General features: G+C 64.4%; 107 protein-coding genes and 1 pseudogene (2 of these 108 only partly in view). 48 read left to right on the forward strand and 60 right to left on the reverse strand.

What is annotated here, in order from left to right; all coding sequences use genetic code 11:
• Both HAP40_RS33615 and HAP40_RS33620 read right to left on the reverse strand, forming a co-directional pair.
• Positions 1 to 241 carry the 5' portion of a hypothetical protein gene (locus HAP40_RS33615; RefSeq protein ID WP_166813186.1) on the reverse strand. The gene continues 8 nt to the left of window position 1, outside the view, so 241 of the gene's 249 nt are visible here — the first part of the coding sequence; it begins with the start codon at positions 239 to 241; its stop codon lies beyond the left edge, outside the window.
• A gap of 11 nt (positions 242 to 252) precedes the next feature.
• Positions 253 to 513: a DUF7662 domain-containing protein gene (locus HAP40_RS33620; RefSeq protein ID WP_166813184.1), complete on the reverse strand. Its 261-nt coding sequence runs from the start codon at positions 511 to 513 to the stop codon at positions 253 to 255.
• Between the two features lie 142 nt (positions 514 to 655).
• Here HAP40_RS33620 and HAP40_RS33625 point away from each other — a divergent pair, with 142 nt between their 5' ends.
• Positions 656 to 2,152 carry a sensor domain-containing diguanylate cyclase gene (locus tag HAP40_RS33625; RefSeq protein ID WP_166813182.1) on the forward strand — a complete coding sequence of 499 codons (1,497 nt, stop codon included), beginning with the start codon at positions 656 to 658 and terminating at the stop codon, positions 2,150 to 2,152.
• A gap of 54 nt (positions 2,153 to 2,206) precedes the next feature.
• Here HAP40_RS33625 and HAP40_RS33630 read toward each other — a convergent pair whose 3' ends face one another.
• Positions 2,207 to 3,082 carry a UTP--glucose-1-phosphate uridylyltransferase gene (locus tag HAP40_RS33630; protein ID WP_166813180.1) on the reverse strand — a complete coding sequence of 292 codons (876 nt, stop codon included), beginning with the start codon at positions 3,080 to 3,082 and terminating at the stop codon, positions 2,207 to 2,209.
• A gap of 201 nt (positions 3,083 to 3,283) precedes the next feature.
• On the opposite strand from HAP40_RS33630, the gene HAP40_RS33635 reads away from it, so the two are divergent.
• The gene (locus HAP40_RS33635) at positions 3,284 to 4,672 is read left to right on the forward strand and encodes a lytic murein transglycosylase (RefSeq protein WP_208024857.1); all 1,389 of its coding nucleotides are present in this window, start codon (positions 3,284 to 3,286) and stop codon (positions 4,670 to 4,672) included.
• 170 nt (positions 4,673 to 4,842) lie between these two features.
• Complete coding sequence (locus tag HAP40_RS33640; protein WP_166813178.1) at positions 4,843 to 6,552, forward strand: SGNH family hydrolase; 1,710 nt, start codon at positions 4,843 to 4,845, stop codon at positions 6,550 to 6,552.
• A gap of 171 nt (positions 6,553 to 6,723) precedes the next feature.
• On the opposite strand, the gene HAP40_RS33645 is transcribed toward HAP40_RS33640, so the two are convergent.
• Together HAP40_RS33645 and HAP40_RS33650 are read right to left on the reverse strand one after the other, a co-directional pair.
• Entirely contained in the window at positions 6,724 to 7,098 is a 375-nt protein-coding gene (locus HAP40_RS33645; protein ID WP_166813176.1) for a CsbD family protein, read from the reverse strand.
• Between the two features lie 141 nt (positions 7,099 to 7,239).
• A complete protein-coding gene (locus tag HAP40_RS33650) occupies positions 7,240 to 7,977 on the reverse strand; it encodes an SDR family NAD(P)-dependent oxidoreductase (RefSeq protein ID WP_166813174.1) in 738 nt (245 codons plus the stop codon).
• A gap of 96 nt (positions 7,978 to 8,073) precedes the next feature.
• Between HAP40_RS33650 and HAP40_RS33655 the strand changes: the two genes are divergently transcribed.
• Together HAP40_RS33655 and HAP40_RS33660 are read left to right on the forward strand one after the other, a co-directional pair.
• A complete protein-coding gene (locus tag HAP40_RS33655; RefSeq protein WP_166813172.1) occupies positions 8,074 to 8,853 on the forward strand; it encodes an SDR family NAD(P)-dependent oxidoreductase in 780 nt (259 codons plus the stop codon).
• Between the two features lie 96 nt (positions 8,854 to 8,949).
• Positions 8,950 to 9,837 carry a TauD/TfdA dioxygenase family protein gene (locus HAP40_RS33660; protein WP_166813170.1) on the forward strand — a complete coding sequence of 296 codons (888 nt, stop codon included), beginning with the start codon at positions 8,950 to 8,952 and terminating at the stop codon, positions 9,835 to 9,837.
• A gap of 238 nt (positions 9,838 to 10,075) precedes the next feature.
• Here HAP40_RS33660 and HAP40_RS33665 read toward each other — a convergent pair whose 3' ends face one another.
• Positions 10,076 to 10,720 (reverse strand): YqgE/AlgH family protein, encoded by a 645-nt coding sequence (locus HAP40_RS33665; RefSeq protein ID WP_166813168.1) that lies wholly within the window; start codon positions 10,718 to 10,720, stop codon positions 10,076 to 10,078.
• 140 nt (positions 10,721 to 10,860) lie between these two features.
• Between HAP40_RS33665 and HAP40_RS33670 the strand changes: the two genes are divergently transcribed.
• From HAP40_RS33670 to HAP40_RS33680, 3 genes are all read left to right on the forward strand, one after another.
• Complete coding sequence (locus tag HAP40_RS33670) at positions 10,861 to 11,700, forward strand: protein-disulfide reductase DsbD domain-containing protein (protein WP_166813166.1); 840 nt, start codon at positions 10,861 to 10,863, stop codon at positions 11,698 to 11,700.
• A gap of 206 nt (positions 11,701 to 11,906) precedes the next feature.
• Positions 11,907 to 13,274 (forward strand): flippase, encoded by a 1,368-nt coding sequence (locus tag HAP40_RS33675; RefSeq protein ID WP_166819241.1) that lies wholly within the window; start codon positions 11,907 to 11,909, stop codon positions 13,272 to 13,274.
• Positions 13,275 to 13,460: 186 nt separating this feature from the next.
• Positions 13,461 to 14,285 (forward strand): sulfite exporter TauE/SafE family protein, encoded by an 825-nt coding sequence (locus tag HAP40_RS33680; RefSeq protein WP_166813164.1) that lies wholly within the window; start codon positions 13,461 to 13,463, stop codon positions 14,283 to 14,285.
• A 169-nt stretch (positions 14,286 to 14,454) separates the two neighbouring features.
• On the opposite strand, the gene HAP40_RS33685 is transcribed toward HAP40_RS33680, so the two are convergent.
• The 12 genes from HAP40_RS33685 to cysG all read right to left on the reverse strand — a co-directional run bounded on the left by HAP40_RS33685 (position 14,455) and on the right by cysG (position 25,743).
• On the reverse strand, positions 14,455 to 15,243 hold the full coding sequence (locus HAP40_RS33685) for a 3-hydroxybutyrate dehydrogenase (protein WP_166813162.1): 789 nt from the start codon (positions 15,241 to 15,243) through the stop codon (positions 14,455 to 14,457).
• A gap of 1 nt (position 15,244) precedes the next feature.
• Positions 15,245 to 16,420, reverse strand: coding sequence for a DUF3734 domain-containing protein (locus HAP40_RS33690; protein ID WP_166813160.1), 1,176 nt, complete (start codon positions 16,418 to 16,420; stop codon positions 15,245 to 15,247).
• Positions 16,421 to 16,498: 78 nt separating this feature from the next.
• Entirely contained in the window at positions 16,499 to 16,999 is a 501-nt protein-coding gene (locus HAP40_RS33695) for a CAP domain-containing protein (RefSeq protein WP_166813158.1), read from the reverse strand.
• A gap of 169 nt (positions 17,000 to 17,168) precedes the next feature.
• Positions 17,169 to 18,203 (reverse strand): sulfate/molybdate ABC transporter ATP-binding protein, encoded by a 1,035-nt coding sequence (locus tag HAP40_RS33700; protein WP_166813156.1) that lies wholly within the window; start codon positions 18,201 to 18,203, stop codon positions 17,169 to 17,171.
• Positions 18,193 to 19,104, reverse strand: a complete 912-nt coding sequence (cysW, locus tag HAP40_RS33705) for a sulfate ABC transporter permease subunit CysW (RefSeq protein ID WP_166813154.1) — start codon at positions 19,102 to 19,104, stop codon at positions 18,193 to 18,195. The genes HAP40_RS33700 and cysW overlap by 11 nt, the downstream gene beginning before the upstream one ends.
• 10 nt (positions 19,105 to 19,114) lie before the next feature.
• Complete coding sequence (gene cysT, locus HAP40_RS33710; RefSeq protein WP_246556750.1) at positions 19,115 to 19,900, reverse strand: sulfate ABC transporter permease subunit CysT; 786 nt, start codon at positions 19,898 to 19,900, stop codon at positions 19,115 to 19,117.
• 87 nt (positions 19,901 to 19,987) lie between these two features.
• Positions 19,988 to 20,989 carry a sulfate ABC transporter substrate-binding protein gene (locus HAP40_RS33715; protein ID WP_208024856.1) on the reverse strand — a complete coding sequence of 334 codons (1,002 nt, stop codon included), beginning with the start codon at positions 20,987 to 20,989 and terminating at the stop codon, positions 19,988 to 19,990.
• Positions 20,990 to 21,101: 112 nt separating this feature from the next.
• Positions 21,102 to 21,827 (reverse strand): phosphoadenylyl-sulfate reductase, encoded by a 726-nt coding sequence (locus HAP40_RS33720; protein ID WP_166813148.1) that lies wholly within the window; start codon positions 21,825 to 21,827, stop codon positions 21,102 to 21,104.
• A complete protein-coding gene (locus tag HAP40_RS33725; RefSeq protein WP_166813146.1) occupies positions 21,824 to 22,339 on the reverse strand; it encodes a DUF934 domain-containing protein in 516 nt (171 codons plus the stop codon). The genes HAP40_RS33720 and HAP40_RS33725 overlap by 4 nt, the downstream gene beginning before the upstream one ends.
• The gene (locus tag HAP40_RS33730; protein WP_166813144.1) at positions 22,326 to 23,981 is read right to left on the reverse strand and encodes a nitrite/sulfite reductase; all 1,656 of its coding nucleotides are present in this window, start codon (positions 23,979 to 23,981) and stop codon (positions 22,326 to 22,328) included. Before HAP40_RS33730 ends, HAP40_RS33725 begins: the two co-directional genes overlap by 14 nt.
• An 11-nt stretch (positions 23,982 to 23,992) precedes the next feature.
• Positions 23,993 to 24,310, reverse strand: coding sequence for a DUF2849 domain-containing protein (locus tag HAP40_RS33735; RefSeq protein ID WP_166813142.1), 318 nt, complete (start codon positions 24,308 to 24,310; stop codon positions 23,993 to 23,995).
• Entirely contained in the window at positions 24,307 to 25,743 is a 1,437-nt protein-coding gene (gene cysG, locus HAP40_RS33740; RefSeq protein ID WP_166813140.1) for a siroheme synthase CysG, read from the reverse strand. The genes HAP40_RS33735 and cysG overlap by 4 nt, the downstream gene beginning before the upstream one ends.
• Positions 25,744 to 25,978: 235 nt before the next feature.
• Here cysG and cysD point away from each other — a divergent pair, with 235 nt between their 5' ends.
• The 4 genes from cysD to HAP40_RS33760 all read left to right on the forward strand — a co-directional run bounded on the left by cysD (position 25,979) and on the right by HAP40_RS33760 (position 31,587).
• Complete coding sequence (gene cysD, locus HAP40_RS33745) at positions 25,979 to 26,773, forward strand: sulfate adenylyltransferase subunit CysD (RefSeq protein ID WP_166819240.1); 795 nt, start codon at positions 25,979 to 25,981, stop codon at positions 26,771 to 26,773.
• A gap of 16 nt (positions 26,774 to 26,789) precedes the next feature.
• A complete protein-coding gene (cysC, locus tag HAP40_RS33750) occupies positions 26,790 to 28,706 on the forward strand; it encodes an adenylyl-sulfate kinase (RefSeq protein WP_166813138.1) in 1,917 nt (638 codons plus the stop codon).
• Between the two features lie 384 nt (positions 28,707 to 29,090).
• Entirely contained in the window at positions 29,091 to 31,256 is a 2,166-nt protein-coding gene (locus HAP40_RS33755) for a malate synthase G (RefSeq protein ID WP_166813136.1), read from the forward strand.
• 130 nt (positions 31,257 to 31,386) lie between these two features.
• Positions 31,387 to 31,587: a CsbD family protein gene (locus HAP40_RS33760; RefSeq protein WP_061880957.1), complete on the forward strand. Its 201-nt coding sequence runs from the start codon at positions 31,387 to 31,389 to the stop codon at positions 31,585 to 31,587.
• Positions 31,588 to 31,725: 138 nt separating this feature from the next.
• On the opposite strand, the gene HAP40_RS33765 is transcribed toward HAP40_RS33760, so the two are convergent.
• Positions 31,726 to 31,881, reverse strand: coding sequence for a Thivi_2564 family membrane protein (locus tag HAP40_RS33765; RefSeq protein ID WP_008546817.1), 156 nt, complete (start codon positions 31,879 to 31,881; stop codon positions 31,726 to 31,728).
• A 270-nt stretch (positions 31,882 to 32,151) separates the two neighbouring features.
• On the opposite strand from HAP40_RS33765, the gene HAP40_RS33770 reads away from it, so the two are divergent.
• On the forward strand, positions 32,152 to 34,245 hold the full coding sequence (locus tag HAP40_RS33770) for a methyl-accepting chemotaxis protein (RefSeq protein ID WP_166813134.1): 2,094 nt from the start codon (positions 32,152 to 32,154) through the stop codon (positions 34,243 to 34,245).
• A 12-nt stretch (positions 34,246 to 34,257) separates the two neighbouring features.
• Here the strand turns inward: HAP40_RS33770 and HAP40_RS33775 are convergent, their stop codons facing one another.
• Both HAP40_RS33775 and HAP40_RS33780 read right to left on the reverse strand, forming a co-directional pair.
• Positions 34,258 to 34,911: a DUF2865 domain-containing protein gene (locus HAP40_RS33775; protein WP_166813132.1), complete on the reverse strand. Its 654-nt coding sequence runs from the start codon at positions 34,909 to 34,911 to the stop codon at positions 34,258 to 34,260.
• A gap of 73 nt (positions 34,912 to 34,984) precedes the next feature.
• Positions 34,985 to 35,767 carry a L,D-transpeptidase gene (locus HAP40_RS33780; RefSeq protein ID WP_166813130.1) on the reverse strand — a complete coding sequence of 261 codons (783 nt, stop codon included), beginning with the start codon at positions 35,765 to 35,767 and terminating at the stop codon, positions 34,985 to 34,987.
• Positions 35,768 to 35,974: 207 nt separating this feature from the next.
• Between HAP40_RS33780 and HAP40_RS33785 the strand changes: the two genes are divergently transcribed.
• The 5 genes from HAP40_RS33785 to HAP40_RS33805 all read left to right on the forward strand — a co-directional run bounded on the left by HAP40_RS33785 (position 35,975) and on the right by HAP40_RS33805 (position 40,110).
• Complete coding sequence (locus HAP40_RS33785) at positions 35,975 to 37,087, forward strand: AI-2E family transporter (RefSeq protein ID WP_166813128.1); 1,113 nt, start codon at positions 35,975 to 35,977, stop codon at positions 37,085 to 37,087.
• A gap of 77 nt (positions 37,088 to 37,164) precedes the next feature.
• The gene (locus HAP40_RS33790; protein ID WP_166813126.1) at positions 37,165 to 37,536 is read left to right on the forward strand and encodes a DUF883 family protein; all 372 of its coding nucleotides are present in this window, start codon (positions 37,165 to 37,167) and stop codon (positions 37,534 to 37,536) included.
• Between the two features lie 93 nt (positions 37,537 to 37,629).
• Positions 37,630 to 38,085: a hypothetical protein gene (locus HAP40_RS33795; protein WP_166813124.1), complete on the forward strand. Its 456-nt coding sequence runs from the start codon at positions 37,630 to 37,632 to the stop codon at positions 38,083 to 38,085.
• 177 nt (positions 38,086 to 38,262) lie between these two features.
• Entirely contained in the window at positions 38,263 to 39,405 is a 1,143-nt protein-coding gene (locus HAP40_RS33800) for an OpgC domain-containing protein (protein ID WP_166813122.1), read from the forward strand.
• Positions 39,406 to 39,498: 93 nt separating this feature from the next.
• Positions 39,499 to 40,110 (forward strand): TetR/AcrR family transcriptional regulator, encoded by a 612-nt coding sequence (locus HAP40_RS33805; RefSeq protein WP_166813120.1) that lies wholly within the window; start codon positions 39,499 to 39,501, stop codon positions 40,108 to 40,110.
• 9 nt (positions 40,111 to 40,119) lie between these two features.
• Here the strand turns inward: HAP40_RS33805 and HAP40_RS33810 are convergent, their stop codons facing one another.
• The 16 genes from HAP40_RS33810 to urtA form a co-directional block, all read right to left on the reverse strand.
• Positions 40,120 to 41,778 (reverse strand): CHASE domain-containing protein, encoded by a 1,659-nt coding sequence (locus HAP40_RS33810; RefSeq protein WP_166813118.1) that lies wholly within the window; start codon positions 41,776 to 41,778, stop codon positions 40,120 to 40,122.
• Positions 41,779 to 42,080: 302 nt separating this feature from the next.
• Positions 42,081 to 42,704 (reverse strand): urease accessory protein UreG, encoded by a 624-nt coding sequence (ureG, locus tag HAP40_RS33815; protein WP_166813116.1) that lies wholly within the window; start codon positions 42,702 to 42,704, stop codon positions 42,081 to 42,083.
• Positions 42,705 to 42,863: 159 nt separating this feature from the next.
• Positions 42,864 to 43,592 (reverse strand): urease accessory protein UreF, encoded by a 729-nt coding sequence (locus HAP40_RS33820; protein WP_166819239.1) that lies wholly within the window; start codon positions 43,590 to 43,592, stop codon positions 42,864 to 42,866.
• Positions 43,573 to 44,202, reverse strand: a complete 630-nt coding sequence (ureE, locus tag HAP40_RS33825; protein ID WP_166813115.1) for an urease accessory protein UreE — start codon at positions 44,200 to 44,202, stop codon at positions 43,573 to 43,575. The genes HAP40_RS33820 and ureE overlap by 20 nt, the downstream gene beginning before the upstream one ends.
• 12 nt (positions 44,203 to 44,214) lie before the next feature.
• Complete coding sequence (locus tag HAP40_RS33830; RefSeq protein WP_166813113.1) at positions 44,215 to 44,514, reverse strand: putative quinol monooxygenase; 300 nt, start codon at positions 44,512 to 44,514, stop codon at positions 44,215 to 44,217.
• 23 nt (positions 44,515 to 44,537) lie between these two features.
• Positions 44,538 to 44,837, reverse strand: coding sequence for a putative quinol monooxygenase (locus HAP40_RS33835; RefSeq protein WP_106948037.1), 300 nt, complete (start codon positions 44,835 to 44,837; stop codon positions 44,538 to 44,540).
• Between the two features lie 128 nt (positions 44,838 to 44,965).
• Entirely contained in the window at positions 44,966 to 46,681 is a 1,716-nt protein-coding gene (gene ureC, locus HAP40_RS33840; RefSeq protein ID WP_166813112.1) for an urease subunit alpha, read from the reverse strand.
• 39 nt (positions 46,682 to 46,720) lie between these two features.
• A complete protein-coding gene (locus HAP40_RS33845) occupies positions 46,721 to 47,257 on the reverse strand; it encodes an HD domain-containing protein (protein ID WP_166813111.1) in 537 nt (178 codons plus the stop codon).
• A 3-nt stretch (positions 47,258 to 47,260) separates the two neighbouring features.
• Positions 47,261 to 47,566, reverse strand: coding sequence for an urease subunit beta (locus HAP40_RS33850; RefSeq protein WP_166813109.1), 306 nt, complete (start codon positions 47,564 to 47,566; stop codon positions 47,261 to 47,263).
• 111 nt (positions 47,567 to 47,677) lie between these two features.
• Positions 47,678 to 47,980, reverse strand: a complete 303-nt coding sequence (locus tag HAP40_RS33855) for an urease subunit gamma (protein ID WP_007605424.1) — start codon at positions 47,978 to 47,980, stop codon at positions 47,678 to 47,680.
• 37 nt (positions 47,981 to 48,017) lie between these two features.
• A complete protein-coding gene (locus HAP40_RS33860; protein WP_166813108.1) occupies positions 48,018 to 48,848 on the reverse strand; it encodes an urease accessory protein UreD in 831 nt (276 codons plus the stop codon).
• Between the two features lie 30 nt (positions 48,849 to 48,878).
• Entirely contained in the window at positions 48,879 to 49,574 is a 696-nt protein-coding gene (gene urtE, locus HAP40_RS33865) for an urea ABC transporter ATP-binding subunit UrtE (RefSeq protein ID WP_166813106.1), read from the reverse strand.
• 3 nt (positions 49,575 to 49,577) lie between these two features.
• Positions 49,578 to 50,339 (reverse strand): urea ABC transporter ATP-binding protein UrtD, encoded by a 762-nt coding sequence (gene urtD, locus HAP40_RS33870; protein ID WP_080134998.1) that lies wholly within the window; start codon positions 50,337 to 50,339, stop codon positions 49,578 to 49,580.
• 6 nt (positions 50,340 to 50,345) lie between these two features.
• On the reverse strand, positions 50,346 to 51,512 hold the full coding sequence (gene urtC / locus HAP40_RS33875) for an urea ABC transporter permease subunit UrtC (protein ID WP_166813105.1): 1,167 nt from the start codon (positions 51,510 to 51,512) through the stop codon (positions 50,346 to 50,348).
• Entirely contained in the window at positions 51,509 to 53,116 is a 1,608-nt protein-coding gene (gene urtB / locus HAP40_RS33880; protein WP_166813104.1) for an urea ABC transporter permease subunit UrtB, read from the reverse strand. The genes urtC and urtB overlap by 4 nt, the downstream gene beginning before the upstream one ends.
• A gap of 83 nt (positions 53,117 to 53,199) precedes the next feature.
• Positions 53,200 to 54,522 carry an urea ABC transporter substrate-binding protein gene (urtA, locus tag HAP40_RS33885; protein ID WP_166813102.1) on the reverse strand — a complete coding sequence of 441 codons (1,323 nt, stop codon included), beginning with the start codon at positions 54,520 to 54,522 and terminating at the stop codon, positions 53,200 to 53,202.
• Between the two features lie 482 nt (positions 54,523 to 55,004).
• On the opposite strand from urtA, the gene HAP40_RS33890 reads away from it, so the two are divergent.
• The 3 genes from HAP40_RS33890 to HAP40_RS33900 all read left to right on the forward strand — a co-directional run bounded on the left by HAP40_RS33890 (position 55,005) and on the right by HAP40_RS33900 (position 57,408).
• Positions 55,005 to 56,606, forward strand: coding sequence for a DEAD/DEAH box helicase (locus HAP40_RS33890; protein ID WP_166813100.1), 1,602 nt, complete (start codon positions 55,005 to 55,007; stop codon positions 56,604 to 56,606).
• Positions 56,607 to 56,630: 24 nt separating this feature from the next.
• Positions 56,631 to 56,918 carry a translation initiation factor IF-1 gene (infA, locus tag HAP40_RS33895; protein WP_007599789.1) on the forward strand — a complete coding sequence of 96 codons (288 nt, stop codon included), beginning with the start codon at positions 56,631 to 56,633 and terminating at the stop codon, positions 56,916 to 56,918.
• Positions 56,919 to 57,195: 277 nt separating this feature from the next.
• Positions 57,196 to 57,408, forward strand: coding sequence for a cold-shock protein (locus tag HAP40_RS33900; protein WP_166813098.1), 213 nt, complete (start codon positions 57,196 to 57,198; stop codon positions 57,406 to 57,408).
• 167 nt (positions 57,409 to 57,575) lie between these two features.
• On the opposite strand, the gene HAP40_RS33905 is transcribed toward HAP40_RS33900, so the two are convergent.
• Together HAP40_RS33905 and HAP40_RS33910 are read right to left on the reverse strand one after the other, a co-directional pair.
• Entirely contained in the window at positions 57,576 to 58,073 is a 498-nt protein-coding gene (locus HAP40_RS33905; RefSeq protein ID WP_166813097.1) for a pilus assembly protein N-terminal domain-containing protein, read from the reverse strand.
• A 164-nt stretch (positions 58,074 to 58,237) separates the two neighbouring features.
• Complete coding sequence (locus tag HAP40_RS33910; protein ID WP_166813095.1) at positions 58,238 to 59,065, reverse strand: sterol desaturase family protein; 828 nt, start codon at positions 59,063 to 59,065, stop codon at positions 58,238 to 58,240.
• Between the two features lie 262 nt (positions 59,066 to 59,327).
• On the opposite strand from HAP40_RS33910, the gene HAP40_RS33915 reads away from it, so the two are divergent.
• From HAP40_RS33915 to HAP40_RS33960, 10 genes are all read left to right on the forward strand, one after another.
• Positions 59,328 to 59,492 carry a Flp family type IVb pilin gene (locus HAP40_RS33915; RefSeq protein WP_166813093.1) on the forward strand — a complete coding sequence of 55 codons (165 nt, stop codon included), beginning with the start codon at positions 59,328 to 59,330 and terminating at the stop codon, positions 59,490 to 59,492.
• 70 nt (positions 59,493 to 59,562) lie between these two features.
• On the forward strand, positions 59,563 to 59,709 hold the full coding sequence (locus tag HAP40_RS33920) for a hypothetical protein (protein ID WP_166813091.1): 147 nt from the start codon (positions 59,563 to 59,565) through the stop codon (positions 59,707 to 59,709).
• Positions 59,710 to 59,829: 120 nt separating this feature from the next.
• A complete protein-coding gene (locus tag HAP40_RS33925) occupies positions 59,830 to 60,354 on the forward strand; it encodes an A24 family peptidase (RefSeq protein WP_166813089.1) in 525 nt (174 codons plus the stop codon).
• A gap of 127 nt (positions 60,355 to 60,481) precedes the next feature.
• Entirely contained in the window at positions 60,482 to 61,279 is a 798-nt protein-coding gene (gene cpaB / locus HAP40_RS33930; RefSeq protein ID WP_166813087.1) for a Flp pilus assembly protein CpaB, read from the forward strand.
• An 11-nt stretch (positions 61,280 to 61,290) separates the two neighbouring features.
• Entirely contained in the window at positions 61,291 to 62,766 is a 1,476-nt protein-coding gene (locus tag HAP40_RS33935; protein ID WP_166819238.1) for a type II and III secretion system protein family protein, read from the forward strand.
• Positions 62,767 to 62,785: 19 nt separating this feature from the next.
• The gene (locus HAP40_RS33940) at positions 62,786 to 63,520 is read left to right on the forward strand and encodes a CpaD family pilus assembly protein (protein WP_166813085.1); all 735 of its coding nucleotides are present in this window, start codon (positions 62,786 to 62,788) and stop codon (positions 63,518 to 63,520) included.
• Positions 63,517 to 64,785 (forward strand): AAA family ATPase, encoded by a 1,269-nt coding sequence (locus HAP40_RS33945; RefSeq protein WP_166813083.1) that lies wholly within the window; start codon positions 63,517 to 63,519, stop codon positions 64,783 to 64,785. Before HAP40_RS33940 ends, HAP40_RS33945 begins: the two co-directional genes overlap by 4 nt.
• 21 nt (positions 64,786 to 64,806) lie before the next feature.
• Entirely contained in the window at positions 64,807 to 66,276 is a 1,470-nt protein-coding gene (locus HAP40_RS33950) for a CpaF family protein (protein ID WP_166813081.1), read from the forward strand.
• A 10-nt stretch (positions 66,277 to 66,286) separates the two neighbouring features.
• The gene (locus HAP40_RS33955) at positions 66,287 to 67,264 is read left to right on the forward strand and encodes a type II secretion system F family protein (RefSeq protein ID WP_166813079.1); all 978 of its coding nucleotides are present in this window, start codon (positions 66,287 to 66,289) and stop codon (positions 67,262 to 67,264) included.
• Between the two features lie 9 nt (positions 67,265 to 67,273).
• On the forward strand, positions 67,274 to 68,248 hold the full coding sequence (locus HAP40_RS33960; RefSeq protein WP_166813077.1) for a type II secretion system F family protein: 975 nt from the start codon (positions 67,274 to 67,276) through the stop codon (positions 68,246 to 68,248).
• Between the two features lie 58 nt (positions 68,249 to 68,306).
• Here HAP40_RS33960 and HAP40_RS33965 read toward each other — a convergent pair whose 3' ends face one another.
• The 3 genes from HAP40_RS33965 to HAP40_RS33975 all read right to left on the reverse strand — a co-directional run bounded on the left by HAP40_RS33965 (position 68,307) and on the right by HAP40_RS33975 (position 71,188).
• Positions 68,307 to 69,119 carry a tetratricopeptide repeat protein gene (locus HAP40_RS33965; RefSeq protein ID WP_166813075.1) on the reverse strand — a complete coding sequence of 271 codons (813 nt, stop codon included), beginning with the start codon at positions 69,117 to 69,119 and terminating at the stop codon, positions 68,307 to 68,309.
• Between the two features lie 93 nt (positions 69,120 to 69,212).
• Positions 69,213 to 70,727 carry a metallophosphoesterase family protein gene (locus tag HAP40_RS33970; protein ID WP_166813073.1) on the reverse strand — a complete coding sequence of 505 codons (1,515 nt, stop codon included), beginning with the start codon at positions 70,725 to 70,727 and terminating at the stop codon, positions 69,213 to 69,215.
• A gap of 257 nt (positions 70,728 to 70,984) precedes the next feature.
• On the reverse strand, positions 70,985 to 71,188 hold the full coding sequence (locus HAP40_RS33975) for a hypothetical protein (protein ID WP_166813071.1): 204 nt from the start codon (positions 71,186 to 71,188) through the stop codon (positions 70,985 to 70,987).
• A 202-nt stretch (positions 71,189 to 71,390) separates the two neighbouring features.
• On the opposite strand from HAP40_RS33975, the gene HAP40_RS33980 reads away from it, so the two are divergent.
• The 4 genes from HAP40_RS33980 (at position 71,391) to HAP40_RS33995 (ending at position 74,381) form a co-directional block, all read left to right on the forward strand.
• Positions 71,391 to 72,764 (forward strand): leucyl aminopeptidase family protein, encoded by a 1,374-nt coding sequence (locus tag HAP40_RS33980; protein WP_166813069.1) that lies wholly within the window; start codon positions 71,391 to 71,393, stop codon positions 72,762 to 72,764.
• A complete protein-coding gene (locus HAP40_RS33985; RefSeq protein ID WP_166813067.1) occupies positions 72,757 to 73,611 on the forward strand; it encodes a C40 family peptidase in 855 nt (284 codons plus the stop codon). Before HAP40_RS33980 ends, HAP40_RS33985 begins: the two co-directional genes overlap by 8 nt.
• Positions 73,612 to 73,834: 223 nt before the next feature.
• Positions 73,835 to 74,116, forward strand: coding sequence for a hypothetical protein (locus tag HAP40_RS33990; RefSeq protein ID WP_166813066.1), 282 nt, complete (start codon positions 73,835 to 73,837; stop codon positions 74,114 to 74,116).
• A 37-nt stretch (positions 74,117 to 74,153) separates the two neighbouring features.
• Positions 74,154 to 74,381: a hypothetical protein gene (locus tag HAP40_RS33995; protein ID WP_166813064.1), complete on the forward strand. Its 228-nt coding sequence runs from the start codon at positions 74,154 to 74,156 to the stop codon at positions 74,379 to 74,381.
• A gap of 9 nt (positions 74,382 to 74,390) precedes the next feature.
• Here HAP40_RS33995 and HAP40_RS34000 read toward each other — a convergent pair whose 3' ends face one another.
• Positions 74,391 to 75,665 (reverse strand): OpgC domain-containing protein, encoded by a 1,275-nt coding sequence (locus HAP40_RS34000; RefSeq protein WP_166813062.1) that lies wholly within the window; start codon positions 75,663 to 75,665, stop codon positions 74,391 to 74,393.
• Positions 75,666 to 76,516: 851 nt separating this feature from the next.
• On the opposite strand from HAP40_RS34000, the gene HAP40_RS34005 reads away from it, so the two are divergent.
• The 5 genes and pseudogenes from HAP40_RS34005 (at position 76,517) to HAP40_RS34025 (ending at position 80,132) form a co-directional block, all read left to right on the forward strand.
• Complete coding sequence (locus HAP40_RS34005; protein ID WP_166813060.1) at positions 76,517 to 77,545, forward strand: AraC family transcriptional regulator; 1,029 nt, start codon at positions 76,517 to 76,519, stop codon at positions 77,543 to 77,545.
• Between the two features lie 47 nt (positions 77,546 to 77,592).
• Positions 77,593 to 77,954: pseudogene (locus HAP40_RS34010) on the forward strand (C40 family peptidase); the annotation flags it as partial.
• 132 nt (positions 77,955 to 78,086) lie between these two features.
• Positions 78,087 to 78,470 carry a universal stress protein gene (locus HAP40_RS34015; RefSeq protein WP_166813058.1) on the forward strand — a complete coding sequence of 128 codons (384 nt, stop codon included), beginning with the start codon at positions 78,087 to 78,089 and terminating at the stop codon, positions 78,468 to 78,470.
• 34 nt (positions 78,471 to 78,504) lie between these two features.
• Entirely contained in the window at positions 78,505 to 79,185 is a 681-nt protein-coding gene (locus HAP40_RS34020; protein WP_166813056.1) for a VIT1/CCC1 transporter family protein, read from the forward strand.
• A gap of 5 nt (positions 79,186 to 79,190) precedes the next feature.
• Positions 79,191 to 80,132, forward strand: coding sequence for a TorF family putative porin (locus HAP40_RS34025; RefSeq protein ID WP_166813054.1), 942 nt, complete (start codon positions 79,191 to 79,193; stop codon positions 80,130 to 80,132).
• 36 nt (positions 80,133 to 80,168) lie between these two features.
• Here HAP40_RS34025 and HAP40_RS34030 read toward each other — a convergent pair whose 3' ends face one another.
• The 6 genes from HAP40_RS34030 to HAP40_RS34055 all read right to left on the reverse strand — a co-directional run bounded on the left by HAP40_RS34030 (position 80,169) and on the right by HAP40_RS34055 (position 88,660).
• Positions 80,169 to 81,806, reverse strand: coding sequence for an ABC transporter ATP-binding protein (locus HAP40_RS34030; RefSeq protein ID WP_166813052.1), 1,638 nt, complete (start codon positions 81,804 to 81,806; stop codon positions 80,169 to 80,171).
• Between the two features lie 7 nt (positions 81,807 to 81,813).
• Positions 81,814 to 82,992, reverse strand: a complete 1,179-nt coding sequence (locus HAP40_RS34035) for an ABC transporter permease (RefSeq protein WP_166813050.1) — start codon at positions 82,990 to 82,992, stop codon at positions 81,814 to 81,816.
• Complete coding sequence (locus HAP40_RS34040) at positions 82,992 to 84,101, reverse strand: microcin C ABC transporter permease YejB (RefSeq protein ID WP_166813048.1); 1,110 nt, start codon at positions 84,099 to 84,101, stop codon at positions 82,992 to 82,994. Before HAP40_RS34040 ends, HAP40_RS34035 begins: the two co-directional genes overlap by 1 nt.
• Before the next feature lie 2 nt (positions 84,102 to 84,103).
• A complete protein-coding gene (locus tag HAP40_RS34045) occupies positions 84,104 to 85,990 on the reverse strand; it encodes an extracellular solute-binding protein (protein ID WP_166813046.1) in 1,887 nt (628 codons plus the stop codon).
• Positions 85,991 to 86,004: 14 nt separating this feature from the next.
• Positions 86,005 to 87,900 (reverse strand): extracellular solute-binding protein, encoded by a 1,896-nt coding sequence (locus tag HAP40_RS34050; RefSeq protein WP_166813044.1) that lies wholly within the window; start codon positions 87,898 to 87,900, stop codon positions 86,005 to 86,007.
• Positions 87,901 to 88,111: 211 nt separating this feature from the next.
• On the reverse strand, positions 88,112 to 88,660 hold the full coding sequence (locus HAP40_RS34055; RefSeq protein WP_166813042.1) for a c-type cytochrome: 549 nt from the start codon (positions 88,658 to 88,660) through the stop codon (positions 88,112 to 88,114).
• A gap of 219 nt (positions 88,661 to 88,879) precedes the next feature.
• Between HAP40_RS34055 and HAP40_RS34060 the strand changes: the two genes are divergently transcribed.
• Positions 88,880 to 89,620, forward strand: coding sequence for a 3-deoxy-manno-octulosonate cytidylyltransferase (locus tag HAP40_RS34060; RefSeq protein ID WP_166813040.1), 741 nt, complete (start codon positions 88,880 to 88,882; stop codon positions 89,618 to 89,620).
• A gap of 21 nt (positions 89,621 to 89,641) precedes the next feature.
• Positions 89,642 to 90,499: a prephenate dehydratase gene (locus tag HAP40_RS34065; RefSeq protein ID WP_166813038.1), complete on the forward strand. Its 858-nt coding sequence runs from the start codon at positions 89,642 to 89,644 to the stop codon at positions 90,497 to 90,499.
• A 51-nt stretch (positions 90,500 to 90,550) separates the two neighbouring features.
• On the opposite strand, the gene HAP40_RS34070 is transcribed toward HAP40_RS34065, so the two are convergent.
• Complete coding sequence (locus HAP40_RS34070) at positions 90,551 to 91,567, reverse strand: LLM class flavin-dependent oxidoreductase (RefSeq protein WP_166813036.1); 1,017 nt, start codon at positions 91,565 to 91,567, stop codon at positions 90,551 to 90,553.
• 375 nt (positions 91,568 to 91,942) lie between these two features.
• On the opposite strand from HAP40_RS34070, the gene metF reads away from it, so the two are divergent.
• Complete coding sequence (gene metF, locus HAP40_RS34075) at positions 91,943 to 92,863, forward strand: methylenetetrahydrofolate reductase [NAD(P)H] (protein WP_166813034.1); 921 nt, start codon at positions 91,943 to 91,945, stop codon at positions 92,861 to 92,863.
• Positions 92,864 to 92,869: 6 nt separating this feature from the next.
• Positions 92,870 to 96,721 (forward strand): methionine synthase, encoded by a 3,852-nt coding sequence (metH, locus tag HAP40_RS34080; RefSeq protein ID WP_166813032.1) that lies wholly within the window; start codon positions 92,870 to 92,872, stop codon positions 96,719 to 96,721.
• Between the two features lie 259 nt (positions 96,722 to 96,980).
• On the opposite strand, the gene HAP40_RS34085 is transcribed toward metH, so the two are convergent.
• The 4 genes from HAP40_RS34085 to HAP40_RS34100 form a co-directional block, all read right to left on the reverse strand.
• Positions 96,981 to 97,610, reverse strand: coding sequence for a glutathione S-transferase family protein (locus HAP40_RS34085; protein ID WP_166813030.1), 630 nt, complete (start codon positions 97,608 to 97,610; stop codon positions 96,981 to 96,983).
• 325 nt (positions 97,611 to 97,935) lie between these two features.
• Positions 97,936 to 98,529 (reverse strand): GNAT family N-acetyltransferase, encoded by a 594-nt coding sequence (locus HAP40_RS34090; RefSeq protein WP_166813028.1) that lies wholly within the window; start codon positions 98,527 to 98,529, stop codon positions 97,936 to 97,938.
• Between the two features lie 190 nt (positions 98,530 to 98,719).
• Positions 98,720 to 100,225, reverse strand: coding sequence for a glycerol kinase GlpK (gene glpK / locus HAP40_RS34095; RefSeq protein ID WP_166813026.1), 1,506 nt, complete (start codon positions 100,223 to 100,225; stop codon positions 98,720 to 98,722).
• Positions 100,226 to 100,530: 305 nt separating this feature from the next.
• Positions 100,531 to 100,851: an endonuclease domain-containing protein gene (locus HAP40_RS34100; protein ID WP_246741225.1), complete on the reverse strand. Its 321-nt coding sequence runs from the start codon at positions 100,849 to 100,851 to the stop codon at positions 100,531 to 100,533.
• A gap of 263 nt (positions 100,852 to 101,114) precedes the next feature.
• Here HAP40_RS34100 and HAP40_RS34105 point away from each other — a divergent pair, with 263 nt between their 5' ends.
• Both HAP40_RS34105 and HAP40_RS34110 read left to right on the forward strand, forming a co-directional pair.
• A complete protein-coding gene (locus HAP40_RS34105) occupies positions 101,115 to 102,473 on the forward strand; it encodes an MBOAT family O-acyltransferase (protein ID WP_166813024.1) in 1,359 nt (452 codons plus the stop codon).
• A complete protein-coding gene (locus tag HAP40_RS34110; RefSeq protein ID WP_166813022.1) occupies positions 102,403 to 103,371 on the forward strand; it encodes a hypothetical protein in 969 nt (322 codons plus the stop codon). Before HAP40_RS34105 ends, HAP40_RS34110 begins: the two co-directional genes overlap by 71 nt.
• On the opposite strand, the gene HAP40_RS34115 is transcribed toward HAP40_RS34110, so the two are convergent.
• The 6 genes from HAP40_RS34115 to HAP40_RS34140 form a co-directional block, all read right to left on the reverse strand.
• Entirely contained in the window at positions 103,355 to 104,128 is a 774-nt protein-coding gene (locus tag HAP40_RS34115) for an SDR family NAD(P)-dependent oxidoreductase (RefSeq protein ID WP_166813020.1), read from the reverse strand. The two genes, HAP40_RS34110 and HAP40_RS34115, sit on opposite strands and share 17 nt — an antisense overlap.
• Before the next feature lie 125 nt (positions 104,129 to 104,253).
• The gene (gene pimD / locus HAP40_RS34120) at positions 104,254 to 105,396 is read right to left on the reverse strand and encodes a pimeloyl-CoA dehydrogenase small subunit (protein ID WP_166813018.1); all 1,143 of its coding nucleotides are present in this window, start codon (positions 105,394 to 105,396) and stop codon (positions 104,254 to 104,256) included.
• 183 nt (positions 105,397 to 105,579) lie between these two features.
• Positions 105,580 to 106,770: a pimeloyl-CoA dehydrogenase large subunit gene (gene pimC / locus HAP40_RS34125; RefSeq protein ID WP_166813016.1), complete on the reverse strand. Its 1,191-nt coding sequence runs from the start codon at positions 106,768 to 106,770 to the stop codon at positions 105,580 to 105,582.
• Positions 106,771 to 106,907: 137 nt separating this feature from the next.
• The gene (locus HAP40_RS34130) at positions 106,908 to 108,095 is read right to left on the reverse strand and encodes an acetyl-CoA C-acyltransferase (RefSeq protein ID WP_166813014.1); all 1,188 of its coding nucleotides are present in this window, start codon (positions 108,093 to 108,095) and stop codon (positions 106,908 to 106,910) included.
• Positions 108,092 to 109,774, reverse strand: a complete 1,683-nt coding sequence (pimA, locus tag HAP40_RS34135) for a dicarboxylate--CoA ligase PimA (RefSeq protein ID WP_166813012.1) — start codon at positions 109,772 to 109,774, stop codon at positions 108,092 to 108,094. The genes HAP40_RS34130 and pimA overlap by 4 nt, the downstream gene beginning before the upstream one ends.
• A 121-nt stretch (positions 109,775 to 109,895) precedes the next feature.
• Positions 109,896 to 111,992, reverse strand: coding sequence for a 3-hydroxyacyl-CoA dehydrogenase NAD-binding domain-containing protein (locus tag HAP40_RS34140; RefSeq protein ID WP_166813010.1), 2,097 nt, complete (start codon positions 111,990 to 111,992; stop codon positions 109,896 to 109,898).
• A 131-nt stretch (positions 111,993 to 112,123) separates the two neighbouring features.
• Here HAP40_RS34140 and HAP40_RS34145 point away from each other — a divergent pair, with 131 nt between their 5' ends.
• Positions 112,124 to 112,990, forward strand: a complete 867-nt coding sequence (locus tag HAP40_RS34145) for an IclR family transcriptional regulator (protein WP_166813008.1) — start codon at positions 112,124 to 112,126, stop codon at positions 112,988 to 112,990.
• Positions 112,991 to 113,056: 66 nt separating this feature from the next.
• Positions 113,057 to 113,561: the 5' portion of an ABC transporter ATP-binding protein gene (locus HAP40_RS34150; protein ID WP_166813006.1), read on the forward strand. The gene runs 293 nt beyond the window's last position; only the first 505 of its 798 coding nucleotides appear in the window; it begins with the start codon at positions 113,057 to 113,059; its stop codon lies off the right edge, out of view.

The following is a 113,561-nucleotide window of genomic DNA, read 5'->3' on the forward strand; positions in this document are numbered from 1 at the left end:
GCTTCCGTCGCAGCCCCGCGACCAAACAAATTCCCCCCAGCAGCGAGATCGCGGCAAGGCCGCCCCACACCATTCCCGACTGTTCGAGATAGACGTCCTGCGCGACCGGATCGTAGCAGCGGCCGAGCTCGTTGAAGCAGTCGCGCCAGCGCCAGTAGCGGGCTTCGAAGGCGAGCGCGAACAGCACGCCTGATCCGATCAGGGCCACGCCCAAAATTGCCCTCAGCCAGCGCAGGATCATGCGGCGCGACCTCACCTGCGCTGGGATTTCTGCTTCCTGAACCTTACGCTCTGGCCGTCGGGCATCCGCGTCGCCACGAAGCCTGCGGCGAGGCAGGCTTCGCGTTGCGGCATCTGGATGTCGGGACTGCGCAGGCTGTCCCACCAGGAGGCGCGATTCGCCGCGCGCGGCAGGGCCGCGTCGATGATCTCCTCGATCTGCTCGAAGCTCAGCACGAACTCGTCCTGCTTCTGCCGCATCAGATAGTCGCGCAACGCGTGGTAGTCGTTCACAATCGTCCTCTCGTCCCGCTCACATGAGGCTGCCCAAAACCGTGTGGCGCATAAACCGTTTCTTAACTCATTGCGGCAGCGCCGTCCCGCCTTAAACACTACGCAAGCTTTCGGGCGCATCCAGTAGGATCGGGAGCGAGCAATGCTGTCTGGATGGCGCGAGGTCACGGCCCGTCGGCCGTGGCGGATTTCGGCGAAGCTGCTGATCATCTCGTCCGTGGTGACGATGATCGGCTTCTCCGCCATTTGCGTCAACGTCATGCTGGACATGCGTCGCGGCGAGGAGGCGCTCGCCCGCCAGACGCTGGAGAATCTGGCGACGACGATCGAGTCGGACGTCAGCCGCAACATCGAAATCTACGATCTGGCGCTCAAGGCGGTCGCCAGCAACATGCTGCTGCCCGAACTCGCGACGGTCACGACGCCGATCCGCCACCTGATCCTGTTCGACCATGCGACCACCGCCAGGCATTTCGGCGCCATTCAGGTGTTCGATGCCGAGGGCCGGCTGACCATCGACGCTTCCACGCTCGATCCCCTGCCGGAGGACCGCAGCGAGGAGGACTATTTCAGGATTCATCGCGACAATCCCGGGGCCGGGCTCTTCATCAGCCGTCCCATGCTGTTTCGCGGTGCCTACTCCATCGTGCTGAGCCGGCGCATCAGCGATGCCGACGGCGGCTTCATGGGCGTCGTCACCGGCTCGATCCGCTTCAGCTACTTCCATGAATTGTTCGATCGACTGAGCCTCGACCCCGACGACACCATCACCGTGCTGAAGCGCGACCGCACCATCATAATGCGGCGGCCGTTCGATCTCGACATCATCGGGACGAACCTGAACGACCATCGGAGCTGGAGGGCGGACAATCTGCCGGCCGGTGCCTCCTATTCGGGACAGGGCCCGGTCGATCCGACGCCGCGGCTCTATGCACGCAGCGGCGGCAGCGGCCCGCTGTTCGTGGTGGCGGGCAAGCCTCTGGCCGCCGTGTTCGAGCTCTGGCAGAGAGAAGCCTATCGCATCGGCGCCGTGGTGCTGGCGCTCACCCTGTTCATGCTGGCCTCGACGCTGGTGCTCGCGCGCGAGATCGGCCGGCGCGCCGAGGCCGAGCGCAAGCTCGAGGAGATGGCGACGACGGACGCTCTCACCGGCCTGAAGAACCGCCGCAAGTTCGATTCCGTCATCGACGTCGAATGGCGGCGCGCGATGCGCCAGAAGGCGCCGCTGGCGCTGCTGATGATCGATGCCGACCACTTCAAGGCCTACAACGACACGTTCGGCCATCAGGCCGGCGACCAGGTGCTGGTCGGCATCGCCATCTGCATTTCCGATTCGGTGCGCCGGCCCGGCGACTGCGCCGCCCGCTATGGCGGCGAGGAATTCGCGGTGCTGCTGCCGAACATTTCGGCCAGCGACGCCTTCAAGGTTGCCGAGACGATCCGCCTCAAGGTGCAGGGCTGGTCCGACGGCGAGACGATCTCGACGGTGTCCTGCGGCGTTGCCAGTCTCGTTCCCGTCGCCGGCATGGATTGGCCGGTCCTGGTCGCCGCCGCCGACAAGGCGCTCTATGCCGCCAAAGCCGGCGGCCGCAACCAGTCGATGGTCGCGAGCTTGTCGCAGCTGTCGCTGGCGGCGTGAGGCCCCCCGGTGTCGTCCCGGCGAACGCGGGGACGACAGCGGAATATGCGGCGCCTACTGCCCCAGATACTTCTTCATCTCCGCGATCAGCCCGTCGCGCAATTCCGGGCGCTTCAGGCCGTAGGCGATGTTGGCGCGGAGGAAGCCGGGCTTGGAGCCGCAATCGTGGCGTTCGCCTTCGAACTCGACGCCGTAGAATTTCTGCGACTTGGCGAGGCCGATCATGGCGTCGGTGAGCTGGATCTCGCCGCCGGCGCCGCGCTCCTGGGTTTCCAGGATCTTGAAGATCTCCGGCTGGAGGATGTAGCGGCCGGTGATCGAGAGGTTGGAGGGCGCGGTGCCCTTGGCCGGCTTCTCGACCATGCCGTCGACCTCGAACATCTTGCCGGTGCGTTTTCCGACGCCGCAGATGCCGTATTGATGGGTGAGATGGTCGGGCACCGCCTCGACCGCGACCAGATTGGATTTCTCGCCGAGCGAGGATGCCATCTCGATCATCTGCTTCAGGCAGCCGGGCGTGTTGAGCACGAGCTCGTCGGGCAGCACCACCGCGAAGGGCTCGTTGCCGACGATGTCGCGCGCGCACCAGACCGCATGACCGAGGCCGAGCGGCGCCTGCTGGCGGGTGAAGCTGACCGCACCGGCTTCCGGCTGGTTCTGCGCCAGGATTTCCTGCTCGGCCTTCTTGCCGCGCGCAGCCAGCGTCGCGTCGAGCTCGAACATCCGGTCGAAATGATCCTCGATGACGTTCTTGTTGCGGCCGGTGACGAAGACGAAGTGCTCGATGCCGGCCTCCCTCGCCTCGTCATAGACGTACTGGATCAGCGGCTTGTCGACGATGGTCAGCATTTCCTTCGGCATCGCCTTGGTGGCAGGCAGGACGCGGGTGCCGAGGCCGGCGACGGGGAATACGGCTTTGCGAATTTTCATGGGGGCGATCGAATACCTGAGGACGTGAACGGAGCAATGGTGACTTGCTAACCTGTTTGCAGCCGCCAACAAAGGCGGATGTGGGGCCCCGCCCCGACAGAGTTAAGAAAAAGGCCGTCACCAAAATTTCATCTTTGTTAAGCTATTGGCAACGCCTACCAGGCCTCCTGATGGCGGAATCTTCAGGCCGACGGATGGGACATGATGCAATCAGCGGCAAGACTGGCAAGACAGGCTGGGTCCATCACCGGTGCGGCCGTAATCGCGGCAGCTCTGCTGTTGCCGGCATGCGCGCACGCCCAGGCGCAGAACGGACTGTCCAACCTGTTCGGCGGCATCTTCTCCGGCCAGAGCCCTACGCCCGCGCAACCTGCGCCGGGCGCGCCAGGGGGAGCTCCCCCCTGGAGCGGCGAGGACGGGGCCTCCGGCCACCCGCTGATGACGGCCGCCGCGATCCGCGAGGCCGCGGGAAATTTCAACAATTGCGTCGCCGCGATGTGGCCCGATGCCGCACGGCGCAACATCACCCAGGAGAATTTCCAGCGCTTCACGGCCGGGCTCTCTCCCGATTTGCGCATCATGGATCTCATGGATTCGCAGCCGGAGTTCACCAAGTCGATCTGGGACTATCTCGACATCCTGGTGAACGATAACCGCCTCGCCAAGGGCCGCGAGATCCTCGCCAAATACAAGGCGCAGTTCGACGCCACCGAAAAGGCCACCGGCGTCGACCGTTACATCATCGCCTCGATCTGGGGCATCGAGTCCAACTACTCGACGCAGATGGGCGACCGCAACGTGCTGCAATCGACCGCGACGCTTGCCTGCGTCGGCCGCCGCCAGGCCTATTTCAAGGACGAATTCCTCTCCGCGCTGGAGATCCTCAACCGCGGCGATCTCAGGCCTGAGCAGCTGCGCGGCTCCTGGGCCGGCGCCTTCGGCCCGACCCAGTTCATGCCGACCGCGTTCAAGCGCTTTGCCGTCGACGGTGACGGCGACGGACGGCGCGACGTCGTCGACAATCCGACCGACCTGATCGCATCCACCGCCAACAATCTGAAGAAGGACGGCTGGCAGGCCGGCCAGACCTGGGGCTACGAGGTCACGGTGCCGCAAGGCTTCAACTACATGCTGGCCGACCGCGCCAAGGCGATGACGATCGGGCAATGGGAGAAGCTCGGGCTGAAGCGGGCGACGGGCCAGCCCTTCCCCCATCCGGCCGAGAAGGCCTATCTGCTGGCGCCAGCCGGCGCGCAGGGGCCCGGCTTCCTGATGCTGCAGAACTACCGCGTTATCATGAAATACAATCCGGCCGAGGCCTATGCGCTGGCGATCGGACACTTCGCCGACCGCCTGCGCGGCGGGCAGCCCTTTGTGCAGCCCTGGCCGCGGCAGGAGCGGGAGCTGTCGCGTGCCGAGCGGCTGGAGCTGCAGCAATTGCTGGCGCAGCGCGGCTACTACAAGGGCACCCCGGACGGCCAGTTCGGCGGCCAGACAAGGGAAGCCCTGCGCAGCTTCCAGGCCTCCATCGGGGTGCCCGCGGACGGCTTTGCCTCCTCCGACGCGCTGGACCAGCTGCGTAGGCGGTAAAATCGCGCCGAAAGTAACCCTGAACCGGGATTTTGCCGTGCAGCCTTGACGGCGGCGGCTGTTCCCCGGTGTATGGGACAAGAATCTGCAACGGAATTTGCCCGTTTGGCGCCTGATTCCGTTATTATATCGAGCTAGCTCCGAACCCCCTTGCGCGTGCCCGAGATCGCATGTCGAAGAAGTCCCTGTTCAAGGCGCTGACCGAGACCGGCCCGCTGATCGCGCTGGGGACGGCGCTTGCGATTTTGGTATCGGTGGCAGGCCCCGCCTCGGCGCAATTCTTCAACTTCCCCGGCTTCGGCGGCCCGCCGCAGCGCTCGGCCCCGCCGCCACAACGCGGCGGAGGTGGAGGCGGCGGCTGGTTCGGCGGCGACTTCTTCACCCCCTTCCAGCAGCAACAGCCGCAGGCGCCGCGTCAGGATTTCTCGCGCGCGCCGGCGCCGGCCAAACGCGACACCATCCCAGAGAAGAACGTGCTGGTGATCGGCGATGCCATGGCCGACTGGCTCGCCTATGGCCTCGAGGATGCCTACAACGAGCAGCCCGACATGGGCGTGATCCGCAAGCACAGGACGACATCCGGCCTGATCAAGTACCAGCCGAAGGGTGAGCCCTCGGATTGGGCGGCAGCGGCCAAGGGAATCCTCGAGACCGAGAAGCCTGACGTCATCGTCGTCATGCTCGGCCTCAACGACCGCGCCGCGATCCGCGAGCCTGTCGCGGACAAGGCCACGGATAAGGACAAGGACAAGAAGAACGACAAGGGCGCGCGCGCCAAACCACCGGCGAAGCCCGGCGAGACGAAACCCGGCAGCGACAGTGCCGCCAAGCCGGACGACAAGCCTGCCGACGCGGACCTGCCGCAGGATGACGCCGACAACGCCGACACCCCTGCGGCCGCGCCGGAAAGGACCGCGCGCAATCCGAACGGCCTCTACGAATTCCGCGACGAGCGCTGGGTCGAGCTCTACGGCAAGAAGATCGAGGAACTGGCCAACATCCTCAAGGCCAAGGGCGTGCCGGTGCTGTGGGTCGGCCTTCCCGCCATCCGCGGGCAGAAGGGCACGGCGGACATGCTGTTCCTGGATTCGCTCTATCGCGAAGGCGCGGCCAAGGCCGGCATCACCTATGTCGACGTCTGGGATGGTTTTGTCGACGAGGCCGGCCGCTTCCTTCAGAAGGGCCCGGACTTCGAAGGCCAGATCCGTCAGCTCCGCAGCTCTGACGGCGTCTTCTTCACAAAGCCCGGCGCACGCAAGCTCGCCCATTACGTCGAACGCGAGATCACGCGCCTGCTCGCGGGCCGCTCCGGCCCGATCGCGCTGCCGAGCGAGCCGGCGACGCCCGATACCAGTGCCGAGCCCGGCAAGCCCGCGCCGCGGCCGCTGGCCGGTCCGATCGTGCCGCTGGTTGCGGCCTCGATCTCGGCGGACCAATTGCTGGGCGGACCGGGCTCGCGTCCCGCCGCCGTCGATGCGCTCGCTGCGAAGACGATGGTGAAAGGCGAGCCGCTGACCGCCCCGGCCGGGCGTGCCGACGATTATGCCTGGCCGCGCCGCGAGGTCGGCCGCGAGCAGGCCAAGGGCGATACGCCTGTTGCGGCGACGACGCCTGACGGCAGCGCGGCGCCCGGCTCACCGTCACCGGGGCCAGCCGCCGCGATCGCGCCGCCGAGGCTCGCGCCAAAGAGGCCGCCGATGCCGCCGCAGCAGCCCGCCCAGGCACAGCCTTCGTTCCGTGATTTCTTTGGCTTCGGCTCGCCGCAGCCACCGCCGCCACGTCAACTTGCGCCGGCGCCAGGGCCGCGCAATCCAGCGCAGAACCCCGCGATCCCGCGTCCACCCGGCAATGTCGGACGATCGGCGGAAATGATCCGGTAATTTCCTAAGCTCACGTCTCGTGTCCCGGACGCGACGCAGCGCGAAGCGTTGCGACGCAGAGACGGGACCCAGTTTCTTGCAACACCCAAAAAGAATAGGCCCCGGCTCCGCGCAGCAGCGCTTTGGCGCTGCAGCGCGTCCGGGGCACGAGACATTCGTCGCTTGGGGAGCTCAGCGATAATAGCGCCAGCGCGACGGCGGACGGCGGGCGGGACGCGACATCAGAAGCGCGAGCGCAAACCCGATGCCGCCGGCGATCAGCAACGAGCCGAGCGGATTGTCCTGCACCTTTTTCGACAGCGCCTGTGTCCCATCGCGGAAAGTCTCGCCGCTATTCTCATAGGCGTCCTTGGCATAGCCCGCGGCGGTGTCCGTGGCATCGCGCACGGCATCCTTGGCCTGGCCGTAGAGATTCTGCACCGTGCCCGCGGCTTCCCGCGCCTTGCCCGACGCCTGCGTCTTCGCATCACCTGCCAGGTCTCCGATCGCGCCTTCCGCGCGTCCGGCGAATTCCTTGGCCGATCCAACAATCCGGTCCGTATCCATGATGATCCTCCTCGGTGGTCAGCCGAAGTAACCGATCAGGCGCGGCCCAGTTCCAAGTCTCTGCGAAAGTGAAGCCTCTCGCGAACCAGCAGCGCACCCGGGAACGGGCAAGCAAATCCCGGATGGCTTCGATCGTCCGGGCTACAAGATGAGGCCGCCATCGACGACCAGTGTCTGGCCGACGATGTAGGACGACAGCGGCGAAGCCAGGAACAGCGCCGCGCCCGCCATGTCGGCCGGCGTGCCCAATCGCCGCAGCGGGATGCGCGCAAGCGCGCCTTCGAGCCGCTTGGGATTGTCGGTCGTCACCTTCGTCATCTTGGTGTCGACGAGCCCCGGCGCGATGCCGTTGACGCGGACGCCGTCTTCGGCCCAGGCCTCGCCCAGCGTGCGCGTCAATCCGACCGCGCCGGTCTTCGAGGCGTTGTAGGCGGGATTGCCCATGGTGGAATGATAGGCGGCGGTCGAGGACACCATGATCAGCGAGCCCTTGGCATCCCGCAACATGGAATGAAACCGCGTCGCGCAAGCCATCAGGCTCATCAAATTGACCTCCACGACCTTGCGGAAACCAGCCATCTCGAATTCGCCGCGGCGGTAGATCACCGCGCCCTGCGCGAGCACCAGGATGTCGAGACGATCGAACGACGGCTTGAATGCCTCGATCGCACCGGGGTTGCTGACATCGAGCTGCGCATACGCAAGACCGGTGAGATCGGAGCCTTCGCCGGCTGAATATTCCGCTGCGTGAGCACGCGTGCCGCACACCGCGACATCCGCACCTCTGGCGCGAAAGGCCTGTGCGATGCCGTTGCCGATACCGCTGGAACCGCCGACCACCAGCACCTGCCTGCCTGAGAAATCGAGCTCGTTTGCCATCGCGGCCTCCCCTTCGTCTTGCTTGTTTGACCTGTCTGCGGATCGATGCCAGCCTTGTCAATCATAACAAGAACAAGCACGACGCGAGGAAACAGCATGTCCGAATCCAAGGAGCTGAGCCGGTCCGTGAAGGGCCTCACCGTTCTCGTCACCGGCGCGGCCAGCGGCATGGGACGCGCGACCGCGCGCGTGTTCGCGGCCGAAGGTGCAAATGTTGCCGTCACGGATTTCAACGAGCAAGGTGCCGAGACCGTTGCCAGACAGATCGCGGCGAGCGGCGGATCGGCGAAAGCCTGGAAGCTCGATGTCGCCGAGGCCGGCGAGATCAAGCGCGTGGTCGGCGATGTCGCTGCGCATTTCGGCGGGCTCGACATCGTCGTCAACAATGCCGGCATCTCCGTGCGTGTCGCGATCGACGATGAGGCCTATGAGGACGCATGGGCCAGGGGCCTCGCCGTGATGCTGACCGCGCATCCACGCATCATCCGCGCTGCGCTTCCTCACTTGCGCAAGTCGAAGAGCCCGCGCATCGTCAACATCGCCTCGACCGAGGCGCTCGGCGCCACCGCCTTGCACAGCCCCTATTCGGCGGCCAAGGGCGGCGTTGCGAGCCTCACCCGCTCGCTGGCGGTAGAGCTCGGCCGCGAGGGCATCACCGTCAACTGCATTTGCCCAGGGCCGATCCGCACGGCGATCACCGACCGCATTTCCGAGGAGCACAAGACCATCTACGCCAAGCGCCGCACGGCACTCGGCCGCTACGGCGAGCCCGAGGAGGTCGCGCATATGACGCTCAGCCTCTGCCTGCCGGCCGCCTCATTCCTGACCGGCGCCGTGATCCCGGTCGACGGCGGGCTGATGGCCCGGAACGCGTGAGAGCCATGCGCGCGGCGCGTTGACATCGCCGAACGCGGGAGGCATTTTTTCTGCAAACAGAGCGGAGAAACCGCTCGCACATGCGGGAGAAACGCCATGACGATCGCCATCCGGCAGCTTCAGAAGCATTTCGTCGGTGAGGTGTCCGGCCTCGATTTGCGCAAACCCCTCACGGCGGAAGAGGCACGCGAGGTCGAAGCCGCCATGGACAAATACGCGGTGCTGGTCTTCCACGACCAGGACATCACCGACGAGCAGCAGATGGCGTTCGCGCTGAATTTCGGCCAACGCGAGGAGGCGCGCGGCGGCAACATCACCAAGGCCGATGAATACCGCCTCACCTCGGGCCTGAACGACGTCTCAAACCTCGGCAAGGACGGCAAGCCGCTCGCCAGGGACAGCCGCGCCAATCTGTTCAACCTCGGCAATTGCCTGTGGCACTCCGACAGTTCGTTCCGCCCCATCCCGGCGAAATTCTCGCTGTTGTCCGCTCGCGTGGTCAATCCGAAGGGCGGCAACACCGAATTCGCCGACATGCGCGCCGGCTATGACGCGCTCGACGACGAAACCAAGGCGGAGATCGAGGATTCCGTCTGCGAGCACTCGCTGATGTATTCGCGCGGCTCGCTCGGCTTCACCGAATACACCGACGAGGAGAAGGGGATGTTCAAGCCGGTGCTGCAACGCCTGGTGCGCACCCATCCCGTCCATCGCCGCAAGTCGCTTTATCTCTCGTCGCATGCCGGCAAGATAGTCGGCATGAGTGTGCCGGAGGGCCGGCTGCTGCTGCGTGACCTCAACGAGCATGCGACGCAGCCCGAGTTCGTCTACGTTCACAAATGGAGGCTGCATGACCTCGTGATGTGGGACAACCGCCAGACCATGCACCGCGTCCGCCGCTACGACCAGTCCCAGCCCCGCGACATGCGCCGCGCGACGGTGGCGGGCACCGAGGCAACGGTGCAGCAGCAGGCGGCGGAGTAGGCGCTACTCAGCCGTCGTCCCGCCGGGTAAGGTGGACTCAATCCTCCACGTCGTCCTGGACAAGCGAGCAAAGCGAGCGCCGATCCAGGACCCATTACCACCGAGCGCAGTTTGACGAGGGTTTGTTGTTACCAGCCTGCCTCAAACCACTCCCTGGGGTAATGGGTCCTGGCTTTCGCCAGGACGACGGCCGAGGGCGGAACGACAGCGGGGAGTTTTGCGACAGCGGAGGATAAGGCTACGCGTGCCCGGCCTCGTTGGAGAGCATGCCGGGATCGATGCCGATCTTGTGCAGGGCGCGGTTGTACTTGTCGTCGACATCGTCGCCAAAGATCAGGTCAGCGTCCGCGTCGCAATGCAGCCAGCCATTGCCCTGAATCTCGGTCTCGAGCTGGCCCGGCGCCCAGCCGGCATAGCCGAGCGCGAGGATGGCGTGCTTGGGGCCGGAGCCGTTGGCGATGGCGCGCAGGATGTCGACGGTCGCGGTGAGGCAGACCCCGTCGTCGATCCGAAGCGTCGCGTTCTCGATGTAGAAGTCGCTGGAATGCAGCACGAAGCCGCGCCCGGTATCGACCGGACCGCCGCGCAGCACCTTCATGCTTTCGGCATTCTCCGGCAGCTTGATGTGCTCGCCCTTCTTGACGATGCCGAGCTGCATCAAGAGCTCGGGAAAGTCGATGGAGCCCGCCGGGTGATTGACGATGATGCCCATCGCGCCTTCGGCAGAATGGGCACAGAGATAGATTACCGAGCGCTCGAAACGGGGATCGCCCATCACGGGCATCGCAATCAGGAGCCGGCCGTCGAGGTAACCGGCCGAACTGGGCAGCACGGGGTTCGTGCTGCGGGTGCTATCGCCCGTCCTTTTGCCCGTAGGAGCCATGGTGCAGCACTCCGGTTTCAATTCCTATCCTGATGTCGGGCCCGGCCGGTGTCAAATCAAGGCTTGCCCAGACCTGATTCGTTGCATCCATCACAAGCAATTCAATGGTTTGCCCCGGGGCGACCCTGTAAAGACGTGCCATGTCCAGCATAGTTCCCCTGCATGCGGCGATTGGCGTCGCGACAACCTTGCTTGCGTCGTCGCTGGCAATCGCAGCCCGTGCCGACGACGCTTCGCCGTGGCAGCGCGACGGACATTCCGCGGTGCGGCTGGTGGCGGGGTCGCGCAGCGGCGCCGTCCTGCTCGGCGGTATCGCCTTCCAGCTCCAGCCGGGCTGGAAGACCTACTGGCGCTCGCCGGGCGATTCCGGCGTTCCGCCGCGGTTCGACTTCTCGAAGTCGGACAACGTCGAGGCGGTGACGATCATGTGGCCGGCGCCGCTCAAGTTCGACGACGGCGCGGGCGGGCACTCGATCGGTTATCGCGACCAGGTCGTGCTGCCCTTGCGCATCGTCGCGAAGGCGGCGGACAAGCCGGTGACCTTGCGCGCCGAGATCAACTACGCGGTCTGCGAAAAGCTCTGTGTTCCCGTCGAAGCCAGCGCCGAACTCGGTTTCAACAGCGTCGCCTCGACCGAGGACGCGAACTTGCGCGCAGCGCTCGACACCGTGCCCAAGCCCGCCAATATCGGTGATCCCAATCCCCTCACCATCCGCGACGTCAAGCGTGACGGGCCCAAGAACGTGGTGGTCGACGTGGTGACGCCGGACAGCCGCAACGTCAATCTGTTCGTGGAAGGGCCGACGCCCGATTGGGCGCTGCCGATTCCCGCCCCGATCCAGCACGGCCCGCCCGACGTAAAGCGGTTTTCCTTCGAGCTCGACGGATTGCCGCCGGGCGCCAAGGCCGATGGGGCGGCGCTGAAGTTCACGCTGGTCGGACCGGAGAAGTCGTACGAGTTTAATACGAATCTGGAGTGAGGACGAGACTCGTGGTTACCAGCGCGCGCTCCAACCTCTGCCAGGGGGTTGGGTTCCGGATCGGCGCGCGCTTGAGGCGGGCTTGTCCGGGACGACAGCGGGGATGGGGCGACACCGTACCCATGCAAACCCACCCAACCGAATCTTAACGAATGGTTGCTAATTCCCGGGCATGCCGCAGCATGCGGACGCCCGGGGATCTCGAATTGGCCGTGATGGATGCTCAACCCGCAACGACCGGACCGGCCGGGTTGGTCGAGCGGCTGCGCGGCCGATTGACCGGCGGCTCGAGCGAGGCGTCGCTGACGCGGCGGCTGGCCGGCACCATCTTCATCATCCGCGTCATCAGCGCAGGCCTTGCCTATGTCTCGCAGGTGCTACTGGCGCGCTGGATGGGCACGTCCGATTACGGCATCTACGTCTATGTCTGGACCTGGGTGCTGCTGCTCGGCAGCATGATGGATTTCGGCATCTCCGCTTCCGCGCAAAAGATCATTCCGGAGTATCGCGCCAGCGGCGCGCATGCGCTGCTGCGCGGCTTCCTTTCCGGCAGCCGCTGGCTGACCCTTGCCGCTTCCACGCTGGTGTCGCTCGGCCTCGCCGGCATCGTCAAGCTGCTGTCGCCCTGGATCGATCCGGCCGAGGCGCTGCCGCTCTATATCGGCTGCATGACGCTGCCGGCCTTCGTCGTCGCCAACACCCAGGATGGCATCGCGCGCTCGCACGACTGGATGCAGCTCGGCCTGATGCCGCAGTTCATCATCCGCCAGGCGCTGATCATCGGCATGACGGGCTCTGCGTTCCTGCTCGGCTACCATCTCGGCGCGGTCGCCGCGATGGTCGCGAGCGCCGGGGCGGTCTGGATCGCGATGACCGGGCAGATGGTGGTGCTGAACCGCAAGCTTGCCCACCACATCGAGCCTGGCCCCAAGGCCTATGACGTCGGCGGCTGGCTCGCCGTCTCGCTGCCGATCCTGCTGGTCGAGAGCTTCTACTTGCTGCTGTCCTACACCGACGTGCTGGTCCTGCAGCAATTTCGTCCCTCCGACGAGGTCGGCGTTTATTTCGCGGTGGTGAAGACATTGGCGCTGGTCTCCTTCATCCATTACGCGATGTCGGCGACCACAGCGCATCGCTTCGCCGAATACAACGCAAGCGGCGACAAGGCGCGGCTGTCGGCCTATGTGGCGCACGCCATCGGCTGGACGTTCTGGCCGTCGCTGGCAGCGACCGTCGTGCTGCTCGCGCTCGGCAAGCCGCTGCTCTGGCTGTTCGGGCCGCAATTCACCGTCGGCTACGACATCATGTTCGTCGCCGCGATCGGCCTCGTGGTGCGCTCTGCGATCGGCCCGGTCGAGCGGCTGCTCAACATGCTCGGCCAGCAGAAGCTTTGTGCGCTCGCTTATGCGCTGGCCTTCGTGATGAATCTCGTGCTCTGCATCGCGCTGGTCCCGCGCTACGGGGGACACGGCGCCGCCGCCGCGACCTCGATCTCCCTCACCTTCGAGACCGTGCTCCTGTTCTGGATCGTGCGGCAGCGCCTCGGCCTGCACGTGCTGGCGTTTGGAAGGTAGCCTGTGCTGCTGCCCCGCCTCGCGGGAAGAGTGGTTTCACAAGGCACCGGCGAACAGGGAGAAATGGCTGCGTATCTCCGGCCAGCAGCATGATTTTTCTTATTTGATCCAAGCGGTTGCATGGCGGAGAAAGTTGATTCTACGTCATATTGCCCCACCCGCGAGATCAACCTAAGCTTACCTTGAATGTTTGATCCACTCTACGTCGCTTCCGGATTCGGCGTCGGCCTGCTCGTCGGCATGACCGGTGTAGGCGGCGGCTCGTTGATGACGCCGCTCCTGATCCTGCTGTTCGGCGTTCATCCCTCCACGGCGGTCGGCACCGACCTGCTCTACGCCGCCGCCACCAAGACCGGCGGCAGCCTGGTGCACGGCTGGTCGCGCAGCGTGCACTGGCCGGCGGTGCTGCGGCTTGCCTGCGGCAGCATTCCTGCGAGCGCGGTGACGCTGCTGGTGCTGTGGAAGCTCGACCTCCGAAGCGATTCCGAGCGCAGCCTGGTCAATGTGGTGTTGTGCTTCGCGCTGATCCTGACCGCGACGTCGCTGATCTTCCGCAAGTCGATCATGGAGCGTTACCGCAAGCGCCTTGAGCAGGTCGACGCGCGCACCACCGCCGTTGCGACCGTGATCACCGGGATCGTGCTCGGCGTGCTGGTGTCGATTTCATCCGTCGGCGCCGGCGCGGTCGGCGTGACCGTGCTGCTCTTGCTCTATCCCCGCCTGCCCATGGCGACCATCGTCGGCTCCGACATCGCGCATGCCGTGCCGCTGACGCTGGTTGCCGGCATCGGACATTGGGCGCTCGGCGACGTCGATTGGGCGCTGATGGGCGTGCTGCTGTTGGGCTCGCTGCCCGGCATCATCGTCGGCAGCTTCAGCGCCACGCGCGTACCCGAGACGGTGCTGCGCCTGACGCTGGCCTGCGTGCTGTTCGTGGTCGCCGGCAAGATCATGTTTGCCGAGTTGCATTTGTCGTCCGCGTTCGTGACGGCGCTGGCCTGGGGCCATTGAGGACAGGCGGCGCCGCCTCGCCTCTCCCACCGCCATCGCGGGAATTCGTAGGGTAGGCAAAGCGGAGCGTGCCCACCACTCCTTCTCAAGCGTGGCAAAATTTCCCAACCACGGAGAAATGGTGGGCACGGCGCTGACGCGCCTTTGCCCACCCTACGGGATCGCGTGCTTACTCCGCCGTCCAGCCGCCGTCGATCGAGAGATTGGTGCCGGTGATCTGCGCGGCATCGTCGCTGCACAGAAACAGCGCGAGCGCTGCGACCTGCTCGGAAGTGACGAACTCCTTGGTCGGCTGCGCGTCGAGCAGCACGTCGTTGATGACCTGCTCGCGCGTCAGATTGCGCGCCTTCATGGTGTCGGGGATCTGCTTCTCGACCAGCGGCGTCCAGACGTAGCCGGGGCTGATGCAGTTGCAGGTGATCTTGTGGGTCGCGACTTCCAGCGCCACGGTCTTGGTCAGGCCGGCGATGCCGTGCTTGGCCGACACGTAAGCCGACTTGAAGGGTGAGGCGACGAGCGAGTGCGCCGAGGCGGTGTTGATGATGCGGCCCCAGCCCTTCTTCTTCATTCCGGGCACCGCGGCGCGGATGGCATGGAAGGCCGAGGACAGGTTGATCGCGATGATCTGGTCCCACTTCTCGAGCGGAAACTCTTCGATCGGCGAGACGAACTGGATGCCGGCATTGTTGACGAGGACGTCGACCGAACCGAACGTCTTCTCGCCGAGCGCGATCATCCCTGCGATCTCGGCAGGCTTGGTCATGTCGGCGGGCGAGTAGATCGCCTTGACCTTGAAGTCGGACTCGATCTTGGCGCGTTCCTTTTCGATGTCCTCGGGCGAGCCGAAGCCATTGATGACGACATTGGCGCCGGCGGCGGCGAAGGCACGTGCGTAAGCCAGCCCGATGCCGCTGGTCGACCCGGTCACGACTGCGTTCTTGCCTGACAGACTACCCATTTCATTCGCTCCTTTTTGCCGGGGGCGCGGTGACGTCCCCCGTGAGATCGTAGGCCACCATGGTCTCGCCGGATTGCGGCGTCTCGAGCCGGTCCTTGTGGCGCATCGACAGATGCACGTCGCGGACGCCGCCTTCCCAATGCTCGACCATGGCGACATGCGAGAAGTCGTAGTCCTTGGACGAAGATTCGTAGTTCTTGCTGCGATAGATCAGGTGAACCACCGTCACCGTGCTTTCGCGCGACGCCTTCGCGAGGAATTCGACGGAAGGATCATTCTTGAGATAATCCGGCAATTTGGAAATCAGATCGCGCACGGCACGGCGGGCGTTGTGAATCTGCTTGTTCTTGTCGGTGTTCATCCGCGTGCGGCTGGAATAGCGGATGTCCTTCTCGCGCTCGGCGGCTTCCAGCAGCGAAGTCGGCAGATCGCCGCGGGCGGAAAACAGGTCGACCTGGAAGATCAGCATGTCGCGCTCGAGCTCGGTATCGAGCACGTAATCAAGCGGCGTATTGGAGGCGATGCCGCCGTCCCAATAGTGCTCGCCGTCGATCACGACGGACGGAAAGCCCGGCGGCAAGGCGCCGGACGCCATGATGTGCTCGGGGCCGATGGTCTTGCCGAGCTTCTTGAACTCGTAATTGTCGAAATATTTGAAATTGCCCGAGGTGACGCCGACGGCGCCGATCGACAGACGCGTCTTCACATCGTTGATGCGGTCGAAATCGACCAGGCGCTCCAGCGTCTTCTTCAGGGGCGCGGTGTCGTAATAGCTTTCCGCCTCGGGATGGCCCGGTGGCCACAGCGGCGCCGGCGGAACGCGCGGGACGAAGAAACCGGGCACGCCGAAGGTCGCGATCAGCGCAGCGCTCGTCGAGTTGAACAGTTCGCGGCTGTGGTCGCTCTTGCCGATCGGCTTCCACGGCACCGGCGCCGACACCATCTCCCAGAATTCCTTGAGCCGCTCGACGCGGGTGCGGCCCTCATTGCCGGCGATGATGGCGGCGTTGATGGCGCCGATCGAGATGCCGGCGACCCATTCCGGCTCGAAGCCGTAGCCGCACAGCGCCTGGAAGGCGCCGGCCTGGTACGAGCCGAGCGCGCCACCGCCCTGGAGGACCAGGACACGTTGCGCATTCGCGGGGATGCTGGCGGAGGCCGGACGATGATCTGTCATGAGGGAACAATAGCAAAAGCCGATGCACCGTGGCGACCCTCCGCCGCGGCGTCAATGCATCCCGGGATCAAGTCTGGCTTATCGCTCCGTCGAGGCCAGGATCAAGGTCCAGAACACCTTGTATTTGGTGCCGGGAGCATAGCCCGCTGCGATGCCCAATTTTGTGACACCGTTCTTGAGCATGTTGGCGCGGTGGGGCGGCGAGTCGCGCCAGCCGGAAAACGCTTCCGCCAGCGTATGATAGCCGGCCGAGACATTCTCGACCGCCACCGTCGCGGGATAGCCTCCGGTGGCGAGACGCTTGGCGAGCGGCGCGCGGACGTCATGATCCATCTTGTTGGCGGCCGCCATGGCCTGGGACTGGGATTCGGCGAGCCGCATCAGGTCCGCATCGATCACGACGGTGCCGAGCCCGTTGTTCTGGCGGTATTGCGAGATCATCACGGCGGCCGCCTGCGCATCGAGCCTGGCGCCCGCCACCGCCATGTCGGTATACATGGACGGCTGCTGGACCGGCGCTTCGTTGCCGGCGCAGCCGGCCAGAAGCAAAGTGATGAGTATTGCGGCCGCAGCGCGCATGAATCGGTAGCCCCCAAATGACGGGCCGTTGTTGCATACCAACCGTGGCTGAAAGGTGAATTTTGAGGAAAATCTGATCGGTGTCATTCCGGGGTGCGCTGGGCGCCCACCCGGAATCCCGAGATTCCGGGTTCGATGCTTCGCATCGCCCCGGAATGACAGGGGGACCCTACCCCGCAAATATCCGGTAGCGGCGGGGTTCGAGCCCGACCGTGTCGCCGGCGCGCAGTTCCTTGTCGCGGGGGGCGTCGATCTCGATGGTCTCGCCGCCTGACAGCGCAACCTCGGCGCGCTGCACGGGGCCGAAATTGCGGACATGCTGAACCGCGCCCTCGAAGGCGCCGCTGCCGGGTGGGCCGACCAGCATGTCGTGCCGCCGCACGAACAGTTTCGACGCGCCGGGCGCAAGCCCCTCGGCGGCAAGCGGAAGCTGCCGGTCGCCGAGCCGGACCACGCCATCGGATATCTGAACCGGCAGCTCGATGGATTCGCCGATGAAGCCGTGGACGAAGGCGGTCGCCGGGCTTTCGTAGACGTCGTCGGGCGAGCCGATCTGCTCGATCCGGCCCTTGTCCATCACCACGACGCGGTTGGCGACTTCCAGCGCCTCCTCCTGGTCATGGGTGACGAAGATCGAGGTGACGTTGATCTCGTGATGCAGCGAGCGCAGCCACCTTCGCAGCTCCTTGCGCACCTTGGCATCGAGCGCGCCAAAGGGCTCGTCGAGCAAGAGGATGCGCGGCTCGATCGCGAGCGCACGGGCGAGCGCGATGCGCTGGCGCTGGCCGCCCGAGAGCTGGCTCGGATAACGGTCAGCGAGCCAGTCGAGCTGCACGAGATCGAGCAGCTCCTTGACCCGTGCACGGATGGTCGCTTCATCCTTGCGGATTGCGCGCGGCTGCACGCGCAGGCCGAAGGCGACATTCTCGAACACCGTCATGTGGCGGAACAGCGCGTAGTGCTGGAACACGAAGCCGACATGCCGTTCGCGCGCGCCCTGTGCCAGCGCGTCCTCGCCGTTGAAGGTGACCTCGCCGGAATCAGGCCAGTCGAGGCCGGCGATGATCCGCAGCAATGTGGTCTTGCCGGAGCCGGAGGGACCGAGCAGCGCCAGCAACTCGCCGTCGTTGACCTTGAGGTCGACGCCGTCGAGGGCTGCGAAGCTGCCGAATTTCTTGACGAGATTCTTGACTTCAATGGTCATTGACGTCTTGTCCTTCGTCGAGGTGACGTTCGAGAACGGTTTTTGCAATCAGCGTGATCAGCGCCAGCATCGCGAGCAGCGAGGCGATCGCGAAGGCGGCGACGAACTGGTACTCGTTGTAGAGAATCTCGACCAGCAGCGGCATGGTGTTGGTCTCGCCGCGGATATGGCCGGAGACGACGGAGACCGCGCCAAACTCGCCCATCGCGCGGGCGTTACAGAGCAGGACGCCGTAGAGCACGCCCCATTTGATATTGGGCAGCGTGACGCGGAAGAAGGTTTGCAGACCCGAGGCGCCGAGCGAGACCGCGGCCTCCTCCTCCTGGGTGCCCTGCTCCTGCATGAGGGGGATCAGCGCGCGCGCCACGAAGGGGAAGGTGACGAAGGTGGTGGCGAGCGCGATGCCGGGCACCGCGAACAGGATCTGGATGTCGTGGTCGCGCAGCCAGCTGCCGAAATAGCCCTGCGCGCCGAACAGCAGCACGAAAACGAGGCCCGAGATCACCGGCGAGACCGAGAACGGCAGGTCGATCAGCGTGATCAGGAAGGTCTTGCCCGGGAAATCGAATTTTGCAATCGCCCAGGCTGCAACGAGCCCGAACACGAGATTGAGACCGACCGAGATGGCGGCGACCAGCAGCGTCAGCTTGATCGCGGCCAGTGCCTCCGGCTCGGCGAGCGCGGCGAAATAGGCGAGGATCCCCTTCGAGAACGCCTGGGCGAACACCACCACCAGCGGCAGCACGACGAAGACCGTGAGGAACATCATCGCCAGCGCGATGATGGTGAGGCGCACCGCCCTCGGCTCGGTGCGAAGGTTGTCACGCGCCGCTTCCGCGTGCGCACGCGCCTTCGCGTCGGGCGAGGAGAGCGACATGGAGTCCGCGATCTGCATCGTCATGATCCGCCCCTCAACGCGCCGGAATCCGGCTCTGCGCCCAGCGCTGGAGCCGGTTGACGGCGAAGATGACGACGAAGGAGACGACGAGCATGACGACCGCGATGGCGGTCGCATCGGCGTAGCGGAATTCGGACAGGCGGATCACGATCAAGAGCGGCGCGATCTCGGAGACGTTGGGCAGATTGCCGGCGATGAAGATCACCGAGCCGTATTCGCCGACCGCGCGGGCGAAGGCGAGCGCGAGCCCTGTGAGCAGGGCCGGCGCCAGCGAAGGCAGGATCACGCGGGTGATGGTCTGCCAGCGGCTGGCGCCAAGGCTGCCCGCGGCCTCCTCGATCTCGGGATCGAGATCCTGGAGCACCGGCTGCACGGTGCGGACCACGAAGGGAATACCGATGAAAATCATGGCAACGAAGATGCCGACCGGCGTGAACGCGACCTTGATGCCGAGCTCGGCAAGCGGCGCGCCCAGCCAGCCCTTCTCGGCAAACAGCGCGGTCAGCGCTACACCGGCAACCGCCGTGGGCAGTGCGAAGGGCACGTCGACGATGGCATCGAAGATGCGACGGCCCGGGAAGCGGTAGCGCACCAGCGCCCAGACGATGATGCTGCCCATCACCAGATTGACGCAGGCCGCCGCGAAGGCGAGGCCGAAGGAGACCCGCAAGGCATTCAGGGTGCGGCGGCTGGAGAGGATGTTCCAGAACTGCTCGGGGCTGAGCTCGAACGATTTCAGGAACAGCCCGGCAAGCGGAATCAAGATGATGATGGAGAGCCAGGAAAGCGTCAGTCCCATCGTGAGACCGAAGCCCGGCAATGTCCGGCGTCGTGCTGCGAATGCGCTCACCAGGCCCCCTGCTAACGCCCCTCCGACAGCGCCCGATCAGTTCTTGTAGATCTGATCAAAGACGCCGCCGTCGGCGAAATGTTCCTTCTGCGCCTTGGTCCAGCCGCCGAAGACGTCGTCGATCGTGAACAGCTCGACCTTGGCGAAGGCATTCTCGTACTTTTTCGCAATTTCGGCGTCGCGAGGACGGTAGAAATTGCGCGCGGCGATCTCTTGAGCTTCCTTGGTATACCAGTACTGCAGGTAAGCGTCAGCCGCGTTCCGGGTGCCTTTCTTGTCGGCAACCTTGTCGACGATGGTGACCGGCGGCTCGGCAAGGATCGATTGCGGCGGTGCCACGATCTCGAACTTGTTCGCACCGAACTCCTTCAGCGCGAGGAACGCCTCGTTCTCCCAGGCGAGCAGCACGTCGCCGACGCCGCGCTCGACGAAGGTCACGGTGGCGCCCCGTGCGCCGGTATCGAGCACCGGCACCTGTTGGAAGAGCTTCCCGACGAACTCCTTGGCCTTGTCGGCCGAACCGTATTTCTTCTGCGCAAAGCCCCAGGCCGCCAGATAATTCCAGCGGGCGCCGCCCGAGGTCTTCGGGTTCGGCGTGATGATCGCGACACCCGGCTTGACCAGATCGTCCCAGTCCTTGATCCCCTTGGGATTGCCCTTGCGCACCAGGAAGACGATCGTCGACGTGTAGGGTGATGAATTCTGCGGCAGGCGCTTTTGCCAGTCGGTTGTGGTGAGGCCCTTGTTCGCGATCGCGTCGATGTCATAGGCGAGCGCCAGCGTCACCACGTCGGCCTGCAAGCCGTCGATCACCGCACGCGCCTGCGAACCGCTGCCGCCATGCGATTGCTTGATCTCGACGCTCTTGCCGGTCTCCTTCTGATAGGCGGTCGCGAATGCCTTGTTGAATTCGGCGTAGAGTTCACGCGTCGGATCGTACGACACATTCAATAGATTGATATCCGCGGCGAGAGCCGAGCTTGCCCAAAGAAGGGTTGCCGCGAGCGGGACGATACGGCGCATCATGTCCATCTCCATTCACCTCGACGACGTCGGCGTCGTCGATGGCACGCGGGCATAACTCGGGGCGAAACGCTCTTGAGTCAACGGAACCGGATTTTCTTGTTCGCAGCGTGGCAGCGTAAGCGTGCTACGAAATCTTCATCGTGTGAATGCCGCATTCTGTCTTGGCCCGACCCCGCCAGCGACCGGCGCGAGAATCTTCGTCCTCAATCGTTCGGCTCGTGCACGGCATACATCCAACCGACAGAAATCCTGACACAACCAGAGGGTGCCGCGGCAATTTGGCGCGCACGAAGATCGCTTCGATCTCCTCGCGCGAGACGTTGGCAAAGGGATTGAATTTCAACCGCGCACCGTCGTCCTCGACGACGGGGATGTCCGCGCGTGTGTTGCCTTGAAAACGCTTGCGGCCGTTGATCCAGGCCGAGAACGGCTTCAATGCGCGCGCCAGCGGTTCCACCTTGCGGATGCGGCAGCAGGCGTCGGGATCCGAGAACCAGAGGTCGCGGTCGGGATCTTCGCGCGACAACGTCTCTTCGGCGGGCTTGATCGACCGAACGTCCTTGAGACCGAGGGACGCGATCAGCGCGTCGCGATAGGCCAGCGTCTCCTCGAACAACCAGCCGGTGTCCAGAAAGATCACGGGGATCGCCGGATCGACCTCGGCCATGACCTTGAGCAGCGCGGCGGATTCCGTGCCGAAGGACGACACCAGCGCGAGCTTGTCGCGCCCGACCGTCTTCAGCGCCGCGGCGATGACCTCCGCAGGCGATGCATCGCGCAATCCGCGATCGAGCTCATCCGCCGGCGGCAGCGCAGACACGGACGAAACCTGAGCCGCGACCGCATTCACGTGCCGACCCCTTCGGAGTGGCGCAACTGCATGCGCCGGTGCAACGCCGTGATCCGGCCGTCACCGGTGGGCTGGTAGAACACCGAATAGCGCTTGGCGGTCTGCATGAAGGCTTCCGCATCCGCCTGCTTCTTGACCTCGAAGGCATCGAAGCCCGCGCGCAGCATGAACACGAACTGGTCGCGCAGCACCTGACCGGTGGCACGCAATTCGCCGCGGTAATTGTAGCGCTCGCGCAGCAGGCGGGCCTGGCTGTAGGCGCGGCCGTCGCGGAAGGTCGGAAACACCAGCGCGACCGTCGCGAGCTTGTCGAGATACGGCACCAGCTCGGCGATGTCGCGGTTGTTCGGCCAGATCACGCCGATCTTGCCGGCACGCTTGAGCAAGCCTTCCGCCTCGCCGAGGAAACGTTCGGCCGGCACCAGGATGTCGCCGCCCTCGGGCAGTGGCGTGTCGACGGCGAGCTTGAGGAAGCCGTCGTCGGCGATCTTTCCGCCGTTAACGAGTGGCATAGACGCGCTCCTTGAAGGGTTCGACGCCGAGACGCTTCACCGTATCCATGAACAGCTCCTCCGGCCGCTCGCGCAGCGCCAGATAGGCTTCCACGACGTCTTCGATGACATCGGCGACTTCGTCGAATTTGACGCCGGGTCCGATGAGGGTCCCGAGCGCGGCGTTCTCGTCGGCGCGACCGCCGATGGTGATCTGGTAGACCTCCTCGCCGTTCTTCTCGACGCCGAGAATACCGATATGGCCGACATGGTGATGGCCACAGGCATTGATGCAGCCCGAGATGTTGATGTGGAGACGGCCGATCAGATTGGCGAGCTCGTGATTGGCGAATCGCCGCGTCAACTCCTGCGCGATCGGAATCGAGCGAGCATTCGCCAGCGAGCAATAGTCGAGACCCGGGCAGGCGATGATGTCGGTGATCAGATTGACGTTGGGCGTTGCGAGCCCGAGCTTGTCGAGCGCCTTCCACAGCGCCGGCAGGTCGCGCTTGGCGACGTGGGGCAGCGCGAGGTTCTGCTCGTGGCCGACGCGGATCTCACCGAAGGAATATTTGTCGGCGAGATCGGCCAGCGCATCCATCTGCTCGGCCGTGGCATCGCCGGGAGGCGCGCCGATCGGCTTCAGGGAGATGGTAACGATGGAATAGCCTTGCACCTTGTGCGGAGCGACCGAATTCTTGCGCCACGCCTCGAAGTCCGGATCGGCCGCGGCCTGGCGCAGCTCGTCCGGCATGTGCGGCAGCTTCTCGTAGGCCGGATACGTGAAGCGCGAGCGGATGTCCTCGATCACCTCGTCATCGATCTGGAGCGAAGAGTTGCGGATGTGCTGCCACTCGTCCTCGACCTCGCGGGAGAATTTCTCGATGCCGAGCTCGTGCACCAGGATCTTGATACGTGCCTTGTAGATGTTGTCGCGCCGGCCGTACTGGTTGTAGACGCGCAGGATCGCCTCGATGTAGCTGAGGATATCGCGGCCATGCACGAAGTGCTTGATGGTCTTGGCGATGAACGGCGTGCGGCCGAGACCGCCGCCGACCAGCACCTCGAAGCCGGTCTCGCCCTTCTCGTTCTTGATCAGCCTCAAGCCGATGTCGTGGATCTTGATCGCGGCACGATCATGGTCCGATGCGGTGATCGCGATCTTGAACTTGCGCGGTAGGAACGAGAACTCGGGATGCAGCGTGGTGTGCTGGCGGATCAGCTCCGACCAGATGCGGGGATCCTCGATCTCGCCGGGCGCGACGCCGGCCCACTGGTCCGATGTGACGTTGCGCATGTTGTTGCCGGAGGTCTGCATCGCATGGATGCCGACTTCGGCAAGATCTGCCAGTGCATCCGGCAGCTCGGCGAGCTTGATCCAGTTGAACTGGATGTTCTGCCGCGTGGTGAAATGGCCGTAGCCGCGGTCGTATTTGCGCGCGACATGGGCGAGCGCCCGCAGCTGGTTCGTCGCCAGCGTGCCATAAGGAATCGCGACACGGAACATGTAGGCATGCAGTTGCAGGTAGACCCCGTTCTGCAGCCGCAGGATCTTGAACTCGTCCTCGGTGAGCTCGCCGGAGAGGCGGCGCTTCACCTGGTCGCGGAACTCCGAGACGCGCTCGTTGACGAGCGTGCGGTCGATTTCGTCGTAAGCATACATAAGAAAGCGCCTTAAACCTGGACCGGCTGTCCGATGGTGACGCCGGTGCGGCGGATCTGTTCGCGCAGATTGCCGGGAACGATCTTGCCGTCAGCGCCGATCTGCACAGGCGCGATATAGGGACCGATCGCGCCGACGTCATCGGCGACGGACTCCGCAAGCAACGCCTTGGCCTCGTCGGAGTTGCGCACGATCGCGGCTTCCGAGAGCTCCGCGGACCAGCCCTTGGCGGCGGTGCGGTAGACCACGATGCCGTCCCAGGTGCGGTTGGCGGTCACGACCGAGGGGCCGGCGATTTTGATCTTTTTCTGTTCAAGCGGGGAGGTCATTCGGCTGCATCCAGGAGGTCAGAGATGTTTTGAGCTGAGTTTTTCTTCGGAGTTTCGCGGCTAAGCGAGCCGGCATGCCGGACCACCTCGCCGATGATGAGGATGGCGGGACCGCCCTGGATCCGCCGTACCAGTTCGGGCAGATCGCGCAGGGTGCCGATCGCACCTTGCGCATCGGGACGCGTGACGCGGGCGAATACCCCGACCGGCGTCTCCGGCGAACGGCCGGCGGCAAACAGGCCGGCGCGGATGGCGGGCGCCGCGGTCATGCCCATGTAGACCACGACGGTCATCCTGGTGTCGGTCAGCGTCGACCAGTCCACGACTTCGGCATCGCGCGCCTTGTGCGCGGTCAGGAAGGTGATGCGGGTCGCTTCATGACGGTAGGTGAGCGGCACCTCGAAATCGGCGGCGCCGCCGAGGCCTGCAGTGATACCCGGAATGATCGAATAAGCGATGCCTGCCGCGCGCAGCGCTTCGACTTCCTCACCGCCACGGCCGAACACGAAGGGATCGCCGCCCTTCAGCCGCACCACGCGCTGGCCGGCCTGCGCGGCCTCGATCATGCGCTTGTTGATGGCATCCTGGCCGATGCCGGGCTTGCCGACACGACGGCCGACGGCAACGCGCGTGGTGTCGCGGCGGATTCGGTCGAGAATGTCCGGCGAGACCAACTCGTCATGGAAGACGATGTCGGCATCCTGAAGCGCACGCAGCGCCTTGATGGTGAGGAGATCGGGATCGCCTGGACCGGCGCCGACCAGCGCGACCGAGCCTTCCGGTTTGTCGGCCCGCGCGAACGCGGCGGGATCGGAAATTGCCTTGAGCGCAGCATCCGCATCGCTTTTGCGGCCGGCGAGCACGGACGCGCCGATCGGGCCGTCGATGACGCGCTCCCAGAAGCGGCGGCGCAGCGGAAACTCGGCAATACGCGCGTTGATGGATTTGCGGAAGCCGCCGATGAACTCGGCGAGCTCGCCGATGCGAGCCGGCAGCAGAGCCTCAATCTTCTCGCGCACGCGCCGCGCCACCACCGGCGAGGTGCCGCCGGTGCCGACTGCGACCACGACATCGCCGCGATCGACGATCGCCGGGAAGATGAAGCTGGAATGTTCGAGGTCGTCCATGACGTTGACGGGCAGGCCAAGCGCCTTGGCGCGGACCGACATCGCCACACCGGCATCGCCTGCGCCTGCGCAGACGACGGCGATGACGCCCGAGAGATCGGCAGTGAGCGGATCGCCGGAGACGATTTCGATTTGCGCCGCGTCTTCGGTGCCGAGCCCCAGGTCCTGGTCGCCGTCGATCGCATGCACGCGGATGCGCGCGCCGGCGGCCGCGAGCACGCGCAGCTTGGCGCGCAAAAGCTCGCCCGCACCGATGAGGACCACCGGACCGGCCTTGAGATCGAGAAACACCGGCAAGAACCGCATGCGATACTCGCTTCCCCACAATCGGGGTTGACTGGAATTATTTTCTATATATGTCTCGTTTCGAGCGCGCAAAGAGAAAATTTTTTCTTCTCTTTCGCACTGCAACTATAGAATTTTCGCCTCCAAACGCAAAGTGGCAGAGATGCATCTTCTCAAGACCGATTTTGTTGCAGATGGACGGGACTTCCGCGCTCCCGTCGCCGAGCAAATTCCAGTCGGGCTGACTGCCCCCAGCATGGATCATCTCGACCAGCTCGAGGCGCAGAGCATCTACATTTTTCGGGAGGCCTTTGCTCGGCTCAAGAAGATCGCCCTGTTGTGGTCGCTCGGCAAAGACTCCAACGTCATGATCTGGCTGGCGCGGAAAGCCTTCTTCGGCAAGATGCCGTTCCCCGCCCTTCATGTCGACACCGGCAAGAAGTTTCCGGAAATGTATCGCTTTCGCGATCATTACGGCAAAGAGTGGGATCTCGATCTGCGCGTCGAGCCCTGCCCGCCGATCGATGCCGTCGATCCAACGCTGCCGCCGGCCGCACGTTCCGCCGCGCGCAAGACCGAGGGCCTCAAGATGGCGCTCGCCAAATACGGCTTCGACGGCCTGATCGCCGGCATCCGCCGCGACGAGGAGGCGACGCGCGCCAAGGAACGCGTGTTCTCGCCACGCGGATTGGAGGGCAATTGGGACGTGCGCGACCAGCCGCCGGAGTTCTGGGATCATTTCAATGCGTCGCCGCCGCAAGGCGCGCATTTGCGCATCCATCCGATCCTGCATTGGACCGAGGCCGACATCTGGGCCTACACCAAGCGCGAGAACATCCCGATCATTCCGCTTTATCTCGCCAAGGACGGCAAGCGCTATCGTTCGCTGGGTGACCAGGACATCACCAATCCGGTCGCTTCGACCGCAACGAGCATCGACGAGATCCTGATCGAGCTCGAACAGACCAAGGTGCCGGAGCGGGCCGGGCGCGCGCTGGACCACGAGACCGAAGACGCTTTCGAGCGCCTGCGCGTCGCCGGCTATCTCTGAAGGACGCAACGCGGCCATGAACATGATCGTCACGCCAGCCTCGCCCGCCACCCCGAACGGCACCACGCGTCCCCAGGTGCGCATCGTCATCGTCGGCCATGTCGATCACGGCAAGTCGACGCTGGTCGGCCGCCTCCTGCACGAGACCGGCAGCCTGCCCGATGGCAAGCTGGAAATGCTGAAAGCCGTCAGCGCACGGCGCGGCATGCCGTTCGAATGGTCGTTCCTGCTCGATGCGCTCCAGACCGAGCGCGACCAGGGCATCACCATCGACACCACGCAGATCCGCTTCCGCACCAATTCGCGCGACATCGTGCTGATCGACGCGCCGGGCCATGCCGAGTTCCTGCGCAACATGATCACCGGTGCCTCGCAGGCCGACGGCGCCGTGCTGATCATCGACGCGCTCGAAGGCGTGCGCGACCAGACCAGGCGGCATGGCTATCTGCTGCATCTGCTCGGCGTGAAGCAGGTCGCTGTAGTCGTCAACAAGATGGACCGTGTCGATTTCGGCGCGGAGCGATTCAAGGCGATCAGCGACGAGATTTCGGCGCATCTGAGCGGCCTCGGCGTGACGCCGACCGCGGTGATCCCGATCTCCGCGCGTGACGGCGATGGCGTCGCCGCGCGCACCGACCACATCTCCTGGTACAAGGGGCCGACGGTGGTCGAGGCGCTGGACTTGCTGGAGCCCGCGCGGCCGCTGGAAGCGCTGGCGCTGCGGCTGCCGGTGCAGGCGATCTACAAATTCGACGACCGCCGCATCGTGGCGGGCCGCATCGAGTCCGGCAGCCTGATTGCCGGCGACGAGATCGTGATCATGCCGGCCGGCAAGATCGCCAAGATCAAGACGGTCGAAAGCTGGCCGATGACGCCGGTCGCAGGGCGGCAGGGCGCCGGCCGCTCGGTCGGCATTACCCTCGACCGCGAGCTCTTCATCGAGCGCGGCGACATCATCGCGCATGCAGGCAGTGCGCCGCGCGAAACGCGGCGGCTGCGTGCGCGCATCTTCTGGCTGCACGACAAGCCGCTCGCCAAGGGCGACCAGCTGCTGGTGCGCTGCGGGCCGAAGGAAAGCCGCGCCACCGTCGTTGCCATCGAGAAGGCGGTCGATCCCGGCGAATTGTCGAGCACCGAGAACAAGGCGATCGGCCGCAACCATGTCGGAGAGATCGACATTTCCCTGTCGAACCCGATTGCCGCCGATCCCTACACCGACAATCCGCGCACCGGCCGCCTCGTGATCGAGGTATCCGGACGCATCGCCGGCGGCGGCCTGGTACTGTCGGTCGATGCCGGACAACGCGCCGTGCCGGTCGACATCGTGCCGGTGGAATCGGCGCTGCGGCCCGACGAGCGCTCCGCGCGCTATCGCCACAACGGGGCCGTGGTTTGGTTCACCGGCCTGCCCGCCTCCGGCAAGTCGACGCTGGCGAAAGCACTGGAGCGGCGGCTGTTCAGCAATGGCGGCTCGCCCATCCTGCTCGACGGCGACACGCTGCGCGCCGGGCTCAACAGCGATCTCGGTTTCTCCGCCGCTGACCGCAGCGAGAACATCCGTCGTCTCGCCGAGGTCGCGACCCACCTCGCCCGCAACGGCCACATCGCCATCGTCGCTGCGGTCTCACCGGCCCGTGAGGATCGCGCCACCGCACGCCGCATCGCCGACACCGCGTTCCGCGAGATCCATGTCGCGACGCCGGCAGACGTGTGCGAGGAGCGCGATCCCAAGGGTCACTACAAGAAGGCGCGCGCCGGCACGCTTCAATCGTTCACCGGCATCGGCAACGACTACGAAAAGCCGCAGGCCGCAGAGCTGGTGATCGACACGTCGACGCGGACGGTCGCCGAAGCCGCCGACGAGATCGAGCAGATGCTGAAGACCACCGGCGTGCTGTTCGACGAACTCGTGGACCTCGCCGCGAATATTTGAGAGCGCGCCCACACTTGGGGGCACACCCCGCACCACATCAACGGTGTCGTCCTGGCGAAAGCCAGGACCCATACCGCGTGATTTATCCCTTGGGCTCAGTCGCAGTACCGGGCGACAAGCCGTCGCCGAACTTCTCCCTGGGGTAACGGGTCCTGGCTTTCGCCAGGACGACGTCGGGGAGGGGTCGAGCCCATAGCCTTCGCAGCGCACCTCCGCGCACCGCGTCCACACCTCTCCTTGACATTTTGACAACCCTCCGGGGGTCTTCTCACCGCCCCTTTTTTGGGGCTAATAGGCCTCCGAAAGTCGCCCCCCGGGGGCGCATTTTGCTGCTGTCGGGTCAAAAACAGCCGAAAACAGCCATTTCCAACAAGAAAGCCCATCATGAAACGCGTCGACGCCCACGGATTGAAGATCGCTCCCGTCCTGTTCGATTTCATCGCCAAGGAAGCGGCCCCGAAAACGGGGATCGCGCCGGATGCGTTCTGGGCCGGGCTTGCGGCCATCATCAAGGAGCTGGGGCCGAAGAACAGGTCGCTGCTGGCATTCCGCGACACGCTGCAGGCCAAGATCGACGATTGGCACCGTGCCAACAAGGGCAAGGCCTTCGACCTCAATGCCTATACCGCCTTCCTGAAGGAGATCGGCTATCTCGTTCCCGAGCCGGCGACGCAGAAGGTCGAGACCGCTGCTGTCGACGAGGAGATCGGCAAGATCTGCGGCCCGCAGCTGGTCGTGCCCCTCACCAACGCGCGTTACGCGTTGAACGCGGCGAATGCGCGCTGGGGTTCGCTCTATGACGCCTTCTACGGCACCGATGCGATCCCGCACGATCCGTCCGAAAGCGGCAAGGGCTACAACAAGGCGCGCGGCGACAAGGTGATCGCCAAGGCCAAGGCGTTCCTCGATGCCGCCGCGCCGCTCGCGACCGGCAGCCACACCGACGTCACTGCCTACAGCGTCGTCGCGGGCCAGCTCGCGGTGAAGCTCAAGAGCGGTAACGCCACTGCGCTGAAGAATGCCGCGCAGTTCGCCGGCTTCCAGGGAGATGCGGCCGCGCCGAGCGCGGTGCTGCTCGTCAACAACGGCCTGCATGTCGAGGTCAAGATCGACCGCAGCAGCGCGATCGGCAAGGACGATCCGGCCGGCGTCGCCGACATGATCATGGAGTCCGCGGTCTCGACCATCCTCGACATGGAGGACTCGGTCGCCGCCGTCGATGCCGAGGACAAGGTGCTGGTCTATCGCAACACGCTCGGCCTGATGAACGGCACGCTGTCGGCCGATTTCGAGAAAGGCGGCAAGACGCTGACGCGCTCGCTTAATGCCGACCGCAGCTACAAGACGCCCGACGGCAAGGGCGAGCTCAAGCTGCACGGCCGCAGCCTGCTCCTGATGCGCAATTGCGGTCACCACATGTTCACCGACGCCGTGCTGGACGAGAAGGGCGAGGAAATTCCGGAGGGCCTGCTGGATGCCGCCGTCTCGGGACTGCTCGCCATTCACGATCTCAAGGCCAACTCCAAGGTCAAGAACAGCCGCACGGGATCGGCCTATATCGTCAAGCCGAAGATGCACGGCCCGGACGAGGTGTCGCTGACCTGCGAGATTTTCGATCGCGTCGAGAAGATGCTGGGCCTGGCCGAGAACACGCTGAAGGTCGGCATCATGGACGAGGAACGGCGGACCACCGTCAACCTCAAGGCCTGCATCCAGCGCGCCTCCAAGCGCATCATGTTCATCAACACCGGCTTCCTCGACCGCACCGGCGACGAGATCCACACCTCGATGGAAGCGGGCCCGATGATCCGCAAGAACGAGATGAAAGCGCAGGCCTGGATCAAAGCCTATGAGGACTGGAACGTCGACATGGGCCTGATCGACGGCCTGCCCGGCCACGCCCAGATCGGCAAGGGCATGTGGGCCGCGCCCGACAAGATGGCGGACATGCTGGCGCAGAAGCTCGCCCATCCGCAGGCCGGCGCCACCACCGCCTGGGTGCCCTCCCCGACCGCCGCGACGCTGCACGCGCTGCATTACCATCAGGTCAACGTCGTCGCACGCCAGCAGGAGCTCACCAAGGGCGGCCCGCGCGCAAAGCTTTCGGACATCCTCACCATTCCGGTGTCGAAGTCGAACTGGGCGCCTGACGACGTCAAGCAGGAGATCGACAACAACTGCCAGGGCATCCTCGGCTATGTCGTGCGCTGGATCGACCAGGGCGTCGGCTGCTCCAAGGTGCCCGACATCCACGATGTCGGCCTGATGGAAGACCGCGCAACCTTGCGCATCTCCAGCCAGCATCTGGCCAACTGGCTGCATCAGGGCGTGATCACCGAGGCGCAGGTGATGGAATCGCTCAAGCGCATGGCCGTCGTCGTCGACAAGCAGAATGCCGGCGATCCCATCTACAAGCCGATGGCACCCGCCTTCGATGGCGTCGCCTTCAAGGCCGCCTGCGACCTCATCTTCAAGGGCCGCGAGCAGCCGAACGGTTACACCGAATACATCCTCACCGCGCGCCGCCGCGAGGCCAAGGCGGCGGGTTGAGCGAAGTCACAGGAATGTCAAAAGCCCCGGCCTGCGCCGGGGCTTTTTTGTTGGGCGAAACGTCGCGGCGTGCCGAGGAACGGCAGCTCACCGCTCGCGTTGTCGGGCCATCAACCAACGGGAGATGGTCATGGACTGGAATCGGATCGAAGGAAACTGGAAGCAGTTCAAGGGATCGGCCAAGGAGAAATGGGCCAAGCTCACCGACGATGACCTCCAATTGATCGAGGGTCGTCGCGAGCAGCTCGAGGGCCGGCTCCAGGAACGCTACGGCAAGGCCAAGGACCAGGTGCGACAGGACGTCGACGACTGGCTCAAGGGGCTGCACTGAGGCAGCAGCAAAAAGCCCCGGCTCAGGCCGGGGCTTTTTCGTATGGGAATCCGGAGCCCGGATGAGCGCAGCGATATCCGGGACCTTTGTTGCGGCATCCCGCATTTCGCTGCGCTCGTCCGGGCTACGATACCTTCGCTAGAACACCGCCAGATATTTCAACAGCGACACGATACCGATGATGATGACGATCACGCGCGCGATCTGCTTGGCGCGACCGTCCATCGGCAGCATGTTGATGAGATAAAGCACGAGAATGACGACGAGAAAGGTGACGAGTACGCCGACCAGCATCGTGAGGACCCCCCTTCAGGCAAATTGCCGACATCGTTCTAACGCTCACTTCGCTCATCGGTTCCACCCCGGCAACCCGTTGCAACTTCTAGTACTTCCGTAGTTCTACGATCGGCCTGGCTGCCTAAAACTTTACCCTTTTGATCTCAGATGCAGAAAACCGCGCGCCGTCGGCCGCAAAAGCCTGCGTTCGCCGGAGCCGCTACGCGCCCATTTGTCGATGTTGCCGGGCGCCATCGCGAACTTTGCAATGGGAATTGGGGGACTTCGATGCTGAATCGTATGACCGTATCCGCGCTGTTGAAGGCAGTGATCGCGATCACGTCGGTCTGCGTGGTGATCGCACTCTCGCTCACCGCCTACGAAACCTGGGATCGCCTGAAGACTGCGAGCCGGATCTCGCAGATCGCGGACGCCTCCGCCGACCTGTTCAAGGCGATGCACAATCTGCGCACCGACCGCTCCACCACCAACCGGCTGCTGAACGCGACCGAACCGATGGACGCCGAGATCGAGAAATATCTCCGTGGCTTGCGCGATACCGAGATGCCGGCAATGGCCCGCGCGCTCGAGCTGCTGCCGACGATCAGCTTCCCGCAATCGGGCACGCTGGTGCCGGAGCTTGCGCGGCTCTACAAATTGCTGAGCGAGCAGCAGAAACAGTTCTGGGAGGAGGTCACCAAGCCCAAGGACCAGCGCCGTGCCGGCCTGCCGAAGGAATACATGGAGACGACGCAGGGCCTGCTCGAAACGCTCGACAAGCTCTCGAACGTCCTGGCCGCCACCGTCAACCACCAGGACGCCGCGATCGACCAGCTGCTGTCGATCAAGCAAACCGCCTGGCTGCTCCGCAACACCGGCGGTGAGGCTTCTCTCGTGATCTCGACCGGACTTGCTGCCGGCAAGATCACGCCCGAGGCCCGCCAGTCCTATGTTCAGTATGTCGGCGGCGCCGCCGCGATGTGGAAGGCGCTCGAATTGTCGACCTCGGGCATGCAATTGCCGCCGGCGCTCGTCGCGGCCATGGCCACGGTCAAGACCGCCTATTTCGATCCGCAATATCTCGCGCTGCGCGACCGCCTCGCGGACACGCTGGTCAAGGGCGAAAAGGCCGAGATGACTGCCAATCAATGGAGCCCGCTCACGGTCGGCCGCCTCGCGGGCGCGGTCGCCGTGGCGGAAGCGGCGCTCGATGCCGCAAAAATCCATGCGCAGCAGCAGTACAGCTCCGCGCAGCGCGCGCTGATCCTGCAGCTCGCCCTCCTGGCGCTCGCAATCGGTCTCGCCGTCGGCGCCGTCATGCTGGTCAACCGCCGCGTCATCCATCCGCTCAACAACATCCGCGACGCGATGCTCAAGGTCGCCGGCGGTGACCTTGCCGTCGACAGCGGCTATCTCGACCGCCAGGACGAGATCGGTGCCCTCGCCGGCGCGCTGGAAACCTTCAAGCAGCAGGCCACCGAGAAGCTCAACATCGAGACGCAGGAGCGCGAACGCAATGTCGGCGCAGCCGCGCGCCAGCGTGCGGTCGAGTCCTATGTCGGCGAGTTCGAGGGAGCGGTGCGCAAGACGCTCGGCGAATTGAGCGAGGCTTCCGGGGAGATGCGCAAGACCTCCGGCGATCTGTCGGCGGTATCGCGCCAGACCAACGACCGCGTCGAGGTCGCCGGCAAGGCCTCCAACGACGCCTCCATGAGCGTCGACAGCGTGGCCGCCGCCGCCGAGGAGCTTTCTGCCTCGATCAACGACATCAGCCAGCAGGCCGCCCATGCCGCGGGCATCGCCAGCCGCGCCGTCAACCAGGCGCGGGAAACCGACGGCACCGTGCAGGGGCTGGCGCAATCCGCAGGCCGCATCGGCGAGGTCGTCGGCCTGATCAATACGATCGCGGCGCAGACCAATCTGCTCGCGCTCAACGCCACGATCGAGGCCGCGCGCGCCGGCGAGGCGGGCCGCGGGTTCGCCGTCGTGGCATCCGAGGTGAAGTCGCTGGCGAGCCAGACCGCGAAAGCGACCGAGGAAATCTCCGAGCAGATCGCCGACATCCAGAAGGTCGCGGGCGACGCCATAAACGCCATCCAGGCCATCGGCGGCATCATCGGCGAGGTCAACGAAGTCGCCACCGCGATCGCCGCCGCCGTCCAGGAGCAGGGCGCGGCGACCCAGGAGATCACCCGCAGCACGCAATACGCGGCGCAAGGCACCAAGAACGTCTCGGACAACATCACCGGCGTCAAGGCCGATGCCGACGCCGCGGCCGGTGCCGCGGAGAATGTCAGGCAGGCTTCCGAGACGCTCGAGACGCAAAGCCGCCAGCTCGGTCAGCAGGTCAGCGATTTCCTGGGCAAGATCCGCGCGGCGTAGGGCTCTGCGGCCCTACTCCTTCGCCACCACCGGCACCTGGCGGAATCTGGCGCGCACGGACTCCGGCAGTGGCGAGAAATTCATCGCGACGCCGCGGCGGTCGTTGGCGTTGCGCGTTGCGACCACCAGGCCGCCGGCACCGGCGACGATGTCGCCCTTGCGCAAGGTGGGATCGTCCTCGACCTTGACCGATGCGAGCCCGGCCGGATCCTTGCCGTTGCAGGTACATCCCGCGACGATCTCGTTGCGATAACGGAACGCATTCGGCAGGTCGGAATAGGATTTTCCGTTCGTTGTCGTGGCGTCGTCGATATTGCTGCCATAGACCAGCGAAGTTTCGGACGCGGGACAGAAGCTCTTGCAGGATTGCGCCTTGCTCTCGGCATCGTTTCCCTGCGCCGGGAAATAGCGGCCGTCGCACCCGCGTACACAATAGGCGTTGCCGCCGCCATAGGCCGCCCGCTGGCGCGGAACATCGTAGCGTGGCATGTCGTCGTTCGGGAACGGAGTCCGGATCTCCGGCGGCGGCCGCATCCGGAAGCCGCCGAACAAGGCCGAGAAGAAGTCCTGCGCATGCGCCGACGGCGTCAGCGCAAGGCCGACGGAGGTGACGGTGACGAAGGCTGCCGCAGCGCCAGCGAGCCTTCTGATCGAGCGTTTACTCATGTGACCCATTCACTCCAAAGGCGCGATGCATGATCGTGTCGGACAGAAGCTGCACGACTTTCCAGGTCACGCGCTAGTTCACCGACGACGCCGAGATGTTCAGCGCCTGCCGGCCCGAGGGCAGCGTCGTCACGGCCGGACGCTGGCGCACGGGGTCACCTCCCCTCGCCATCAACGGCGCGTTCTTCGGCAGCACCACGACCTTGGCGCCGACATTGACGCGGCCGAACAGGTCGATGACGTCCTCGTTGGTCATCCGGATGCAGCCGGACGAGACGAACTTGCCGATGGTGCTGGGATCGTTCGTGCCGTGGATGCGGTATTCGCTCGAGCCGAGATACATCGCGCGAGCCCCCAGCGGATTGCCGGGACCGCCGGCGACGAAGCGCGGCAAATAGGGCTGACGTGCGATCATCTGGGCCGGCGGATGCCAGTCCGGCCATTCCGCCTTGCGGCTGACGCTCTGCACACCCGACCAGGTGAATCCCTCGCGACCGACGCCGACGCCATACCGGATCGCGCGCCCCTGGCCGAGCACGTAATAGAGGTAGGTGTTGTTGGTATCGATGACGATGGTGCCGGCGGGCTCGCTCCTGTCGAAGCCGACGATCTGCTTGCGCAGCCGATCCGGCAGCTGGGCATCCTCGTCGGCGGCCCGCGGCGTCCCGTTCACGTCGCCTCGAGAGTAGCCTTGAGAATAGCCTTGGTCCTGCGGATAGGCCTGCGGCTGCATCGGCGCATAGCCGAACGTTTGCGCGCTCGCTTCGCCAAGGGGCAAAGCGAGCAATGCCGTCGCAAAGGCACAGGTGATGACGGCGCGCGGTGAGAAGCGGCGGACGCGAGAAGACCTTGTCATGTGCTGCCCCGTTGTGGTGCATCTGGGTGATGCTGCGTCATCCAAACGCGACGGGACCGACTCAGGTTCCATCCGCGCTTGCAGCAACCAAGTCACAGTCAAGCGAGCACATGTTCACGAAGCCGCGATGGAACCGCCGTTCCATTCGCCCGTTATGGAAGCGTCAATGGGCGCGCGGATGGATAGCTTCCGTGCGGGAGAGATATTGTGCGCGTCCTTCCCAGCGAACGTCTGATTCCCGGCAACAACGAAGGCGAACCGCTTCCCGACAGCCATAGCGAGCTGCCGCCGGTGATCCGCCGCACCGAGTTCGTGGCTTTCGCGCTCGCAGGCCTGCTGCTGATCGCGGTCGTCACCGTGCTCTATGTCGGAAAAGCGTTCTTCCTGCCGGTGGTGATGGCCTTCGTCACCGGCACCATGCTGTCGCCGGCGGCGAGCTTCCTCGAGCGGTGCAAGGTGCCGCGCGCGCTGGGCGCCGTGCTGATCGTGATGGCGGGGACAGCGGTGGTCGCCTTTGTCGTGGCGCTGATCGCCTCGCCCGCGATGGAATGGAGCACGCGCCTGCCGGAGCTTGGCGCGCAGTTGAAGGACAAGATGCACGTGTTCGACCGGCCGCTGGCGTTATGGCGCGAGCTGCAAACCATGATCGGCGGCTCGGAGGGGTTCCCCAGCATTCATATGCCGAAGGTCGAATGGGTGGCGCCGACGCTGGAATTTCTCTCGCCGACCTTTACCGAATTCCTGCTGTTCTTCGTCACCCTCATCCTCTTCATCGCAAGCTGGCGCGACCTGCGGCGGGCCATGATCATGACATTCAGCGCTCGGGACGCACGCCTGCGCACGCTGCGCATTCTCAACGAGATCGAGGTTCATCTCGGCAACTACCTCCTGACCGTCACCCTGATCAATGTCGGCGTCGGCGTCGGCACCGGTCTCATCTGCGCGCTCGCCGGCATGCCCAATCCGGCCGGGCTCGGCGCGCTGGCGGCAACGCTCAATTTCATCCCGATCATCGGACCGGTTGCGATGTTCGTGGTGCTGGTGGTGGTGGGACTGGTCGCGTTCCCGAGCATCGGCGGCGGCCTCGTGGCCGCGCTCGCTTTCGGCGGCCTCACCTTCCTGGAAGGACACTTCATCACGCCGACCATCATCGGTCGGCGGCTGGCGCTGAATGCACTTGCGGTCCTGCTGGCGCTGGCATTCTGGACCTGGATGTGGGGCCCGATGGGCGCGTTCCTGTCCTCGCCGCTGCTGATCGTCGCGCTGATCCTCAAGGAGCATCTGTTGCCGGCGGAAGCGCCGCATCTGCCGCAGGCGTGACGCGGTTTCCGAGAAGGGAACTTCCCCGACGACGAAACGTTCTCCGGCTATCTCAGCCCAACAGTTTGGAGCTCCCGATGTCCACGCCCAATGCCGAAGCCGGGATGAAAGACTGGACCGACAAGACCACCAGAGAACGCCTCGAGAAGGATGTAGCAGCCGTGAAAAGCGATATCGCCGCCCTCACCGACCAGATCACCGACGCGCTCAATACTTTCGCCAATTCCACCAGCAAGCAGGCTCGCCGCGGCTATCGCCAGGCGCGCGAGAACATGGACTCCACCATGGACGACATGTCCGAGCGCGGCAGCGCGATGATGGAAGCAGCGCAGGACGCCTATGGTTCGATCGAGGAGACCCTGGAAGATGCGATCACGCAACGCCCGCTCGCGACGGTCGGGCTGGCGCTTGGGATCGGCTTCCTGATCGGCGTCGCCTGGCGCCGATAGGCTTTCGGAACGGATGTTGAGGCGGCGGCACTGCCGTGCCGCCGATGCCGGCGCATGGTGGTTCGGCTTGTGGGGGATTTGAGGAGCAAGGCCATGTTTCAACGCATCATCGACGGGATCAGTGCATCCACCGGCACGACGGTGCGGCTGACCTCCCTGGCTGCCGGCGCGGCGTTCGCGCTCTTCATCACCACATGCTTCCTGTGCGCGGCCGCGTTCATTTCGGTCCTTGAAAAGTACGGTCCGGTGCAGGCCTGCCTGGCAGGTGCCGGCGTTTTCTTCTTGCTCACCGTGGCCGCGGCAGTGAGCTATTGGGCGTATAAGCGGCAATTGCGCAAGGCGGCCCACATCGCGGCCGAGCGCGCCGCGAAGTCGGCGGCTCAGAGCATGCTCGCAGATCCCATGCTGCTCGCCGCGGGACTCCAGATCGTCCGCGCCATCGGTATCAAGCGGTTGTTGCCGATTCTGGCGATCGGCGGCGTCGCGCTGGGGATCATGGCGAGCCGCGCGGGCGTAGCTGACGAGGCGTCGGCCGAGCCCGCTGAATGACGGTCCGAGCGGGTCAGAAAATTTCGTTGTAAGTCCTCTGCGCGCATCTATCGGAATTCGGCACAGGAGGCGCTGCGCATACCGCAGGGATGTCCCCTGCCATCACGGAAACGCTACTCGGATGGGCAGGCGGTTGCCGCTAAAAGCGTCGCCCCTGATTCCAAAAGTCATTCTGCGATGAAACCGTCCGTCAAGGCGAACCTCGCCGCATTTCAACCCGACGCCAGGCTGTATTTGACGCTAGGCATTGCCAACTGGTCGGTCTTCGTCGACCACATCCCGAACAACGTCGTCAACCTGCTCACGTTGCGAAACTTCGGCTTCAGCGGCGCTGCCGACCTGTTCGTGTTCGTGGTGGGGTATGGCGTCGCCATCATCCACGGCCGGATGGCGCTGGAACGCGGTTATGTCGTCGCCGCAACGCGCATCTTTCGGCGCGTCTGGCGGCTCTACGCCGCCTATGTCGTGCTGTTCGTGATCTACATCGACGCCATCGCCTATGTCGCCTCGCGATCGATGGCGCCAGAGATCATCCACGAATACAACATCTCGGGGATTCTCGAGCACCCGCTGCGCATCCTCGTCCGAGGTCTCGTGCTCCAGGAAGAGCCTTTGAACCTCGACCTCCTGCAACTGATGATCCCGCTGATGGCCTTCTTTCCGCTCGTGCTGTGGGGCCTGTTGCGGCGGCCGAACGTGACGCTCGCGGCATCGGTTGCGCTATATCTTGCCGCGCGCTGGTTCGACTGGAATTTTCGTGTCTATCCGGACCAGGAATGGACCTTGAATCCGCTGTGCTGGCAGATGCTGATGGTGCTGGGCGGCTGGTTCGCCGTGACAGGCGCCCCCGGCAAGGCGCTGCACGGCATGCCCTGGCTGCGGATCCTCGCAGGGACCTATCTCGTCTTTGCGATGGCCGTCACCTTGATGCGCCATTCGCCGGCGTTGTCCGCCTATCTGCCGGGCCTGCTCCTTGACGGCATCGCGCCGACCGACAAGGAAAACCTCGCGCCCTATCGCGTGCTCCACTTCCTTGCGCTGGCCTTTCTCGCGACCCATCTCATCCCGGCCGGTCATCCCGGCTTGCAATTGAAGCCGCTTCAGGCGGTCATCCGATGCGGCGAGGAATGGCTCGCCGTGTTCTGCGTCGGCGTTTTCCTGTCCTTTGCCGGTCATCTCATCCTGATCACTGGACCCAATCTGGTGGCGATGCAGATCGTGGTGAGCCTTGCCGGCTTCGCCGCGATGACCGTGGTCGCCTATTACATCGCCTGGTCGAAGTGGCAGGACCTGCCCACCACCTTGCGGCAGCAGGCCTAGCGGGAGGCGTCCCTTCCGATTCCCCTAGGTCCGCCGCCGCGGCTGCGCTATGCGAAGCGGGAGCGGGAACGCGCGAGGAGGCCGGGCCAGGTCATGGCGAAAATCGAGAGTGAAGGGGCCGGCAGTGCGCCGCCCCGGCGCGGCCGGCCGCGATCGATCGAGACCACCAACGCCATCCTCGAAAGCGCCTATGCGCTGATGGCTGCCACCGGCCTTTCCGCCACCACCATCGACGCGGTCGCGCGACACTCCGACGTCTCCAAGATGACGATCTACAAATGGTGGCCGTCGCGCGAGGCGCTTCTGATCGACGCCTTTCTCTACCATGCCGCGCAGATGCTGCCGCTGCCCCCGGCCGGCTCCGGTACACCCGCAGCGCGCGCACGCCGGCATGCCGCGGCCTATGCCGAGGCGCTGCAGGGCGAGTTCGGCAAGGTGCAGCTCGCGGTCATCTCGGAATGCATTTCCAAAACCGGCTCCGCCGAGCTGTTCTACGCCCGCTACCTGCAATTCCGCCGCGACGCGCTGGTGAAGATGATCGCCGCGGGCCAGAACGACGGCAGCATCCTCGCCGAGGGGCCGCCCGAGGATCTCTACGACGCGATCTACGGCGGCCTGTTCTACCGCTACGTCTTCGGCATCGCGCCGGTCACGCCGGCCTATGCGCGCAATCTGGTCGACCTGGTGTTGCGGCCGAAGGCTTAGCCGGCTCCTTCATCGCACGGGCCGCACCGGCGCCGAGATCTTGTCTGTGCGATCGCGCTCGGTCATGTCGACCACCGTCTCCATCGGGGCAGTCAGCTCGTAGACGTAGGAGGCGTCGGTGAAGTAGCGCTTGGCGGTGCCGCCGAGCGCCTCGGGCGCGACGCGGTCGAGCAGGATCAGGCCGAAATCGGAATCGGGACGGCGCGTCGCCTCGCTGGTGTTGAACTCCTCCCAGCGGAAATTGAAGATCTCGCCGGCGCCCTCGCCTGTCACGGTCCAGTTGGCGGTGATGTGCGGATGCTTGCCGACCAGCGACAGGCCCTCGTCGGAATGCGAGGCGAGCTCGAAGAACAGCAGCGACAAGCTCTGCGCCGCGCGCGCGCTGACGGCGATGTCGGGACCGGTGACCGCGATGCGATCGGCATGCGGAATGGCACGCGCCTCGAACAGGCCCTTCAGCTTGACCCCCTGCCACTGGCTCTCGCTGAGCAGCGAGACCACGTTGGACATGGCGTGGATGCGCCCGATCAGGAGTTCGCGTGCGACATCGATGTCCGAGCCGTGGCGCAGCGTTCGCGTCACGATCGACTGGATCACCGCCAGGATGTTCTTGACCCGGTGGTTGAGCTCGTCGATGACGGCGGTCAGCCGGCGCTCGAAGCCGATTCTCACCTGGATTTCCCGGCTGAGCCGCAGATTGTTGTAGGCGACATAGCCGAACAGGCCGCACACCATCGCGGTGATGGCGAAGCCGATCGCAGCGACGATGATGGCGGTCTGCTCGGCGCGACGCGCCGAATTGGTCTTCGCGTAATAGCTGAGCTGCCAATCACGGCCGCCGAAGCTCACCGTGCGCGTCGCCGACGGAGCCGGTCCGTCCGCGGCCGCGATGCGTGTGGAGACCACGCCCTGGTCGTTGGCAACGAGCTCGCCACCTTCCTTGCGCGGGTCCCTGAGTGCGACCGAGAACAACGACATGTCGTCATTGGTCAGCATCAGCGTGGCAAGCTCGTAGGAGAACGTGACGAACCCGGCCGGCTCCGTTGCCCCCTCGGGAATCACGGGCGCGGCCACGATGATGCCAATCGGCCCGTTACCCCGGAGCAGCGGAATGGGGTCTGAGGCAACCGACCGCTTCTCGACCCGGGCGCGCGTCAACATGGCGCCGCGAACCTGATCCTGATCGTAGCTGCGGCCGGGCAGCGCCCTGGTCTCGTTGCTGCGCGGCTCGAGATCCAACAGCACGTCGATCGGCTGGGTGACATCGGCCGGATTGATCGGCTTGTCGTCATATCCGCGGATCTGCGGATTCGGGAAGCCGGCGCCGGCAATGGCGGCCTGCGCCGCCGTGAGCTCGTCCGGCTTCAGCCGGGCGATCCACCCCGCCACCACGAAATCGGTCTTGAAGGCGTAGATGGCCGAGCGCAGCGGCTCCAGCATGTTGGGCTTGATCACGGATGGCGTGCGGAACAGGCCTGAGGCGACACGCGCGAGCAGTTCGCGCTCCGTAAGCCGATCCTGGACGAGGCTGGCGTGAACGTCGATCGCACGCGCGAGCGCGATCCGGTCCAGCGCCAGCTCCTGATCGTGGACACGATAGGCCGCAAGCCCCGAGAGCAAGGCTCCGAGCAGAGCGATGAAGCCGATGATGAAACCCAGCCGGACCACGCGACTACTCAGCCGAAAGCGGAAGGTCGGCAATTAACACGGAGCATATGAACGCCGCTCGAACGGCCATGTGCCGAAACAGGGTGCTTCCCAGTGGCGGAGATAATGGAGGAGGAGGCATCAGTACGCAACGTAAGTCGCCTGGAAAGCTTAATCCGGCCGGCCGATGGGTCCGGCCGGCATGGATTTGCCCCGGGCACCGGAGGTAGTTAATCGTCGTGTCCGAAATTTGTTCCGCAGGTCCAGCCCTGCCCCAAGTGTTAACGGCAAAAGCACCTGCGCTAAGTCGTCGCGTCCGACGGTCAGCCCGCCCGGGTCAGACCGCCCTTGGCCTCGATGAAGCCGACGATGCGGTCCAGCCCCAGGCTCTTCTTCAGGTTGGTCATGACGAAGGGTCGCTCGCCGCGCATGCGCCTGGCATCCGTCTCCATCTTCTCCAGGGAGGCCCCGACATGGGGAGCCAGGTCGATCTTGTTGATGACAAGAAGGTCTGACCGGGTGATGCCCGGGCCGCCCTTGGACGGGATCTTGTCGCCGGCGGCGACGTCGATCACATAGATGGTGAGGTCGGCCAGCTCCGGGGAAAAAGTGGCAGCCAGATTGTCGCCACCGGACTCGATCAGCACGAGATCGAGACCGGGAAATTTGGCGCGCATGTCGGCGACCGCGGCGAGGTTCATCGACGCATCCTCACGGATGGCGGTGTGCGGGCAGCCGCCGGTCTCGACGCCGGCGATGCGGTCCGGCGTCAGCGAGCCCGAGCGCACGAGGTATTCCGCATCCCATTTGGTGTAGATGTCGTTGGTGATCGCAGCGATGTCATAGCGTTCGCGCATGGTCTTGCAGAGCAGGTCCATCAGCGCGGTCTTGCCCGATCCGACCGGACCGCCGACACCGACACGCAAGGGACCGTGAGACGTAGCCATAACTTGTTTCCTATCGTCGTCCTGGCGGAAGCCAGGACCCATTGCCACCGAAGTTCGTTGTCGCGGAAAGCTGGGGCCAGAGCCGCGTATGACCACAGACAATTGTGGTTATGGGTCCGAGCTTTCGCCGGGACGACCGCTCAGTGTGGTGCCGCACGCTCACGACCGAAACAACCGCGTATACTGCGTCTCGTGCCGCAGGCTGGCGAGATCGGCGCGGAACGTGGCGCTGCCAAGATCGTCCAATGTTGCATTCAGCGCACGATTCGCGGTCGCGGCGACGGCGGCTTCCAGCTTCACCAGCACACGCTGGCTGTCGGTCTGGCCGAGCGGAACGAGACGGCTGGCCGCGGAAATCCAGTTCGAGACCAGCGCATGCAGGAACGCGTGCAGCGTCGGCGCCAGCGGCACGCCATGCATCGCGGCAACCACGCCGACCGCGACCGGATAGACCAGGGGCGCGCCGCATGCCGCAACCGTGGCGTCCAGCCCGCCGGCATCCCACGCGGCGCGGGCGATGTCGATGAAGGCGCGGCCCTGCGAGGTGGTTTCCAGCTGCCGTTCGCGCGACGGCACGAAGGCGGCCGCGAGCTCGGCAATCTCGCTCAAAGTGGCCGTCTCGTCCGCTTCAGCGGCGCGATAGGCGTGGACCAGAAACGTCGCATCGCAAAAGCCCGAACCGTCTCCGAGCATCGCGTCGAGCCAGTCGGCCAGCGTTGCGATATCGGTGATGTCGCCGGCCTCGACCGCCCATTCGATACCGCTGGAGTAGGAGAAACCGCCGACAGGGAATGCCGGCGACAACCAGGTCATCAACCGGTACAGCGCCGCCGCCTCGCGCTCGGCGAGGTCGCCGGCGCGGACCGGCTCATTTGTGGTCATGAGCATGCTTGTGGCCGTGGTGGTGGTCGGGGTGGTCGCAATGCTCGTCGTGATGATGGTGGTGATCGTGACCATGGTCATGCGCGGCATGGCCATGATGGTGGTGATCGTGGCCGTGATGATCATGGTGATCGTGATGGCCGTGATCATGATGCGCATGGTCGTCGTGTCCATGCGCGTGGCCGGCATCGGCATAGGCGCCGCCCTCGGGATCGAACGGCGCCTCGATCTCGATCACGCGCGCGCCGAGGCCCTTTACCATCGCCTCGATGACGTGGTCACGGCGGATGCGCAAGGCCTTGGCCATGATCTGCGTCGGCAGATGACGGTTGCCGAGGTGCCAGCCGACGCGAACGAGGTGGTGCGGATCGCGGCCGCGGATCTCCAGCAGCGGCTCCGGCGCCGCCACCACCTCGACCAGCCGGCCGTCCTCCAGCACCAGCGCATCGCCGCCGCGGAGCGCAACGGCATTCTCCAGGTCGAGCAGGAATTCGAGGCCGCGCGTCCCCGTCATGGCCATGCGGCGGCGGTGCCGATCGTCGAAATCGAGCACGACCGTATCCGCCGGCGCTTCCGTGAAGCGGTGCTGCCCCTTAACCTGCGTCGCCCGGATCATGCGCTTTTGTCCTCAGATCTTCTCGACCTTGCCGTCGCTGATGATCTCGATCACCGTCGGCGCCGTCTTCATTTGCGCGGAATATTCACGCCACACCTTCATGTGCGGCGCCTTGCCGTGGGCGTTGAGATCCTCGCGGGTCTCCCAGCGCTCGACCACCACGTACTGATCGGGATTGTTGACACTGACGTTACCGTCATAGGAGATGCAGCCCTTCTCCTTGAGCGTCTCGACGGTGCAGGTCTTGTGACCCCTAATGAAGTCGTCCTTGTTCTCGGGCTTCATGAGCGTGGTGGCGATGACATAGATCATGGGGTTCTTCCCTGTTGTTCTTGTTAGCGGACGTCGACCTTCTCGGGCGTGATCACCTCGATCTTCGGCGGCGCCGTGAAGCACTTCACCGCGACACGGCCGAACGTCTTCATGTGCTCCATGCCACGATGCGGCACCAGCGCCTCGGCGTTCTCCCACTGCTCGACGAACACCATCTTGGCGGGATCGGTGACGCTCTCGTGCATGTCATAGGCGATATTGCCGGGCTCCTTGCGCGTCTCCTTGATGCAGGCGGTGGCGGCTGCGATGAATTCGGCGCGCGTCTCGGGCTTGATGGTCAGGGTAGCAACGACGTAAATCACGAGAAATCCTCCCGGCTTTTCTTCTAGGGTTCAATACCGGGCGGGACATTAGACCAGCCCGGATCGAACGCAAAACCCGCAAAAAGCCATCCCGGACAAGCGCCGGGGACATGCGTTGAGGCGCTATTTCAGTACATGAAATATCGCTGCGCCATCGGCAGTACTTCGGCGGGGGCGCAGGTGAGCAGCTCGCCGTCGGCGCGCACCTCATAGGTCTCCGGATCGACCTCGATATTGGGCGTGGCGTCGTTGTGGATCATGCTCTTCTTCGAGATCTTGCTGCGGGTATTCTGGACCGCATAGAGCTTCTTCTCGATACCGAGCTTTCGCGCGAGACCGCCGGTGATCGCGGCCTTCGAGGTGAACACCACGGAGGATGCCGTACGCGCCTTGCCGAAGGCGCCGAACATCGGCTGGTAGTGCACCGGCTGCGGCGTCGGGATCGAGGCGTTGGGATCGCCCATGGGGGCGGCCACGATGGTGCCGCCCTTGACGATGCAGTCCGGCTTGACGCCGAAGAAGGCCGGCGACCACAGCACCAGGTCGGCGAGCTTGCCCTTCTCGACCGAGCCGATCAGCTTCGACACGCCGTGCGCGATCGCCGGGTTGATGGTGTATTTGGCGATATAGCGCTTGACGCGGAAATTGTCGTTGTCCTTGCCCTTGTCCTGCGGCAGCGCCCCGCGCTGCTTCTTCATCTTGTCGGCAGTCTGCCAGGTCCGGATGATGACCTCGCCGAGACGGCCCATGGCTTGCGAGTCCGAGGACATCATCGAGAGTGCGCCGAGATCGTGCAGGATGTCCTCGGCGGCGATCGTTTCCTTCCGGATGCGGCTCTCGGCGAACGCCAGATCTTCCGCGATCGAGGGATCGAGGTGGTGGCACACCATCAGCATGTCGAGATGCTCGTCGATGGTGTTGCGCGTGAACGGCCGCGTCGGGTTGGTCGAGGACGGCAGCACGTTCTTCAAGCCCGCGACCTTGATGATGTCAGGGGCGTGACCGCCGCCGGCACCCTCGGTGTGGAAGGCGTGGATGGTGCGGCCCTTGAACGCCTTGATCGTATCCTCGACGAAGCCGGATTCATTCAGCGTGTCGGAATGCAGCATGACCTGAATATCGTGGTCGTCAGCCACTGACAGGCAATTGTCGATCGCGGCCGGTGTCGTGCCCCAATCCTCGTGCAGCTTCAGCGCGCAGGCGCCGGCCTTGATCATCTCGACCAGCGCGGCCGGACGCGAGGCGTTGCCCTTGCCGGAGATGCCCAGATTGACCGGGAAGGCATCGAACGACTGGATCATCCGCCCCATGTGCCAGGGACCCGGCGTGCAGGTGGTGGCGAAGGTCCCGTGCGAGGGACCGGTGCCGCCGCCCAGCATCGAGGTGACGCCACTCATCAGCGCGTGCTCGATCTGCTGCGGGCAGATGAAATGGATGTGGCTGTCGAAGCCGCCGGCGGTGAGGATCTTGCCTTCGCCCGCAATCACGTCGGTGCCGGGGCCGATGATGATGGTGACGCCGGGCTGGATGTCGGGATTTCCGGCCTTGCCGATCGCGGAGATCATGCCGTCCTTGATGGCGACGTCGGCCTTCACGATGCCCCAGTGATCGACGATCAGCGCATTGGTGATGACGGTGTCGGCCGCGCCCTGCTTGTTGGTGACCTGCGACTGGCCCATGCCGTCGCGGATCACCTTGCCGCCGCCGAACTTCACCTCCTCGCCATAGGTGGTGAAATCCTTCTCGACCTCGACGATGAGGTCGGTGTCGGCCAGCCGCACCTTGTCGCCGGTGGTCGGGCCGAACATGGCGGCATAGACGGAACGCTTTATTTTGACGGACATCACAAGCCCCGTTTGCGTTTGATTACTTTGATGGTGTTCCTACGAAGCTCTCGCTCGTTTCACCACATCGTCGAATATTTCGTCGAGGTAGGCATTACCGCCGCGGCAGCCCGCGACGACCTGCACCGCCCAATCGGTGTACTCGGTCAGGTCGGCACGCTGCTCAGTGGTCGGGTTGGAACGAATACGAGCCCCGATATTGCTGATCTTGTCGGCAATTTTGATGAGCTTGGCATCAGCCGACTTCTTCGGCGCATCGACAATCTGTCGCCTCCGCCGCTCAGCCTTTGGCAAGCTCATATCATCTGTGCATTCGATGACGAGGGAAGCCACACGATCAGAGAATCTTGCTGAGAGCTCTTCGATAGTCGTCTCGGTGTCCTCGAGCGTATCGTGCAGCCAGCCGGCTGCAACGAGCTCGGCATCCGCACCGTTCGTTGCGACAGCAAGGAAGTTCGCGACTTCGGCAAGATGATTTGCGTAGGGCTCGTTGTCTCGCCCCTTACGCATCATACTCTTATGCCGGCGAGCGGCCACTTCGGCAGCTTCGGAAATGAACCGGACGGGCGGCCACATGCCTCACAGCTTCCCCATCACGTCGCCACGAAAACCGTAGATCGTCTTCTTGCCCGCCATGGCGACGAGCTGGACGTCGCGGGTCTGGCCGGGCTCGAAGCGGACGGCGGTGCCGGCGGCGATGTCGAGGCGCATCCCGCGGGATTTCTTACGGTCGAATTTCAGCGCCGGGTTGGTCTCGAAGAAATGGTAGTGCGAGCCGACCTGAATCGGGCGGTCGCCGGTGTTGGCCACCGTCAGCGTCACGGTCTTGCGACCGACGTTGAGCTCGATCTCGCCGTCCTGGATGAAGAGTTCGCCGGGGATCATTCTATCCTCCTCGTCATTCCGGGGCTTGCGCAGCGAGAGCCCGGAATCTCGAAATCAAAACCTCTGGATTCCGGGTTCGCCCCGCGGGCGCTCCGGAATGACGAATTCAAGCTACCTGATCGGCTCGTGCACGGTGACGAGCTTGGTGCCGTCCGGAAAGGTCGCCTCGACCTGGATGTCATGGATCATCTCGGGGATGCCCGGCATCACCTGGTCGCGGGTGAGGACCTGCGCGCCCGATTGCATCAGCTCGGCGACGGTGCGGCCGTCGCGTGCGCCTTCGAGGATGAAATCGGAGATGATCGCGATCGCCTCGGGATGGTTGAGCTTGACGCCGCGGTCCAGCCTGCGCCGCGCCACGATGGCCGCCATCGAGATCAGAAGCTTGTCCTTTTCGCGGGGAGACAGATTCATGCGACATCTCTTCCGTTCAACGCATCAATTCAACCGGTCAATTCAGCCAGAGCCGCGGCAGGGCCGCACCGGTGCGCGCCAGCACGGCCATCATGTCGGCCCGCAACCGCGCCGCATCTTGGGCACAGAACCGCGCCATTGCAAAGCCATTCCACGCGGATATCCCGACCTCGCCGCAGAAGGATTCCGACGCCTCGCGGATGCGCTCGACCAGCGCCTCATCGCCGGGCACGATCAGCGCGGTGCCGATCGCGGCGCCGCCCTTGGCGACGGCGGATCGCCCGAGTTTCGCGCCGATATTGCCGTCGAGCCTGACGGTCTCGGCGAACACCAGCCTGCCGCCGCGCGATAGCCGCCAGCGGTCGACGAACTCGCCGTGCTCCATCCGCTCACCCATGGCGGCGCGGCCGAACACGACGATCTCGCAAAGCAGGAGCGAGGCGTTTTCGTCGAGCGCGATGTCGAAACGGCGGTGAACCCGGGCACGATCGAACAGGATGGTCTCCTGAGGCAACCAGGCAAGATGCGCCTCCGCGTCGACCCTCAAGACAATGCCGAGCTGCGCCGCGGCCCCGGGCGCACGATAGACCTTTTCGGCGGCTGCGGTCGTCAGCGTCAGCCGGGAGCCCCGGCCTGCTGCAATATCGATATCAAAACGGTCCCCGCCGGCGACCCCGCCGGCCGTATTGACGAACACGCCGGACAGCCCTTCGCCCTCCGGCGAGGGGAAGCGCACGCGCAACGAGCCGGATTCATGCAAGACCCCGCGACGCGTGATGCCATCGCGTGCGTGCACGTCGAAGCGCACCGCGCCGCGAGCGCGGTTCGCCTCGAAAACCCCCGATGTGACTGAAACGTCGCTGCGCATCGCCTCCCCAGCCGATCGCGGCCGAATGGCCTAAAGCGCCATCTGGCGGCTGATTTCGCTCGCGTCGAGATTGGAGCGGTCGCAGGTGAACTTCACCGCGCCGCGATCCATCACTGCGAAACTGTCGCCGAGTTCGCAGGCAAAGTCGAGATATTGTTCGACCAGCACGATGGCGATGTTGCCGAGATTGCGCAGATAGGAAATGGCGCGGCCGATGTCCTTGATGATCGAGGGCTGGATGCCCTCTGTCGGCTCGTCGAGCAACAGCAGCTTCGGCCGCATCACCAGCGCGCGGCCGATCGCGAGCTGCTGCTGCTGGCCACCGGAGAGGTCGCCGCCGCGCCGGCCCAGCATCGATTGCAGCACCGGAAACAGCGAGAACACGTCGTCCGGAATGTGCTTGTCCTCGCGCTTGAGCGGACCGAATCCGGTCTTCAGGTTCTCCTCGACCGTCAGCAGCGGGAAGATCTCGCGGCCCTGCGGGACGAAGCCGATGCCCTTGCGCGCGCGCTCATAGGGCTTCAGACCGGTGATATCGCTGCCGTCGAGCACGATCGCGCCCGAGGAGATCGGATACTGGCCGACCATGGCGCGCAGCAGCGAGGTCTTGCCGACGCCGTTGCGGCCGAGCACGCAAGTGACCTTGCCCGGCTCGGCCGAGATCGAGACGCCGCGCAGTGCCTGCGCCGCGCCGTAGAACAGGTTGATGTCCTTGACCTCAAGCATCGCTCAGCGTCCCAGATACACTTCGATGACCCGCTCGTTGGACGAGACCTGGTCGATGGTTCCTTCCGCGAGCACCGTGCCTTCGTGCAGGCAGGTGACCTTGACGCCGAGCTCGCGGACGAAAGTCATGTCGTGCTCCACGACCATCACGGTGTGGGTCTTGTTGATCTCTTTCAGAAGCTCGGCGGTGAGATGCGTCTCGACGTCGGTCATGCCTGCGACGGGCTCGTCGACGAGGAGCAGCTTCGGGTCCTGCGCCAGCAGCATGCCGATCTCGAGCCACTGCTTCTGGCCGTGGCTGAGGCTGCCAGCAAGCCGGTTGCGAGCCTCGGTGAGGCGGATCGTCTCCAGCACCTTGTCGATGCGCTCGGACTCCGCCCTGCTGCCGCGCCAGAACAGCGTGCCCCGGACCGAGTGGTCGACGTTGAGCGCCAGCAGCAGATTGTCCTGCACGGTCTGGCTCTCGAACACGGTCGGCTTCTGGAATTTGCGACCGATGCCCAGTTCCGCGATTCGGGTCTCGTCCAGCCGCGTCAGATCGGTGACGCCGTCGAACAGCACGGTGCCCTCGTCCGGCTTGGTCTTGCCAGTGATGATGTCCATCATCGTGGTCTTCCCAGCGCCGTTCGGGCCGATGATGGCGCGCATCTCGCCGGGTTCGAGCGTCAGCGACAAATTGTTGATGGCGTGGAAGCCGTCGAACGAGACGTGCACGCCGTCGAGATAGAGCATTGCGGAAGTCGCGCGGGTGTCCATGACGTTCATGACCGCTTACTCCGCCATCTTCGGTTGGGTGACGCCGTCTTCGGCGGCGGCGCTCACTGAAGCCGCGGCGCGCTTCTCCCTCGAGGAGTCCCACCAGGCATTGAAGGTGCCGACGATACCCTTGGGCAGCAGCAGCGTCACCAGGATGAACAGCGCGCCCAGCATGAACAGCCAGTACGGCGCCAGCATCCCCGAGGTGAAGAACGTCTTCGCGTAGTTGACGACGACGGCGCCGAGCGCTGCACCCACCAGCGTGCCGCGGCCGCCGACCGCGACCCAGATCACCGCCTCGATCGAATTGCCCGGGGCGAACTCGGATGGATTGATGATGCCGACCTGCGGCACGTAGAGCGCGCCGGCAACGCCGGCCATGCAGGCCGAGACCGTGAACACGAACAGCTTGTAGGATTCGACGCGATAGCCGAGGAAGCGCGTCCGCGATTCCGCGTCGCGGACCGCGATCAACACCTTGCCGAGCTTGGAGGAGACGATGGCGCGGCAGATCAGGAAGCCCACGATCAGCGCCAGGCAACTCAGTGCAAACAGCGCGGCACGGGTCCCCTCCGCCTGCACGTTGAAGCCCAGAATGTCCTTGAAGTCGGTCAGACCGTTATTGCCGCCAAAGCCGAAATCGTTGCGGAAAAAGGCGAGCAGCAACGCATAGGTCATCGCCTGCGTGATGATCGACAGGTACACGCCGGTGACGCGGGAGCGGAAGGCGAGCCAGCCGAAGCAGAATGCGAGCAGACCCGGCACGACCAGCACCATCAGCGCGGCGAACCAGAACATGTCGAAGCCGTACCAGTACCAGGGCAGCTTCTGCCAGTTCAGGAACACCATGAAGTCCGGCAGGATCGGATTGCCGTAGACGCCGCGGGTGCCGATCTGCCGCATCAGATACATGCCCATGGCATAGCCGCCGAGCGCGAAGAAGGCGCCGTGGCCGAGCGAGAGGATGCCGCAATAGCCCCAGATCAGGTCGATCGAGAGCGCCAGGATGGCGTAGCAGACATATTTGCCCCAGAGCGCGACCAGATAGGTCGGCACCTGCAGGAACGAGCCCGCCGGCAGCAGCAGGTTGGAGAGCGGGATGAGGATGCCGCAGGCCGCGACGACGGCAAGGAAGATCGTCGCGCTGCGGTCCAGCGATCGCGTCAGCATGTGTGGGGTCATGCTTCCACCGCACGGCCCTTGAGCGCGAACAGGCCGCGCGGCCGCTTTTGAATGAACAGGATGATGAGAACCAGGATCGCGATCTTGCCGAGCACCGCGCCGGCGACCGGCTCCAGGAATTTGTTGGCGATGCCGAGCGTGAAGGCGCCGACCAGCGTGCCCCAGAGATTGCCGACCCCGCCGAACACCACGACCATGAAGCTGTCGATGATGTAGCTCTGACCGAGATTGGGGCTGACATTATCGATCTGGGACAGCGCCACTCCGGCGATGCCGGCGATGCCCGAGCCGAGCCCGAAGGTGAGCGCGTCGACGCGCGAGGTGGCAATGCCCATCGAGGCCGCCATGCGGCGGTTCTGCGTCACCGCGCGCATCTCGAGGCCCAGTGCGGTGTAGCGCAGCATCGCGAGCAGGATCGCGAACACCGCGAGGGTGAAGCAGAGGATCCAGAGCCGGTTATAGGTGATGGTGATCTGGCCGAGCTCGAAGGCGCCGCTCATCCAGGAGGGATTGCCGACCTCGCGATTGGTCGGACCGAACATCGTGCGCACCGCCTGCTGCAGCACCAGCGACAGGCCCCAGGTCGCCAGCAGCGTCTCCAGCGGACGGCCATAGAGGAAGCGGATGATGCTGCGCTCGATCAGGACGCCGATGGCGCCGGCGACGAGGAAGGCGAGCGGCACGGCGATCAGCAGCGAATAGTCGAACAGGCCGGGATAGCGGGTGCGGATCACCTCCTGCACGACGAAGGTGGTGTAGGCGCCGATCATCACCATCTCGCCATGGGCCATGTTGATGACGCCCATCACGCCAAAGGTAATGGCGAGCCCGATCGCCGCGAGCAGCAGCACCGAGCCGAGCGAGAGGCCGTACCAGGCATTCTGCACCGTGGACCAGACCGCGAGCGAAGACTGGATCGAGCCGATTGCGCTCGCGGCAGCCTTGGTCACCGAGGCCGGCTGGTCGCCCATGCCGGTGAGCAGCGCCAGCGTTTCCTGGTCGCCGCGCGCCTTGAGGGTGGCGACCGCCTCGAGTTTCTCGACCTCGGTGGCGTCCGACTTGTACAGCAGGATCGCCGCGCGGGCTTCGTCGAGCGCGGCCTTGACGGACTTGTTGGTTTCCTTGGCCAGCGCGGCATCGACGGCCTCAAGTGCCGTCTCCTCATGCGACTTGAAGACGGATTGGGCGGCCTGGAGGCGCGTTCCGACATCCGGCGACTGAAGCGTCAGGCTGCCGAGCGCGGCGTCCACGCTGCGGCGCAGGCGGTTGTTGAGACGCACCGCGCTCGCGCTGTCGGGAACGCTGGCGACGGGCTCGCCGGTTGCCGCATCGATCGACTTGCCGTCGGTACCGGTGATGTAGACCTTCTTGCTGTCCGGATCGGCCATGAGACGGCCGTCCTGGAGCGCGCTGATGATGGGAAATGCCAGCTTGTTGCCGCTGCCTGCGACGATGCCGATCGCCTCGTCGGTGTCGGAAAAATCGTCATTGGCGAATTTGGCGACCGCATCCTCGAACGGGCCGGCGAAGGCCGGCAGCGCGAACGCGATCAGGAACAACGAGAGGACAAGCGAACGGAGGCGGGCGGACAAATGGGCTGGCACTGTGATTGATCCCGGCAGAAATGAAGGAGAAGGCGGCGGGTTCGCCGCCTTCTCCGATCATGCAATGGAGCGTCAGATCGGGATCAGGAGCCCGAACCGAGGCACTTGTCGGTCTTGGTGTTGAAGTTGCCGCACTTCTTGCCGACCCAGTCGCCGATCAGGTCCTTGGAGCCGTCGAGCTCCTTCGACCAGGCGTCGCCCGCGACGAGGCCCGGGGTCTTCCAGACCACGTCGAACTGGCCGTTGCCCTTGATCTCGCCGATGAACACCGGCTTGGTGATGTGGTGGTTCGGCAGCATCTTCGACACGCCACCGGTCAGGTTCGGCGCCTCGATGCCGGGAAGTGCGTCGATCACCTTGTCCGGATCGGTCGACTTCACCTTCTCGACGGCCTTCACCCACATGTTGAAGCCGATCACATGCGCTTCCATTGGATCGTTGGTCACGCGCTTCGGGTTCTTGGTGTAGGCCTGCCAGTCCTTGATGAACTTCTCGTTCGCCGGGGTCTTGATCGACTCGAAGTAGTTCCAGGCGGCGAGATGGCCGACCAGCGGCTTGGTGTCGATGCCGGCGAGCTCTTCCTCACCCACCGAGAACGCGACCACCGGGATGTCCTTGGCCTTGATGCCCTGGTTGCCGAGCTCCTTGTAGAAGGGAACGTTGGCGTCGCCGTTGATGGTCGAGACCACCGCGGTCTTCTTGCCGGCCGAGCCGAACTTCTTGATGTCGGCCACGATCGTCTGCCAGTCGGAATGACCGAACGGCGTGTAGTTGATCATGATGTCTTCCTGGGCGACACCCTTGGACTTCAGATAGGCTTCCAGGATCTTGTTGGTGGTGCGCGGATAGACGTAGTCGGTGCCCGCGAGCACCCAGCGCTTCACCTTCTCCTCCTTCATCAGGTAGTCGACGGCGGGGATCGCCTGCTGGTTCGGCGCAGCACCCGTGTAGAACACGTTGCGCTCGCTCTCCTCGCCCTCGTACTGCACGGGGTAGAACAGGATGTTGTTCAGCTCCTTGAACACCGGGAGCACCGACTTGCGCGACACCGAGGTCCAGCAGCCGAACACGACCGAGACCTTGTCCTTGGTGATCAGCTCGCGCGCCTTCTCGGCGAACAGCGGCCAGTTCGAGGCGGGGTCGACGACGACGGCTTCGAGCTTCTTGCCGAGAACGCCGCCCTTCTTGTTCTGCTCGTCGATCAGGAAGAGGATGGTGTCCTTCAGCGTGGTTTCGCTGATGGCCATGGTGCCGGAAAGGGAGTGCAGCACGCCGACCTTGATGGTGTCGTCCGCGGCCTTCGCGCCAGTCAATGAGGCCAGACCGAGCATCAGTCCAGCGGTCGCGGCGAGCACGCCGCGGCGGCTAAATGACGCCGCTATATCGTGAGTGGATTTGCTAAGCATGAGTGTATCATCTCCCTGACGCAGACGTGGAAAAACGCTGCGAAACGGCCCCACGGCCGCCTGCGATTAACGGATTCGCAAGAACCGTGCCATGGACTGGGCACCCATCAAGCCATTGAATTCATTTCTAAAATAGCCGAAACGCCGAGTTTTGGCACCGCCAGACCGCCTAAACTGCAGGCAACGGCAATGTATGCGAAAGCGGCAGGCAGCCTATTTCGTTGGCAATTCTGCCCTTCTGGCTAAATTTCCGGCACAATAATTTCTGCACCGCAATCGTCGTTTGGGCCCCGCCCGCCTTGAAAGTGCCGCGGCAATGTTCCATATGAGCGCCTGAGACCTCTTGCGAATCAAGGGGTCGTAGCGAGCCGCGTGTTCTTAAGCCCCCAGCGGGCCTCTGGCTTGCCCCATATCTCCCAAGCCATCCGACACCCCAAACACGCAGGTGTCTTCTCGACACCCTTTTGCGCGCGCCGCGCCGAATGCGCCGGGCGCCCGCTTTTGACATGGAAAGAACCCCTCTTTTGACTTCGTTTCAGGATTTCGGCCTCGCCGAACCCATCGCACGCGCTCTCCGTGAAGAGAATTACGTCACCCCCACCCCGATCCAGGCCCAGACCGTCCCGCTGGCACTGACCGGCCGCGACGTGGTCGGCATCGCCCAGACCGGCACCGGCAAGACCGCGTCCTTTGCGCTGCCGATCCTGCATCGCCTGCTCGAGAACCGCATCAAGCCGCAGCCCAAGACCGCCCGCGTCCTGGTGCTGTCGCCCACCCGCGAGCTGTCGGGCCAGATTCTCGACAGCTTCAACGCCTATGGCCGCCACATCCGCCTGTCCTCGACACTCGCCATCGGCGGCGTGCCGATGGGCCGCCAGGTCCGCGCGCTCATGCAGGGCGTCGAGGTTCTGGTCGCGACCCCCGGCCGCCTGCTCGACCTCGTACAGAGCAACGGCTTGAGGCTTGGAAGCGTCGAGTTCCTCGTGCTCGACGAGGCCGACCGCATGCTCGACATGGGCTTCATCAACGACATCCGCAAAATCGTCGCCAAGCTGCCGATCAAGCGGCAGACGCTGTTCTTCTCGGCCACCATGCCGAAGGACATTGCCGAGCTCGCCGACGCCATGCTGCGCGACCCCGCCCGCGTTGCGGTGACCCCGGTCTCCTCGACCGCCGAACGGATCAACCAGCGCATCCTGCAGGTCGATTTCTCGGCCAAGCCCGCCTTCCTGACCAAGCTCCTGACGGACGAGCAGATCAACCGCGCGCTGGTCTTCACCCGGACCAAACACGGTGCCGACAAGGTGGTGAAGACGCTGGCCAAGGCGGGCATTGCCGCCAACGCCATTCACGGCAACAAATCGCAGAACCATCGCGAGCGCACGCTGGCCCAGTTCCGCTCGGGCGAGATCCGCACCCTGGTCGCCACCGACATCGCCGCCCGCGGCATCGATGTCGACGGCATCAGCCATGTCATCAATTTCGACCTGCCCAACGTGCCCGAGACCTATGTCCACCGCATCGGCCGCACCGCGCGCGCCGGCGCCGAGGGCACCGCGATCTCGCTGGTCGCAGGGGGCGAGGAGCTCAGCTATCTCCGCGACATCGAGCGGCTGATCAAGGTGGCGCTGCCACGCGAGGATCTCCGCACCGACGCCGGCCGCCGCGACGCAGGCCCTGCCCCGTCGCAGCAGCGACAGGGGCGGCCGGGCGGCCGCCCAGGCCAGCGTCCGCAGGGGGCACGGCACGGCGACGGACGGCGCACCGACGAAAGGCATGCCGACGGACGCCGCCACGGCGCCGGCAAGCAGGGCGACGGACGGCATGTCGACGCGAGGCATGGCGAAGGACGCCATGCCGAGGGCAGACCTGTTGATGGCAGGCCCAACGAAGGCCACAGGGCCTCGAAGGGGGCTCGCCGCCGCCACGGTTCCGGTGGTAAGGTGAATTCCTCACCAACCGAGCGGTCGGAACAGCGTCCCGCGCATAGCGCCGGCAAGCCTGATGGAATACAAGGCGTTGCCTTTTTGCGTCGCGAGAGTCGTCCCAACGGCCGACCGAACCGCAACCCTCATTCGCACTAGACGTCTACGACTGGAGACAACCACATGGCTAAGGAAGAGCTGATCCAGTTCGAAGGACTGGTCACCGAAATCCTCCCCGACGCCCGCTACCGCGTGCAGCTCGACGCCGGACACGAGATCGTTGCCTACACCGCCGGCAAGATGAAGAAGAACCGCATCAAGACGCTCGCGGGCGACCGCGTGACGGTGGAAATGTCGCCTTACGATCTCGAGAAGGGCCGGCTGATTTTCCGCCACAAGGACGAGCGTCCCAGCGGGATGGGCGGACCTCCGCGTCCCGGGCAACGCGGCGGGCAGTTCCGCCGCCGCTAGCGGCGCGCTCGTTCGCTTCTGGCGCGCAAAGCGGAAAGTCGAATTCCAACCTGTGTGTTGATCCGCCGTGGGCATCATGGCGGATCAAAAAATCGTGGGCCTCAGGATTGTTTCGAGACCCTAATTCCGATAAAATGAATTAATCGATTTTCGGCCGGACGACATTAGCATCCACCGGTACAGCCGGTTTAGACACGCTGACGACCCTCCAAAAATTCGATCTAACCTGCCCGCGCAAGCTGGCTTTTACATTGTGTATCTGAGAAGGGTCTACCCCGTGAGCATGGGAACCGTGAAGTGGTTTAACTCGACCAAGGGCTTCGGCTTCATCCAGCCCGACGATGGCGGCAAGGACGTGTTCGTTCACATCAGCGCGGTCGAGCGCGCGGGCCTCGGCTCGCTGCGTGAAGGCCAGAAGATCTCCTACGAGATCGTGGCCGACCGCCGTTCCGGCAAGTCGGCGGCGGACAACCTCCGCGCCGCGGATTGAGCCCGCCGGGCCCGTCGCCCGGATCGACTCGACGAGCCAGCAAACAAAAGGTCGTGCGCGACGCACGGCCTTTTTCATGTCCCAAGCAAGCGGCTGTGCTCAATAGGTCGTGCAGGCCGTAGCCGGGCTGTATTGGACGCAGGCCGCGGAGCAAATCCGCCCGGGCTTCAGTTGGTCTTGGCGCCCGCGCCGGCAGTGCCGCTGGCACTGTTGCTCAGCGAACCGGCCTGGCTCATCGTGTTGTTGAAGTAGGTGTCGCTGTCGCCGAGCGTCACGCGACGCTGGCAAACGGGCATGCAGCTGTAGGACTCGCGCTCGATCCCGCGATAGACGGTGACGAGCCGGTCGCTCGGGCCTTCGACCTGGATCTGGCGGTCGACCAGGATCTCGCCGCCCCGGTCAAGCGCGATGAAATTGGTGGCACCATAGCCCTTCCCGGTCACGACGATCATGCCGCCGGGCTGGAGCGTGACGTCAGCGATCAGGGGATTGCCGACCACGATGGTCGCAACCTTACCGGGGAGCCGGACCAGCTTGGCCTGGTCGACATTGACGGCAATGGTATCGGCGGTGGGCTCGGCAAGCCCGGCGCCGGACGATGCCAGCACCGTAGCCGCAGCCAGAAGGCAGACCCGCGCCTGACGGCGGAGCAACTCTTTACGCATACACTTACTCCCGGGACGTCTCAAACCGGCAGAAACGATCGAGTACAGCGGAGCCGGTGCCCGACCCGGCTAACCTGCCCTTAATTCGTGAACGTTCCGCAAACTCGCCGACTATTGTTTGAAGGGCCCCTCGCTTTGCGATCCTCGGAGACGTTGACACGGCCCTATTGGCGGAACGGAAAGGCGAGCTGGCCGCCGATTTCCTTCGGCATGGCCTCTTCGTCCTTGCCGTAATCCTGCGGCAGCCGGCCCTCCGGCATACGGAAGGTACCGAACAGCACGTCCCAGATCGGGAACGTCCCGGCAAAATTGGTGTCACCGCCCTCTTCCAGCGAGGTGTGGTGCCAGCGGTGGAACACCGGCGTCGCCAGCACGTATCTGAACGGTCCGAAGGTCCAGTTCAGATTGGCGTGCACGAAGGCCGAGTGGAAGGTGGTGAACGGCCCAACCCAGATCATGACGTTCGGGGAGATACCGGCCATCAGCAGCACGACGTCGACACTGATCGTCCCGAGCATGAGATTGACGGGATGGAAGCGCGCCGCGGAAATCCAGCCGATCTCCTCCGACGAATGATGAATCGCGTGGTACTTCCAGAACCCGCCGTCGTGGAAGAGCCGGTGCAGCCAGTACAGCATGAAATCGGACAGCACCAGAAACAGCACGGCCTGCGCCCAAAGCGGCAGCTGCGCCAGCGGGCCATGGCCGTTGTCGTAGAAGGCGATGAGCTCGTCGGCATCGTGGATGTTGAAGACGACGCCGGCGCCGACGATCAGCAGTCCGATCCGCATGGTGCGGGCAAATACGGGGACGAAGAACCAGTAGCAGATGTCGGTGAGGATCTCGCGCTTGCGCCACCACGGCGCGCCGGGATTGCAGGCCCAGAAATGCTCGAGCACGGTGAACACCGCCGCGAGCGCGAGGGTGACAGGCACCATCTTCTGGATGGTCTCCCCGAGCATCAGGGCGACTTGCATGGGCAGGCTCGACATCGTCGCCTCACTTCCGGACTGCTGGTCCCGCTAGGCCTACTCCGTGAAATTTAAGGGACGGTGAAGCCGGCGAGGCGCTGCATTCGGAACCAGACCGAATCTCAACTGCCGCCTTAAGGCGAAATTCACTCTGGCCAAAAGCATCGTGCAACGCGCGGCTTTGCGCGATCGAATTAACTCTACCGAAAGAGCTCGGCTCTCATGCTCGTCGCGTCAAAGACAGCGCCGAACGAGGCGATCCCAACCAGACGGAGTTTTGTTCATGAAGAATCTGATTGCGCGTTTCGCCAAGGATGAATCCGGCGCCACCGCCATCGAATACGGCCTGATCGCTGCCGGCATCGCGCTGGCCATCATCACCGTCGTCAACAATCTCGGCAGCTCGCTGAACACCAAGTTCGGCTCGATCAGCACGTCGCTGAAGTAAGCAGCCGACGAACGACCGCAAAAGCCCCGGACCTCCGGGGCCTTTGTTTTTCTGAAGACGGCGAGTTCCAGTGGCGTTGCGCGAGTACAGATCGAAAGCCGCGGTCGCGGCGAACGAGGCGGAGGCGGCACATGCCGGTTCGCCGGCCTATTGGGTCTGCGTTGCGCTGCTGCTTGCGACGGTCCTGCTCGCGTTGCGCATTGCCAGCCTCTGGTGAACGCGCTTTCGCCGGATCCGGCCTCGCGGCCCGGCCGCCGTTGTCGGTTTGTTTAGCACTGCCGGGCTAGCATCCGCGCCGCCAGCTTCCGCGACACAACCAGGCCTCAAGACGCAGCTCATGATCCTCGACCTTGCGCGCCTTATGCTCTTCCCGGCCCTCATGGCGTTCGCCGCTGCGAGCGATCTCTTCACGATGACGATCTCGAACCGCGTGTCGCTGGTCCTGGTCGCGGGCTTCTTCGCCCTCGCTCTCGCCGGTGGCATGGCACCTTACGAGATGCTGAGCCACGTCGGTGCCGGAGCGCTTCTCCTGGCCGCGGCCTTCGGCTGCTTCGCGATGGGCTGGGTCGGCGGCGGCGATGCCAAGGTCGCGGCCTCGGTCGCCCTCTGGTTCGGCTTTGCCCATCTGATGAACTTCCTGCTCTACGCTTCGCTGTTCGGCGGGGCGCTGACGCTGCTCCTGCTCCAGTTCCGGCAATGGCCGTTGCCCTACGGGCTGGCGGGCCAGGCCTGGCTCGCACGGCTGCACGCCAAGGAGAGCGGCATTCCCTACGGCATCGCGCTCGCACTGAGCGCGCTGATGGTCTACCCGGAGACCGAATGGGTGAAGGCGATCGACCTCGCCCACCTCGCACTGCGCTGAACGCACCGGGTAACCCGGCGTTAAGGCGATTTAGATACGCCTCATTAACCATGCTTTGACGAATAGCTGGTCAACTGCCGATTACGGCGGCGGCAGCGTCGCGGCGTTTTGTTGGAAAGTGAAGCGTATGAATAGGGCACGCATTGTCGTCCTGACGGTCGCCATCTGCGCCGGCGGCGTCGCCGCGTACCTGGCGAGCGGCTCGGACAATTCTGCGCCGCCGCCCGCTCCGGTCGCACAACTTCCAACCGTCGACGTCCTGGTGGCCAAGAACGACATCGGTCTCGGCCAGACCGTCAAGCCGGAAGACGTGCAATGGCAGACCTGGCCGGCCGCGACCGCCAGCGCCACCTTCATTCGCCGCAATGAGCGTCCCGAGGGAGTGACCCAGGTGACCGGCTCGATCGCGCGCGCTCCCTTCATCCAGGGCGAGCCGATCCGCGATCAGAAGCTGGTCAAGGCCGAGGGCTCCGGCTTCATGGCCGCCATCCTGCCGACCGGCATGCGGGCGATCTCGACCGAAATTTCGCCGGAGACCGGCGCGGGCGGCTTCATCCTGCCCAACGACCGCGTCGATGTGCTCCTCACGCGCCGCCTCAAGAATCCGGACCAGAGCAACGGCGCCCAGGACATCATCACGTCCGAGATCATCCTGGCCAACATCCGCGTCCTCGCCATCGACCAGGCGCCGAAGGAGAAGGACGGCCAGAACACGGTGGTCGGCAAGACCGTGACCCTGGAGCTCAATGCCGCGCAGACCCAGGCGCTTTCGTCGGCCCGCCAGGCCGGCACGCTGTCGCTGGCGCTGCGCAGCATAGCCGACGTCAAGATGAGCGAGATCACGCTCGACGAATCCGCGCAGAAGCGCGACGGCGTTTCGATCATTCGCTACGGCATTCCAAGTCAGACGGCGAAAGCACGATGAAGACAGTCGAGATGAAATACAGGTTGAACGCGGCGACGATACGAACCTCGATGGTCCGCGCCCTGTCATTTTCGGCCGCCCTCGCGCTGGCGCTCAATCCGGCGCTGACTCCCGCGATCGCTGCCGATTATCGTCCGATCGCACAGGTCGCCGCCGACGGCCAGATGAACGCGCGGTTCCTCTCGCTCGGCGTCGGCAAATCCATCGTGATCGACCTGCCGCGCGACATCAAGGACGTACTGGTCGCCGACCCCAAGATCGCCAATGCGGTGGTCCGCTCGGCGCAGCGCGCCTATATCATCGGCGCCACTGTCGGCCAGACCAACATCGTGTTCTTCGATTCTGCCGGCCAGCAGATCGCGGCCTATGACATCGCGGTCAAGCGCGACCTCAACGGCGTGCGGGCCGCGCTGAAGCAGATCCTGCCCAATTCCGACATCCAGATCGACGGTCTCGGCGACGGCATCGTCCTGTCCGGCACGGCCGCGAATCCGCTGGAAGCGCAGCAGGCCAACGATCTCGCCGCGCGGCTCGCCGGCGGCGCCGACAAGGTGGTGAACTCGATCGTGGTCCGCGGCCGCGACCAGGTCATGCTGAAGGTGACCGTCGCCGAAGTCCAGCGCAACATCGTCAAGCAGCTCGGCATCGACCTCACCGCGAACCTGAACTATGGCACCTCGGTGGTGAGCTTCACCAACTCCAACCCGTTCACGGCCCTTGGCCGCAATCTGGTGGACGGCAACAACCTGACCACGAAGTTCGGCGCAACGCCGTCCGTACAGGCCACTCTGCGGGCGATGGAGACCGCGGGCGTGATCCGGACGCTGGCCGAGCCGAACCTGACCGCGATCTCCGGCGAGTCCGCGACCTTCATCGCCGGCGGCGAATTCCCGGTGCCGGCAGGCTACGCGTGCGATCCCGTCACGCATGTCTGTACCACCCAGATCAGCTTCAAGAAATTCGGCATCTCGCTCAACTTCACGCCGGTGGTGCTGAGCGAAGGCAAGATCAGCCTGCGCGTGATGACGGAAGTCTCGGAGCTGTCGAACGAGAATTCGATCACGCTGTCCCAGGCCGTGAGCTCGACGTCGGTGAACTCGCTGACGGTGCCCTCGATCAGGACCCGCCGCGCCGAGACCTCGCTGGAAATTCCCTCGGGCGGCGCCATGGCGATGGCCGGCCTGATCCAGCAGCAGACCAAGCAGGCGGTCAGCGGGTTGCCGGGGCTGATGCAGCTTCCGATCCTCGGTACGCTGTTCCGCAGCCGCGACTTCGTCAACAATGCGACCGAACTGGTCGTGATCGTGACGCCCTATGTCGTTCGCGCGGTCGCGCAAAAGGATCTGTCGCGACCGGATGACGGCTTCGCCGCGCCTTCCGATCCGCAGGCCGAGCTGATCGGCAACATCAACCGCATCTACGGCGTGCCCGGCCGGACCGAACCGGCCCGGAACTACCGCGGCACCTACGGCTTCATCACCGACTGAGGCGGAACGGGGACCCACGATGATCACAAGACAACCCCAGCTTCGCAAATGCGCTATCCGCCTCGGTGGCGCGCTCGCCGGCATGGCGCTCGTCCTCGGCGGCTGCCAGCACGACCAGGAGGTCACCGCCTCCATTCCCGACGACTACAAGCAGCGCCACCCGATCGCGATCGAAGAGCAGAACCGCTCGATCGTCGTCTTCGTCGGCCACGCGCGCGGCGGCTTGACCGCCGCCCAGCGCGCCGACGTGATGGGCGTCGCCTCGGCCTGGCTGCGCGAAGGCACCGGCGCCATCCGCATCGACGCGCCAACCGGCACGCCGAACGCACGTCCGGTCGCAGACACCATGCGCGAGATCCAGGCGATGCTGGCCGCGGCAGGCGTCCCGCCGCGTGGCGTCGTCGTTCGTCCCTATCAACCGGAAGACAAGCGCTTCCTGCCGCCGATCCGGCTGACCTATTCCAAGATCGCCGCGGTCGCGGGCCCCTGCGGTCTGTGGCCGGACGACATCGGCCCCTCGATGAAGAACAGGAGCTGGTTCGAGAACAAGGACTATTACAATTACGGCTGCGCCTATCAGCGCAACCTCGCCGCGATGGTCGACAATCCCAGCGATCTCGAGCAGCCGAGGGCTGAGACGCCGCCTTACATGGCGCGCCGCACCACGGCCATGGAGAAGTATCGCAAGGGAACGACGACCGCGACCACCTATCCCGAAGCCGACAAGGCCAAACTCAGCGACACCGGCAAATGATCAGCTACGCTCGCCAGCCTCAAGAAGAGCAGCCGGAGACCCCGCCCCCGCCGGTCGAGGAGCATATTGCACCCTCGCCGCGCGTCTCGGTGCAGGCCTTCTGCGAGACCGTGGAGACCGCTGCCGCGGTGCAGTCGGCCGGCGAGGATCGTCGTCTCGGCAAGGCCCATCTGAAGATCCAGATGGGCGGCATGGCGGCGGCGATCGAAGCCTATCGGTCCGCCCCGACGCCGAACGTGATCGTGCTCGAGAGCGACGGCCGCAACGACCTGCTCGGCGGGCTCGACCAGCTCGCCACCGTCTGCGACGCCGGCACCCGCGTGGTCGTGATCGGCCGCATCAACGACGTCATGCTCTATCGCGAGCTGGTGCGCCGCGGCGTCAGCGATTACGTGCTCGCGCCGGTCGGCGCCATCGACGTCGTGCGCTCGATCTGCAATCTGTTCTCGGCCCCCGAAGCCAAGGCGGTCGGCCGCATCATCGCCGTGGTCGGCGCCAAGGGCGGCGTCGGCGCGTCTACCATCTCCCACAACGTCGCCTGGGCGATCGCCCGCGATCTCGCGATGGATGCAGTCGTCGCCGATCTCGACCTCGCCTTCGGCACCGCCGGGCTGGACTACAACCAGGACCCACCGCAGGGCATTGCCGACGCCGTGTTCTCACCCGATCGCGTCGATACGGCCTTCATCGACCGCCTGCTGTCGAAATGCACCGACCATCTCAGCCTGCTGGCAGCGCCCGCGACGCTCGACCGGGTCTATGATTTCGGCTCCGACGCCTTCGATGCCGTATTCGACACGCTGCGTTCCACCATGCCGTGCATCGTGCTCGACATCCCGCACCAATGGTCGGGCTGGACCAAGCGCGCCCTGATCGGAGCGGACGACATCCTGATCGTGGCGGCGCCCGATCTCGCCAATTTGCGCAATACAAAGAACCTGTTCGATCTGTTGAAGGCCTCGCGCCCCAACGACCGCCCGCCGCTCTACTGCCTGAACCAGGTGGGCGTGCCGAAACGGCCGGAGATCGCCGCCGCGGAATTCGCCAAAGCGATCGAGAGCCAGCCGGTCGCCTCGATCCCGTTCGAACCGCAAATCTTCGGCTCGGCGGCCAACAACGGCCAGATGATCGCGGAGATTTCCGCCAACCACAAGTCGATCGAGATGTTCCTTCAGATCGCCCAGCGCCTGACCGGGCGCAGCGAGACGAAGAAGCAAAAGTCGTCCTTGCTTTCACCGCTGATTGAGAAGTTGCGGGGAAAATAAGCCGCCGCATGGAGTTGTTAAGTGTTCGGTAAGCGTAGCGGAACAGACACCGACTTTCGGGCTCCCAAGCCCGGCGCCGTGCCGCCCGAGCCCTCCCAGGCTCCGGCGCCGACGGTGTCGCGCGCCCCGCCCCCGCCGGCCGTCGCCTCGCCCCCGCTTGCTCCTGCCAAGGCCCCGCCGCCTCCCCCCATGGAGAGCCGGCGCTCGGACAATTATTACGAGGTCAAGGCGACCATTTTCGGCGCGCTGATCGAGGCCATCGACCTCGCCCAGCTCGCCAAGCTCGATTCGGAGTCCGCGCGCGAGGAAATCCGCGACATCGTCAACGAGATTATCGCGATCAAGAACATCGTGATGTCGATCGCCGAGCAGGAAGAGCTGCTCGACGACATCTGCAACGACGTGCTCGGCTACGGCCCGCTGGAGCCTCTGCTCGCGCGCGACGATATCGCGGACATCATGGTGAACGGGGCCGGCACCGTCTTCATCGAAGTCGGCGGCAAGATCCAGCGCACCGGAATCCGCTTTCGCGACAACCAGCAGCTCCTCAATATCTGTCAGCGCATCGTCAGCCAGGTCGGACGCCGAGTCGACGAATCCTCGCCGATCTGCGACGCGCGCCTTGCCGACGGCTCCCGCGTCAACGCCATCGTACCGCCGCTCGCGGTCGACGGTCCCGCCCTCACCATCCGAAAGTTCAAGAAGGACAAGCTGACGCTCGATCAGCTCGTCAAGTTCGGCGCGATCTCGCCGGAAGGCGCCGAGATCCTCCAGATCATCGGCAGGGTCCGCTGCAACGTGCTAATCTCGGGCGGTACCGGCTCGGGCAAGACAACGCTGCTCAACTGTCTGACCAACTACATCGAGCACGACGAGCGGGTCATCACCTGCGAGGACGCCGCCGAGCTCCAGCTCCAGCAGCCTCACGTGGTGCGGCTCGAAACCCGCCCACCCAACATCGAGGGCGAAGGCCAGGTCACGATGCGCGAGCTGGTGCGCAACTGCCTGCGTATGCGCCCCGAACGCATCATCGTCGGCGAAGTCCGCGGACCCGAGGCGTTCGACCTGCTTCAGGCCATGAACACCGGCCATGACGGCTCGATGGGCACGCTCCACGCCAACAATCCGCGCGAGGCGCTGTCGCGCTGCGAATCCATGATCACGATGGGCGGCTTCTCTCTGCCCTCGCGCACCATCCGCGAGATGATCTGCGCCTCCATCGACGTCATCGTCCAGGCCGCGCGCCTGCGCGACGGCTCGCGCCGCATCACCCACGTCACCGAGGTGATGGGCATGGAAGGCGACACCATCATCACCCAGGACATCTTTCTCTACGACCTGATCGGCGAAGACGCCAACGGCAAGATCATCGGCAAGCACCGCTCGACCGGAATCGGCCGCCCGAAGTTCTGGGAACGCGCCCGCTATTACGGCGAGGAGAAGCGGCTTGCCGCCGCGCTAGACGCCGCCGAATCGGCGCCGCCAAATTGAGCTGGTCGCCATGAACATGCAGGTCCTCGCCCTCGCCTTCCTTGCCACCGCCGCCGTCGGCGGCATCGCCTGGGTCTTCCTCTATCCACTCCTGTCCGGAGAGCGGAAGGCCGAAAGCCGTCGCGCCTCGATCTCGCGTGCCGACGCGCCCGCGGCCAAGCAGACCGAGAAGAGCCAACGATCGCGCCGTGAGCAGGTCGAGACGTCGCTCAAGGATCTCGAGGCACGGCGTCAGCAAGAGAAGAGCGTTCCGCTCAGCGTCCGCATCTCGCAGGCAGGGCTCGACTGGACCCCGCAGAAATTCTGGGTCGTGTCCGCCGTCGTGGCAGGCGTGCTGTTCGCCGCTGCAATGTTCGTCGGAGGCGGCTTGCTGGGCGCCGCCGGGCTTGCCTTTGCCGGCGGTTTCGGCCTGCCGCGCTGGGCACTAAGCTTCCTGAAGAAGCGCCGCGAGACCAAGTTCCTGGCGGCGCTACCGGATGCGGTCGACGTGATCGTGCGCGGCATCAAGGCGGGCTTGCCGCTGTTTGAATCGATCAAGGTCGTCGCGGCCGATGCGCCGGAGCCGCTGCGCAGCGAATTCCTCCAGATCATCGAGACGCAGGCGATCGGCATGCCGCTCGGCGAGGCCTGCTCGCGGCTCTATGACCGCATGCCGCTGCCGGAGGCGAACTTCTTCGGCATCGTGATCTCGATCCAGCAGAAGTCGGGTGGCAACCTCTCCGAAGCGCTCGGCAACCTCTCCAAGGTGCTGCGCGACCGCAAGAAGATGAAGGAGAAGATCCAGGCGATGTCGATGGAGGCCAAGGCCTCGGCCGGCATCATCGGCTCGCTGCCGCCGATCGTGATGTTCCTCGTCTATCTCACGACGCCGCACTACATCTCGCTGCTTTGGACTCATCCCACCGGCCAGCTCATGCTGGTCGGCTGCGTCATCTGGATGTCGATCGGCATCATGGTGATGAAGAAGATGATCAACTTCGATTTTTGACGGTGCCGTATGGTCGAGTTTCTCGTTTCGAAGCTACATGACGTCCGCTTCATGACCATGCTGCTGGCGGCCATCGCCGCCAGCGCCACCGTCTATACGCTGGTGATGCCTTTGTTTGCCGGCGAGGGACTCTCCAAGCGCATGAAGGCCGTGGCCAGCGAGCGTGAGCGCCTGCGGCAGCGCGAGCGCGAGCGCCTGAACAAGAACGAGAAGGTCTCGCTGCGCCAGACCCCGAAGCAGCTCGTCTCCAAAGTGGTCGAGGACTTCAACCTCACCAAATGGCTCGCGCAGGAAGCCGCCCGCGACAAGCTCATCATGGCGGGCTATCGCGGCCAGGCCCCCTACATCACCTTCCTGTTTGCCCGCATGGTCGCTCCGATCGGGCTCTTCATCGGCGCCGCCATCTACGTCTTCCTGATCGCGCATATGGAGCAGTCGATGCCGATCAAGATCGGTATCTGCGTCGGCGCCGCCTATCTCGGCCTCCAGGCGCCAATGCTGTTCCTCAAGAACGCGATCTCCAAGCGCCAGCTCTCGATCAAGCGCGCTTTTCCCGATGCACTCGACCTGCTGCTGATCTGTATCGAATCCGGCATGTCGGTCGAAATGGCGTTCCGGAAGGTCGCCACCGAGATCGTCGGCCAGTCCATTGCGCTGTCGGAGGAGTTCGCGCTGACCACGGCCGAGCTGTCCTACTTGCAGGACCGCAAGATGGCCTATGAGAATCTGGCGCGGCGCACCGGGCTCGAAGGCGTCAAGTCGGTGTGTCTTGCGCTTCAGCAGGCGGAGCGCTACGGCACGCCGCTCGGGCATTCCCTGCGCGTCATGGCGCAGGAAAACCGCGACATGCGCATGAACGAGGCCGAGAAGAAGGCCGCTGCGCTGCCGCCGAAGCTGACGGTGCCGATGATCCTGTTCTTCCTGCCGGTGCTGTTCGTCGTCATTCTCGGACCGACCGGCATCAAGATCACCGAACTGCATTGACGCGAGAGCTCACGGGCGCAGTCGGCCGGCGAGCTCGAGCTTCCAAAGATCAGGCCGATCAGTCGGGCTGGCTGAGCGAGGCGACCGGCGTCCGCTTCGAGACGCCGTGCGGGGCGTCGTTGCGGTTCAGCATCTCCTTGAGGTAGGCGACGTTGGCTGCGGCCTGGTCCGGTGGCAGGTCCGCTTTCACGATGGTCTCGGCCTCGGCAAAGCGGCCCTGGAGACCGACGACCAGAGCGAGATTCTGCCGCACCCGGGCGCTCGCGCGCGGCGACGCATAGGCCTGCCGCAATGCCTCTTCGGCTTTGGGCAGATTCCTCGTCAACATGTAGGACAGGCCGAGATTGGAGAGCACCCCGGGATCACCGGGCGCGAGCTTCAGCGCGCTCGCGTAATAGGAGCGCGCCTCGTCGTGGCGGCCCATCTGATCGAGCGCGGTGCCCTGCACGGAGAGCAGGCGCCAGTCGGGATTGTCTGGCGAATGCGCCTTCGACAGCACGTCGAAAGCCTGCTGGAAATTGCCGTTGTCGGAGAGCGCGCGGCCATACTGGGCGAGCAGCGCCTTGTTGCCGGGATTGGCGATGGTCGCCTGCTCGAGCACGGCGGCGGCCTGGGCACGCTGGCCATTGGCGCGCAAGGCCTGGCCATAGGCCAGCGCGGCGTCAGCATCCTTGGGGTTGGCGCGATAGCGCTCGCCATAGACTTCGGTGGCGCGCGCGGGATCGATGGGAGCGGCTTCCGCACGCGGCCCGATCGAGCCCGTGACGTCGGAGAGCTTTGACATGCCCGTGCAGCCGCCGAGGCCCATGGCCACCGCCGCGACCAGCGAGGTGGACGCAAGAAGCCGGGCGAAACTGAACCGTTGACGCATGACGCTTTGACTCTCGAGCCGATTGATCGAGCCGCACGCGCCAGCAATAGACTGTTAACCCTAACGGCCGGTTAACGTCAGCCCACCTGCCCTTCATTGCGGCACCTGCGGCGGCGCTTCGCCGCCAAGGCCGAGATCGAGCCCGAGATCGAGCCCGAGCACCTTCACGCTCTCGTTCAGGTCCCGCAGCAATTCCACTCTCAGCCGCGCCTGGAGCTGAATGTCGATGGCCTCGCGCGGCTGCTTCGGCAGTTGGCGCAGGAGATCAGCGCCATTGATCAAGCGCCTGTCGCGGAGCTCTTCGAGCTGGACGGGATCGATGCCGAGCAGGTCGGCGGAAAGCGCGATCAATCGATCGAGCAGCGCGCTCACCCCGACCGGCGCTTCGATGGCGGGCCTCGACCCCGACCTTGCGAGCTTGCCTTCGAGGTTCATCCAGACATGCGACGAGACGATGTAGGTGTAGAGCGCATTCGCCCAATTCGGCTCGGCTTCGTCATAGAAGCTTCGGCGCATGAACAGCCGGCGGGTGAGCGCCGCAGCCTGATCGCGCTTCAGCGCGGCGCACGAACCGATCTCGATGGCCACCTGAACCGCGGGGTCGCGAGAAAAGTCCCGTCCTGCCGGCAGCCTGATGGTGCCGTCGGGCAGGTTTGAATCGAGCGGCCGGAACGCGCCGTCGTTGCGCGACCGCGAATAGCGGGTGATCGCGAAATGGTGCTCCGTGCAGCCGTCACGAGAGGTGGGAGCGAGACGGATGATGTTGAAGCCGGCATCGTCGCCGCCCTGTCCGGTCGAGGACGGGCAGGAGAGCACGTAGATCGTGCGCCAGAACCCTTCACCGCCTTCGCGCGAGGTGGCACGCGGATCGGGAATCGAATAACGCGTCAGTCCCTCGACATGCCGGTGACCGTGCAGGATCAGATTGACATTGAGTGACGTCGCCGCCTCGAGGAAGGTCGCGGGCGCCGCCAGATACATCAGCGGCTCGTCGGGCACGCCGAGAAACCGCTTTCCTTCGCCAGTCGCCTGCGGCAGCGGATGATGGTGCAGCGCCAGCACGCGGACCAGGTTTTCCACCGGTTCGGCGTAGTCGGCGCGTCCAGCCGAGCCGAGACTGCCTGCGAGCTCGACGCTCAACCGGGCTGAATCGGTGACCATCGCCTTGTAATTGCTCTCGTCGATATTGCCGCTCGCGAACGCCGAGAGACTGGCGCGGTTGGAATCCAGCAGCACCAGATCAAGACCGGCCTGGCGGTAGTAGACGCTCTTCGAGGTCCGCGGCAGATGCAAATAGTCATAAACGTCGTGACGGCCCGCGCGCTGGCTCGGCCGCTTGACGTCGTGATTGCCGGCAACGGCCTGGATGTCCGTGAACAGTCCGGTCTGCCGGAGGGACGCGATGACCGCGAGCGCTTCGTCGAGCGCGCGCGGCGTCGGATCGTCCACGAGGTCGCCTGTGATCAGCAGGATGCGGTCGGGAACGTCGGCGAACGCCGCCATCCTCTCCCGGAGAGCGGCATTGAGCACCTCGATCGACGCAAGCAGTCGGCCTGATCCGTCCAGATGCAGGTCGGAAATCTGCGCAATGACGAACGATCTATCCATTATGCGCCGCTCATTTGCGAATGCTGCGCCGCTCACGCGATGGGAGAAATGCTTTTCAAGAGAACAAGATCAGGCCAATGTCCGACCGCGTGCCGCCGCGTGCTGCCATCAATGGGTGCAGAACGGCACGAGACAATCTAAAATATCTGCTGATAATGACACAACCACAGCGCTAGTAAAGTCCTGCACTGCGATCGCGTGACCGGCGGTTCCAATGAGATACGAGATCTGCCCGGCGGCGGTTTCGGCACGCCCTGTCAATATTCGATGGCAAGCCGCTTGCGGATTTCATCAACCCGCTTGTCGAGCGCATCGAACCGCGCGTGCACGGAGCGGTCGTGGAGATAGAAGACATAACCTCCGGCCAGGAACGCGAAGATCCAATGATGATGCTCGACATAGCCGAACACCGCCTCGATGGCCTGGCCGACGAATATGACCACGCTCCACGCAAATTCCATCGTGAGTCCTCCCGGCAGGCTTCGTCTCCGGTCGCCGGCAATCTCACAGTCGCGCGGCCACCCTCGGAACCTAGCATGACCCCCATGCTGCGAGTAGCGGCTCACCCGGCGGTGACGGCAAAGCCGATTGCAGCGGCGGCGAAACTCTGCGAAGTCTCGTCCGTTCGCACGACCTGCTTGATCTGACGATCCGGACCCGCCAATGCCTTCTGTCTTCGAGACGTCGCCCACCGCCATCCCGATCATCTTCGTCACCAAATCGAGCTGGGATCAGGTCGCCGAGACGCTGCCGCCGGCGCAACGTCAGTTCGCCACTGCGAACGCCTTTGCCGCCAGGCCCGGCGGCTATCTGGCGCTGCCCGCCCCGGACGGCGCGATTGCGCAGGTGCTGTTCGGCCTCGAGGACGAGGGCGCCAGATCGCGCGACCCGTTCCGGCCGGGCGCCCTGCCCGGCCTGCTGCCGCCCGGCACCTATCGCTTCGCCAATGCGCCGCACGATGCGCGGTTGGCGGCACTCGCCTTCGCGCTCGGCAGCTATCGTTTCGCCCGCTACCGCAAGGCCGACAGGCCCGACGTCCGGCTGGTGCCGCCTGACGGCGTCGACGCGACCGAGATCGATCGCATGGCAGATGCGTCGATGCTGGCGCGCGACCTCATCAACACACCGGCCAACGACATGGGACCGGAGGATCTCGCCGCGGCCGCGCAGGCGCTCGCCGCCGAGTTCGGCGCGAGCTTCGCCTGCACCATCGGTGAAGACCTGAAGACGAATTTTCCGCTGATCCACGCCGTCGGCATGGCCTCCAGCCGCGCACCGCGGCTGATCGACATCGGCTGGGGCGATCCTGGTCATCCCAAGGTGACGCTGGTCGGCAAGGGCGTCTGCTTCGACACCGGCGGGCTCGACCTGAAGCCGTCGAGCGGCATGCTGATCATGAAGAAGGACATGGGTGGTGCCGCCAACGTGCTGGCGCTCGCGCGCATGGTGATGGATGCGAGGCTGAAAGTGCGGCTGCGCGTGCTGATCCCGGCCGTCGAGAACGCGGTCGCCGGCAATGCCTTCCGTCCGCTCGACATCTTCACCTCGCGCAAGGGCATCACGGTCGAGATCGGCAACACCGACGCCGAAGGCCGGCTCGTGCTCGCCGATGCTCTGGCGCTCGCCGACGAGGAGAAGCCCGACCTGCTGATCGATCTGGGCACGCTGACCGGCGCCGCGCGCGTCGCGCTGGGGCCGGATCTGCCGCCCTTTTACACCAATGATGAAACACTGGCCGCCGACGTCGCGCGTTGCGCGGCGAAGGAGAACGATCCGTTGTGGCGCATGCCGCTGTGGCCGCCTTACGATGCCTGGCTGGATTCCAAGACGGCGACAATCACCAATGCCCCATCGGGCGGCTTTGCCGGCTCGATCACCTGCGCGCTGTTCCTGCAGCGCTTCGTCGAGCACGCCGGGAGCTGGCTGCATGTCGACATCTATGGCTGGACGCCGTCGGCGAAGCCGGCGCGGCCCGAAGGCGGCGAGTGCCAGGCTGCGCGGGCCATCTACGCACTCCTGAGCCAACGCTATGCATGATCCAGGATACGATCCGCGGCTGACGGCGGCGCGAGGCGACATCGCCGCGAAATATCTCGAAGGCAAGGTCGAGGCGGATCGCTTCGTCGCCGGCGAGGAATTCGAGGTGATCGAGGCGGTCGCGCCGATGCGCGAGCAGCCATCCTCGGACGCGATGCTGATGACCGAGGCGCTGCGCGGCGAGCGTGTCACCATCTACGACCGCAACGGCGAAGGTTGGGCCTGGGGCCAGCTCAATGGCGACGGCTATGTCGGCTGGCTTCCCGACGCAGCGCTGGCGCGCCCCGCGGCGGCGCCGACCCACGTCGTCAGCGCGCTGCGGACGTTTGTCTTTCCCGGTCCCTCGATCAAGCTGCCGCCGGTGGACACGCTGGTGCTGGGATCAAAGCTCACGATCGGGTGCGAGGATGGGGCCTTCGCAGTGACGCGTGACATCACGTTCGTGCCGACGGCGCATCTCGCGCCGCTGGATCATCGCGAGCCGGATTTCGTCACCATCGCCGAGCGCTTCGTCGGCACGCCCTATCTCTGGGGCGGCAAGAGCAGTCTCGGCATCGACTGCTCCGGTCTGGTGCAGGTCTCGCTAACATCTTCAGGCATCGGCTGCCCGCGCGACAGCGACATGCAGCAGGCCGGGCTCGGCCGCGCGCTGGAGCCGCATGAGCGGGGCAGCTTGCGGCGCGGCGACCTGATCTTCTGGAAGGGCCACGTCGCGATCGTGCGCGATGCCAGCACGATGGTCCATGCCAATGCGTATCATATGGCCACGGTGATCGAGCCGATCGAGTTGGCGATCGCACGGATCAGGGCCGCGGGCAGCGACGTCGTCGTGATCAAGCGGCTGTAGGGCCTGGGTCGAGCGGATCGTAAACACGACCCTGTTCCCGGTATCCGAACAGGTTTCGGACGCGATTGCTGAGGGAAATGGAACCCTTCATTTTCTGCGAAAGGGCACCCGCGCCCCCGGCAAATGGGCACCTTGCGGCGCGGCTACGGAACAACGTTACATCTGAGGAGATCTGCGGAACGAAACGCGGCGTCAGTCTTTCTCTGCCTTTGGGAGGTGCCCCATGAGTTCTCAGGCCAGAGAAGGCGCGTGTGCGTTCGCTTGGCGAAACTACTTGCTGCGTCACAGCGGCATCAGCGAAAATGACAACCGGCGTTCCGCCCTCCACCGCTACATCTCCAATCTTCGCGATACCGGCGAGGATGATTTCAATCTCTTGCAAATAGCCGCAGTCGCCTACTTGAAAAAGCTGGACGAACTGCATGACGACCGATGCGCAAGACTCGCGGCAGATCAGGCTTTGGCCGAATGTTTGGAAGCAAGCAATTCACAACCCGACCGGTAGCTTTAGGCAATAACACCAGGGCGAAGGAGCGAACAGCATGGCAGACAATACCAATGCAGACCGTTTCGCGCGCGACCCGCAACGGCGCATCGCCGCAGCGACAGCAATCGGCATGAACGCCTTGAAGCCGATGATGCACTTTCAGGTCTCGATGCTGAGGATGTGGGCTGATAGCATCGAAAGGCTCGAGGCCAGTTACGAAAAGCGGCTGGAAGAAACTGCGACCACGCGCGAGGAACTTTCAGACAAGGACCGCGCCGCGTAGATCGACTGATCATGAATGCGTCGCGCCGGCTTTCCTCTCGGAAGGCGACGTTGGGGCCGAAATGGCCACACGCCGCTCTTGGGCGAAAGAGTTCCACCCGCCCGACATCTTGAGAAAGCCGGCCCGACCTTCTCGATCGGGAGCGCCAGCGGGGGCCGTCGCCAGCTTGTTGTTGATCGTGTTCAGAAGCCTCGCGACGAAAATCATCATCAGTATCCCGGCAATGCTGACCACGATCTGCATCGTGAGCCCCTCCGAGATGTCGAGCAGCGCAAGGTGGCCGGCAAGCGCCAGGAGCACGCCCAGACAATAGATCGGCAACGAGTTCTCACCACAAAACCTCGCGTAGCGCAGCGCCGGCGCCGATAGTCCGCGCCAATTCCTTGGAATGAGTCGCAACACCACGATTGCAAGGGCCAGAAAATGCAGCACCCGCAACGGACTAAGGTTGGACTTGTCCTGCGGAAACAGCAGAGCCGTCAAGGATTGCTGAACCGGCGGCTTGATGCCCCAACTCAGCGCAAGAACCAAGCTGGAAGCCAGATAGAGTGCAGCAAGAGCAAGCACCGTGCGCGACATCACCCAGGGTCGGATCGTTTCTCCCGCGATGACACACCACGCACCCAGCACGAAGAGAAGCTGCCAAGCGAGCGGATTGAAGAACCAGACGCCGTTGGGCCAGGCTGGAACACTCCATCCGAATGCATGCACGAGTGCATAGAGCAGGAACGAGACTCCAAGCGTCACGTTTGGTGCTCGCAACAACAGCCACAGCAGTGGCGCGAACAACACGTGAAACATCAAGAAAACTGGCAAGACGTCGGTGTTGACGGGGCGGTATTGCAGGATTGCAGCGTGCGCCAGCGTCGGCCCAGGATTCTCGAGGAGAACTCGCGTATTGCTCTCGTCGGCAAGGTCATCGCTGCCCGCGAGGTAGACGAGGACGGCGCAGGCAAGCGTGAGCAGCAGAAACGCGGCGTAGATGTCCCATCCCCGTCGCAGGGAACGGCCGATCGTGCCGCTCCAGCCCTCGCGCTGCCGTGCCCTGCCGTAGGCCAGCGCACAGGTCACGCCCGAGACGAACATGAATATCTCGGCAGCATCGCAGAAGCCGTAGTTGCGCGGTGTCAGCCAGCTTCCGATGTTGTTCGGAACATGGTCAAGAAATATCCACCACAGCGCGAGCCCCCGACAAATATCGATGCGCAGGTCGCGGCCATCGGCCCGGAACTCCGGCGGAGTTTCGCCGATCAACCGCTTTGAGGTGCGAACTCTATCATGCATCTGCTGACCTGCCCGGCGTCTGCGGACACCCTCATCGGATAGGTCAATGAGACGCTCGGATGCTCCGGAGCTTGGGCGGCCGAGCGAGTCTCCGACCGAACGATGCGGTTACGCGCTCCAACTGCCCGATGGCTGGGGTTCTTTCGTCGTCCAGCCGCCACTCTGATCGCCGGCATCGGACGGATCACCCGTCTCCCATGGCGCTTCCAGGATGTCGCCGCCGGTAACGGGTATCAAAAGCTGCTTTCGCATTTCGGTGAGACGGGCGCGGCAGTACTCACGGTAAAGTATGTCTACTATGGTGAACATGATCGAACCCTCGCTTGATCATCACCGCTGCCCCGCGATAAATCTCGGCCATTTCAACCGGCGGTAAGACGAACGACGCCGGAAGTCATTTGTGTCCGGCAAACTCTGATGACGAAGCCCGACACGAAATCGCTATCAGAGAACACCCAGTGCTGCAGAACAGTCCGCACCGCGGGTCGTTGAGTTCGACCAAGCGCGAATGACGTCGTAAAGCTGGATTTGCGCTTTCACTCCGCCAGGGACGTTCAAACCGAAGGCGATGGCGGCAATCAGAAATAGACCTATCACGATTGACTCCTCTTAAAGGAGATTTTCTCGCCGCGAATTTCGAAACCACTATTGGCGTAATTTTTTGGGCGGCACGTGAGCTAGTTCACATCAGCATCCATCACAGGTGAATGAGACTAGCAAACGAGGAATGTAAGTTCTTGGAGTTCTGCGTACCTTGCGAAGACGGCTGGTGCGCGAATTGCAAAATGCGGATACCGACAGCAACGACGCAGCGTTTCAACCCGACGTTTTATCAAGGCTGGAGGTCCCTCATGTCTATGGACGCAGCCGATTTTATATCGCACAGATTCTCAACGCGCGAACTTCCGGAGCGGCTGCGACTTCCGCTATGGCGCGAGAGCTTTGTGCGCGGGATTGTCCACGCCGACATCGAGCCCTTATCGAGTGCTCCGTTTCACGCCGACGCAACCCTGCAGGCGAGCCGGGGTTTGCGCACGCTCGCACTGAAAGGCACGTCCATGCGTTTCAAGCGCTTGAAGGCGAGCCTTGCCGATGGCGATGACTCGATCGGGCTCATCGTCTGCTTACCCAACAGAAGTCAGCTGTCGCAGCGTGGGCGGGAGATTGAGCTTTGCGGGGGCGACGCACTCGCGATTCTGCATTCGGAGCCCGCCACCGTCACCTACGTCGACGGACTGCTGTTCGGTCTGGCGGTGCCGCGCGACACGCTTGCGCAGCGCGTGGCGGACATCGAAAGCCTGGCGATGCGGCTGATTCCCCAGCGAACTGAAGCGCTCCGTCTTCTCATGGCTTACCTCAAGTCGGCATTCAAGGAGGGCGCTCTGGCCACACCCAAGCTGCGTGATGCGGTCGTAGCTCACATCTATGATCTCACCGCCCTCGCCGTCGGCGAGTGCGCCCCCTTGGGCGATAGCGACGCGAGTGCCGTCGTCGCCGCGCGCCACAGCGCCGTACTCGACTACATCGCGACACACTTTCAGGACCCGGGACTTAGGGTCGAGGCGGTCGCGCGTCGCCAAGGCATCTCACCTCGCTATCTACAGCGCCTGATGGCGTCGTCAGGCTCATCGTTTACCGGACACGTGAATGAGCTGCGCCTCCAGCTTGCGCTCAAGCTGCTGACCGAGGCGCGCCTCAGCGCGCAGCGAATTTCCGATATTGCTCTGGAAGTCGGCTTCTCGGATGTTTCGCATTTCAATCGCTTGTTCCGGGCTCGCTTCGGCGATTCGCCGCGCGGCGTGCGTTACGCCAGAAGAGATTCCGGTGAGCCGCGTGCCTCTGAACATGAACGGCACGCGCGGGATGCCACTGCCGAATGACGGATTGGGTCGCTGTTTTCCGACGTTGACTTGTGCGCCTCGGGCTGGATTTCGTCACTGTTGCCGAACGCTTCGTCGGCACGCCCTATCTCTGGGGCGGCAAGAGCAGCCTCGGCATCGATTGCTCGGGCCTGGTGCAGGTCTCGTTGACCGCGGCCGGCATCGGCTGTCCGTGCGACAGCGACATGCAGCAGGCGGGCCTCGGCCGCGCGCTGGATTCACATGAACGAGACAAGCTGCAACGCGGCGATCTGATCTTCTGGAAAGGCATGTCGCCATCGTCCGCGACGCCGGCACCATGGTCCACGCCAATGCGCATCACATGGCGACGGTGATCGAGCCGATCGAGCCGGCGATCGCACGGATCAAGGCCCCGGGCAGCGACGTCGTCGTGATCGAGCGGCTTTAGGCGCACGCCCGTCAAATTGCCGGTCCGCGTCCCGGCGAGCGTTGGATTGATCTATCTCAAGCTCCGCCCGAAATGCGGACCCAGCTTACCTTCGCAAGCCGGCGATACGTCCGGGCGATCGGAAGGTGGGGCATGTATCGGCATATTCTCATTCCGACAGATGGCTCCGAGCTGGCGCAGCGCGGGGTGGCGCATGGATTGGCCTTGGCCAAATCCGAGGGCGCGAAGGTATCTCTCATCTATGTTGTGGAACCGCTGCTTGCTGTTACCGGCGATTTTGCGAGTGTGCTGGATCGCGCAGAGAGGGCGGCCAGGGAGGCCGGCGTAAGCTACGACACAATCCAGGTGGAGCACGGCCAGCCTGACCAAGCCATCGTCGCAGCAGCGGAGGACAAAGGCTGCGATCTCATTGTGATGTCATGGCACGGCCGCAGCGGGCTTTCGACGCTTCTCATCGGAAGTGTGACAAACAAGGTGCTGACCTACGCGACAATCCCCGTGCTGGTCTGCCGATGAACATGCGGACCGCTCGATCCAGCACCATCAGGTCATGGGGCTTGTGAACAGGATGCCGGACGCTTCAGATTCTCCGTTCGGTGGCGTGCTGGATCCAATGGAGCGGATCTCGGAGACCCTGTTCGGCCTGATCATGGCACTTACCTTCATCTGCTCGCTCGGCATCGCGACGGGATCCAATATCAATCTTCAGACCATGCTGATCGGCGTGCTCGGCTGCAACCTTGCCTGGGGCATCGTCGACGGCGGTCTTTATCTGCTGGGCCGGATCAACAGCCGCGGCGGCAAGGTTCGAATTCTCCACGCGGTGCGGCAGGCGCCGGATTCCGAGACGGCGCGTCGCGTGATCGCCGACGCCCTGCCACCGGAATTGGCGGCGTTTCTGCCTGCGCAGCAATTGGAAGCAATGCGACAGAAGTTGCGGCAATTGCCCGTGCCGTCTCGCCGCGTCAGCTTGAGCAGGCGCGATTGGACCGGGGCTTTCGGCCTTTGCCTGCTAAGCTTCGTCTCGACCTTCCCGGTGGTCGTCCCGTTTATCTTCCTGAGCGACGCCAGAATGGCGCTACGCGCCTCCTACGCCGTTGCCATCGTGATGCTATTCTGCTGCGGTTACGTGTTCGGAATTCAAAGCGGGCTACGGCCTTGGGCGGCAGGTCTTGCGATGGTGGCCCTTGGTGGTGCGTTGGTTGGCGTCGCGGTGGTTCTCGGAGGATAGCGACAGTGAAGCCGTGGGACGCAACATTGGTTCGGCGGTTACGCGATGCCTCATGCGCTGCGCTGGCCGGGTTGTGGCTTGCACCCACGACCGGTGCTCTGGCGCAGGCCGGTCTCCCAAGTCCAGTCGGCGCGATCGGTCTTGGCAACCGCGGATGGTCGGCCGCCGATACCAACCGTGAACCCTCGACAACCGAGCTCGAATTCAGTGCCCGCGCGGGCGTTGCATCCGACTACATCTATCGCGGGACCACACTGTCCGATCATGGGCCGGCGGTCGGTGCGGCCTTCGAGGCGCGCTTCGGCGCGCTCTACGGTGGAATGACAGCGGCCACCGTCAAGCTGCCGACCCAGCCGGCGGGCGAGCTCACCTTCGCCGGCGGAATCCGTCCGAAGATCGCAAACACCGACTTCGATCTCGGCATCACTTATTTCGCCTATCCCGGCGAAAGGCTTCCTGGCGAGACCAACGGCATCAACTATTGGGAGGCGGTGATCCGCGGCGATCGTCACATCGGCGAGCAGATCCGCATCGCGGCCGGCTACGCCTATTCTCCGAACGTCTCGAACACCGGTGCGTGGAGCCAGTACGCTGCGGCCGGTATCGGTTATGATGTCCCCGGCCAGTTGCTGCTGCAAAACCTGGCCGTGTCCTTCACGGCTGCTGCCGGCTATTCCTGGTTCGGAAATCAGGCCGCGCAACTCGGTGGCTTCCCGTTGCCGGCCTATCTCAACTGGCAGGCGGGCGTGACCTTCACCCACAAGGCCTTCAATCTCGATCTGCGCTATTACGATACCAATCTGTCGAAGGAAAACTGCTTCGTCTTTACGGGTGATCCAAATGCGCGATCAGGCGGCCGCATGAATCCTATCACCAACCCCGAGGGCCTCGTCTCGAACTGGTGCGGCGCGACATTCGTTGCCAAGGCCTGGTTCGCGTTCAACTAGCTCTTGCCCGCGAGCGATCCAACACAACCGCAGAAGCTAGGTCGCCACCGACCCGTTCCCGGCCGTCTCCAGCCGGAATGCCGCCGCGAACAGCGCGCGCGTGTAATCCGTCTTCGGGTTCTTGAAGAGATCGGCGGCCTGGCCCTCCTCGACCACCTTGCCGCCGCGCATCACGATGAGATGGCTGGCGAGCGAGGCGACGACGCGCAGATCGTGCGAGATGAACATGTAGGTGAGATCGCGCTTGCGCTGGAGCTCGCGCAACAGATCGACCATCTGCGCCTGGAACAGCATGTCTAGCGCGCTGGTCGGCTCGTCCAGCACGACGAAATCCGGCTCCAGCACCGCAGCGCGCGCGATGCTGATGCGCTGGCGCTGGCCGCCGGAGAATTCATGCGGGTAACGGTACCGCGTCTCCGGCTTCAGTCCGACGTCCTCCAGCGCCTTGACGACGCGCGCCTCGCGCTCCTCGTGCGACAGGCCCGGCTGGTGCACGGAGAGCCCTTCGGCGATGATGTCGGCGACCGACATGCGCGGCGAGAGCGAGCCGAAGGGGTCCTGGAACACGATCTGCATGTCGCGCCGGAACGGCCGCATCTCCTTGAAGCGCAGACCCTGGATGTCCTTGCCGAGGAACACGATCCGCCCATTCGACGAAATCAATCGTATCAGCGCGAGGCCCAGCGTGGTCTTGCCCGAGCCGGACTCGCCGACGACGCCCAGAGTCTCGCCCTTGCGCACGGCGACGCTGACGCCATCGACCGCCTTGATGTGACCGACCGTCTTGCGCATCAAGCCGCGCTTGATCGGGAACCAGACCTTCAGATCATTGGCCGACATCACCACGGGCGCATCCGGCTGCGGCGGCGCAGGATCCGGCTTCGGCTCCGCCGCGAGCAGGTCGCGCGTATAGGGATGTTTCGGGGTCTTGAAGACCTGCTCGACCGGCCCCTGCTCGACGATCTCGCCGTTTTTCATGACGCAGACGGTGTCGGCGATGCGGCGCACGATGCCGAGATCGTGGGTGATGAAGAGCAGGCTCATGCCGAGCCGCGAACGGATCTCGGCGAGCAGCGCCAGGATCTGCGCCTGCACGGTGACGTCGAGCGCCGTGGTCGGCTCGTCCGCGATCAAGAGGTCCGGCTCGTTGGCGAGCGCCATCGCGATCATCACCCGCTGGCGCTGGCCGCCGGAGAGCTGGTGCGGATAGCTGTTCAGCCGCGTCTCGGGCTCGGGGATGCCGACCTGGGTCAAAAGCTCCAGCGTCCGCTTGCGCGCCTGCGCATTGCTGGTCGGATTGTGCAGCTGGATGATCTCGCCGATCTGCGCCTCGATCGTGTGCAGCGGATTGAGCGAGGTCATCGGCTCCTGGAAGATGATGGAGATGTCGCTGCCGCGAATCTCCCGCATCTGCTGCTCCGACCTATCGATCAGCTCCTGTCCCTTGAAGCGGATGCTTCCCGAGGGATGCGAGGCGTTCGGATAGGGTAACAGCTTCAGGATCGAGAGCGCGCTGACCGACTTGCCGGAGCCGGACTCGCCAACCAGCGCGACGCATTCGCCGCGCTTGATCTGGAACGAGACCTTGTCGACCGCGAGCGTGGTGCCGCCGCCCTGATGGAAGGCCACCGAGAGATCGCGCACGGCAAGCAGAGGCTGGTTGATCGCGTCCATCACGCCCTCACCTGAAAGTCTTGCGCGGATCGAAGGCGTCGCGCACGGCCTCGCCGATGAAGATCAGGAGCGACAGCATGATCGCGACCGAGAAGAAGCCGGAGAAGCCGAGCCAGGGTGCCTGCACATTGGATTTGGCCTGGGACAGCAATTCGCCCAGCGAAGGCGATCCCGGCGGCAGGCCGAAGCCCAGGAAATCGAGCGCCGTCAGCGTCATCACCGAGCTCGACAGGATGAAGGGCAGGAAAGTCATGGTCGCGACCATCGCATTCGGCAGCAGGTGGCGGAACATGATGACCTGATTGGAGACGCCGAGCGCGCGCGCCGCCTGAATGTATTCGAAATTGCGCCCGCGCAGGAACTCGGCCCGCACCAGACCGACCAGCGAGACCCAGGAGAACAGCAACAGGATGCCGAGCAGCACGAAGAAGCCGGGGACGAGCACCGAGGACAGGATCAGGAGAAGATAGAGCGAGGGGATGGCTGTCCAGATCTCGATGAAGCGCTGGAAGATGAGATCGACCCACCCGCCGAAATAGCCCTGCACCGCACCGGCCGCGATGCCGATGACGGACGAGACGATGGTGAGGCAGAGGCCGAACAGCACCGAGATGCGGAAGCCGTAGATCAGCCGCGCCACCACGTCACGGCCCTGATCATCGGTGCCGAGCCAGTTGTATTCGAGGTCGCGGCAGCTCTTCAGCCCCTTCTTCTCCACCACCGGCTTGCATTGCTTCTCGGTCAGCATCCAGGTCGGCGGCGACGGCGCCGGCGTCGGCAGATCGAGATTGTGGGTGTCGTAGGAATAGCGGATCAGCGGCCAGACGATGCTGCCGCCCTTGTCCTTGATCAGCTTCTGCAAGTACGGGTCGCGATAGTCGGCGGCCGTTTCGAAATCGCCGCCGAAGGTCGTCTCCGAATAGGTCACGAAGGCGGGCCAATAGAGATGGCCGTCGAACTTGATCAGGAAAGGCCGGTCGTTGGCGATCAGCTCGGCGAACAGCGAGACCACGAACAGGGCGATGAAGATCCAGAACGACCAGTAGCCGCGCCGGTTCGCCTTGAAGTTCTGCCAGCGCCGCTTGTTGAGCGGCGATGGGGCGAACGGCTTGCGCGTGATCGGCACGGCATCGCCGAGCGGCGACTTCGCCGTGGTCTCGATCGGCGTCGGCGCGGTCAACGTCATCAGACCTCCCGCGCCTCGAAATCGATCCGGGGGTCGATCCACATGTAAGTCAGGTCGGAGATCAGGTTGATCACGAGGCCGACCAGCGAGAAGATGTAGAGCGTGCCGAACACCACGGGATAGTCACGGTTGAGCACGCTCTCGAAGCTGAGCAGCCCCAGCCCGTCCAGCGAGAAGATGGTCTCGATCAGCAGCGAGCCCGAGAAGAAGGCGTGGATGAAAGTCCCGGGAAAGCCGGCGATCACGATCAGCATCGCATTACGGAAGACATGACCGTAAAGCACCCGGCCCTCGCTGCAGCCCTTGGCGCGTGCGGTCATGACGTATTGCTTGCGGATCTCGTCCAGGAACGAGTTCTTGGTCAGGAACGTCATGGTGGTGAACGCCCCCAACCCCATGGCGATCAGCGGCAGCGTCAGGTGCCAGAAATAATCGATGATCTTCCAGTACCAGGGAAACTGCGACCACCCGTCCGAGGTCAGCCCCCGCAGCGGGAACCAGTTGAAGAAGGAGCCGCCGGCGAACAGGATGATCAGAAGGATGGCGAACAGGAAGCCGGGAATGGCATAGCCGAGCACGAGAACCGTCGATGTCCAGGTGTCGAAGCGCGTGCCGTCCTTCACCGCCTTGCGGATGCCGAGCGGGATCGAGATCAGATAGGTGATGAGAGTCAGCCAGATCCCGAGCGAGATCGAGACCGGCAGCTTTTCCTTGATCAGCTGGATCACGCTGACGTCGCGGAAATAGCTCTTGCCGAAATCGAAGCGCGCGAAATTCCACACCATCAGGAGAAAGCGTTCCGGCGCCGGCTTGTCGAAGCCGAACTGCGCCTCCAGCTTCTTGATGAAATCAGGATCGAGCCCCTGCGCGCCGCGATATTTCGAGTTGACGGCATCGCCGCCGGCGCCAACCTGCCCCGGTGCGCGCTGCGCGAAATCGCCACCGCCCGAAATGCGCGACGAGCCGCCGGTGTCGGCGCCCGAAAGCTGCGCGATCACGCGCTCGACCGGGCCGCCCGGCGCAAATTGCACGACGACAAAGGACACGAAGAGGATCCCCAGCAGCGTCGGGATCATCAGGAGGAGGCGGCGGGCGATATAGGCACTCATGATTATTTCGCCTGCTCGAGCTTGGCGGCCTTGGCGGGTTCATGCCACCAGATGTCGGGCGCGCCGACGCCGTTGGCATAACGCGGCAGCTTCTGCGGACGACCGAACTGATCCCAATAAGCCAGCCGATGCGTCTTGTTGTACCATTGCGGCACCCAATAGCGGCCGGACCGGAACAGGCGATCGAACGCGCGGCAGGCGACGGTCAGCTCTTCGCGGCTGTCCGCCGCCATGATCTTTTCGATCATGGCGTCGATGGCCGGACTGGCAATGCCTGCGAGATTGTAGGAGCCCTTGGTCGCCGCAACCTGCGAAGAGAAGAACGAGCGCATGGCATCGCCGGGCGTCGCCGACATGCTGAAGCGCTGGATCGTCATGTCGAAGTCGAAGTCATCCTGGCGCGCCCGGTACTGCACGGCATCAACGAGGCGTATGTTGGCTTCGATGCCGAGCGTCGCGAGATTCTTGATGTAGGGCGCGTGATGCGGCTGGAACGACGGCTCGTCCAACAGGAACTCGATCCTGAACAGCTCGCCGTTCGGGAGCGTCCGCTTGCCGTCCTTGATCGGCACGCCGGCCTCGTTCAGCAGTTGCTGCGCCTTGCGCAACAGGCTGCGGTCCTGGCCCGATCCGTCCGTGACCGGCGGCGCGAACGGTGCGGTGAAAACGTCGTCGGGAACCTGGCCGCGAAACGGCTCCAGCAGCTTCAGCTCTTCCGGTGAAGGCGGCGCATCGCCTGCCATCAGGTCCGAGTTCTGGAACGGCGATACCGTACGGGCATAGGCACCGTACATGATGGACTTGTTGGTCCACTCGAAATCGAAGGCATTGATCAAGGCCTCACGCACGCGCGGGTCCTTGAACTTGTCGCGCCTCGTATTGATGAACCAGCCTTGCGCACCGGAAGGGGTATCGTCGGGCACCACTTCCATCTTGACGCGGCCGTCCTTGACGGCCGGGAAATCATAGCGCGTCGCCCAGATGCGCGAGGTGAATTCCTCCCGGTAGAGATAATTCTTGCCGGTGAACCCCTCGAAGGCGACGTCGCGGTCGCGATAGAACTCATAGCGCACGACATCGAAATTGTAGCTGCCGCGGCAAGCCGGCAGATCGGCGGCCCACCAGTCCTTGACCCGTTCGAACTCGATGTAGCGATTGACCTCGAACCTGCCGACCTTGTACGGGCCGGACCCGAGCGGAATTTCCAGCGTCGATTCGTCGAACGGCCGCGACGCGTAATACGCTTTCGAGAAGATCGGCAATCCGGCGACATAGAGCGGCACGTCGCGGGCGCGCCCCTTGGCAAAGGTGACGACGAGCGTCGCATCGTCGATCGCTTCCGCGCTCACAAAGTCGCGCATCTGCACGATGATCAGCGGGTGGCCCTTGGCTTTCAGCGTCGTCAGCGAGAATGCCGCGTCGTGCGCGGTGAGCTTGGTGCCGTCGTGAAATTTCGCCTCCGGCCGCATCGTGAAGCGATAGACCAGCCTGTCCGGCGATATCTGCACGGATTTGGCCGCAAGCCCGTACATCGCGTCGGGCTCGTCGCTGGCACGCACCATCAGCGGCGAAAACGTCATGTCCATGCCTTGCGCGCCGTCGCCCTTCAGGATGAAGGCGTTGAGCGAGTTGAAGGTCTGGTACGACTGGTTATGCGATTTGGTCGACGGGATCAGCGAGAACGTGCCGCCCTTCGGCGCAGCCGGATTGACGTAGTCGAAATGGCGAAAATCGGGAGGGTATTTGAGATCGCCGAACGCGGAGATGCCGTGGGCCTCGGCCCCCGCTTCCGATGCCCGCGCGCCGCGCAGCAGCGGCGCGCCAATGGACGTGCCGAGGACGGCGCCGACACCCAGGGCCAACACATGCCGGCGTGAAAGCTGCGCCATGCGCAAAGGCTCCCTCAAGAGCGTTTTCCGATGCGGGCGGCCTTCTCAGTGTCGTACCACCACAACGTCGGCAGGCCGGACCGCCCGTATTTCGGCATTGGCTCGGCGTGGCTGAAGCGATCCCATCGGGCGTAGCGCGCAAACGGATAGGTGAACTGAGGCACCACGTAGAAATTCCAGAGCAGAACGCGATCGAGCGCGCGGGTCGCAGCGACGAGACCGGCGCGATCCTTGGCGAAGATCACCTTTTCGATCAAGGCATCTACGGCCGGGTTCTTGATGCCGATAGTGTTGCGCGCCCCGGGCACGTCGGCGGTCTGGGAGCCCCAGTATTCGCGCTGCTCGTTGCCCGGCGAGAGCGACTGGCCCCATTGATCGATGATCATGTCGAAGTCGAAGCTGCGCAATCGGTTTTGGTACTGCGCATCATCAACCGTACGAACCGACGTATTGACGCCGATCCGCTCCAGCGAAGGCTTGTAGAACAGCGCGATCCGCTCGGATGAGGGATCCTGCACGAGGATTTCGACGGTGAGAACCTTGCCCGAGGCGTCCACCAGCTTGTGATCGCGCACCTCGAACCCGGCCTCTTTCAGCAGCTTGGCCGCTTCGCGCAGATTGGCGCGCACCGCCTCCGGACTGCCGCCGACCGGATTCTTGTAAGGCGTGGTGAAGACTTCCGGCGGCACCTTGTCCTTTACGGTTTCGAGGATCTGCAATTCCTCACCCTGGGGCAGACCGGTCGCGGCAAGATCCGTACCTTCGAAATAGCTGTTGATGCGCTTGTACTGACCGAAGAACAGCTGCTTGTTCATCTCCTCGAAATCGAAGGCATAGTTGAAAGCGCGCCGCACTCGCGCGTCCTTGAATTGGGGACGTCTGGTGTTGACCACGAAGGCCTGCATGCGGCCGGAATCGTTGATCGGAAACTCTTCCTTGATCACCCGCTTCTCCGCCACGGCGGGGAAGTCGTAGCCCGTCGCCCATTGCTTGGCGGAATTTTCCGCGATCCAGTCGGCCTGGTCGGCCTTGAAGGCTTCCAGCGCCACGGTGTTGTCGCGGAAGAACTCGTAGCGCAGCTCGTCGAAATTGTTGATGCCGATCTGACTGGGCAGATTGGCTCCCCAATGATCTTTCACCCGCTCGAGCTTGATCGACCGTCCCGCCACGAATTCCTTGATCCGGTACGGACCGGACCCGAGCGGCATCTCCAGTGTGGTCGAACTGATATCGCGCTTGCGGCCCTGCGCGTCGGTGCCTTCCCACCAATGCTTAGGCAGCACGGTCAATTCGCCGACGATGGTCGGCAATTCGCGGTTGCCCGGCCCGTCGAAGCTGAACTTGATGTCGCGTTCGCCGACCTTCTCCACTTTGGTCACGTGGCGATAGTAGGACGCGTACATCGGGCTCTGCTGCTTCAACGTCTCCAGCGAGAAGATCACGTCCTCGGGCGTCACCGGCTTGCCGTCATGCCAGCGGGCTTCCTTGCGCAAGCGATAGATCACCCAGGAAAAATCGTCCGGATGTTGTGCGGCCTCGGCAAGTTCGCCGTACTCGGTCGCCACCTCGTCCGAGGAGCGCGTCATCAGCGTTTCGTAGATCATCGCCGAGGCTGGAGCGAGGGAGCCTTTGATGCCGGCGACCGCGAGGTTGAAATTGTCGAAGGTGCCGATCGAGATCAGGCGGGCGACGCCGCCCTTGGGCGCATCCGGATTGACGTAATCGAAGCGCTTGAAGTCGGCGGGGTACTTGATGTCGCCGAACAGCGACAGCGCGTGCCGCCAGGGCAATTCATTCGCTGATTGGGCGCGCGCCGTGCCGATGAGGGAAACGCCGCTCACGGAACCGAGGGCGGGAAGCGCTGCAACCGCAGTGCCGGTGAGCAGGAGATCGCGTCGGGTAATGGCCAAATCAACATCCCTGTCTTGAAGGAGGTTACTCCTTTAAGTTCCCAATATAGGCGAGGTTTCGACCGAATATGTTGCTTTTTCCTCATGTTGAACGCCCAAGCGGCCTATCGGATGCGGCCAAACGCCCCGATAACGTCGCCGCGAGGTCCGGATAAGGAAACGGCCAGGCTTTCCAGCCTGGCCGCATATTCCAACACGGGATCTTGGGACCTTACTTCGACGCCGTCGGCAGCGGCTGGGGATGCTCCGACAGCGAATTCAGATAGGCAATGACATCGGCGCGCTCGGAATCCTTGGCGATACCGGCAAAGCCCATCGCGGTGCCCGGAATGAAGCCCTTCGGATTGGTGAGGAACTTGTTGAGGTCGTCGAAGGTCCAGTTGCCACCCTTCCCTTTCATGGCAGCGGAGAAGTTGAAGCCGCCATGGCCCTGGCCCTTGGGCTCGCCGACAACGCCGTAGAGGTTCGGACCGACGCGATTCGGGCCGCCCTTTTCGAAGGTGTGGCAGGCACCGCACTTCTTGGCGGCCGCCGAGCCCTTCTCGACGGAGGCGGTCTGGAGCAGCTTTTCGATCGGCTCGGACGGTGCGGCGGCTGCGCCGCCTTCCTTGCCGGCATCTTGCTTCACCGCGATCTCGAAGCCGGGCTTTTCCGGCATCTTGGGCGAGAACAGCGCCTGGGCGGTAAAGCTGGTCACCAGAAGGAAGAGACAGGTACCAAGCACGGCACCCATGATTTTATTGAGTTCGAAAGAGTCCATTTCCGGCCAGGCCCCACCGCAAGAAGGAAACAGCGGCCGATGCGGCCGCCAGGACGAGCCTCGGGAGAATCAATACATTCCTTATTGTTTCCCCGAGTTTTGCCATTGAGATATCGGTTTGCCCGGGGTCTGGCAACCCGTATAAGCGAGCCCGCTTTCAGCCCGTCCCCACTCCATTTCTCGGCGCGGAAAACGCTCCGTTTCCAGGCCCTTGACCCAATGATCGACCCCCGCATCCTGGTGCTGATCCCGGCCCGCATGGCCGCCACCCGCCTGCCCGGCAAGCCGCTCGCCGATATCGCGGGCCTGCCGATGATCGTGCATGTGCTGCGCCGCGCGGAGGCCGCTGCGATCGGCCGGGTCGCGGTCGCAACCGACACGCCGGAGATCGCCTCCGTGGTGACCGCCCATGGCGGCGAGGCCGTGATGACCCGCACGGACCACCCCTCGGGCTCGGACCGCATCCACGAGGCCATGCAGAAGCTCGACCCGGACGCCAAGGCCGAGATCGTGGTCAATCTCCAGGGGGACTTCCCGACCATCACGATCGACAACATCCGCGAGGTGCTGCCGCCGCTGCAAGACCCGGCGGTGGACATCGCGACACTGGCCTCGCAGATCCACACCGAGGAAGAGGATCTCGCGCCGAGCGTGGTGAAGGCGATCGGGACCTCGCTTGGCGGCAAGCGGATGCGCGCACTTTATTTCACCCGCGCGACCGCCCCGACCGGCGACGGACCGCGTTATCACCATATCGGCCTCTACGCCTATCGCCGCGCCGCGCTGGAGCGCTACGTCTCGCTACCGCCGTCTCCCCTGGAATTGCAGGAAAAGCTCGAGCAGCTCCGGGCGCTAGAGGCCGGAATGCGCATCGACTTCACCATCGTCGATACCGTGCCCCGCGGGGTCGATACGCCGGCGGACCTGGAGACTGCGCGCAGCATCCTTTCCAAATCCTGAGCCGCTGCTACAAGGCCGATCATGAGCAAGATGAAAATCGCATTCCAGGGCGAGCCTGGAGCCAATTCCCACATCGCCATCGCCGAGGCCTATCCCGACGCCGAGCCGATGCCCTGCGCCACCTTCGAGGACGCGCTGTCGGCGATCTCGTCGGGCGAGGCCGATCTCGGCATGATCCCGATCGAAAATTCGGTCGCGGGCCGCGTCGCCGACATCCATCATCTGCTGCCGGCCTCCGGCCTCTTCATCATCGGCGAATGGTTCCTGCCGGTCCGTCACCAGTTGATGGCGGTGAGGGGCACCAGGCTCGACGACATCAAGAGCGTGGAGAGCCATGTGCATGCGCTCGGCCAGTGTCGGCGCATCATCCGCAAGCTCGGCATCAAGCCGATCGTGCACGCCGATACCGCCGGCAGCGCCCGCGACATTTCCGAGCGCAAGGACAAGACGGTCGCGGCGATTGCCTCGCGCCTCGCCGCGAAGATCTACGGCCTCGACATCCTCGCCGAGGACATCGAGGACGAGGCGCATAACACCACGCGCTTCGTGGTGCTGGCGCGCGAGCCGAAATGGGCGGCCCAAGGCTCGGGTCCGCTGGTCACGACCTTCGTCTTCCGGGTGCGGAATTTGCCGGCCGCGCTCTACAAGGCGCTCGGCGGCTTTGCCACCAACGGCGTCAACATGACCAAGCTCGAAAGCTACATGGTCGACGGCAATTTCTTCGCCACGCAGTTTTATGCCGACGTCGACGGCCACCCCGACGACAAGGGCCTCGCCTTCGCAATTGAGGAGCTGAAGTTCTTCTCGCGCGAATTCCGCATCGTCGGCGTCTATCCGGGACATCCGTTCCGCGCGACGTTCAGCGAGACGCAGGATTGATTGCGTGTCCCGGACGCGCGAAGCGCGAGCCGGGGCACGATAAACCTAACGCTAGACTGCGCTTTTCACGGCTCCAAACGCCTCCGCCAGCAGCGCATACGACTTCTTCCGCGCCTCGTGGTCGTACACCGCGGTGATCACCATCAGCTCGTCTGGCTTGCTCGCGTCCATCAGCGGCTGAAGCTTCTTCTGCACGGTTGCGGGACTGCCGACGAACAGGCGCGAGCGGTTGCGCAGGATCGAGATGCGCTCGGCATCCGTGTAGGGATAGGCCTGCGCCTCCTCGACGCTTGGCAGCGGCAGATATTGACCGCGGTCGCGGCGAAGACGGTTGAGGTCGAAGGAACTGGCGAGCCGTTCGGCCTCCTCGTCGGTGTCGGCCGCGATGGCCGCGACCGCGAGGATCGCATGCGGGGCCGGGCGCCAGGCCGAGGGCTGGAAGCGGTTGCGGTAATGCACCATCGCATCGATCGCGTCATGGGAGGCGAAATGATGGGCGAAGGCGAAGCCCATGCCAACCTGCGCGGCGAGCTCCGAGGAATAATCGCTGGAGCCGAGCAGCCAGATCGGCGGCAGCCTGGTATCGTCGGGCATCGCGACGACGTTGTGATAAGGGTGGCCCGAGGGGAATTCGCGGGTCTCCCATAGAATCAGTTCGTGCAGCCGCTCCAGGAAATCGTCTCCCTCGCGGCGATCGAGCCGGCTGCGCAGCGCGTAGGCGGTGGCGCCGTCGGTGCCGGGGGCGCGGCCGAGGCCCAAGTCGATGCGACCGGGAAACAGCGCCTCCAGCATCTTGAAGCGCTCGGCGACGACCAGCGGGGCATGGTTGGGCAGCATCACGCCGCCGGAGCCGACGCGGATGTGCTTCGTCACCGCCGCGATCTGCCCAATCATCACGTCGGGCGCGGGGCTCGCGACGGAGGCGAGGTTGTGGTGCTCGGCGAGCCAGTAGCGGACATAGCCGAGCCCATCGACGTGGCGCGCCAGATCAATGCTGTTGCGCAATGCCGCGGCGGGCCTGGTGCCGGTGGTGACGACCGAGAGGTCGAGGACTGAGAGCGGGATCATGGCGCGTTAACGTAATGGAGAGCGGCGCGGCGGCAATGGTCAGGCTGCGCAGGCCTGACGTGTACGGACGGGCGAGCAGCAAGAGGCTCCGATTGGGACAACTCACGTGACCAAATAGGATAGACCTCTCTGCCCACCACGACGGCACGGACCTAATCCAGCTCAATCTGCCAAAATAATTATATATTTCAGTAAATTGCGGCCTTCCATCTAGTTCCCACCTTCCAGTCAATCACTATCCAAATTCACTCACACGAGACCGTAGTGGGCAATTTCCCATCTCCGATGGGCTGTCGGCTAAACCGCCTTTGCCGTATCCTTGCGCTCTCCCAAGGTAGAACTCGACCGCCGCCTGACATTGGAGTGCGTGGTGCCATGACTGACGTGACGACGCCTGTGACAGCCAACGGGCAGGACGGACACCTGAGGCGGCCCGCGATCTCCTTCGAGTTCTTTCCCCCCAAGACGGAAGATATGGAGCGCAATCTCTGGGAGACAATCAACCGGCTCGCCCCGCTCGACCCGAAATTCGTCTCGGTGACCTACGGCGCCGGCGGCTCGACCCGCGAGCGCACACATTCGACCATCGCCCGCATCCTCAAGGAGACCGCGCTGCTGCCGGCGGCGCATCTGACTTGTGTCGGCGCCTCGCGCGGCGAAATCGACGAGATCGTGGACCGCTACCACGAGGTCGGCGTCCGCCACATCGTGGGCCTGCGCGGCGATCCTGCCGGCGGCATCGGCACGCCCTATTCCAGCCATCCCGATGGCTACCAGAGCTCGGCCGACCTCGTCGCGGGAATCAAGAAGCGGCACGGCGATATCGAGGTGAGCGTGTCGGCCTATCCCGAAAAGCACCCCGAGGCACGCGACTTCGACGCCGATATCGACACGCTGAAGGCCAAGGTCGATGCTGGTGCGACGCGCGCGATCACGCAGGTGTTCTTCGATAACGATCTCTACTTCCGCTATCTCGACCGCGTTCGCGCCCGCGGCATCGACATCCCGATCGTGCCGGGCATCATGCCCATGCACAATTTCAAGCAGGCTCGCAATTTCGTCACCCGCGCCGGCACCACCGTGCCGGACTGGTTCGCCGCGAAGTTCGAAGGCCTCGATGACGACGCCGAGACCCGCAAGCTGGTGGCCGCGACGGTTGCGGCCGGCCAGGTGCAGAAGCTGGCCAAGAACGGCGTCGACACCTTCCATTTCTACACCATGAACCGCGCCGATCTCGTGTTCGCGATCAGCCATTTGCTCGGCATTCGCGTCAAGAGCGCGCAGAAGGCGGCTTGAGACAACATGACCGTGCCCACCTCTCCCAAGCGAACTGCCCTGCTGAATGCCGCGCGCGAGCGTATTCTCGTGCTCGACGGCGCCATGGGCACGATGATCCAGAACCTCCAGCTCGACGAAGCCGCCTTCCGCGGCGAGCGCTTCAAGACTTTCCATCGCGACCTGCGCGGCAACAACGATCTGTTGATTCTGACCCAGCCGCAGGCGATCGAGGACATCCACGCGGCGTATTTGCGCGCCGGCGCCGACATCGTCGCGACCAACACATTCTCGACCACGTCGATCGCACAGGCCGATTACGACCTCACCGACATCGTCTACGAGATGGCGCGCGAAGGCGCCCGCCTCGCCGGCAATGCCGCACGTCGCGTCGAGGCCGAAGACGGCAAGCCGCGCTTCGTCGCCGGCGCCATCGGCCCCACCAACCGCACCGCCTCGATCTCGCCCGACGTCTCCAATCCCGGCTACCGCGCCGTCACCTTCGACGATCTCTGCAAATCCTACGGCGAGCAGATCAACGGCATGCTCGACGGCGGCGTCGATCTGCTGCTGGTCGAGACCATCTTCGACACGCTGAACGCCAAGGCAGCGCTCTATGCGATCGCAGAGATCACCGAACAGCGCGGCATCGACGTGCCCGTGATGGTCTCGGGCACCATCACCGACAAATCCGGCCGCCTGCTCTCGGGCCAGATGCCGGAAGCGTTCTGGAATTCGGTACGGCACGCAAAGCCCGTCACCATCGGCTTCAACTGCGCGCTCGGCGCCGAAGACCTGCGCGCGCACATCGCCGATATCGGCCGCGTCGCCGACACGCTGGTCTGCGCCTATCCCAACGCCGGCCTGCCCAACGAGTTCGGCCAGTATGACGAGAGCCCGGACTACATGGCGCGCCTGATCGGCGAGTTCGCGCGCGACGGGCTCGTCAACATCGTCGGCGGCTGCTGCGGCACCACGCCGGACCACATCGCGGCGATCGCCGCCGCGGTCGCCCCGCACAAGCCGCGCATCGTGCCGGAGATCGAACCGCGCCTGCGGCTCTCCGGCCTTGAGCCGTTCGTACTGACGGATGCCATTCCCTTCGTCAATGTCGGCGAACGCACCAACGTCACGGGCTCCGCGAAATTCCGCAAGCTGATCACCAACGGTGATTACACGGCCGCACTGCAGGTCGCGCGCGACCAGGTCGAGAACGGCGCGCAGATCATCGACGTCAACATGGACGAAGGTCTGCTCGATTCCGAAGCGGCGATGGTGACCTTCCTCAACCTCGTCGCCGCCGAGCCCGACATCGCGCGCGTGCCGGTGATGGTGGACTCCTCGAAATTCTCGGTGATCGAAGCCGGCCTGAAATGCGTGCAGGGCAAGCCGGTGGTGAATTCGATCTCGATGAAGGAAGGCGAGGAGAAGTTCATTCACGAGGCGACGATCGCCCGCCGTCACGGCGCGGCCGTCGTCGTCATGGCGTTCGACGAGGTCGGCCAGGCCGACACGTTCGCGCGCAAGACCGAGATCTGCAAGCGCGCCTACGACATCCTGGTGAACAAGGTCGGCTTCCCGCCCGAGGACATCATCTTCGATCCGAACATCTTTGCGATCGCGACCGGTATCGAGGAGCACAACAATTACGGCGTCGACTTCATCGAGGCGACGCGCTGGATCCGTCAAAACTTAGCCGGCGCGCATATCTCGGGCGGCGTCTCCAATCTGTCGTTCTCGTTCCGCGGCAACGAGCCGGTGCGCGAGGCCATGCACTCGGTGTTCCTGTATCACGCCATCAAGGCCGGCATGGACATGGGCATCGTCAATGCCGGACAGATGATCGTCTATGACGACATCGACCCCGAGCTGCGCCAGACCTGCGAGGACGTCGTCCTCAACCGCGATCCGGGCGCATCCGAGCGCCTCTTGGCACTGGCGGAGAAATTCCGCGGCAAGAAGACGGAGAGCAAGGAAGCCGATCTCGCCTGGCGCGAATGGCCGGTGGAGAAGCGGCTGTCGCATTCGCTGGTGCATGGGATCACCGAATTCATCGAGCAGGACACCGAAGAGGCCCGCAAGAGCTCTTCGCGCCCGCTCGACGTGATCGAGGGCCCGCTGATGGCCGGCATGAACGTGGTCGGCGATCTCTTCGGCGACGGCAAGATGTTCCTGCCGCAGGTCGTGAAGTCCGCCCGCGTGATGAAGCAGGCGGTCGCCTGGCTGATGCCCTTCATGGAGGAAGAGAAGGCGCGCAACCTCGCCAATGGCATCGGCACCGAGGGCTCCTCGTCCGCCGGCAAGATCGTGCTGGCGACGGTGAAGGGTGACGTCCACGACATCGGCAAGAACATCGTCGGCATCGTGCTCCAGTGCAACAATTTCGAGGTCATCGACCTTGGCGTGATGGTGCCTGCGGCCAAGATCGTCGAAACCGTAAAGGCGGAGAAGGCCGACATCGTCGGCCTCTCCGGCCTGATCACGCCATCGCTCGACGAGATGGCGTTCTTCGCCGGCGAATTGCAGCGCGAGGGCCTCAAGCTGCCGCTGCTGATCGGCGGCGCCACGACCAGCCGCGTGCACACCGCCGTCAAGATCGACCCGAGCTATCGCGCCGGTCCTGTCGTGCACGTCAACGACGCCAGCCGCGCCGTCGGCGTCGCCTCCTCGCTGCTCTCGCCGGAGAAGCGCGAGGTCTATGCCGCCGAGGTGCGCGCCGAATACGCAAAAATCTCGGAGGCACATCTGCGCGCTCAGGCCGACAAGAAGCGGCTGAAGCTGGCCGACGCCCGCGCCAACCGCGTGCCGGTCGATTTTGCCGCGAACAAGCCGGTGAAGCCGACCTTCCTCGGCATCCGCAGCTTCGATGAATATGATCTCGCCGAGCTCGTGCCCTATATCGACTGGACGCCGTTCTTCCAGACCTGGGAGCTCGCGGGCCGCTTCCCCGCCATCCTCGATGACGCCAAGGTCGGCGAGGTCGCGCGCTCGCTCTATGACGACGCGCGCAAGATGCTGGACACCATCGTCAGGGAGAAATGGTTCCGGGCGCGCGCGACGGTCGGCTTCTGGCCGGCCAATGCGCAAGGCGACGACATCGTGCTCTATGCCGACGAGAGCCGGACCAAGAGCATCGCGACGCTGCACACGTTGCGCCAGCAGCTCGAGAAGCGCGAAGGCCGTTTCAACGCGGCGCTCGCCGACTTCGTCGCGCCAGCCGGCACGGGCGTGCCCGACTATGTCGGCGGCTTCGTCGTCACCGCCGGGATCGGCGAGGACGCGGTCGCCGACCGGTTCAAGATGGCGAACGACGATTACTCCTCGATCCTGTGCAAAGCGCTGGCCGACCGCCTCGCCGAGGCTTTTGCCGAGCGCATGCACGCCCGCGTGCGCCGCGAGTTCTGGGCCTATGCACCGGACGAGGCGCTCTCCAGCGCGGAGCTGATCCTGGAGAAGTATCAGGGCATCCGCCCCGCGCCGGGCTATCCCGCGCAGCCCGACCACACCGAGAAGGCGACGCTGTTCGAGCTGCTCGACGCCGAGGCGACCGCCGGCGTGAAGCTGACCGAGAGCTTTGCGATGTGGCCCGGCTCCTCCGTATCAGGGCTCTATTTCGCGAACCCCGAGAGCTATTATTTCGGCGTCGGCAAGATCGAGCGCGACCAGGTCGAGGACTATGCCGCGCGCAAGGGCATGACCGTCGCTGAGACCGAGCGCTGGCTCGCGCCGGTGCTGAACTACATCCCGTCGCAACAGGACAAGACCTTCGCGGCGACGCCGGCGAACGACGAGGCCTCCAACGACCTCGCCTCGCATCCGCCGGGCTGCACCTGCGCGGTGCATCTGGTCTGGCAGAAGAAGCGCGCGGGCGCGGGGTAGCTCAGTGTCGTCCCGGCCTGGCGCGCAATTGCGCAAGGGGGGCCGGGACTTCTCCTAAACGAAAAATGAAAAAACGACCCCATGCACAGTAGCGATGGGGTTGAAGGGATTGATAAATTTCGGTCTTACCGAAAACGGCTTGCGCCGTCGGGCAAAACACCTGTACTATTCCATCATCGGCTGCTGCGCCAATCTTCGCATTCCGACGGATAGGCGTCCCGCGCCACCCCCGGTCTCGTGCCCCGGACGGGAGGGGCCCTCACCTCTTCGGCGGCACCAGCGGTTGCACGAACTCCCTAAACGGCGCCAGCGCCTCGCAGCGCTCGGCATGCTCGCTCAGTGCCGGATAGCGCGACGCGTCGAACAGCTGCGGATGCGCTTCGCCGGTGAAGCGGACGACGCAGGCGACCGCGACATCGGCATGGCCGATGCGGTCACCCAGCCAGTACGGCGTCGTCACCCTGGAGCGCTCGGCCTCGAGCACGGCGAGCACATCCGCGATCTGCGCCCGGCAGCGCTCGACCCACAGCGCGAGCTGCTCCTTCCGCAGCACCCGCTCATAGAGCAGGCTCACCGCCTTGTCGCCGAGACCGGAAGCGAGCGCACAGATGCGCAAATGCCTGCGCCGCTCAGTGCCGCCGCGCGGCAGCATCGCCTTCTCGGGGCCAACGAGGTCGTCGAGATAGTCGAGGATGATCGTGCTCTCGATCAGCGCCTCGCCGTCATCGAGCACCAGCGTGGGCACGCGGCGCAGCGGATTATAGGGCGCGATCTTGTCGGCATCGCCGAAGGTCGACCACGGCCTGTGCTCGAAGGCGAGCCCGTAAAGCCGTAGCGCAATCGCGACGCGGCGGACGAAGGGGGAATCATATTGGCCGATCAGGAACATGGCTCTCGCTTTCGTGTCGCGGCTGGGCTCGAGTCGCCTGCCGGGCCGAAGCCGCTTCGTCGCGTAGGCCCGGCCATCCATCGTCTTCAAGCAGCCATTATTGAATAAGGATGGATGCCCCGATCAAGTCCGGGCATGACAGAGCTGGACGCGATTTTCGCTGGCAAGCGGGAAGCCGGAGGTGTTTTGAGGTCGTAACCCGCATGAGCGAAGCGATATGCGGGAACAGTCGCCCCGGATGTCGCTTCGCTCATCCGGGCTACGACGCCATCGCGCGTTGATGCACCGACGACGGCGCCAATGACGGTGGGGAGTCAGCCGCGCATTATTCGATGACCGGGACATGCCTTGCCGCATCGCGTGGCGCGGTGCCGTCGAGACGCGGGTCGTCGGCGATCTCGATCTGGCGACGGAAGGGACGGAAGCCGGAGCGCTGATAGAATGCGACGGCGGCGGGATGATCGAAGGTGCAGGTGTGCACCCAGAGGCGTCGGACGTCGCGCGACCACGCGATTTCCAGCGCGCGGTTCATCAGGAAGCGGGCGGCGCCGGTGCCGATCAAGGGTGCGGTGACGCCGAAATAGACCAGCTCGCACTGGCCGGGTGCGCGGAAATCCAGCTCCAGCAGACCTTCATCGCGGCCGTCGACGGCCAGCGCGTAGACTTCTATTCCCGGTGCGTGGATGATCGCGGCGAGCTCCGCATCGGTCATGCGTGCGCGCGAGAACCACAGCCACTCCTCGCCGACGCGGCGGTGGAGGTCGCGGTACCAATGAAGCGCGGGGGCATCGACCTTGCGCAGGGACCACACGCCGGGAGGGTCGTCGCGGTGCGCGGGAGGCGCGGTCATCTCCAAATGCGTGACGACGGCAGCGATCTTGCCGGCGGGCACGTCGGAATAGCCGTCGGGGAGGATCATGCTTGATGACTCCGCTTCATCGCGAGAGGCGCCAGAGCTGGCGCTCCACATTCCATTGTCGTCCCGGCGGAGGCCGGAACCCATAACCACAGGATCGCGTTTGGCGAAGACTGGTTTGTTCGGGATTGGCTCCGCGCGCCATTGAAAGACCTCGCGGTATGGGTCCCGGCCTTCGCCGGGAAGACCAGAGTTACCCCTCGCCCTCGTCGCTGGCCAGCACGCCCTTCACCGCGCGCGCCCATCCCGCGAGCTTGCGCTCGCGCGTGGCCTGGCTCATGTTCGGCTTGAAGCGGTGCTCGAGGCGCCAATTGTCGGCGAATTTGGTCGGCTCGGGATAGACGCCGGCCTGGAGGCCGGCGAGATAGGCGGCACCCAATGCCGTGGTTTCCTGGATCACGGGGCGGTCGACCGGCGCATTCAACAAATCGGCGAGGCGCTGCATGGTCCAGTCGGAGGCGGTCATGCCGCCATCGACGCGGAGCACGACGCTGGCGGTTTCAGAGCTCGGCCAGTCAGCACGCATCGCGGCCCAGAGGTCGAAGGTCTGGTAGCAGACGCTTTCCAGCGCGGCATGGGCGAGCTCGGCGGGGCCGGTGTTGCGGGTGAGGCCGAACAGCGCGCCGCGCACGCGCGGATTCCAGTAGGGCGCGCCCATGCCGACGAAAGCGGGGACGAGATAGACGCTCTGCATGGAGTCCGACTGGTCGGCAAGCGGGCCGGTCTCGGCGGCGTGCTTGATGATGCCGAGGCCGTCGCGCAGCCATTGCACCGCGGAGCCGGCGACGAAGATCGAGCCTTCCAGCGCATAGGTGCGCTTGCCATCGAGCTGATAGGCGACGGTGGTGAGCAGCTTGTTCTTGGACACCACGGGCGTGGTGCCGGTGTTGAGCAACGCGAAGCAGCCGGTGCCGTAGGTGGACTTCATCATGCCCGGGCGGAAGCAGGCCTGACCGATGGTTGCGGCCTGCTGGTCGCCGGCAATGCCCGAGATGGCGATGGGGCCGCCGAACAGATCAGGCGTGCTCTCGCCAAAACGCGCCGAAGAATCCTTCACCTCGGGCAGCATCGAGCGCGGCACGCCGATGATCTCCAGGAGCTCGTCGTCCCACTGGCCGGTGTGGATGTTGAACAGCAGCGTGCGCGAGGCGTTGGTGGCGTCGGTGGCGTGCACCTTGCCGCCGGTGAGGCGCCAGAGCAGGTAGCAATCGACGGTGCCGAACATCAATTCGCCGCGCGCGGCGCGGGCGCGCGCACCGGGGACGTGGTCGAGGATCCAGGCGACCTTGGTGCCGGAGAAATAGGGATCGATGATCAGGCCGGTCTTCTTGGAGATCACGGGCTCGCGGCCGTCGGCCTTGAGCCTGGCGCAGATATCGGCCGTGCGGCGGTCCTGCCAGACGATGGCGCGGTGCACGGCTTGGCCCGTAGCGCGATCCCACACCACGGTGGTCTCGCGCTGATTGGTGATGCCGATCGCGGCGATGTCCTTTGCGGTGATGCCGGCCTGCTCGATCGCGTCGCGGCACACCATCACGGTCGAGGTCCAGATGTCCTCGGGCTCGTGCTCGACCCAGCCCGAAGCCGGGAAATGCTGCGGAAACTCCTGCTGCGCCTTCGCCGCAATGGAAATGTCGCCGCGAAACACGATCGCGCGCGAAGAGGTGGTGCCCTGGTCGATGGCGAGGACGAAAGACATGGCGGCTTACCTTGGTGTTTCCCCGGAGGGATCATTGTGTCGCGCCAAAGAAACGGGATTGCCGGCAAGAGGTCAAGGCGGCTGTCCGCTTACCCTCCCCTGGAGGGGGAGGGTCGATCGCGCGAAGCGCGGGCGGGGTGGGGTGAAGCCACAAAGGCGGTCTCGCTTACGTCGCCAAGAGCATCTCCGCTACGCATTCGGGAGCACCGCATTTGTGGATGGTCTGCCACCCCACCCCGCTGCGCATTACATGCGCAGCGACCCTCCCCCTCCAGGGGAGGGTAAGAGAAGTGTCGCCCAAACCGCTAGGTTCGGCGGTGTTTCAACGGGTTGGTTTCGGCCTCAAGCGATCCGTACAGCTCGATATAGATGCGTTCCAGAACGGCGGTCAGATCGGTTGTGACCTCCGAGTTCCAGAATCGAACAACGCGATAGCCTTCGTTCTCGAGCCAGCGTTGGCGTTCGAGGTCTCGTTTGGCGATATCATCCTCGTTGTGATGCCCGCCATCGAGCTCGATGATCAGGCGCTTTGCTGGACAGAAGAAGTCGACGACGTATCGACCGATCGGAGCCTGCCGGCGGAAGTGCGAGCTCCTTCGATCGGAAAATCCTTGAGAGCTCGCCACAGCTTGCGCTCGTGCGGCGTCGTATTGGCTCTCAGCTTTTTTGCGGCTGCGCGCCGGATAAATGTAGAGAACATTTTTGCGGCTTCATCCTACCCCGCCTCGCCCTGTGATTCGCACATTGCGAGCCGCCCCTCTCCCTTCAGTGGAGGGTAAGTGAAACGTCGTGTCGCGGCAACCACACGTCGTTCCCTCACCTCTGGGAAGGGGCAGGGCTATGACCGTATCCGCGAAGATGCTACATGCGGCCGGGGAAACGGGGCGGCATGACATTCACCTCTTTTCAGTTCGGCATCTTCGTCGCGGTGGTGTTCGGCGCCTATTATCTGCCGCCGCTGCGCGGCTTCCAGGTGCAGCTGCTCGTGGCCGCGAGCGTGTTCTTCTACGGGTTCGGACAGCCCGAGCTGCTGCCGCTGCTGCTCGTCGCGGTGCTCGGAACCCATGTCTGCCTGGTGCTCGCATTCGAGAACCGAACCGTCTGGATGCCCGCCGGCATCGTCTTCAATCTCGGCCTGCTGGCGTTCTTCAAATACAAGTTCCTGTTCGTCGACGCCGGCGCCACTCATCTGACCGGCGTCGCGCCGGTCGACTTCCTGCTGCGGCTGCCGCTGCCGATCGGCATCTCGTTCTTCGTGTTCCACAACATCAGCCTGCTGGTCGACCTGACGCGCGAGAAACGCCCGGCACGCCTGCGCGAGGTGTTCCTCTACATCATCTTCTTCCCGCAGCTGGTGTCCGGACCGATCACGCGCGCAACCCAGTTCATGCCGCAAATCGTTCCCAAGCGGCTCGGCGACGTCGCCTTCGTCGAAGCCGCGAAATGGATTCTCGTCGGCTATTTCTTCAAGCTGTATGTGGCGAACAATCTCAACGAGATGACGTCCTATATGGACTTCCCGCTCTACGAGACGCTGCGGACGCAGGACCGCTGGCTGCTCGTGTTCCTCTACAGCTACCAGATCTACGCCGACTTCTTCGGCTACTCCGCCATCGCGCTCGGTCTCGGTCTGCTGTTCGGCTATCGCCTGCCCGTGAACTTCAATTTGCCGTACATCTCGACATCGTTCTCGGAGTTCTGGACGCGCTGGCATATCTCCCTGTCGACCTGGCTCAGGACCTATCTGTACATTCCCCTCGGCGGCAACCGGCATGGTCCAGGGCGAACCTATCTCAACCTGATGATCGTGATGACGCTCGGCGGCCTCTGGCATGGCGCGAGCCTGAGCTACGCGCTGTGGGGCATGGCGCACGGGCTGCTGCTCGTCATCGAGCGGCCGTTCCTGAAGCTTCTCGGCGATGGAAATCGTGTCGTGCGGGTGATCCGGATGGGCATCGTCTTCTTCTGCGTCACGATGCTCTGGATCTTCTTCAAGCTGCCGAACTTCGACCACGCCCTCGGATACCTCGGGGGAATGTTCGTCGCGACGGACGCGCCCAATCCGCCGAAGCTGTTCTATAATCTCGCCTTGCTCTACGCCCTGCCCGTGATCCTCCAGCATGCCGGCATCGGCGCGCTCATCGAAGGAAGGTTGCGACGATGGGAGCCGTATCTCTATGGTGCGCTGGCAGCGCTTGCCTATCTCGAAGCCGGGCCCGACAGTGCCTTCATCTACTTCCAGTTCTGACATGCGGCAGGATTCAGCGCATTTTTGGATGATCAAGTGCACGTGCGTCGCGGCGGCGCTGCTGCTGGCCTGTGGCCTCGCCACCGCACGCTTCGGTTCGGCCCTGCAGCAGCCGGCCGTCACGACCCGCGACGGCAGCCTCATCACCCTCAACCGCTATGTGCGCGAGCCCACGCCTGAGATGGTGCTGGTCGGCAGCTCGGTCGCATGGCGTCTCAAGGAGGAGTATTTCTCGCTGCCCGGCGTCCGCAATCTGGCGTTGGCCGGCGGCTCGCCGGTAACCGGGCTCGAGATCGTCGCGCGGCAGGCCAGGCTGCCGAAGGTCGTCCTGATCGAGACGAATGTTCTCAGTCGCGCGCCGGACTCCGCGCTGATCGAGACGTTTTCAAGCGGCGCGGGCGCGCAAACGCAGCTTCTGCGCCCGGTACGAACTGCGATCGCAGCGTATGAGAGCTGGAGTCACGCCGCGCCGAGCCGCGAGCATGCGCGCGCCGAACAGGATCGCCTGCTCAGTCGGTCGCCTGCTACCTTCGACAACAAGGTTTATCTCGACCGCGCGGTGGACCAGATGAACGGAGACGACCCGACCGTACCGACGCGCGCGAATGTCGCCCTCCTCAGGACGCTCATCGACGATATGCAGCGGCGCGGTACCCGGGCCTTTCTAATCCATGTTCCGTTCGCACCGGAGGTCGAGGACTCTCGCTTCGTCCGGACAACCAAGGAGATCGTCCACGAGGCCTTTCCGGACCCCGCGCTCTGGCTGACAGTCAATCCTCCGACGAGAGAACTACGCTGGGACGACGGCATCCATCTCGACGAGCGATCGGCCCTGATGGTCGTGCGCGCGATCGAGGGCGCGCTTGCCGGGCGGCCGGCGGCTACACCGCCGCGGTAGTCACGCCGCCGTCGATGACGATGGTCTGTCCGGTCATGAAGCTCGAGGCATCCGAGGCGAGATAGGCGACGGCGCCGGCGATCTCGTCGGGTTCGCCGATGCGGCGGAGCGGCGTGGTCGCGGTGCGTCGCTTGAGGTTGACTTCGTCTTCCCACAGTGCGCGGGCGAAATCGGTCTTGACCAGGCCCGGCGCGATGCAATTGACACGAACGCCCTTCGGGCCCCATTCGCCGGCGAGCGAGCGGCACAGCGCGAAATCCGCGGCCTTCGAGATGCCGTAGGCGCCGATCACGGTGGAGCCGCGCAGGCCCCCGATCGAGGAGATGATGATCACGGAGCCGCCTCCGCGCTCGGCCATTTGCGGGATCGCGAGCGCGGAGAGCCAGATGTTGCTCTTGACGTTCGAGCCCATGATCTTGTCGAAGGCTTCGTCCGTGATGTCGAGCAGCGGGCCGTAATACGGATTCACCGCGGCGTTGCACACGAGAATGTCGATCTTGCCGTAATGCTTGGTGCTGCCTGCGATCAGCGCCTCGACCTCGTTCCTGCGCGCGATGTTGCAGGGAATGACGATGGCATCGCCGCCGGCCGCTTTGATGCCGTCGGCGACCTCCTTGCAGGCGTCGGCCTTGCGCGAGGAGACCACGACCTTGGCCCCGAGCCTGGCGAGCAGCTCCGCGGAGGACCGGCCGATGCCGCGGCTGGAGCCGGTGACCACGGCGACTTTTCCGGTGAGATCGAACGGGGTGTTTTTCATTGGTGTTGGGCTCCCTCTCTTCTTCGTCATTCCGGGGCGCGACGAAGTCGCGAACCCGGAATCCAGAGGTTGTGGCGCGAGATCCCGGGTTCGTGCTACGCGCGCCCCGGGATGACGCCAAGGCGTCAGATCAACCCGCCCGCGTCGGCGACGCGGCGCTGGTGGTAGTCGGTGTCGCCGAACGAGTTCTCGATCATGGTGAGGCGCTTGAAGTAGTGGCCGATCTTCGCCTCCATGGTCATGCCGATGCCGCCGTGGAGCTGGATCGACTGCTGGCCGACGAATTTCAGCGACTTGCCGATCTGCACCTTGGCCGCGGCGATGGCGTTGGAGCGCTCGCCGGCGTTGTCGAAATCGCTCGCCATGGTCGCGAACATCGACATCGAGCGCGCCTGCTCGGCCGCGACGAACATGTCGGAGGCGCGGTGCTGGAGCGACTGGAACGAGCCGATCGCGACGCCGAACTGTTTTCGGGTCTTGATATACTCGACGGTGGTCTTGAGCGACTCGTCCATCAGGCCGACCGCCTCCGCGCAAAGTGCAACGCGGGCCTCGTCGACCACGCGTTCGATCAAGGCGAGGGAATCCTCGGGGTTGCCGAGCACCGCATCCGCGCCGACCTCGACGCCTGTGAAGGTGATGTCGGCGGCGTGCAGGCCGTCCTGGGTCGGATAGCCCTTCTTGCCGACGCCCTTGGCGTTGGCGGGGACCAGGAACACGCCGATGCCGGTCTTGTCACGGCGATCGCCCTTGGTGCGGGCGGTGACGAGAAGCGTGTCGGCATTCTCGCCGTTGAGCACGACGAACTTCTCGCCGTCGATCACCCAGCCGTCGCCCTTCTTCTTCGCCGTCGTCGAGACGTCGAAGAGGTCGTAGCGCGAGTTCTTCTCGAGCTGGGCAAAGGCCAGCGTCTTGCTGCCGTCGATGATCCCGGGCACGTACGCGGCCTTCTGCGCGTCGGAGCCGGCATGGCGCAGGAAGCCGCCGCCGATCACGACCGTCGCCAGATATGGCTCGAGCACCAGCGCCTTGCCGAGCGCCTCCATCACGATCATGGTCTCGACGCCGCCGCCGCCGAAGCCGCCATCGGCCTCGCTGAACGGGAGGCCGAGCAGGCCCTGCTCGGCGAGCTTGAGCCAGACCGTTTTGCTCCAGCCGCCCTTCTCCTTCATGTATTTCTTGCGCTGCTCGAAATCGTAGGAATCGGTCAGCAGGCCGTCGATGCTTTCCTTGAGAAGCCGTTGCTCCTCGTTCAGGTCAAAATCCATTTCTTTCGTTCCTCGTACCCGGACTTATTTGGCTTCGTCATTCCGGGATGGCCCGAAGGGGAAGACCCGGAATCCATTTTGCCTTTGAACGTGTTGCCCGATGGATTCCGGGTTCGCGACTTCGTCGCGCCCCGGAATGACGGTGGAGAAAGTGCCTCCCCGCCTCGGCGGAGAAGGAGCAGATCACAGCCCCAGCACCGCCTTGGCGATGATGTTGCGCTGGATCTCGTTGGAGCCGCCGTAGATCGAGACCTTGCGGTTGTTGAAGTAGCTCGGCGCGATCTGGGCGGTCCAGTCCATGGCTTCGTTGGAGCCGTCGTCGCCGTGCAGATCGTAAGGCGCCGCGAACGGGCCGATCACTTCCATCAGCAGCTCGGTGGTGGTCTGCTGGATCTCGGAGCCCTTGATCTTCAGCACCGAGGAGGCCGGATTCGGCTTGCCCTTGCCGTGCTTGCCTTCGTCGGCGACGACGCGGAGCTGGGTGAGCTCGAGCGCCTTCAGCTCGATCTCGCACGCCGCGAGCTTCTCGCGGAAGGCGGGATCCTGGATGATCGGCTTGCCGCCGGATTCGACCTTGGAGGCGAGATCCCTGATGCGGCGGATGCGCTCCTTGGAGACGCCGACGCGCGCGATGCCGGTGCGCTCATTGCCGAGCAGGAACTTGGCGTAGTCCCAGCCCTTGTTCTCCTCGCCGATCAGGTTCTCGAGAGGCACCTCGACGTCGTCGAAGAAGACCTCGTTGACCTCGACGCCGCCGTCGATGGTCTGGATCGGGCGCACGGTGACGCCCTTCGACTTCATCGAGAACACGATGAAGGAGATGCCCATCTGCTTCTTGGCGTTGTTGTCGGTGCGGCACAGGCAGAAGATCATGTCGGCGTGCTGGGCGAGCGTGGTCCAGGTCTTCTGGCCGTTGATGATCCACTTGTCGCCCTTGCGCTCGGCCTTGGTCTTGAGCGAGGCGAGGTCGGAGCCGGAGCCGGGCTCGGAGAAGCCCTGGCACCACCAATCGTCGACATTGGCGATGCGCGGCAGGTACTTCTTCTTCTGCTCCTCGTTGCCGAAGGTGTAGATGACGGGGCCGACCATGCTGACGCCGAAGGCGAGCGGCTGCGGCGCCGGATAGGACTGCAGCTCCTCGTTGAAGATGTAGTGCTGCACGGATGTCCAGCCCGTGCCGCCATATTGCGTCGGCCAGTGGCTGACGCCCCAGCCCTTCTTGTTGAGGATGCGCCACCACGTCACCATCTCGTCCTTCGAGAGGTGGCGGCCCTCGACCATCTTGCGCCGCGTATCCGGCGGCACGTTGTCGCGGAAGAACTGCCGCACTTCCTCGCGAAACGCCTGCTCTTCTTTCGTGAATGCGAGATCCATCGGATCCTCCTGTTTCCTCGTCGTCCTGGCGAAAGCCAGGACCCATTACCACCGGCCTTCGTTTTGCGAAGGCAACTGCTGTCTGTGCCCAAACCCCTGCTGCGGAGTATGGGTCCTGGCTTTCGCCAGGACGACGGCTACTGCAACACCTCGAACAATCCTGCCGCGCCCATGCCGCCGCCGACGCACATGGTGACGACCGCGTACTTCGCCTTGCGGCGGCGGCCTTCGATCAAGGCGTGGCCGGTCAGGCGCGCGCCGGACATGCCATAGGGGTGGCCGACCGAGATCGCGCCGCCATTGACGTTGATCTTCTCGGGGTCGATGCCGAGCTTGTCGCGGCAATACAGCACCTGCACCGCGAAGGCTTCGTTGAGCTCCCAGAGGCCGATGTCGTCGACGGTGAGGCCGTGGCGCTTCAAGAGGCGCGGCACGGCGAAGACCGGGCCGATGCCCATCTCGTCCGGCTCGCAGCCGGCGGAGACGAAGCCGCGGAAGATGCCGAGCGGCTTGAGGCCGCGCTTGGAAGCTTCCTTGTCGCTCATGATCACGGAGGCGCTGGCGCCGTCGGAGAGCTGGCTGGCATTGCCGGCGGTGATCGAAAAGCCGTCGCCGCGCACGGGCTTGAGGCCGGCGAGGCCCTCGGCGGTGGTCTCCGGGCGCGGGCCCTCGTCCTGCGACAGCGTCACTTCCTTCATCGACACGGCACCGGTCGCCTTGTCGGTCACCGCCATCGTGGTGGTGATCGGCGCGAGCTCGTCCTTGAACTTGCCGCCCTGCTGGGCGGCCGCAGTGCGGCGCTGGCTCTCCAGCGAATATTCGTCCTGCTTCTCGCGCGAGATGCCGTAGCGCTTGGCGACGACCTCGGCGGTGTCGATCATGGGCATGTAGACCTCGCCCTTGATCTTGAGCAGCGCCGGGTCCTGGGCATGGAAGCCGTTCATCTTGTCGTTCTGCACCAGCGAAATCGACTCGCCGCCGCCGCCGACCGCGATCTCGACGCCGTCGAAGATCACCGAGCGCGCGGCGAGCGCGATGGCCTGCAGGCCCGAGGCGCATTGCCGGTCGATGGTGGTGCCGGCGACGGTGACGGGCAGGCCGGCGCGGAGCAGCGCCTTGCGGGCGATGTTGCCGCCGGTCGCGCCCTGCTGGAGGGCGGCGCCCATGACGACGTCCTCGACCTCCTTGGGATCGACCTTGGCGCGGGCGACGGCCTCGCCGATGGCATGGCCGAGCAGGGTCGCACCCTCGGTGGCGTTGAGCATGCCGCGATAGGCCTTGCCGATCGGGGTGCGGGCGGTGGAAACGATGACGGCGTCGGTCAAGAGCGACCTCCTGATGATGATTGAGCGGATTGTGACGGTTTCTGCTGCTGGCGCAACTCGTGCCGCGACAGCTTTCCGACCGGCGTGCGCGGCAGATCGTCGACGAACTCGACCGCGGCCGGCAATTCGTGCTTGCCGAGCTTCCCGGTGAGCTGGCTGCGCAGCTCGTCGAGCGAGAACGGCTTAGCCTCGGGTCTCAGCTTGATGAAGGCCTTGGCGGCTTCGCCGCGATACTGGTCGGGGATGCCGAGCACGATGACCTCGTGCACGCCCGGTATGGTGTAGATCGCCTGCTCGATCATCTGCGGATAGACGTTGAAGCCGCCGGAGATGATCATGTCCTTCTTGCGGTCGACCAGGAAGAAATAGCCGTCCGCATCCATGTGGCCGATGTCGCCGGTGAGGAAGCGGCCGTCGACGAAGGCATCCGCGGAGCCCTCCGGCCTGTTCCAATAGCCCTTGGTGACGTTCGGACCCTTGATGCGGATCTCGCCGACATCGCCCGGCGGCAGCACTTTTCTCGGATCGTCCAGCGCGACCACGTCGAGCTCGATGCCGGGCAGCATCAGGCCGATCGAGCCGGGCTTCTCGGGGCCGGTGGGCGGATGGCCGGTGCCGGGCGAGCAGGTCTCGGTCATGCCCCAGCCGCTGCGCAGCTTCTTGCCGACCTTGCGCTCGAAGAAGTTGGCGACCTCGACCGGCAGCGGCGCACCGCCGGAGCCGATGGTGGCAAGCGAGGAGAAATCGCGCTTGTCGAGATCGGGCAGCGCGGCGATCGCGATCCACATCGTCGGCACGCCCGGAAAGTACGTCGCGCGCTTGACCTCGATGTCGCGCATCACGGCCTCGACGTCGAAGCGCTGGTGCAGCGAGATCAGATTGCCGTGGCTGAGCGAGGACAGCAGCACGACGGTGAGCGCATAGATGTGGAACAGCGGCAGCACGCAGATCACGCGCTCGATGACGTCACCGCGCGCGGCGCGCGACGGCTTGCCCCAGACGTCGTAGATCGACACCGCCGAGGTGAGATTGCCATGCGTCAGCATGGCGCCCTTGGGCAGGCCGGTGGTGCCGCCGGTATATTGCAGCAGCGCGACGTCGTCGGCCGTCACCTTGGGCCATGCCGCCGGCGCGGCCGCGCCCTCGACGAAGGCCTTGAAGGTGACGATGCGGGGATCGCTGGGGATCGTTGCCTGCGGCGTGCCGACCTTGCCCCAATCGTCGTCTTCGCAGACGACGAGGCGATCGATCAGGCCCTTCTCCAGGAATTTCAGCGCCGTCGGCAGCAATGCGGCGAGGTTGGAGGTGACGAGCAGGCGCGAGCCTGAATCGGAGACCTTGTGCGTCAGCGCGATCTCGCCGTCGAGCGGGGAGAGATGCGCGACGCGGCTGCCGGCCTTCAGCGCACCGAAGAAATTGACGGGGTGATCCGGCGTGTTGCCCAGGAACAGCGCGACGGAGGAGTTCTTGCCGCAGCCGGCGCGCAAGAACGCCGCAGCCGCGCGCTCGGCCCTCTCGGCAAGCTCGGTGTAGGTGATCGGACGATCGCGAAACTCCAGCGCGGTGCGCGGGCCGTAATCGGCGGCAGCTTTCGACAGCAGGTCGGGTAGCGAGCCCTGGACGATGGTGTCGTCCCAACGCACGCCTTCGGGGTAAAACTGTTCGCCGGGATGGGTCATTGCTTCTCTAAACCACACAGACCGTCATTCCGGGGCGGCTCGGAGAGCCGAACCCGGAATCTCGAGGTTCCGGGTTCGCCCTGTGGGCGCCCCGGAACGACACAAGCGGGAGCAATCCCAATCACGCCGCCTTCGACGGCGCCGCCAGCGAGGCGAACGTCTTGCCTTCCGCCGCGAGCTTCTTCAGCAGCGGGGCAGGCTCGAGGCTCGGATCGTTGGTCTCCTTGGCGTAGAAGGCCAGGCGATCGGCGATGTGCTTCAGGCCGACGCTGTCGGCCCAGAACATCGGGCCGCCGCGGTAGATCGGCCAGCCATAGCCGTAGAGCCAGACCACGTCGATGTCGGACGGGCGCGCGGCGATGCCCTCTTCGAGGATCTTCGCACCCTCGTTGATCATTGGATACATCATGCGCTCGAGGATCTCGTCGTCGCTGACGACGCGCTTCTTGCGGCCGAGACGGGCAAGCGTCTCGTCGATCAGCTTCTCGACCTCCGGATCGGGCAGCGCCGAGCGGCTGCCCGCTTCATACTTGTAGTAGCCCTTGCCGGTCTTCTGGCCGAAGCGGCCGGCTTCGCAGAGCGCGTCCGCGATCTCCGACTTGATGCCGCGATCTTTCCGCGAGCGCCAGCCGATGTCGAGGCCGGCGAGGTCGCTCATCGCGAACGGACCCATCGGCATGCCGAACTTCGTCACCACGGCATCGACCTGCTGCGGCAAGGCACCTTCGAACAGCAGCTTTTCCGACTGCTTGCCGCGCTGGGCGAGCATGCGGTTGCCGACGAAGCCGTCGCAGACGCCGACCACGGCCGGCACCTTCGCGATCTTGCGCGCGATCGAGACGGCCGTCACGAGCGCATCCGGCGCGGTCTTGTCGGCGCGTACGATCTCGCACAGCTTCATGACGTTGGCCGGCGAGAAGAAGTGCATGCCGAGCACGTCCTGCGGGCGCTTGGTGGACTTCGCGATCTCGTCGATGTTGAGATAGGAGGTGTTGGAGGCGAGCACGGCGCCCGGCTTGGCGTACTGGTCGAGCTTGCCGAACACTTCCTTCTTCACCGCCATGGTCTCGAACACGGCCTCGATGACGAGATCGGCATCGCCGACATTCTCGATGCCGACGACACCGTTGATCAGCGCCATGCGCTTGGCAGGCGCATCGGCCGGGATGCCGCCGCGCGCGGCGGTCGCTTCCCAGTTCTTCTGCATGATGCCCATACCGCGTTTGAGCTGCTCCTCGCCGGTCTCGATCAGCGTGACGGGAACGCCGGCATTGGCAAAGGACATCGCGATGCCGCCGCCCATGGTACCCGCGCCCAGGATGGCAACGCGATTCACCGGCCGCGACTTGGTGCCCTCAGGAACCCCCGCGATCTTGTTGGCCTCGCGCTCGGCGAAGAAGGCGTAGCGCTGCGCCTTGGACTGGTCGCCGGCGACGAGCTTGAGGAAACCCTCGCGCTCCTTCTTCAGGCCTTCGTCGAACGGCAGGTCGATCGCGTAGCCGACGGCGTCGGCGGCGGCGAACGGCGCTTCCAGGCCGCGCGACTTCTTGGTCATGGCGGCAACGGCGTTGGTGAAGATCGAGCGGTCGGCCTTGGCGGCGGCGATCTTGGAATCGTCGTCGCGCAGGCGGCGCAGCGGACGCTTCTCGGCGAGCAGCTTGCGCACGAAGGCCTCGCCGCCGGAGGCCGGGCCTTCGACGATTTCCTCGATCAGGCCGGCCTTCAGCGCCTCGGCGGCGCCGATGGGATCTCCGCCGACGATCATCTTGACCGCGAGCTCCGGGCCGACCGCGCGCGGCAGGCGCTGGGTGCCGCCGGCGCCCGGCAGCAGGCCGAGCTTCACCTCGGGCAGGCCGAGCTTGGCTTCCTTCACGGCGACGCGGAAATGACAGGCCAGCGCGACCTCGAGGCCACCGCCGAGCGCGGTGCCGTGGATCGCGGCGACGACCGGCTTCGGCGAGTTCTCGATTTCGGACAATACGTCGTTGAGCCCCGGCGGCTTCGGCGGCTTGCCGAATTCGGTGATGTCGGCGCCCGCGATGAAGGTGCGCCCGGCGCAGGTCAGCACGATGCCCTTGATGGCGGGATCGGCGACCGCAGCCTTGATGCACTCCAGAATGCCGCCCCGGACTGCGGCACTCAGCGCATTGACCGGAGGACTGTTGACCGTGACGATACCGACTTCGTCATGACGCTCAAGCTTGACCACTTCGCTCACGGTGTCCCTCCTTGGTGGGGCTATATGCTTTTGTCGATTTCGCGGTGCGGAATTTAATTCCGCATCTTGACGGCAGGGTTATTTTGAAGCACGGACGTTGTCAACGACTCCGCGCAAGAAGCAGATCAGGGATGAAGCGTACAGGAAAGAAGACTGCGACCGATCGGAATTTCGTCGTCGCGCTTTCCCGCGGACTGGACGTATTGCGCGCATTCCAACCCAATGACGGCCTTCTCGGCAATCAAGAGATCGCGGCGCGGACAAATCTGCCCAAGCCGACCGTGTCGCGGCTGACCTATACGCTGACCAAGCTCGGCTATTTGACGCCGGTTCCCCGTTTCGAGAAGTACCAGCTCACGCCGGCCGCCATGTCGCTCGGCTACGCCGCGCTCGCCAATCTCGGTGTTCGGCATTTGTCCGAGCCGTTTCGCGAGGACGTGATGCGCGCGACCGGCGGCGCGGTCGCCGTCGGCGGCCGCGATCGTCACAGCATGATCTATTTCGGGCAGAGCCGCGGCACCGAGACGGTCGGCGTTCAACTTGACGTCGGCTCCCGCGTGCCGATTGCAACCAGCGCGATGGGGCGCGCCTATTTCTGGGCGCTCGATTCCGACGATCGCGCCGAGCTCTCGCGTCTGCTGCGCGAGCATTACGGCAGCCGCTGGCCCAAGATGCGCGATGGACTGGAACGCTCCGGCGAGACCGTGGCGAAATACGGCTTCGCGATCTCCGTCGGCGACTGGCACGACGACATCGGCGCCGCAGGCGTCGCGCTCAAGCTCAACGACGGAACCGGGCCCTACGCGTTCAATTGCGGTGCGCCCGCATTCCGTTTCACGGAAGAGCGTTTGATCAACGACATTGGACCGCGTCTGCTCACGATGGTAAGGAACATCGAAGCGGCACTCGGGGGTCTGATGCCGCAATCCAAAAAAGAAATCAGCAAAAAGCTGAAATCAGGAGGAAGAGTTGCACGTGTGGCCGAGGGGATCAGATAGCCTTTGTCATCACCGGGAGCGGTTCGCATCGCCCCTTTGCCCACTCAATCGCGTGGGCGAGACGAGATGACGCAGGCACAGCTCGCGCGGGGGACATCGCCCCTGCTCGCCGTTCGCGACGTCAGCGTCGTGTTCGGCGGCATCATTGCGCTCAACGGCGTGTCCTTCGACATGCACAAGGGCCAGATCCTCGGATTGATCGGCCCGAACGGCGCCGGCAAGACCACGCTATTCAACTGCCTCTCGCGGCTGTACCAGCCGTCGTCCGGCGACATCCTGATGGAAGGCACGAGCATCCTGTCGCGTCCGCCGCACCGGATCGCCGAGATCGGCATCGGCCGCACCTTCCAGAATGTGGCGTTGTTTCCGAATCTGTCGGTGATGGACAACGTCCGCGTCGGCGCACATTCGAAGACCTCCAGCGACATCATCAGCGACTCCCTGAAGCTTGCCTGGGTCCGGCGCAGCGAGACCACCGTCAACAAGAAGGTGCACGAGATCCTCGCCTATCTCGACCTCGAGGACGTCGCCCACACCATCGTCTCCGGCCTGCCCTTCGGCACGCAGAAGC

This window comes from Bradyrhizobium sp. 1(2017) (assembly GCF_011602485.2).
Classification (GTDB): domain Bacteria; phylum Pseudomonadota; class Alphaproteobacteria; order Rhizobiales; family Xanthobacteraceae; genus Bradyrhizobium.

Coding starts and splice junctions, on each gene's coding strand:
- HAP40_RS33650 (WP_166813174.1), bottom strand. CDS start 7,977: ATGGCAAACGAGCTCGATTTCTCAGGCAGGCAGGTGCTGGTGGTCGGC.
- HAP40_RS33975 (WP_166813071.1), bottom strand. CDS start 71,188: ATGGAATTTGCGTGGAGCGTGGTCATATTCGTCGGCCAGGCCATCGAG.
- HAP40_RS33795 (WP_166813124.1), top strand. CDS start 37,630: ATGTTTCAACGCATCATCGACGGGATCAGTGCATCCACCGGCACGACG.
- cysW (WP_166813154.1), bottom strand. CDS start 19,104: ATGACGATGCAGATCGCGGACTCCATGTCGCTCTCCTCGCCCGACGCG.
- HAP40_RS34090 (WP_166813028.1), bottom strand. CDS start 98,529: ATGATCCTCCCCGACGGCTATTCCGACGTGCCCGCCGGCAAGATCGCT.
- HAP40_RS33625 (WP_166813182.1), top strand. CDS start 656: ATGCTGTCTGGATGGCGCGAGGTCACGGCCCGTCGGCCGTGGCGGATT.
- HAP40_RS33855 (WP_007605424.1), bottom strand. CDS start 47,980: ATGAATCTGTCTCCCCGCGAAAAGGACAAGCTTCTGATCTCGATGGCG.
- HAP40_RS33635 (WP_208024857.1), top strand. CDS start 3,284: ATGATGCAATCAGCGGCAAGACTGGCAAGACAGGCTGGGTCCATCACC.
- HAP40_RS34085 (WP_166813030.1), bottom strand. CDS start 97,610: ATGTTCCTGATCGGCCAATATGATTCCCCCTTCGTCCGCCGCGTCGCG.
- HAP40_RS33730 (WP_166813144.1), bottom strand. CDS start 23,981: ATGTATGCTTACGACGAAATCGACCGCACGCTCGTCAACGAGCGCGTC.
- HAP40_RS34115 (WP_166813020.1), bottom strand. CDS start 104,128: ATGAAAAACACCCCGTTCGATCTCACCGGAAAAGTCGCCGTGGTCACC.
- HAP40_RS33970 (WP_166813073.1), bottom strand. CDS start 70,727: ATGGATAGATCGTTCGTCATTGCGCAGATTTCCGACCTGCATCTGGAC.
- pimA (WP_166813012.1), bottom strand. CDS start 109,774: ATGACCCATCCCGGCGAACAGTTTTACCCCGAAGGCGTGCGTTGGGAC.
- HAP40_RS34060 (WP_166813040.1), top strand. CDS start 88,880: ATGATCGACCCCCGCATCCTGGTGCTGATCCCGGCCCGCATGGCCGCC.
- HAP40_RS33660 (WP_166813170.1), top strand. CDS start 8,950: ATGACGATCGCCATCCGGCAGCTTCAGAAGCATTTCGTCGGTGAGGTG.
- HAP40_RS34030 (WP_166813052.1), bottom strand. CDS start 81,806: ATGGACGCGATCAACCAGCCTCTGCTTGCCGTGCGCGATCTCTCGGTG.
- HAP40_RS34055 (WP_166813042.1), bottom strand. CDS start 88,660: ATGGACTCTTTCGAACTCAATAAAATCATGGGTGCCGTGCTTGGTACC.
- HAP40_RS33915 (WP_166813093.1), top strand. CDS start 59,328: ATGAAGAATCTGATTGCGCGTTTCGCCAAGGATGAATCCGGCGCCACC.
- ureC (WP_166813112.1), bottom strand. CDS start 46,681: ATGTCCGTCAAAATAAAGCGTTCCGTCTATGCCGCCATGTTCGGCCCG.
- HAP40_RS34070 (WP_166813036.1), bottom strand. CDS start 91,567: ATGATCCCGCTCTCAGTCCTCGACCTCTCGGTCGTCACCACCGGCACC.
- HAP40_RS33780 (WP_166813130.1), bottom strand. CDS start 35,767: ATGACAAGGTCTTCTCGCGTCCGCCGCTTCTCACCGCGCGCCGTCATC.
- HAP40_RS33860 (WP_166813108.1), bottom strand. CDS start 48,848: ATGCGCAGCGACGTTTCAGTCACATCGGGGGTTTTCGAGGCGAACCGC.
- HAP40_RS33775 (WP_166813132.1), bottom strand. CDS start 34,911: ATGAGTAAACGCTCGATCAGAAGGCTCGCTGGCGCTGCGGCAGCCTTC.
- HAP40_RS34065 (WP_166813038.1), top strand. CDS start 89,642: ATGAGCAAGATGAAAATCGCATTCCAGGGCGAGCCTGGAGCCAATTCC.
- HAP40_RS33935 (WP_166819238.1), top strand. CDS start 61,291: ATGAAATACAGGTTGAACGCGGCGACGATACGAACCTCGATGGTCCGC.
- HAP40_RS34000 (WP_166813062.1), bottom strand. CDS start 75,665: ATGCATGATAGAGTTCGCACCTCAAAGCGGTTGATCGGCGAAACTCCG.
- ureE (WP_166813115.1), bottom strand. CDS start 44,202: ATGATCCGGGCGACGCAGGTTAAGGGGCAGCACCGCTTCACGGAAGCG.
- HAP40_RS34015 (WP_166813058.1), top strand. CDS start 78,087: ATGTATCGGCATATTCTCATTCCGACAGATGGCTCCGAGCTGGCGCAG.
- HAP40_RS33715 (WP_208024856.1), bottom strand. CDS start 20,989: ATGGAGATGGACATGATGCGCCGTATCGTCCCGCTCGCGGCAACCCTT.
- ureG (WP_166813116.1), bottom strand. CDS start 42,704: ATGGCTACGTCTCACGGTCCCTTGCGTGTCGGTGTCGGCGGTCCGGTC.
- HAP40_RS33990 (WP_166813066.1), top strand. CDS start 73,835: ATGAGTTCTCAGGCCAGAGAAGGCGCGTGTGCGTTCGCTTGGCGAAAC.
- HAP40_RS33995 (WP_166813064.1), top strand. CDS start 74,154: ATGGCAGACAATACCAATGCAGACCGTTTCGCGCGCGACCCGCAACGG.
- pimD (WP_166813018.1), bottom strand. CDS start 105,396: ATGGATTTTGACCTGAACGAGGAGCAACGGCTTCTCAAGGAAAGCATC.
- HAP40_RS33640 (WP_166813178.1), top strand. CDS start 4,843: ATGTCGAAGAAGTCCCTGTTCAAGGCGCTGACCGAGACCGGCCCGCTG.
- HAP40_RS33890 (WP_166813100.1), top strand. CDS start 55,005: ATGCGCCGGGCGCCCGCTTTTGACATGGAAAGAACCCCTCTTTTGACT.
- urtA (WP_166813102.1), bottom strand. CDS start 54,522: ATGCTTAGCAAATCCACTCACGATATAGCGGCGTCATTTAGCCGCCGC.
- HAP40_RS34045 (WP_166813046.1), bottom strand. CDS start 85,990: ATGGCGCAGCTTTCACGCCGGCATGTGTTGGCCCTGGGTGTCGGCGCC.
- HAP40_RS34020 (WP_166813056.1), top strand. CDS start 78,505: ATGGGGCTTGTGAACAGGATGCCGGACGCTTCAGATTCTCCGTTCGGT.
- HAP40_RS33980 (WP_166813069.1), top strand. CDS start 71,391: ATGCCTTCTGTCTTCGAGACGTCGCCCACCGCCATCCCGATCATCTTC.
- HAP40_RS34105 (WP_166813024.1), top strand. CDS start 101,115: ATGACATTCACCTCTTTTCAGTTCGGCATCTTCGTCGCGGTGGTGTTC.
- HAP40_RS33630 (WP_166813180.1), bottom strand. CDS start 3,082: ATGAAAATTCGCAAAGCCGTATTCCCCGTCGCCGGCCTCGGCACCCGC.
- HAP40_RS33680 (WP_166813164.1), top strand. CDS start 13,461: ATGTTTGATCCACTCTACGTCGCTTCCGGATTCGGCGTCGGCCTGCTC.
- cysT (WP_246556750.1), bottom strand. CDS start 19,900: ATGGGACTGACGCTTTCCTGGCTCTCCATCATCATCTTGATTCCGCTT.
- HAP40_RS34110 (WP_166813022.1), top strand. CDS start 102,403: ATGGTGCGCTGGCAGCGCTTGCCTATCTCGAAGCCGGGCCCGACAGTG.
- cpaB (WP_166813087.1), top strand. CDS start 60,482: ATGAATAGGGCACGCATTGTCGTCCTGACGGTCGCCATCTGCGCCGGC.
- cysD (WP_166819240.1), top strand. CDS start 25,979: ATGGATCATCTCGACCAGCTCGAGGCGCAGAGCATCTACATTTTTCGG.
- HAP40_RS33655 (WP_166813172.1), top strand. CDS start 8,074: ATGTCCGAATCCAAGGAGCTGAGCCGGTCCGTGAAGGGCCTCACCGTT.
- urtE (WP_166813106.1), bottom strand. CDS start 49,574: ATGCTTGAGGTCAAGGACATCAACCTGTTCTACGGCGCGGCGCAGGCA.
- HAP40_RS33925 (WP_166813089.1), top strand. CDS start 59,830: ATGATCCTCGACCTTGCGCGCCTTATGCTCTTCCCGGCCCTCATGGCG.
- metH (WP_166813032.1), top strand. CDS start 92,870: ATGACCGTGCCCACCTCTCCCAAGCGAACTGCCCTGCTGAATGCCGCG.
- HAP40_RS33725 (WP_166813146.1), bottom strand. CDS start 22,339: ATGCCACTCGTTAACGGCGGAAAGATCGCCGACGACGGCTTCCTCAAG.
- HAP40_RS33960 (WP_166813077.1), top strand. CDS start 67,274: ATGGTCGAGTTTCTCGTTTCGAAGCTACATGACGTCCGCTTCATGACC.
- HAP40_RS33700 (WP_166813156.1), bottom strand. CDS start 18,203: ATGACCATTGAAGTCAAGAATCTCGTCAAGAAATTCGGCAGCTTCGCA.
- HAP40_RS33770 (WP_166813134.1), top strand. CDS start 32,152: ATGCTGAATCGTATGACCGTATCCGCGCTGTTGAAGGCAGTGATCGCG.
- urtD (WP_080134998.1), bottom strand. CDS start 50,339: ATGAACGTCATGGACACCCGCGCGACTTCCGCAATGCTCTATCTCGAC.
- HAP40_RS33665 (WP_166813168.1), bottom strand. CDS start 10,720: ATGGCTCCTACGGGCAAAAGGACGGGCGATAGCACCCGCAGCACGAAC.
- HAP40_RS33955 (WP_166813079.1), top strand. CDS start 66,287: ATGAACATGCAGGTCCTCGCCCTCGCCTTCCTTGCCACCGCCGCCGTC.
- HAP40_RS33940 (WP_166813085.1), top strand. CDS start 62,786: ATGATCACAAGACAACCCCAGCTTCGCAAATGCGCTATCCGCCTCGGT.
- HAP40_RS34005 (WP_166813060.1), top strand. CDS start 76,517: ATGTCTATGGACGCAGCCGATTTTATATCGCACAGATTCTCAACGCGC.
- HAP40_RS33830 (WP_166813113.1), bottom strand. CDS start 44,514: ATGATCTATGTCATCGCCACCACGCTCATGAAGCCCGAGAACAAGGAC.
- HAP40_RS33690 (WP_166813160.1), bottom strand. CDS start 16,420: ATGACAGATCATCGTCCGGCCTCCGCCAGCATCCCCGCGAATGCGCAA.
- HAP40_RS34035 (WP_166813050.1), bottom strand. CDS start 82,992: ATGACGTTGACCGCGCCGACGCCGATCGAGACCACGGCGAAGTCGCCG.
- HAP40_RS33755 (WP_166813136.1), top strand. CDS start 29,091: ATGAAACGCGTCGACGCCCACGGATTGAAGATCGCTCCCGTCCTGTTC.
- glpK (WP_166813026.1), bottom strand. CDS start 100,225: ATGTCTTTCGTCCTCGCCATCGACCAGGGCACCACCTCTTCGCGCGCG.
- HAP40_RS33905 (WP_166813097.1), bottom strand. CDS start 58,073: ATGCGTAAAGAGTTGCTCCGCCGTCAGGCGCGGGTCTGCCTTCTGGCT.
- HAP40_RS34145 (WP_166813008.1), top strand. CDS start 112,124: ATGAAGCGTACAGGAAAGAAGACTGCGACCGATCGGAATTTCGTCGTC.
- infA (WP_007599789.1), top strand. CDS start 56,631: ATGGCTAAGGAAGAGCTGATCCAGTTCGAAGGACTGGTCACCGAAATC.
- HAP40_RS33805 (WP_166813120.1), top strand. CDS start 39,499: ATGGCGAAAATCGAGAGTGAAGGGGCCGGCAGTGCGCCGCCCCGGCGC.
- HAP40_RS33735 (WP_166813142.1), bottom strand. CDS start 24,310: ATGACCTCCCCGCTTGAACAGAAAAAGATCAAAATCGCCGGCCCCTCG.
- HAP40_RS33760 (WP_061880957.1), top strand. CDS start 31,387: ATGGACTGGAATCGGATCGAAGGAAACTGGAAGCAGTTCAAGGGATCG.
- pimC (WP_166813016.1), bottom strand. CDS start 106,770: ATGGATCTCGCATTCACGAAAGAAGAGCAGGCGTTTCGCGAGGAAGTG.
- HAP40_RS33800 (WP_166813122.1), top strand. CDS start 38,263: ATGAAACCGTCCGTCAAGGCGAACCTCGCCGCATTTCAACCCGACGCC.
- cysG (WP_166813140.1), bottom strand. CDS start 25,743: ATGCGGTTCTTGCCGGTGTTTCTCGATCTCAAGGCCGGTCCGGTGGTC.
- HAP40_RS34040 (WP_166813048.1), bottom strand. CDS start 84,101: ATGAGTGCCTATATCGCCCGCCGCCTCCTCCTGATGATCCCGACGCTG.
- HAP40_RS33910 (WP_166813095.1), bottom strand. CDS start 59,065: ATGTCGAGCCTGCCCATGCAAGTCGCCCTGATGCTCGGGGAGACCATC.
- HAP40_RS33790 (WP_166813126.1), top strand. CDS start 37,165: ATGTCCACGCCCAATGCCGAAGCCGGGATGAAAGACTGGACCGACAAG.
- HAP40_RS33945 (WP_166813083.1), top strand. CDS start 63,517: ATGATCAGCTACGCTCGCCAGCCTCAAGAAGAGCAGCCGGAGACCCCG.
- HAP40_RS33670 (WP_166813166.1), top strand. CDS start 10,861: ATGTCCAGCATAGTTCCCCTGCATGCGGCGATTGGCGTCGCGACAACC.
- urtC (WP_166813105.1), bottom strand. CDS start 51,512: ATGACCCCACACATGCTGACGCGATCGCTGGACCGCAGCGCGACGATC.
- HAP40_RS33845 (WP_166813111.1), bottom strand. CDS start 47,257: ATGTGGCCGCCCGTCCGGTTCATTTCCGAAGCTGCCGAAGTGGCCGCT.
- HAP40_RS33695 (WP_166813158.1), bottom strand. CDS start 16,999: ATGCGCGCTGCGGCCGCAATACTCATCACTTTGCTTCTGGCCGGCTGC.
- HAP40_RS33985 (WP_166813067.1), top strand. CDS start 72,757: ATGCATGATCCAGGATACGATCCGCGGCTGACGGCGGCGCGAGGCGAC.
- HAP40_RS33765 (WP_008546817.1), bottom strand. CDS start 31,881: ATGCTGGTCGGCGTACTCGTCACCTTTCTCGTCGTCATTCTCGTGCTT.
- HAP40_RS33645 (WP_166813176.1), bottom strand. CDS start 7,098: ATGGATACGGACCGGATTGTTGGATCGGCCAAGGAATTCGCCGGACGC.
- HAP40_RS33820 (WP_166819239.1), bottom strand. CDS start 43,592: ATGCTCATGACCACAAATGAGCCGGTCCGCGCCGGCGACCTCGCCGAG.
- HAP40_RS33850 (WP_166813109.1), bottom strand. CDS start 47,566: ATGATCCCCGGCGAACTCTTCATCCAGGACGGCGAGATCGAGCTCAAC.
- metF (WP_166813034.1), top strand. CDS start 91,943: ATGACTGACGTGACGACGCCTGTGACAGCCAACGGGCAGGACGGACAC.
- HAP40_RS33965 (WP_166813075.1), bottom strand. CDS start 69,119: ATGCGTCAACGGTTCAGTTTCGCCCGGCTTCTTGCGTCCACCTCGCTG.
- HAP40_RS33685 (WP_166813162.1), bottom strand. CDS start 15,243: ATGGGTAGTCTGTCAGGCAAGAACGCAGTCGTGACCGGGTCGACCAGC.
- cysC (WP_166813138.1), top strand. CDS start 26,790: ATGAACATGATCGTCACGCCAGCCTCGCCCGCCACCCCGAACGGCACC.